The 112854-nt window shown below is 62.7% G+C and carries 113 protein-coding genes and 2 pseudogenes (2 of these 115 running past the window's edge); 76 read left to right on the top strand and 39 right to left on the bottom strand.

Annotation, left to right across the window (positions count from 1 at the left end):
• Positions 1 to 271: the 3' portion of a YciI family protein gene (locus tag RSE12_01820; protein WRH63096.1), read on the top strand. It extends 2 nt beyond the left edge of the window; only the last 271 of its 273 coding nucleotides appear in the window; its start codon straddles the left edge of the window (only 1 of its three bases is visible, at position 1); the stop codon is at positions 269 to 271.
• Complete coding sequence (locus RSE12_01815; GenBank protein WRH63095.1) at positions 271 to 690, top strand: EVE domain-containing protein; 420 nt, start codon at positions 271 to 273, stop codon at positions 688 to 690. Before RSE12_01820 ends, RSE12_01815 begins: the two co-directional genes overlap by 1 nt.
• Before the next feature lie 218 nt (positions 691 to 908).
• Here the strand turns inward: RSE12_01815 and RSE12_01810 are convergent, their stop codons facing one another.
• Positions 909 to 1250 carry a DUF2853 family protein gene (locus RSE12_01810; protein WRH63094.1) on the bottom strand — a complete coding sequence of 114 codons (342 nt, stop codon included), beginning with the start codon at positions 1248 to 1250 and terminating at the stop codon, positions 909 to 911.
• Here RSE12_01810 and RSE12_01805 point away from each other — a divergent pair.
• Both RSE12_01805 and RSE12_01800 read left to right on the top strand, forming a co-directional pair.
• Positions 1249 to 1449 (top strand): hypothetical protein, encoded by a 201-nt coding sequence (locus tag RSE12_01805; GenBank protein WRH63093.1) that lies wholly within the window; start codon positions 1249 to 1251, stop codon positions 1447 to 1449. The genes RSE12_01810 and RSE12_01805 overlap by 2 nt on opposite strands.
• Positions 1446 to 2393 (top strand): hypothetical protein, encoded by a 948-nt coding sequence (locus RSE12_01800; GenBank protein ID WRH63092.1) that lies wholly within the window; start codon positions 1446 to 1448, stop codon positions 2391 to 2393. The genes RSE12_01805 and RSE12_01800 overlap by 4 nt, the downstream gene beginning before the upstream one ends.
• A gap of 60 nt (positions 2394 to 2453) precedes the next feature.
• Here the strand turns inward: RSE12_01800 and ahcY are convergent, their stop codons facing one another.
• Complete coding sequence (gene ahcY, locus RSE12_01795; protein WRH63091.1) at positions 2454 to 3842, bottom strand: adenosylhomocysteinase; 1389 nt, start codon at positions 3840 to 3842, stop codon at positions 2454 to 2456.
• Positions 3843 to 3951: 109 nt separating this feature from the next.
• On the opposite strand from ahcY, the gene RSE12_01790 reads away from it, so the two are divergent.
• On the top strand, positions 3952 to 4572 hold the full coding sequence (locus tag RSE12_01790) for an HD family hydrolase (protein ID WRH63090.1): 621 nt from the start codon (positions 3952 to 3954) through the stop codon (positions 4570 to 4572).
• Here RSE12_01790 and RSE12_01785 read toward each other — a convergent pair.
• Positions 4557 to 4709: a hypothetical protein gene (locus RSE12_01785; protein ID WRH63089.1), complete on the bottom strand. Its 153-nt coding sequence runs from the start codon at positions 4707 to 4709 to the stop codon at positions 4557 to 4559. The two genes, RSE12_01790 and RSE12_01785, sit on opposite strands and share 16 nt — an antisense overlap.
• A 98-nt stretch (positions 4710 to 4807) precedes the next feature.
• On the opposite strand from RSE12_01785, the gene RSE12_01780 reads away from it, so the two are divergent.
• Positions 4808 to 5683, top strand: a complete 876-nt coding sequence (locus RSE12_01780) for a LysR family transcriptional regulator (protein WRH63088.1) — start codon at positions 4808 to 4810, stop codon at positions 5681 to 5683.
• On the opposite strand, the gene RSE12_01775 is transcribed toward RSE12_01780, so the two are convergent.
• The 3 genes from RSE12_01775 to RSE12_01765 all read right to left on the bottom strand — a co-directional run bounded on the left by RSE12_01775 (position 5684) and on the right by RSE12_01765 (position 7305).
• A complete protein-coding gene (locus RSE12_01775) occupies positions 5684 to 5998 on the bottom strand; it encodes an H-NS histone family protein (GenBank protein WRH63087.1) in 315 nt (104 codons plus the stop codon). It abuts the gene before it with no gap.
• 69 nt (positions 5999 to 6067) lie between these two features.
• Complete coding sequence (locus tag RSE12_01770) at positions 6068 to 6622, bottom strand: ActR/PrrA/RegA family redox response regulator transcription factor (protein WRH63086.1); 555 nt, start codon at positions 6620 to 6622, stop codon at positions 6068 to 6070.
• Between the two features lie 71 nt (positions 6623 to 6693).
• Positions 6694 to 7305, bottom strand: a complete 612-nt coding sequence (locus RSE12_01765) for an SCO family protein (protein ID WRH63085.1) — start codon at positions 7303 to 7305, stop codon at positions 6694 to 6696.
• Positions 7306 to 7397: 92 nt separating this feature from the next.
• On the opposite strand from RSE12_01765, the gene RSE12_01760 reads away from it, so the two are divergent.
• The 13 genes from RSE12_01760 to RSE12_01700 all read left to right on the top strand — a co-directional run bounded on the left by RSE12_01760 (position 7398) and on the right by RSE12_01700 (position 24407).
• Positions 7398 to 8786, top strand: coding sequence for an ActS/PrrB/RegB family redox-sensitive histidine kinase (locus RSE12_01760; protein ID WRH63084.1), 1389 nt, complete (start codon positions 7398 to 7400; stop codon positions 8784 to 8786).
• A gap of 110 nt (positions 8787 to 8896) precedes the next feature.
• A complete protein-coding gene (locus tag RSE12_01755) occupies positions 8897 to 10051 on the top strand; it encodes a PAS-domain containing protein (protein WRH63083.1) in 1155 nt (384 codons plus the stop codon).
• Positions 10052 to 10095: 44 nt separating this feature from the next.
• Positions 10096 to 10572: a tRNA (adenosine(37)-N6)-threonylcarbamoyltransferase complex ATPase subunit type 1 TsaE gene (tsaE, locus tag RSE12_01750; GenBank protein WRH63082.1), complete on the top strand. Its 477-nt coding sequence runs from the start codon at positions 10096 to 10098 to the stop codon at positions 10570 to 10572.
• Positions 10569 to 11585 (top strand): phosphotransferase, encoded by a 1017-nt coding sequence (locus tag RSE12_01745; protein ID WRH63081.1) that lies wholly within the window; start codon positions 10569 to 10571, stop codon positions 11583 to 11585. The genes tsaE and RSE12_01745 overlap by 4 nt, the downstream gene beginning before the upstream one ends.
• Positions 11561 to 12259, top strand: coding sequence for a nucleotidyltransferase family protein (locus RSE12_01740; GenBank protein WRH63080.1), 699 nt, complete (start codon positions 11561 to 11563; stop codon positions 12257 to 12259). The genes RSE12_01745 and RSE12_01740 overlap by 25 nt, the downstream gene beginning before the upstream one ends.
• The gene (addB, locus tag RSE12_01735; protein WRH64714.1) at positions 12259 to 15246 is read left to right on the top strand and encodes a double-strand break repair protein AddB; all 2988 of its coding nucleotides are present in this window, start codon (positions 12259 to 12261) and stop codon (positions 15244 to 15246) included. The genes RSE12_01740 and addB overlap by 1 nt, the downstream gene beginning before the upstream one ends.
• On the top strand, positions 15243 to 18548 hold the full coding sequence (gene addA, locus RSE12_01730) for a double-strand break repair helicase AddA (GenBank protein ID WRH63079.1): 3306 nt from the start codon (positions 15243 to 15245) through the stop codon (positions 18546 to 18548). The genes addB and addA overlap by 4 nt, the downstream gene beginning before the upstream one ends.
• Positions 18549 to 18607: 59 nt before the next feature.
• Positions 18608 to 18934, top strand: a complete 327-nt coding sequence (trxA, locus tag RSE12_01725; GenBank protein ID WRH63078.1) for a thioredoxin — start codon at positions 18608 to 18610, stop codon at positions 18932 to 18934.
• A 96-nt stretch (positions 18935 to 19030) separates the two neighbouring features.
• Complete coding sequence (hslV, locus tag RSE12_01720) at positions 19031 to 19588, top strand: ATP-dependent protease subunit HslV (GenBank protein ID WRH63077.1); 558 nt, start codon at positions 19031 to 19033, stop codon at positions 19586 to 19588.
• Positions 19585 to 20664: a hypothetical protein gene (locus tag RSE12_01715; protein WRH63076.1), complete on the top strand. Its 1080-nt coding sequence runs from the start codon at positions 19585 to 19587 to the stop codon at positions 20662 to 20664. The genes hslV and RSE12_01715 overlap by 4 nt, the downstream gene beginning before the upstream one ends.
• Entirely contained in the window at positions 20661 to 21959 is a 1299-nt protein-coding gene (hslU, locus tag RSE12_01710) for an ATP-dependent protease ATPase subunit HslU (GenBank protein WRH63075.1), read from the top strand. Before RSE12_01715 ends, hslU begins: the two co-directional genes overlap by 4 nt.
• Positions 21960 to 22030: 71 nt before the next feature.
• On the top strand, positions 22031 to 23131 hold the full coding sequence (locus tag RSE12_01705) for an alpha/beta fold hydrolase (GenBank protein WRH63074.1): 1101 nt from the start codon (positions 22031 to 22033) through the stop codon (positions 23129 to 23131).
• 52 nt (positions 23132 to 23183) lie between these two features.
• Positions 23184 to 24407, top strand: a complete 1224-nt coding sequence (locus tag RSE12_01700; GenBank protein WRH63073.1) for an MFS transporter — start codon at positions 23184 to 23186, stop codon at positions 24405 to 24407.
• On the opposite strand, the gene RSE12_01695 is transcribed toward RSE12_01700, so the two are convergent.
• The 3 genes from RSE12_01695 to RSE12_01685 are packed head-to-tail and all read right to left on the bottom strand — an operon-like array spanning position 24404 to position 26702.
• Entirely contained in the window at positions 24404 to 25018 is a 615-nt protein-coding gene (locus RSE12_01695) for a Smr/MutS family protein (GenBank protein WRH63072.1), read from the bottom strand. The two genes, RSE12_01700 and RSE12_01695, sit on opposite strands and share 4 nt — an antisense overlap.
• Positions 25018 to 26037 (bottom strand): MltA domain-containing protein, encoded by a 1020-nt coding sequence (locus RSE12_01690; protein ID WRH63071.1) that lies wholly within the window; start codon positions 26035 to 26037, stop codon positions 25018 to 25020. Before RSE12_01690 ends, RSE12_01695 begins: the two co-directional genes overlap by 1 nt.
• Entirely contained in the window at positions 26037 to 26702 is a 666-nt protein-coding gene (locus RSE12_01685; GenBank protein WRH63070.1) for a Tim44/TimA family putative adaptor protein, read from the bottom strand. Before RSE12_01685 ends, RSE12_01690 begins: the two co-directional genes overlap by 1 nt.
• Before the next feature lie 158 nt (positions 26703 to 26860).
• On the opposite strand from RSE12_01685, the gene RSE12_01680 reads away from it, so the two are divergent.
• Both RSE12_01680 and secB read left to right on the top strand, forming a co-directional pair.
• Positions 26861 to 27334 (top strand): FxsA family protein, encoded by a 474-nt coding sequence (locus tag RSE12_01680; GenBank protein ID WRH63069.1) that lies wholly within the window; start codon positions 26861 to 26863, stop codon positions 27332 to 27334.
• 85 nt (positions 27335 to 27419) lie between these two features.
• Entirely contained in the window at positions 27420 to 27947 is a 528-nt protein-coding gene (secB, locus tag RSE12_01675; protein ID WRH63068.1) for a protein-export chaperone SecB, read from the top strand.
• A 33-nt stretch (positions 27948 to 27980) separates the two neighbouring features.
• On the opposite strand, the gene dnaQ is transcribed toward secB, so the two are convergent.
• From dnaQ to RSE12_01655, 4 genes are read right to left on the bottom strand one after another with little or no spacing between them, the layout of a single operon-like run.
• Positions 27981 to 28685: a DNA polymerase III subunit epsilon gene (dnaQ, locus tag RSE12_01670; protein WRH63067.1), complete on the bottom strand. Its 705-nt coding sequence runs from the start codon at positions 28683 to 28685 to the stop codon at positions 27981 to 27983.
• Complete coding sequence (gene coaE, locus RSE12_01665; GenBank protein WRH63066.1) at positions 28678 to 29271, bottom strand: dephospho-CoA kinase; 594 nt, start codon at positions 29269 to 29271, stop codon at positions 28678 to 28680. Before coaE ends, dnaQ begins: the two co-directional genes overlap by 8 nt.
• The gene (locus tag RSE12_01660; GenBank protein WRH63065.1) at positions 29268 to 30107 is read right to left on the bottom strand and encodes a shikimate dehydrogenase; all 840 of its coding nucleotides are present in this window, start codon (positions 30105 to 30107) and stop codon (positions 29268 to 29270) included. Before RSE12_01660 ends, coaE begins: the two co-directional genes overlap by 4 nt.
• Positions 30104 to 30700, bottom strand: a complete 597-nt coding sequence (locus RSE12_01655; GenBank protein ID WRH63064.1) for a Maf family nucleotide pyrophosphatase — start codon at positions 30698 to 30700, stop codon at positions 30104 to 30106. Before RSE12_01655 ends, RSE12_01660 begins: the two co-directional genes overlap by 4 nt.
• 431 nt (positions 30701 to 31131) lie before the next feature.
• On the opposite strand from RSE12_01655, the gene RSE12_01650 reads away from it, so the two are divergent.
• From RSE12_01650 to RSE12_01620, 7 genes are all read left to right on the top strand, one after another.
• Positions 31132 to 31581: a CopD family protein gene (locus RSE12_01650; protein ID WRH63063.1), complete on the top strand. Its 450-nt coding sequence runs from the start codon at positions 31132 to 31134 to the stop codon at positions 31579 to 31581.
• A 151-nt stretch (positions 31582 to 31732) separates the two neighbouring features.
• Positions 31733 to 33004 (top strand): transcription termination factor Rho, encoded by a 1272-nt coding sequence (gene rho, locus RSE12_01645; GenBank protein WRH63062.1) that lies wholly within the window; start codon positions 31733 to 31735, stop codon positions 33002 to 33004.
• A gap of 28 nt (positions 33005 to 33032) precedes the next feature.
• Positions 33033 to 34307, top strand: a complete 1275-nt coding sequence (gene mnmE, locus RSE12_01640) for a tRNA uridine-5-carboxymethylaminomethyl(34) synthesis GTPase MnmE (protein ID WRH63061.1) — start codon at positions 33033 to 33035, stop codon at positions 34305 to 34307.
• A gap of 11 nt (positions 34308 to 34318) precedes the next feature.
• The gene (mnmG, locus tag RSE12_01635; GenBank protein WRH63060.1) at positions 34319 to 36184 is read left to right on the top strand and encodes a tRNA uridine-5-carboxymethylaminomethyl(34) synthesis enzyme MnmG; all 1866 of its coding nucleotides are present in this window, start codon (positions 34319 to 34321) and stop codon (positions 36182 to 36184) included.
• Positions 36185 to 36231: 47 nt separating this feature from the next.
• Positions 36232 to 36795 (top strand): 16S rRNA (guanine(527)-N(7))-methyltransferase RsmG, encoded by a 564-nt coding sequence (gene rsmG / locus RSE12_01630; GenBank protein WRH63059.1) that lies wholly within the window; start codon positions 36232 to 36234, stop codon positions 36793 to 36795.
• Positions 36788 to 37609 carry a ParA family protein gene (locus RSE12_01625; protein WRH63058.1) on the top strand — a complete coding sequence of 274 codons (822 nt, stop codon included), beginning with the start codon at positions 36788 to 36790 and terminating at the stop codon, positions 37607 to 37609. The genes rsmG and RSE12_01625 overlap by 8 nt, the downstream gene beginning before the upstream one ends.
• Positions 37609 to 38517 (top strand): ParB/RepB/Spo0J family partition protein, encoded by a 909-nt coding sequence (locus tag RSE12_01620; protein ID WRH63057.1) that lies wholly within the window; start codon positions 37609 to 37611, stop codon positions 38515 to 38517. Before RSE12_01625 ends, RSE12_01620 begins: the two co-directional genes overlap by 1 nt.
• A gap of 21 nt (positions 38518 to 38538) precedes the next feature.
• Here RSE12_01620 and hemW read toward each other — a convergent pair whose 3' ends face one another.
• The 4 genes from hemW to rph are packed head-to-tail and all read right to left on the bottom strand — an operon-like array spanning position 38539 to position 41395.
• A complete protein-coding gene (gene hemW, locus RSE12_01615) occupies positions 38539 to 39693 on the bottom strand; it encodes a radical SAM family heme chaperone HemW (GenBank protein ID WRH63056.1) in 1155 nt (384 codons plus the stop codon).
• Between the two features lie 3 nt (positions 39694 to 39696).
• Positions 39697 to 40071 carry a RidA family protein gene (locus RSE12_01610; protein WRH63055.1) on the bottom strand — a complete coding sequence of 125 codons (375 nt, stop codon included), beginning with the start codon at positions 40069 to 40071 and terminating at the stop codon, positions 39697 to 39699.
• Positions 40068 to 40676, bottom strand: a complete 609-nt coding sequence (gene rdgB / locus RSE12_01605; GenBank protein WRH63054.1) for an RdgB/HAM1 family non-canonical purine NTP pyrophosphatase — start codon at positions 40674 to 40676, stop codon at positions 40068 to 40070. The genes RSE12_01610 and rdgB overlap by 4 nt, the downstream gene beginning before the upstream one ends.
• A gap of 2 nt (positions 40677 to 40678) precedes the next feature.
• A complete protein-coding gene (gene rph / locus RSE12_01600; protein WRH63053.1) occupies positions 40679 to 41395 on the bottom strand; it encodes a ribonuclease PH in 717 nt (238 codons plus the stop codon).
• A gap of 115 nt (positions 41396 to 41510) precedes the next feature.
• Here rph and hrcA point away from each other — a divergent pair, with 115 nt between their 5' ends.
• Both hrcA and RSE12_01590 read left to right on the top strand, forming a co-directional pair.
• On the top strand, positions 41511 to 42572 hold the full coding sequence (gene hrcA / locus RSE12_01595; GenBank protein WRH63052.1) for a heat-inducible transcriptional repressor HrcA: 1062 nt from the start codon (positions 41511 to 41513) through the stop codon (positions 42570 to 42572).
• Positions 42573 to 42583: 11 nt separating this feature from the next.
• Entirely contained in the window at positions 42584 to 43123 is a 540-nt protein-coding gene (locus tag RSE12_01590) for a nucleotide exchange factor GrpE (GenBank protein WRH63051.1), read from the top strand.
• A gap of 70 nt (positions 43124 to 43193) precedes the next feature.
• Here RSE12_01590 and mutS read toward each other — a convergent pair whose 3' ends face one another.
• Positions 43194 to 45839, bottom strand: coding sequence for a DNA mismatch repair protein MutS (gene mutS, locus RSE12_01585; protein ID WRH63050.1), 2646 nt, complete (start codon positions 45837 to 45839; stop codon positions 43194 to 43196).
• Positions 45840 to 45906: 67 nt separating this feature from the next.
• Positions 45907 to 46554: a peptide-methionine (S)-S-oxide reductase MsrA gene (gene msrA, locus RSE12_01580; GenBank protein WRH63049.1), complete on the bottom strand. Its 648-nt coding sequence runs from the start codon at positions 46552 to 46554 to the stop codon at positions 45907 to 45909.
• Between the two features lie 161 nt (positions 46555 to 46715).
• On the opposite strand from msrA, the gene RSE12_01575 reads away from it, so the two are divergent.
• The 4 genes from RSE12_01575 to RSE12_01560 all read left to right on the top strand — a co-directional run bounded on the left by RSE12_01575 (position 46716) and on the right by RSE12_01560 (position 50121).
• On the top strand, positions 46716 to 47618 hold the full coding sequence (locus RSE12_01575) for a D-amino acid aminotransferase (GenBank protein ID WRH63048.1): 903 nt from the start codon (positions 46716 to 46718) through the stop codon (positions 47616 to 47618).
• A 56-nt stretch (positions 47619 to 47674) separates the two neighbouring features.
• Entirely contained in the window at positions 47675 to 48391 is a 717-nt protein-coding gene (locus RSE12_01570) for an HAD family hydrolase (GenBank protein ID WRH63047.1), read from the top strand.
• Between the two features lie 79 nt (positions 48392 to 48470).
• Positions 48471 to 49664: a phytanoyl-CoA dioxygenase family protein gene (locus tag RSE12_01565; protein ID WRH63046.1), complete on the top strand. Its 1194-nt coding sequence runs from the start codon at positions 48471 to 48473 to the stop codon at positions 49662 to 49664.
• Between the two features lie 58 nt (positions 49665 to 49722).
• Positions 49723 to 50121, top strand: coding sequence for a DUF1508 domain-containing protein (locus RSE12_01560; GenBank protein ID WRH63045.1), 399 nt, complete (start codon positions 49723 to 49725; stop codon positions 50119 to 50121).
• Positions 50122 to 50169: 48 nt separating this feature from the next.
• Here RSE12_01560 and RSE12_01555 read toward each other — a convergent pair whose 3' ends face one another.
• Positions 50170 to 51393 carry an argininosuccinate synthase gene (locus RSE12_01555; GenBank protein WRH63044.1) on the bottom strand — a complete coding sequence of 408 codons (1224 nt, stop codon included), beginning with the start codon at positions 51391 to 51393 and terminating at the stop codon, positions 50170 to 50172.
• A gap of 127 nt (positions 51394 to 51520) precedes the next feature.
• Entirely contained in the window at positions 51521 to 52492 is a 972-nt protein-coding gene (locus tag RSE12_01550; GenBank protein ID WRH63043.1) for a hypothetical protein, read from the bottom strand.
• Between the two features lie 132 nt (positions 52493 to 52624).
• On the opposite strand from RSE12_01550, the gene ilvA reads away from it, so the two are divergent.
• Positions 52625 to 53872, top strand: coding sequence for a threonine ammonia-lyase IlvA (gene ilvA / locus RSE12_01545; GenBank protein ID WRH63042.1), 1248 nt, complete (start codon positions 52625 to 52627; stop codon positions 53870 to 53872).
• Here the strand turns inward: ilvA and RSE12_01540 are convergent.
• The gene (locus RSE12_01540) at positions 53869 to 54165 is read right to left on the bottom strand and encodes an Hpt domain-containing protein (protein ID WRH63041.1); all 297 of its coding nucleotides are present in this window, start codon (positions 54163 to 54165) and stop codon (positions 53869 to 53871) included. The two genes, ilvA and RSE12_01540, sit on opposite strands and share 4 nt — an antisense overlap.
• Before the next feature lie 159 nt (positions 54166 to 54324).
• Between RSE12_01540 and RSE12_01535 the strand changes: the two genes are divergently transcribed.
• Complete coding sequence (locus tag RSE12_01535) at positions 54325 to 55542, top strand: SpoIIE family protein phosphatase (protein ID WRH63040.1); 1218 nt, start codon at positions 54325 to 54327, stop codon at positions 55540 to 55542.
• On the opposite strand, the gene RSE12_01530 is transcribed toward RSE12_01535, so the two are convergent.
• A complete protein-coding gene (locus RSE12_01530) occupies positions 55532 to 55978 on the bottom strand; it encodes an NUDIX hydrolase (GenBank protein WRH63039.1) in 447 nt (148 codons plus the stop codon). The two genes, RSE12_01535 and RSE12_01530, sit on opposite strands and share 11 nt — an antisense overlap.
• A gap of 69 nt (positions 55979 to 56047) precedes the next feature.
• Here RSE12_01530 and RSE12_01525 point away from each other — a divergent pair, with 69 nt between their 5' ends.
• From RSE12_01525 to RSE12_01495, 7 genes are all read left to right on the top strand, one after another.
• Positions 56048 to 57043, top strand: coding sequence for an Hsp33 family molecular chaperone HslO (locus tag RSE12_01525; protein ID WRH63038.1), 996 nt, complete (start codon positions 56048 to 56050; stop codon positions 57041 to 57043).
• On the top strand, positions 57036 to 57632 hold the full coding sequence (locus tag RSE12_01520) for a CoA pyrophosphatase (protein WRH63037.1): 597 nt from the start codon (positions 57036 to 57038) through the stop codon (positions 57630 to 57632). The genes RSE12_01525 and RSE12_01520 overlap by 8 nt, the downstream gene beginning before the upstream one ends.
• A complete protein-coding gene (locus RSE12_01515; GenBank protein ID WRH63036.1) occupies positions 57629 to 58768 on the top strand; it encodes a CCA tRNA nucleotidyltransferase in 1140 nt (379 codons plus the stop codon). The genes RSE12_01520 and RSE12_01515 overlap by 4 nt, the downstream gene beginning before the upstream one ends.
• A gap of 60 nt (positions 58769 to 58828) precedes the next feature.
• Positions 58829 to 60676: an ABC transporter ATP-binding protein gene (locus RSE12_01510; protein ID WRH63035.1), complete on the top strand. Its 1848-nt coding sequence runs from the start codon at positions 58829 to 58831 to the stop codon at positions 60674 to 60676.
• Positions 60673 to 62523: an ABC transporter ATP-binding protein gene (locus tag RSE12_01505; GenBank protein ID WRH63034.1), complete on the top strand. Its 1851-nt coding sequence runs from the start codon at positions 60673 to 60675 to the stop codon at positions 62521 to 62523. Before RSE12_01510 ends, RSE12_01505 begins: the two co-directional genes overlap by 4 nt.
• Positions 62520 to 63740: a class I SAM-dependent RNA methyltransferase gene (locus RSE12_01500; GenBank protein ID WRH63033.1), complete on the top strand. Its 1221-nt coding sequence runs from the start codon at positions 62520 to 62522 to the stop codon at positions 63738 to 63740. Before RSE12_01505 ends, RSE12_01500 begins: the two co-directional genes overlap by 4 nt.
• A gap of 105 nt (positions 63741 to 63845) precedes the next feature.
• Positions 63846 to 64340 carry a L,D-transpeptidase family protein gene (locus RSE12_01495; GenBank protein ID WRH63032.1) on the top strand — a complete coding sequence of 165 codons (495 nt, stop codon included), beginning with the start codon at positions 63846 to 63848 and terminating at the stop codon, positions 64338 to 64340.
• Between the two features lie 54 nt (positions 64341 to 64394).
• On the opposite strand, the gene RSE12_01490 is transcribed toward RSE12_01495, so the two are convergent.
• Positions 64395 to 64928 (bottom strand): CAP domain-containing protein, encoded by a 534-nt coding sequence (locus tag RSE12_01490; GenBank protein ID WRH63031.1) that lies wholly within the window; start codon positions 64926 to 64928, stop codon positions 64395 to 64397.
• Positions 64929 to 65144: 216 nt separating this feature from the next.
• Between RSE12_01490 and RSE12_01485 the strand changes: the two genes are divergently transcribed.
• Both RSE12_01485 and RSE12_01480 read left to right on the top strand, forming a co-directional pair.
• Entirely contained in the window at positions 65145 to 65750 is a 606-nt protein-coding gene (locus RSE12_01485) for a L,D-transpeptidase (protein ID WRH63030.1), read from the top strand.
• A gap of 145 nt (positions 65751 to 65895) precedes the next feature.
• Complete coding sequence (locus tag RSE12_01480) at positions 65896 to 66075, top strand: hypothetical protein (GenBank protein WRH63029.1); 180 nt, start codon at positions 65896 to 65898, stop codon at positions 66073 to 66075.
• A gap of 101 nt (positions 66076 to 66176) precedes the next feature.
• Here RSE12_01480 and hemH read toward each other — a convergent pair whose 3' ends face one another.
• Positions 66177 to 67232 (bottom strand): ferrochelatase, encoded by a 1056-nt coding sequence (hemH, locus tag RSE12_01475; protein ID WRH64713.1) that lies wholly within the window; start codon positions 67230 to 67232, stop codon positions 66177 to 66179.
• Between the two features lie 116 nt (positions 67233 to 67348).
• On the bottom strand, positions 67349 to 68176 hold the full coding sequence (locus RSE12_01470; protein ID WRH63028.1) for a methyltransferase domain-containing protein: 828 nt from the start codon (positions 68174 to 68176) through the stop codon (positions 67349 to 67351).
• A gap of 30 nt (positions 68177 to 68206) precedes the next feature.
• Here RSE12_01470 and RSE12_01465 point away from each other — a divergent pair, with 30 nt between their 5' ends.
• From RSE12_01465 to RSE12_01440, 6 genes are all read left to right on the top strand, one after another.
• On the top strand, positions 68207 to 68920 hold the full coding sequence (locus tag RSE12_01465; protein ID WRH63027.1) for a double zinc ribbon domain-containing protein: 714 nt from the start codon (positions 68207 to 68209) through the stop codon (positions 68918 to 68920).
• 40 nt (positions 68921 to 68960) lie between these two features.
• Positions 68961 to 69215 carry a glutaredoxin 3 gene (gene grxC, locus RSE12_01460; protein ID WRH63026.1) on the top strand — a complete coding sequence of 85 codons (255 nt, stop codon included), beginning with the start codon at positions 68961 to 68963 and terminating at the stop codon, positions 69213 to 69215.
• Positions 69215 to 70063 carry a carbon-nitrogen hydrolase family protein gene (locus RSE12_01455; protein ID WRH63025.1) on the top strand — a complete coding sequence of 283 codons (849 nt, stop codon included), beginning with the start codon at positions 69215 to 69217 and terminating at the stop codon, positions 70061 to 70063. The genes grxC and RSE12_01455 overlap by 1 nt, the downstream gene beginning before the upstream one ends.
• Positions 70060 to 70515, top strand: a complete 456-nt coding sequence (locus RSE12_01450) for a MarR family transcriptional regulator (GenBank protein WRH63024.1) — start codon at positions 70060 to 70062, stop codon at positions 70513 to 70515. Before RSE12_01455 ends, RSE12_01450 begins: the two co-directional genes overlap by 4 nt.
• A gap of 7 nt (positions 70516 to 70522) precedes the next feature.
• Positions 70523 to 70807 (top strand): hypothetical protein, encoded by a 285-nt coding sequence (locus RSE12_01445; GenBank protein ID WRH63023.1) that lies wholly within the window; start codon positions 70523 to 70525, stop codon positions 70805 to 70807.
• 182 nt (positions 70808 to 70989) lie between these two features.
• Complete coding sequence (locus RSE12_01440; protein ID WRH63022.1) at positions 70990 to 71826, top strand: YihY/virulence factor BrkB family protein; 837 nt, start codon at positions 70990 to 70992, stop codon at positions 71824 to 71826.
• Here RSE12_01440 and RSE12_01435 read toward each other — a convergent pair.
• The 3 genes from RSE12_01435 to RSE12_01425 form a co-directional block, all read right to left on the bottom strand.
• Positions 71820 to 75344, bottom strand: coding sequence for a translocation/assembly module TamB domain-containing protein (locus RSE12_01435; GenBank protein WRH63021.1), 3525 nt, complete (start codon positions 75342 to 75344; stop codon positions 71820 to 71822). The genes RSE12_01440 and RSE12_01435 overlap by 7 nt on opposite strands.
• Positions 75344 to 77179, bottom strand: coding sequence for an autotransporter assembly complex family protein (locus tag RSE12_01430; protein ID WRH63020.1), 1836 nt, complete (start codon positions 77177 to 77179; stop codon positions 75344 to 75346). Before RSE12_01430 ends, RSE12_01435 begins: the two co-directional genes overlap by 1 nt.
• Before the next feature lie 206 nt (positions 77180 to 77385).
• On the bottom strand, positions 77386 to 78663 hold the full coding sequence (locus RSE12_01425; protein WRH63019.1) for an ROK family protein: 1278 nt from the start codon (positions 78661 to 78663) through the stop codon (positions 77386 to 77388).
• A gap of 224 nt (positions 78664 to 78887) precedes the next feature.
• Between RSE12_01425 and RSE12_01420 the strand changes: the two genes are divergently transcribed.
• The 9 genes and pseudogenes from RSE12_01420 (at position 78888) to RSE12_01380 (ending at position 89324) form a co-directional block, all read left to right on the top strand.
• Positions 78888 to 79913 (top strand): substrate-binding domain-containing protein, encoded by a 1026-nt coding sequence (locus RSE12_01420; GenBank protein ID WRH64712.1) that lies wholly within the window; start codon positions 78888 to 78890, stop codon positions 79911 to 79913.
• Between the two features lie 154 nt (positions 79914 to 80067).
• Complete coding sequence (locus RSE12_01415) at positions 80068 to 81459, top strand: sugar ABC transporter permease (GenBank protein ID WRH63018.1); 1392 nt, start codon at positions 80068 to 80070, stop codon at positions 81457 to 81459.
• Between the two features lie 13 nt (positions 81460 to 81472).
• Positions 81473 to 82234 (top strand): ATP-binding cassette domain-containing protein, encoded by a 762-nt coding sequence (locus RSE12_01410; GenBank protein ID WRH63017.1) that lies wholly within the window; start codon positions 81473 to 81475, stop codon positions 82232 to 82234.
• Positions 82234 to 83670 carry a xylulokinase gene (gene xylB, locus RSE12_01405; GenBank protein ID WRH63016.1) on the top strand — a complete coding sequence of 479 codons (1437 nt, stop codon included), beginning with the start codon at positions 82234 to 82236 and terminating at the stop codon, positions 83668 to 83670. The genes RSE12_01410 and xylB overlap by 1 nt, the downstream gene beginning before the upstream one ends.
• Positions 83667 to 84968 (top strand): xylose isomerase, encoded by a 1302-nt coding sequence (xylA, locus tag RSE12_01400; protein ID WRH63015.1) that lies wholly within the window; start codon positions 83667 to 83669, stop codon positions 84966 to 84968. The genes xylB and xylA overlap by 4 nt, the downstream gene beginning before the upstream one ends.
• A 71-nt stretch (positions 84969 to 85039) precedes the next feature.
• Entirely contained in the window at positions 85040 to 86068 is a 1029-nt protein-coding gene (gene mgrA, locus RSE12_01395; GenBank protein WRH63014.1) for an L-glyceraldehyde 3-phosphate reductase, read from the top strand.
• Between the two features lie 109 nt (positions 86069 to 86177).
• Complete coding sequence (locus RSE12_01390) at positions 86178 to 87098, top strand: hypothetical protein (GenBank protein WRH63013.1); 921 nt, start codon at positions 86178 to 86180, stop codon at positions 87096 to 87098.
• A 57-nt stretch (positions 87099 to 87155) separates the two neighbouring features.
• Complete coding sequence (locus RSE12_01385) at positions 87156 to 88010, top strand: flagellar motor protein MotB (GenBank protein WRH63012.1); 855 nt, start codon at positions 87156 to 87158, stop codon at positions 88008 to 88010.
• A gap of 75 nt (positions 88011 to 88085) precedes the next feature.
• Positions 88086 to 89324: pseudogene (locus tag RSE12_01380) on the top strand (flagellar hook-basal body complex protein).
• Positions 89325 to 89347: 23 nt separating this feature from the next.
• Here RSE12_01380 and RSE12_01375 read toward each other — a convergent pair.
• From RSE12_01375 to RSE12_01365, 3 genes and pseudogenes are all read right to left on the bottom strand, one after another.
• A pseudogene (locus RSE12_01375) lies at positions 89348 to 89488 on the bottom strand (flagellin).
• A gap of 174 nt (positions 89489 to 89662) precedes the next feature.
• Positions 89663 to 89986, bottom strand: coding sequence for a hypothetical protein (locus RSE12_01370; protein WRH63011.1), 324 nt, complete (start codon positions 89984 to 89986; stop codon positions 89663 to 89665).
• The gene (locus tag RSE12_01365; protein WRH63010.1) at positions 89983 to 90249 is read right to left on the bottom strand and encodes a rod-binding protein; all 267 of its coding nucleotides are present in this window, start codon (positions 90247 to 90249) and stop codon (positions 89983 to 89985) included. Before RSE12_01365 ends, RSE12_01370 begins: the two co-directional genes overlap by 4 nt.
• 1794 nt (positions 90250 to 92043) lie before the next feature.
• Between RSE12_01365 and RSE12_01360 the strand changes: the two genes are divergently transcribed.
• Genes RSE12_01360 through RSE12_01350 form a run of 3 tightly spaced genes read left to right on the top strand, consistent with a single transcriptional unit; the run spans position 92044 to position 93946 of the window.
• Positions 92044 to 92433, top strand: a complete 390-nt coding sequence (locus RSE12_01360) for a flagellar hook-length control protein FliK (GenBank protein WRH63009.1) — start codon at positions 92044 to 92046, stop codon at positions 92431 to 92433.
• 10 nt (positions 92434 to 92443) lie between these two features.
• Positions 92444 to 93100: a flagellar hook capping FlgD N-terminal domain-containing protein gene (locus RSE12_01355; GenBank protein ID WRH63008.1), complete on the top strand. Its 657-nt coding sequence runs from the start codon at positions 92444 to 92446 to the stop codon at positions 93098 to 93100.
• 42 nt (positions 93101 to 93142) lie between these two features.
• Positions 93143 to 93946 carry a phosphotransferase gene (locus tag RSE12_01350; protein ID WRH63007.1) on the top strand — a complete coding sequence of 268 codons (804 nt, stop codon included), beginning with the start codon at positions 93143 to 93145 and terminating at the stop codon, positions 93944 to 93946.
• On the opposite strand, the gene ubiB is transcribed toward RSE12_01350, so the two are convergent.
• Entirely contained in the window at positions 93943 to 95472 is a 1530-nt protein-coding gene (gene ubiB, locus RSE12_01345) for a 2-polyprenylphenol 6-hydroxylase (GenBank protein ID WRH63006.1), read from the bottom strand. The two genes, RSE12_01350 and ubiB, sit on opposite strands and share 4 nt — an antisense overlap.
• A gap of 1 nt (position 95473) precedes the next feature.
• The gene (ubiE, locus tag RSE12_01340; GenBank protein WRH63005.1) at positions 95474 to 96226 is read right to left on the bottom strand and encodes a bifunctional demethylmenaquinone methyltransferase/2-methoxy-6-polyprenyl-1,4-benzoquinol methylase UbiE; all 753 of its coding nucleotides are present in this window, start codon (positions 96224 to 96226) and stop codon (positions 95474 to 95476) included.
• Positions 96227 to 96313: 87 nt separating this feature from the next.
• Here ubiE and mutM point away from each other — a divergent pair, with 87 nt between their 5' ends.
• The 4 genes from mutM to dnaA all read left to right on the top strand — a co-directional run bounded on the left by mutM (position 96314) and on the right by dnaA (position 100511).
• Positions 96314 to 97204: a bifunctional DNA-formamidopyrimidine glycosylase/DNA-(apurinic or apyrimidinic site) lyase gene (gene mutM, locus RSE12_01335; GenBank protein ID WRH63004.1), complete on the top strand. Its 891-nt coding sequence runs from the start codon at positions 96314 to 96316 to the stop codon at positions 97202 to 97204.
• Between the two features lie 83 nt (positions 97205 to 97287).
• Complete coding sequence (locus RSE12_01330) at positions 97288 to 98064, top strand: enoyl-CoA hydratase (protein WRH63003.1); 777 nt, start codon at positions 97288 to 97290, stop codon at positions 98062 to 98064.
• A 184-nt stretch (positions 98065 to 98248) separates the two neighbouring features.
• Positions 98249 to 98524: a 30S ribosomal protein S20 gene (gene rpsT, locus RSE12_01325; protein ID WRH63002.1), complete on the top strand. Its 276-nt coding sequence runs from the start codon at positions 98249 to 98251 to the stop codon at positions 98522 to 98524.
• Between the two features lie 616 nt (positions 98525 to 99140).
• A complete protein-coding gene (gene dnaA, locus RSE12_01320; protein ID WRH63001.1) occupies positions 99141 to 100511 on the top strand; it encodes a chromosomal replication initiator protein DnaA in 1371 nt (456 codons plus the stop codon).
• Between the two features lie 18 nt (positions 100512 to 100529).
• Here dnaA and RSE12_01315 read toward each other — a convergent pair whose 3' ends face one another.
• The 3 genes from RSE12_01315 to RSE12_01305 all read right to left on the bottom strand — a co-directional run bounded on the left by RSE12_01315 (position 100530) and on the right by RSE12_01305 (position 102986).
• The gene (locus RSE12_01315; GenBank protein ID WRH63000.1) at positions 100530 to 101066 is read right to left on the bottom strand and encodes a hypothetical protein; all 537 of its coding nucleotides are present in this window, start codon (positions 101064 to 101066) and stop codon (positions 100530 to 100532) included.
• A gap of 265 nt (positions 101067 to 101331) precedes the next feature.
• Entirely contained in the window at positions 101332 to 102123 is a 792-nt protein-coding gene (locus tag RSE12_01310) for a carbohydrate ABC transporter permease (protein ID WRH62999.1), read from the bottom strand.
• Complete coding sequence (locus RSE12_01305; protein WRH62998.1) at positions 102120 to 102986, bottom strand: sugar ABC transporter permease; 867 nt, start codon at positions 102984 to 102986, stop codon at positions 102120 to 102122. The genes RSE12_01310 and RSE12_01305 overlap by 4 nt, the downstream gene beginning before the upstream one ends.
• Positions 102987 to 103167: 181 nt before the next feature.
• On the opposite strand from RSE12_01305, the gene RSE12_01300 reads away from it, so the two are divergent.
• The 4 genes from RSE12_01300 to RSE12_01285 all read left to right on the top strand — a co-directional run bounded on the left by RSE12_01300 (position 103168) and on the right by RSE12_01285 (position 106160).
• A complete protein-coding gene (locus tag RSE12_01300; GenBank protein ID WRH62997.1) occupies positions 103168 to 103464 on the top strand; it encodes a ribbon-helix-helix domain-containing protein in 297 nt (98 codons plus the stop codon).
• Between the two features lie 105 nt (positions 103465 to 103569).
• Entirely contained in the window at positions 103570 to 103965 is a 396-nt protein-coding gene (locus RSE12_01295) for a VOC family protein (protein WRH62996.1), read from the top strand.
• Between the two features lie 70 nt (positions 103966 to 104035).
• Entirely contained in the window at positions 104036 to 104575 is a 540-nt protein-coding gene (locus RSE12_01290; GenBank protein WRH62995.1) for a Twin-arginine translocation pathway signal, read from the top strand.
• A 13-nt stretch (positions 104576 to 104588) separates the two neighbouring features.
• Positions 104589 to 106160: a GMC family oxidoreductase gene (locus RSE12_01285; GenBank protein ID WRH62994.1), complete on the top strand. Its 1572-nt coding sequence runs from the start codon at positions 104589 to 104591 to the stop codon at positions 106158 to 106160.
• A 160-nt stretch (positions 106161 to 106320) separates the two neighbouring features.
• Here the strand turns inward: RSE12_01285 and ubiG are convergent, their stop codons facing one another.
• Complete coding sequence (ubiG, locus tag RSE12_01280) at positions 106321 to 107070, bottom strand: bifunctional 2-polyprenyl-6-hydroxyphenol methylase/3-demethylubiquinol 3-O-methyltransferase UbiG (protein ID WRH62993.1); 750 nt, start codon at positions 107068 to 107070, stop codon at positions 106321 to 106323.
• Positions 107071 to 107137: 67 nt separating this feature from the next.
• Positions 107138 to 107278 (bottom strand): hypothetical protein, encoded by a 141-nt coding sequence (locus RSE12_01275; protein ID WRH64893.1) that lies wholly within the window; start codon positions 107276 to 107278, stop codon positions 107138 to 107140.
• On the opposite strand from RSE12_01275, the gene pip reads away from it, so the two are divergent.
• From pip to infB, 5 genes are all read left to right on the top strand, one after another.
• On the top strand, positions 107225 to 108097 hold the full coding sequence (gene pip, locus RSE12_01270) for a prolyl aminopeptidase (protein WRH64711.1): 873 nt from the start codon (positions 107225 to 107227) through the stop codon (positions 108095 to 108097). The genes RSE12_01275 and pip overlap by 54 nt on opposite strands.
• 141 nt (positions 108098 to 108238) lie before the next feature.
• Complete coding sequence (rimP, locus tag RSE12_01265; GenBank protein WRH62992.1) at positions 108239 to 108850, top strand: ribosome maturation factor RimP; 612 nt, start codon at positions 108239 to 108241, stop codon at positions 108848 to 108850.
• Positions 108851 to 108868: 18 nt separating this feature from the next.
• Positions 108869 to 110479, top strand: coding sequence for a transcription termination factor NusA (gene nusA, locus RSE12_01260; GenBank protein ID WRH62991.1), 1611 nt, complete (start codon positions 108869 to 108871; stop codon positions 110477 to 110479).
• Between the two features lie 28 nt (positions 110480 to 110507).
• Positions 110508 to 111140 (top strand): RNA-binding protein, encoded by a 633-nt coding sequence (locus RSE12_01255; protein WRH62990.1) that lies wholly within the window; start codon positions 110508 to 110510, stop codon positions 111138 to 111140.
• Positions 111137 to 112854 carry the 5' portion of a translation initiation factor IF-2 gene (infB, locus tag RSE12_01250; GenBank protein ID WRH62989.1) on the top strand. 877 nt of this gene lie beyond the right edge of the window, so 1718 of the gene's 2595 nt are visible here — the first part of the coding sequence; the start codon lies at positions 111137 to 111139; its stop codon lies off the right edge, out of view. Before RSE12_01255 ends, infB begins: the two co-directional genes overlap by 4 nt.

Here is a 112854-nt window from a genome sequence, read left to right as displayed (position 1 = left end):
GCGCGTTGCGTTGATCTGCATCGACAAGCCCGGCCACCTGCACATCCGCCAAGAAAACCGCCCGGCCCATCTGGACCATATCCAATCCTCTGGCATCGTTGAAATGGCGGGTCCGTTCCTGACGGAAACCGGTGAAATGGCGGGCTCGCTGGTGATCCTTTCGGTCGACACGCTGGATCAGGCCCGGGATTGGGCGGCGAATGACCCCTATGCCAAGGCGGGGCTGTTCCAATCGGTCGATATCCGCGAATGGAAGAAGGTGATCGGCTGATGGCCTATTGGCTGTTCAAATCAGAGCCCGATGTCTTTGGTTGGCCGCACCAATTGGCCAAAGGAGACGCCGGTGAGGAATGGACCGGCGTCCGCAACTATCAGGCCCGCAACAACATGCGGGCGATGAAGGTGGGCGATCTGGGGTTCTTCTACCATTCCAACATCGGGAAAGAGATTGTGGGCATCGTCGAGGTGATCCGCGAAAGCGCGCCCGACAGCACGACCGACGATCCCCGCTGGGATTGCGTGATGGTCAAGGCCGTTCAGGCGCTGCCAAATCCCGTCAACCTGGATACCTGCAAAGTGCAGCCAGGGTTGGAAAGCATGGTTCTGGTGAACAATACCCGCCTCTCGGTGCAGCCGGTGACAGAGGCGGAATGGCGCATCATCTGCAGCATGGGCGGCTTGTCTGAATGACGCTGGAAATGGAGGGCCCCGCACCCCTACGGAACCCTCCATCCACCCCACGCGCTCCCCTAGCACCGCACGTGACCTGAAAAAGGGTTCCGGACCTACTGCCCAAGGCAAAAACTGCCACAGCGCCGCCGATTCGCCAAATCCGAAGCGTCCGGCATTTTATTCAAAGCCACCCGCCCGATGGTTCGGGCAGGTGGCGCTTTACGGCCCTTACGGCATCAGCCGTAGACCTTTTCCTTCCCGAAATGCTTGACCAGCATGTAATAGACGACCGGGCGATACTTGTTCCGCTCGGACCGGCCATAGGTTTCGATCACTGCGTTGATCGCTTCCATCAGCTTGGGCGAATCCGGCAAGCCCAGCTTTTTCATCAGAAAGTTTTTCTTCACCGTCTCAAGCTCGGTTGCATCAGACCCGGCAACGGTTTCGCTGTCTGCGCTATAGATGGCGGGGCCGCAGCCAATGGTGACCTTTTCCAGAAGCGCCATGTCGGGCGTCATCTTGCATTTGGTCTTTAGATCCTCGGCATATTTCGCGATCAGTTCGGCTCTTTTGCTCATGGTCTTCGATCTCTCCCTGAGGTTCGGCGATTTCCTGTCCGCCTTGGGGCATATCGTTAAGGACGAAAAACAACGCTGCAACAGATTTTCTGCATCGTTATCGGGGCCACTGCCGACAAATCTTCGACTTTTCACCCTGCGGTTGCCGGATTTGGGTGTCAGCCTGGCCTTAACGATGGTGAACGGGGGCAGGGCATGACGTCCAAGGATGATTTCGAAGCGCGGGTGAAACGGATTCAACAGTCGCGCGGTGTCACCTTTGACCCGGTTCCGGAGCATGGCCCTAGATCAGATTGGCAACTTCCCGGCAAACCCCGGCGCAAGGGTGGGCGGGGGATCAAGTTTGGTGTCGCAGGCCTGCTGACCCTGGGCGCACTGATCTTTGCTGCGCCGATCATCACGGCACGGCTTGGGCTGACCGCCCCCGTTCCGAGCGGCGACGGCGTTGTGGCCAATCTGTCGGCTGACGTTGCGCAAGGCGGGCCGAAAACGGCTCTCGCCGGGCTGGTGGACAGCCTGTTTGGTACGAGGTTGGCCGGCGAAACCGAAGGTGACCCGATTGCCTATCTGCCCGAAGCCCCGGCGAGTTGGCTTCGCGTGACCACCGCAGATGCGCAGCAGCCTGATGCTCTGGCCCAGCTTGCCACCCGTTGGCCTGCACCTGACCAACCCATCAATGCGCATCCCGGCTATGGCGATCTGGCAGAGTTCGTTCGGGTCTATGACAGCCCGGATGCGGAACAGCGCCTCCTGTCGGCAACGCGAACCCGCGCGCTGTATCTGGGGCCGGAAGGGCAGATGCTTTCGCTTCGCCTGCAGTTCCGGAGCGCGGGCGAAACGCTTGGCACCACAGAGGCCCCGGCCAGCTGGGCCGATGCCCTGCGCGCCGAGGTGACGAATGCCACCCAGCTGGGCGACACGGTGGAAACCTTTGATCTTGGCGGGCTGACCGTGTTCAACCGCGCGCCGCAAGGGCAGGTTGGTGCGGCACAGCGCACCGCCATGGCACCGCTGGATCTGACCATTGCCCTGCATCCCCGCGCCGTAGTCGAAATTCGCGGCACCGCGCAGCCCGGCGCGGCCATTGCCCTGATCGAAGGCGTCAATCGCGCGGCGTTGTCCACACGGTTGGCCCAGAATTGAAAACCCCGCCAGCCGGGTGGCAGGCGGGGTTATCCTTGCGATCAGGGATCGGCGGATCGATCAGTAGCGGTAATGATCCGGCTTGAACGGGCCTTCGGCCTTTACGCCAATATAGGCGGCCTGATCGGGCTTCAGCTCGGTCAGCTTCACGCCGATCTTTTTCAGATGCAGGCGCGCCACTTTTTCATCCAACGCCTTGGGCAGGATATAGACGCCCGGCGTATAATCCTGGCCCTTGGTCCACAGTTCGATCTGCGCCAGCACCTGATTGGTAAAGGATGCAGACATCACAAAGGACGGGTGGCCCGTGGCGTTGCCAAGGTTCAGCAGGCGACCTTCGGACAGCAGGATGATGCGATTGCCTGACGGCATCTCGATCATGTCCACCTGTTCCTTGATGTTGGTCCACTTGTGGTTGCGCAGGGCGGCAACCTGAATCTCGTTGTCGAAGTGGCCGATATTGCCGACGATCGCCATATCCTTCATCTCGCGGATATGCTCGATGCGGATCACGTCCTTGTTGCCGGTGGTGGTGATGAAGATGTCGGCGGTGGCGACTTCGTCTTCCAGAAGCGTCACCTCATACCCGTCCATCGCGGCCTGAAGCGCACAGATCGGATCAACTTCGGTCACCTTCACGCGTGCGCCTGCGCCGCGCAGCGATGCAGCGGAACCCTTGCCCACATCGCCATAGCCACAGACCACGGCGACTTTGCCGGCCATCATCGTATCGGTCGCGCGGCGGATACCGTCGACCAGCGATTCCTTGCAGCCATACTTGTTGTCGAACTTCGACTTGGTCACGGAATCGTTCACGTTGATCGCCGGGAAGGGCAGCGCGCCGTTCTTGTGCAGTTCATACAGGCGATGCACGCCCGTCGTCGTTTCTTCCGACACGCCCTTGATCGCGGCCTTGGTCTTGGTGAACCAGCCGGGGCTTTCCTTCATCCGCTTGTGGATTTGCAGCTTGATGACTTCTTCTTCCTCAGACTGCGGGACAGGCAGGATATCCTCGCCCGCTTCGGCGCGTGCGCCCAGCAGAACATACAGCGTGGCGTCACCGCCATCGTCCAGGATCATGTTCGCGCCCTCGGGGAACATGAAGGATTTGTCCAGATAATCCCAATGTTCGGTCAGGGTCTGGCCCTTCACCGCAAATACCGGCGTGCCGCCTGCAGCGATGGCCGCCGCCGCGTGATCCTGGGTTGAGAAGATGTTGCACGAAGCCCAGCGCACATCCGCGCCCAGCGCCGTCAGCGTTTCGATCAGAACAGCCGTCTGAATCGTCATGTGCAGCGAACCCACGATCCGCGCGCCCTTAAGCGGCTGCGACGGGCCGAACTCTTCGCGGCAGGCCATCAGGCCCGGCATTTCGGTTTCTGCGATGGTAAGCTCCTTGCGGCCGAACTCGGCCAGAGCGATATCCTTGACGATGTAATCCTGCGGCATGTGCCGTTGCTCCTTGAACCTTCATTTGGGGCGCGAGATAGCACGCAGAACCGTCTACGACAATGGAACGGTGGTTAAGCTTGATTTCAATGCGGGGGGCCGCCCATCCATGAAACAGCCGGTGAAACAACCCCGCGCCTGGCAACGCATGCTGTCCGGACGGCGGCTGGACCTGCTCGATCCGACCCCTGTCGATATCGAGATCGAGGATATCGCCCACGGCCTTGCCTTCGTTGCCCGCTGGAACGGGCAAACGCGGGGGGATTGGCCCTATTCGGTGGCCGAACATTCGCTGCTGGTGGAACAGATCTTTACCCGAACCAATCCGGGTATCGCGGCGCGGTGGCAATTGGCCGCGCTGCTGCATGACGCGCCGGAATATGTGATCGGCGATATGATCAGCCCGGTGAAGGCGGCAGTTGGCCCGGCTTATGGTGCGCTGGATGAACGGTTGACGGCGGCGGTGCATCTGCGCTTTGGCCTGCCCATCATTCTGCCGGTGGCCATCAAGAAGGCGATCAAATCCGCCGACAAAATCTCTGCATGGATGGAGGCGGTGCATATCGCCGGTTTTTCCACGGCAGAGGCGGATCGTTTCTTCGGCAAACCCGATGCGCTGATCCTGCGCGGTCTGGAAATCAGATTGCGCCCGCCCGCGTTGGTGCGGGCGGACTATGTATCACGACATGAACATTTGCTGGCAGCCTGCACGATTCAACCACCCAGCTGATTGGGCGGTGTGAACGGGCCGGGGCGTTCTGCACCCCGTGTGCCATCATGCGGGGCAGGGCGGCGCTTCTGGTTCGTCTGCCCATCCAACCGCTGACCCGTGGCCAGCAACAGCGCTTCGGCGAATATCTGTAACATTTTCTGTCCCTTTCCTTGGCTTGGACTTGGCTTTTCTAGCCTTTTCTGCTGATGTTTCCGAGTCAGAAAACTTTCAAATATGTAAGTCCAGCTACCATATGGCAACCGATTGGCGCAGCCTTCCTCCGCTCTCGTCGCTCCGCGCTTTTGCGGCGGTGGCAGAACTTGGCGGGTTCTCGCAGGCCGCCCGCGCCCTGAACGTGACCCATGCCGCCGTGGCCCAACAGGTGCGCGCGCTGGAAGGATTGCTTGATACCCCCCTCGTCGCCCGTGACGGACGCGGCATGGCGCTCACCGCCGAAGGCCAGCAGCTTGCTCAGGCGCTTTCAGATGGGTTCGGCACCATTGCCACAGGGGTGGCGGCGCTCAAGGCTGGCGGGTCGGATCGCCCGGTCCGCATCACCCTGACCGCCAGCTTTGCCACCCAATGGCTGATGCCCCGGCTCAAGGATTTCTGGGACCATCACCCCGACATCGCCCTGTCGCTGCATCCCGATGCGCGCGTGCTGGATTTAAGGCGCGATGGCATGGATCTGGGCATCCGCTATGGCACCGGGGATTGGCCGGGCGTTTCATCGCGCTTTCTCGCCCCGGCGCGGATGGCCGTGGCTGCCGCGCCCGATGTTCTGCACGGGCGCACCGCGCTCAGCATCGCGGAAATGCAGGATATGGAATGGATCCTCGCCCGCGATTGGCCGGAACAGGAAAATTACATCAAAAGTCTGGGCCTGAACCCCGAAACGCTCAGCCGCACGGATTTCGTGAATGAAGAATTGTCCCTCGCCGCCGCCCGGCAGGGGCTGGGGCTGGTGGTCGAAAGCCTCGCGTTGATGGAGGATGATCTGGAAGAGGGGCGGCTGATCCTGCTGCATGACAGCCAGGATCAGCTTCCCGCTTATTTCATCGTCACGGCCCCGGGGCCGCAACGCGCGGCCACGCGGGCCTTTGTCAAATGGCTCGAATCCGCCGCCTGATCAGATCGACATATCCTCGGGCTTCTTGCCCTTGGCCAGTGCTTCGGCAAACCAACGCGGCTTTCGGCCACGGCCCGACCAAGTATCCGACGCATTGGCAGGATTGGCGTATTTTGCCGTTGCGGGTGCGCGTTTGCGCGGCGCTGCGGTGCCAGTCAATTCGGCCAGCGAAAAGCCCATCGCGCGGGCCTTTTCTTCGAGTTCGGCAAGAGCCGCTTTCTTCTTGCGATCTTCAAAGTTTGCAATCGCCTTGGCTACCTGACCCTGAAGGTCTTTCAGTTCTTTCAGCGACATTGAATTAAGGTCGACGCTCATTCCTGCATTCTCCATAAGCCGGGATTGCAGCCCTTTTACGGAATAAGCCGAACTAATTCAATAACCCGATTATTTTGGGCTTCTTTTCGCCAGAATGCGCTGCAAGGTGCGGCGATGCATACTTAACCGACGCGCGGTTTCGGATACGTTTCTGTCGCACATTTCATAGACCCGCTGGATATGTTCCCAGCGCACGCGATCCGCCGACATCGGGTTTTCCGGCGGCCCCGGAAGGGTTTCTGTCCGCGACAAAAGGGCATTCATCACATCATTGGCATCTGCGGGTTTTGACAGGTAATCCGTGGCCCCGATCTTCACCGCGGCCACTGCCGTGGCAATCGCACCATACCCCGTCAGCACCACAATCCGGCAATCCGGCCGACGCTCGCGCAGGGTTTCCACCACGTCCAGACCGTTGCCATCCTCCAGCCGCAGGTCCACCACGGCATAGGCCGGGGGCCGCGCCATGGCGATTGCCCGCCCTGCGGCCACGCTTTCCGCCGTTTCCGGCAGAAACCCGCGTTTTTCCATCGCCTTTGCCAGCCGTTTCACAAAGGGTTCGTCATCATCGACAAGCAGCAGCGTCCGGTCCGCGCCAAGATCGGCAATCAGGTCGTCAGCCATCGGGTTCCCCTTCGTTATGTTCTTGCCTAACAAGTAGGCGGCTTACGGGGTATGGTCAAATTTATCAGCCCTCATTGCGACAGAAAACACGCCGTCCGATCGGCGATCTGTTCGGCCGTCTCATCCCGCTTGAAGAAATCGACAAACCCGGTTTCAGGCAGGACCAGATAGGTAAAGGTGGAATGGTCCACCAGATAATAATCCGGATCATCGCCATCCTGCTTGCGATAAAAGGTCTTATAGGCTTGCGATGCCGCCTTGACCTGTTCTTCCGTTCCGGTCAGCCCGATCATCTTTGGATGCAGGTTTGCGGCGAAATCTCCCACCACTTCGGGCGTGTCGCGCGCCGGATCGACAGTAATGAAAACCGGGTTCACGTCAAAGCCGCGCTCTTCCAGAATATCAATCGCCTCGGCATTGCGGGCATTGTCCAGCGGGCAGACATCAGGACAAAATGTATAGCCGAAATACACAAGGCTTGGCTTGGTGATCACATCCTTTTCGGTCACCGTGGCCCCTGCCGCATTCTGCAGGGTGAACGGTCCACCAATATCCCCGCCCACCACACCGCCACGGCATTGAGCGAACTGGTCGTCCGGTTTTGCCAACTGCCCATAGGCAAACAGCCCACCCACCATGCCCACAACAGCGGCAGCGGCCAGACCTGCATAAAGTTTGCTCATGTCAAAAACCCTCTCTTTCGCGGCGTCATTGATCGCGGATGGTTCGGCGCTTAACAATGCGAAACTTGGTCACGCAGGACGCTTTTCCCAAGATGATGGATTCGGGCTTTGGCCTTCTTTCCCGCGACACGCGCAGCGATTGGGTCCGACTTCGGACGCTGATCCTGCTGCGCTGGATGGCGATCACCGGACAGCTTGCCGCCATCACCGTCGCCGACCGGGTATATGGCATCCAGCTGCCGCTCGGCCTTTGCTACATGGCGGTGGGCGCGTCGATCATCGCCAACCTGATTTCCAGCTTCGTCTATCCCGAAAACAAGCGTCTTTCGGAATTCGAGGCGATGCTGACTCTGCTGTTCGATCTGTCGCAGCTGTCCTTCCTGCTTTACCTGACTGGCGGGCTGACCAACCCCTTTGCCCTGCTGATCCTTGCGCCCGTCACCATTTCCGCTTCGGCGCTGGAACTGCGGACGACAATCCTGCTGGGTGCGCTGGCGATCCTGTTCACCTCTGTCATCGCCTTCGTCAATGTGCCCCTGTTCTTTGCCGATGGGCAAAGGTTGGCTGTGCCGCTGGTCTTTGAATTCGGCTACTGGCTGGCCATCGTCATCGGCATCGTTTTCCTTGGCCTTTATTCCCGGCGTATCGCGACGGAAATCCGCTCCATGTCGGATGCGCTGCTGGCCACACAGATGGCGCTGGCCCGCGAACAAAAGCTGACCGATCTTGGCGGCGTTGTGGCGGCTGCGGCGCATGAACTGGGCACGCCGCTGGCCACGATCAAGCTGGTCAGCACCGAGATGATGGAAGAGTTGAAGGATCATCCCCAGCTTCTGGAAGATGCAAAACTGATCCGCGATCAGGCCGACCGCTGCCGCGATATCCTGCGTGGGATGGGCCGCGCCGGAAAGGATGACCTGCACCTGCGGCAGGCCCCGCTCGGCTCTGTCCTGCGCGAAGCGGCCGAGCCGCATATCGGCAGGGGCAAGCATGTCGAATTCACCCTGTTGCCGGGTGCGGGCGGCAACGAACGCCAGCCCACCATCCTGCGCCGCCCCGAGGTGATCCACGGCCTGCGTAACCTGATCCAGAACGCGGTGGATTTTGCCCGCAGCACCGTCTGGGTGGATGGGGAATGGACGGATCGCAGCGTCACCATCCGCATCGTGGATGATGGCGAAGGCTATCCCTCGCAGGTGATCGGACGGATCGGTGATCCCTTTGTACGGTCCCGCCGATCTGCGCAGGATCTTCACCGTCGGCCGGAATACGAAGGCATGGGTCTTGGCCTGTTCATCGCAAAAACCCTGCTGGAAAGGACCGGGGCGGAACTGTCCTTTGCCAATGCGTCGGATCCGTTTCTGACCCCGGATGAACGCCCCGAACGCTGCGGCGCGATTGTGGAACTGGTCTGGAAAGCCACCGATCTGGTGGCCCCGGAAACAACCCAACTGGGCGATAACCGGCGCTTCGAAGCCTGACGCCGGGAAGGAATGGCGCGGTCCGCCGCCTTGCTGGCCCACCGCCGCATTAACCAATTGTTAAGGTTACTCGCGCAAGGGTTGAGTCGCACCAATCTGGCGGACACCCCGTGATACCCTTGATCTGGCTGGAATTCCTGGCTCTTGCCGTGCTGGGCGCAGCGCTGAGCGTTGTGGTTTTTTCCATCATCCCCCGCCCTGCATCGCAGGCAGAGGCGGTGTCTTCGCATTACGCCGCCCGGGCCGCAGAACAGCTTTCGATGCCGCTCTGGCACACGGATGCCGCGGGCAATATCGTCTGGTCCAACGCCGCCTACAAGGCACTGTTAAGAGGCGACGATCGCAAGGCTCTTGCACTGGTGGAAGGCCGCATCAGCCTGGATACCTGTGACAACGCACAGTGGTTTGACATCGTGATCCGGTCAGACATCGGCCATGCCCGGCCTGTCGATGATCTGGTCCGCGCCGAATCCAGCCTGCGCGACATGGTGCAGGCGATGGCCAAGACCTTTGCCCAGCTTCCCACCGGATTGGCCGTCTTTGATCACAGCCGGCATCTGCAAAGTTTCAACCCGGCCTTGGCCGACCTGACCGGTCTATCCCCCGAATTCCTGTCGCGCCGACCATCCCTGATCGCCATGCTCGACGGGATGCGCGACCGAAACATGATCCCGGAACCCAAGGATTGGAAAGGCTGGCGCCACCAGCTTGCCGATATGGAACGCGCCGCCGCCAGCGGCCAGTTCGAGGATACCTGGGCCCTGCCCGGCGGGCAGACCTACCGTATCACCGGGCGGCGGCACCTGAATGGCGGGCTGGCGCTTATGATCGACGACATATCGACCGAAATCATCCGCAGCCGCCGCTACCGCGCCGATCTGGAACTGTGCCAGCGCGTCGTCGACACGTTGGAAGAAGGGATCGCCGTTTTCGCCTCAACCGGCCAGCTTGTGATGTCGAATACGGCCTATGCGGCGCTTTGGGGCCATGATCCAGGCGAACAGCTTGCCCCGATGGGCTTCGCACGGATGGCCGCGCAATGGCGCGCCCTGTCGGCCCCTTCCACCCTCTGGACCGAGGCCGAGGAATTTTCCGCCCGCCTCGATGACCGCGCCCCTTGGCGGGCCGAGGCGCGTTTGCTGGATGGGCGGCTGATCGCCTGCCGCTTTGTCCCCTTGTCGGATGGCGCCACGCTGGTGGGCTTCTGCCCGGTGCTGGCCGAGTCGGCCCCCCGCGCGTTGACAGCCACCCGCGTCGGCGCCTGAGCGTTCTGCTTGCGGTGGTCGGGCAGGGCGGTAAAACTGCCGCCATGACCGCCGCGCCCCCCGTTGAACCAACACTCTTCCTTGCCGATGAGGATGCCACCGCCGCATTGGGCGAACGGCTGGCCGGGTTGCTGATGGCGGGGGACACCGTCCTGCTGGAAGGGCCGATCGGGGCCGGGAAATCCCACCTCGCCCGTGCTCTGATCCGCGCGCGGCTGGGCCGGATGGAGGATGTTCCCTCGCCCAGCTTCACCCTCGTGCAAACCTATGATGCCGACGGCGTGGAAATCTGGCACGCCGATCTTTATCGCCTGTCCCACCCGGATGAGGTGTTGGAGCTTGGTCTGGAAGACGCCTTCGCCACAGCGATCTGCCTTGTGGAATGGCCTGATCGGTTGGGGTCCCATATTCCCCACGATGCGCTGCGCCTGCGCCTGACTGCACGGGACGATGGCAGGATGGCGCATCTTTCCGGCGGGCGTCCCAGCCTGCTGGCGGCCTTGCTGGCATCTGGCAAATGACAGACCGTCGCGCCTTGTCAGAGATGTTTCTTGCCCGCGCCGGATGGGGCGCGGCAGAACGGCGCTTTCTGGCCGGAGATGCGTCAGACCGCAGCTATGACAGGTTGACGCTGGGCGGGGGTACCGCCGTCTTGATGGATGCACCGCCGGGCAAGGGTGACGATCCCGCCACCTTCACCGCCATCGCGCGCCATCTTGCCCGTCTCGGCCTGTCACCTCCCGCGATCCTGGCCGAGGATTACGAACATGGCTTCCTGCTGATCGAAGATCTGGGCGACGGGCTTTTCGCCCGCCTCATTGCCGCAGATCCCGCGCTGGAAGCCCCGTTATATGCCGCAGCGACCGATGTTCTGATCCATCTGCATCGCCATGACGCGCCGCCCAAACTGCCCGATCTTTCGGCGCAGGATTGGGCAGCGGCGGCCTCCTTTGCGCTGGACTGGTATGCCTTCGCAGCGACAGGAGCATCCCCTGATCCGGCAATGTTCGTGACTGTTCTTGCAAACCTGATCCAGCGCCATGCCGATGGCCCCCGCGTGATGATCCTGCGCGACTACCACGCGGAAAACCTGCTCTGGCTGCCCGAACGCGCGGGCGTCGCACGGGTGGGGCTGTTGGATTTCCAGCTCGCACAGATGGGCCAGCCTGGATATGACCTCGTCTCGCTGCTGCAAGACGCCCGCCGAGACGTGGCGGCGGAAACAGAGGCCGCGATGATCGCCCGCTTCTGCGCCGAAAACGGCACAAACCCTGCTGAATTTGCACCATCCTATGCCACGCTCGGCGCCCAGCGCGCCCTGCGCATCATCGGCATCTTCGCGCGCCTCTGCCTCAAGGGGGGCAAACCGGGCTACCTGCCCCTGATCCCCCGCGTCTGGGAACAGCTTTGGCGCAACCTTGCCCATCCCGCTCTGGCCCCGCTGGCCGCGATCTGCCACGATCTGCTGCCCGAACCCACCCCCGACACGCTGGAAAGGATCGGCGCGCAATGCGGCCTGCACCCCCACCGCTGATGCTGTTCGCCGCGGGTTTTGGCACGCGCATGGGCGCGCTGACCGCAACTCGCCCGAAACCGCTAATCCCCGTCGCAGGCAGGCCGCTGATTGACCACGCGCTTGCGCTTGCCGATGAGGCCGGCATCACCCGCATCGTCGCCAACACCCATTACCTGCCAGACCAAATTGCCACCCACCTTGCTCCGCGCGGTGTTACCCTTTCCCACGAAACCCCGGCGATCCTTGAAACGGGCGGCGGGCTGAAGGCCGCGCTTCCCCTCTTGGGCAGCAGCCCTGTTCTCACGCTGAACACGGATGCGGTGTGGACTGGTGCCAACCCCCTGTCCAATCTGATCGCCGCATGGGATGGCGCGCGGATGGATGGCCTTCTCCTTCTTCTGCCCGCCGCCCGCGCCACGGGCCACACCGGAACCGGGGATTTCCTGATCGATGCCGATGGCCGCCTGACCCGCGCCAAGGGCGCTGCGGGCGCGGTCTATCTGGGCGCGCAGATTTTGCGGACAGACGCACTTGCCGACATCCCGGAAGAGATATTTTCGCTTAACCTGCTTTGGGATCGGATGATCGCTGAAGACCGACTATTCGGTCTGATCCATGATGGCGGTTGGTGCGATGTGGGCCGTCCCGAAGGCATCGCACAGGCGGAATCCCTGTTGGGGTTTACCCCATGATGTTCCCCGATGCTGGCCCCCGCGTCTTTCACCTTCCCCCCGGCGTGGATTTCGCCCCGGCATTGGTCGCCGGTCTGCGCGCCCGTCTAGATGGTTCCCCGCCCGAGGCGATGGCAGGCGTCACCCTTTATCTGAACACCAACCGCATGCGCCGCCGGGTGCGTGAGGCGTTCATCGCCACCGGCCCCGGCTTCTTGCCCCGCCTGCATGTGCTGACAGACCTGACCGAAGGCATGGCTCTGCCCGGCATCGCCGCTGCCGTGTCGCCCCTGCGCCGCCGTCTGGAACTGTCGCAACTGATCGCACGCCTGCTGGATGCCCAGCCCGACCTTGCCCCCCGTGCCGCGCTTTATGATCTGGCCGATAGCCTTGCCACCCTGATGGATGAAATGCAGGGCGAAGCCGTGGCCCCGGAAACCATCGCCGCGCTGGATGTATCCGACCATTCCGCCCATTGGGCGCGCACCCGCGCCTTCCTGTCCATCGTCGCCCCCTTCTTTTCGGGGGCCGAGGCGCCGGATATGGAAACCCGCCAACGCATGGCGGTGGACCGTATCGCCGCGCTTTGGCAGGCCGTACCGCCACAAGGCCCCGTGATCGTCGCTGGTTCCACCGGATCGCGGGGCACCACGGCGGCACTGATGCAGGCGGTCGCAAACCTGCCGCAAGGGGCGCTGGTGCTGCCGGGGTATGATGACGACATGCCGTCTTGGGTCTGGGATCGGCTGACCGATGCGATGACGGGCGAAGATCACCCGCAATTCCGCTTTCGTCGCCTGATGGAACGGCTGGATATCCCACCCACCGCCATCCGCCCTTGGATGGAGGCCCCGGCCCCCGCCCCGGCGCGAAACCGGCTGATTTCCCTTTCGCTCCGCCCCGCGCCTGTCACCGATCAATGGCTGACCGAGGGCGCCACCTTGCCCGATCTGCCCGCGGCCACCGAAGACCTCACCTTGATCGAGGCGCAAACCCCCCGCGCCGAGGCGCTGGCCATCGCGCTGATCCTGCGGCAGGCAGCTGAAGAGGGCACCGCCGCCGCGCTGATCACGCCTGACCGGATGCTCACCCGCCGTGTCGCCGCTGCATTGGACCGTTGGGGTATCACCCCCGACGATTCCGCAGGTCGGCCGCTCGCCCTGTCTGCCCCCGGTCGCCTGTTGCGCCATGTCGCGGGGATCATGGGCCGGAAACTCACCTCCGACGCGCTGCTTGTCCTGCTGAAACACCCCTTGTCGTTCTCGGGTGAAGATCGTGGCCCGCACCTCAAGCGCACGCGAGAGCTTCTTGAGATGAAGCTTCGCCGCGAAGGCCCCGCCTACCCGACAGGCGCAGGCCTTATCGCCTGGGCCGAAGTCCACACCAAAAAGCGCAGCGAAAAGGGGCAAGAGGATGATGGCCTGCTTCCCTGGATTCACACCATCGCCCGTATCATCGATGCGGCCGCAACCATCACCGACGCCCCCCTTGCCGACCATGTCACAGCCCACCGCGCCCTGACCGAAGCCGTCGCCCGTGGCAGCGCCCCGGTTGGCACGGGCACCCTGTGGGAGAAAGAGGCAGGGGAAGAGGCGCTAAAGCTGATGGCCACCCTTGCGACAGAGGCTGATGCAGGCGGCATCCTTTCGCCCGCCGAATACCGCGACCTGTTCGATGCCGTCATCGCGCGGGGCGAGGTCCGCGAAACCATCACCGCACATCCCGGCCTGCTGATCCTTGGCCCGCGCGAGGCGCGCGAACAGGGGGCAGAGCTTGTCATCCTTGGCGGGCTGAACGATGGCGCGTGGCCGCGACTGCCCGAACCCGACCCTTGGCTGAACCGCAAGATGCGCAAGGAGGCGGGGCTGCTGCTGCCCGAACGACAGGTGGGCCTGTCTGCCCATGATTACCAGATCGCCATGGCCGCCCCCCGCGTGGTGCTGACGCGCGCCCTGCGGGATGCCGAGGCGGAAACCGTTCCGTCCCGCTGGATCAACCGCCTGATGAACCTGATGGAGGGGCTGCCCGAAAAGCACGGCCCGCAGGCGCTGGCCGCCATGCGCGACCGGGGCCGCCACTGGCTTGCCCTGACCGCCGCACTGGAACAGCCGACGCCCGCCATGCAGGCCGACCCGCGGCTTAAGCCCGCGCGCCGCCCCTCGCCACGGCCGCCCGTTGCCGCCCGGCCAAAGGAGCTGTCCCTTACCCGCATCGGCCTGCTGATCCGCGATCCTTATGCCATCTACTGCCGCTACATCCTGCGCCTGCATCGGCTCGATCCGCTGCGGCATGAACCGGATGCCGCCCTGCGTGGGCAAATCCTGCACCTGATCCTTGAGGCGTTCGTCAAAGATCGCCCGTCTGCGGAAACCCCCGTTCAGGCCAAGGCACGGCTGATGGACACCGCGACCCGTATCCTTGCCGAACAGGTGCCGTGGCCTGCCGCCCGCGCGCTTTGGCTGGCCCGCCTCGCCCGTGCCGCCGATTTCTTCCTGACCGTCGACAGCCGCGATGGCGGCATCCCCGTCGCGCTGGAAGGCAAGGGTGGCGTCACCCTCACTCCGCAGAACTTCCGCCTCACCGGCACGCCGGACCGGATCGACCGGCTGCCAGATGGGCGGCTGCACATCATCGACTACAAGACGGGAACCCCCCCGACACAGGCCATGCAAAAGGCATTCGACAAACAACTCCTCCTCGCCGCCGCCATGGCCGAACGCGATGCGTTCAAAGGGCTGGAAGCGTCCGAAGTGGCGAAGATCACCTATGTCGGCCTTGGCACCAACCCCAAGGTCGAAGAGACAGAGATCACCCCCCAGATCACCGCCGAGGTGTGGGAAGGCCTGCACGCCCTGATCGCCCACTACGCGCACCACGGGGCGGGCTATACTGCCCGCCGCGCGGTGCAGAAGGAACGGTTCACGGGCGATTATGACCACCTTTCGCGCCATGGCGAATGGGACACCACCGCCCCTCCCAATTCCGAATCCGTGGGAGAGGAACCATGACCAACGCCGCCTCTGAACGGCAGGTGCAGGCCGCAAGCCCGACCGCCTCAACCTGGCTGTCCGCCAATGCCGGATCGGGCAAGACCAGCGTGCTGACAAACCGCGTGGCCCGCCTGCTTTTGGGCGGGGTGGAACCGCAGCACATCCTCTGCCTCACCTATACCAAGGCGGCAGCGACCGAGATGCAGAACCGCCTTTTCAAACGTCTCGGCACATGGGCGATGAAACCCGACGCGGCCCTGCGTGAGGAATTGGCCAAGCTGGGCGAAGGCGCGCGGCTGGATGCCGACACGCTGGCACAGGCCCGCCGTCTGTTTGCCCGCGCCATCGAAACGCCCGGCGGTCTGCGCATCCAGACCATCCACTCCTTCTGCGCCAGCCTCCTGCGCCGCTTCCCGCTTGAGGCTGGGGTATCCCCGCAATTCGTGGAACTGGATGACCGCACCGCCCGCCTGCTTCGCGACGACATCATCGAAGAACTGGCCGAAACCCTTGCCCCCGATGTGATAGCCGAAGTCGCCCGCGCCTGGACGGGCGAAGATTTCGCAACCCTGATCCAGCAGATCACGGGCCACCGCGCGAAATTCGCCACCCCCCTTTCGTCTGAAGATGCCCGCCGCCTGTTCGGCCTGAAACAGGGCGAAAGCGCTGAAACGCTTCTGGCCGATGTGTTTCTGGGGGATGAGGCGGCATGGATGCCAGCGGTCATCGCCGCGCTTCACGCAAGAGGCGGCAACGATGGGAAGGCGGCGGCAAAACTTGGACCCCTAAACCTGTCGATGCCCAGCCTTGCAACACTTTCCGTACTGGAGGATGTGTTTCTTTCCGGACCAAAGGCCAAGGAACCCTTCACCGCCAAGATCGGCACCTTCCCGACAAAGGATACCCGCGCCGCCCTTGGCCCACTTCTGGACCGCCTTGAAAACCTTATGCGGCGTGTTGAATCCGCCCGCAGCACCCGTATCGCGCTGCATGCGATGGATCGCGCGCTCACGCTGCACCGCTTCGCTGCCGCCTTCCTTCCCCTTTATGAACAGCGCAAGGCCCAGCGTGGCTGGCTGGATTTCGATGACCTGATCACCCGCGCCTCAACCCTTCTGACAGATCCTGCCGTCGCCGCCTGGGTTCTGTTCCGGCTGGATGGCGGGATCGATCATATTCTGGTGGATGAGGCGCAGGACACCAGCCCCGAACAATGGCGGGTGATCGAAAGCCTCGCCGCCGAATTCACCGCTGGCTCTGGCGCACGGGATGTGGATCGCACCCTGTTCGTCGTGGGCGACAAGAAGCAGTCGATCTATTCCTTCCAAGGCGCCGACGTTGCGGCCTTCGATGAAAAACAGAACAGCTTTGGCGCCCGTTTCCGCGCGGTGGAACGCAGCTTTCAATCGCTGGAACTGGAACATTCCTTCCGTTCCTCCCCCGCCATCCTGCGCGTGGTGGATGACACGTTTGGTGACCGCTTCCCCGCCGCGCTGGGCGGGCGGTCCAGCCATATCGCCTTCTGGGATGCGATGCCCGGCCGGGTGGACCTTTGGCCGCTGATCGAAAAAGCCGAAGGCAAGGATGAGGATGACTGGCGCAATCCCGTCGACCTTATTACCGAGGAACATCACGCCGCCCGCCTTGCAGCGCAAATCGCGGATGAGATTGCGCTGATGATCCGCTCCGGCGTTGCCATTCCGGACAACGGATTGTCCCGCCCCGTTCACGCGGGCGATTTCCTGATCCTCGTGCAGCGCCGGTCTGATCTGTTTGCCGAAATCATCCGCGCCTGCAAAGCCCGCAACCTGCCCATCGCCGGGGCGGACCGGCTTAAGCTCGGCGCGGAACTGGCGGTCAAGGATATCTCGGCCCTGCTCGCCTTCCTCGCCACACCCGAAGATGATCTGTCACTTGCTGCCGTCCTTCGCTCGCCCCTCTGCGGCTGGACAGAAGCAGAGCTTTACGCCCTCGCCCAGCCGCGCAAAGGCTATCTTTGGGAAGCCCTGCGCGAACGCGAGGCAGAGTTTACGAACACATATTCGCTTTTGAACGATCTCCGCGATCAGGCCGATTTCCTGCGTCCCTATGATCTGATCGAACGCCTGCTCACCCGCCACGATGGCCGCCGCCGTCTGCTACAACGCTTGGGACCAGAGGCCGAAGATGGGATTGACGAACTGCTCTCGCAGGCGCTGGCCTATGAACGCACCGATGTGCCCAGCCTGACAGGCTTCCTCGTCTGGCTCTCGACCGATGAGGTCGAGGTGAAACGCCAGATGGACAGCGAAGGTCATCGCATCCGGGTGATGACGGTGCATGGCGCAAAGGGCCTTGAAGCGCCGATCGTGATCCTGCCCGATACCTGCGACATCAGCCCCCGCGAACGGGATGAAGTGGTCGAGGTCGACTCCACCCCCGTCTGGCGCACTCCCGCCGATGAAAGCCCGCCCGCCATCGCCGCCGCACGCGCCCGCCGCAAAGAACGTGACGGCGAAGAACGCCTGCGCCTGCTTTACGTCGCACTCACGCGCGCACGGTCGTGGCTGATCGTCTGCGGCGCGGGCGAAGCAAATCAGGATCAGGCGTGGTATCGCATGGTCGCCAACGGGATGCAGGCCGCCGGGGCCGAACCTCTGCCCGGTGGCCGCCTGCGCCATGCCTTTGGCATCTGGCCCGATCCGCGCCCGCAAACGTCGGTCACGCCGCCGCTGCCTGACCTGCCTGCTTGGGCAACTGTTCCAGCGGCCACCGTCGGCCGCCCCCCACAACCCCTTTCGCCCTCTGCCCTTGGCGGGGCCAAGGCCCTGCCGGGCGAGGGGCTGGATGAGGAAACCGCCAAGGCACGCGGCACCGCGCTGCATCTGCTGCTGCAACATCTGCCCGGCACAGATCCCGCCGATCACCCGGCACTTGCCGCTGCGCTGATCCCCGACAGCGCCCTACGCGCCGAACTGCTGGCCGAGGCGCTGGCCGTCATCGCCGCTCACCCCACCCTTTTCACCGCCACCGCACTGACCGAGGTAGAGATTACCGCCACCCTCCTCGGCCAACCGATGCTTGGCACAGTTGACCGGTTGATCGTGGAACCCACCCGCATCCTTGCCATAGATTACAAATCCAACCGCGCCCTGCCCGCCACGCCGGACCAGACACCCGATGGCATTTTGCGCCAGATGGGGGCATATGCCGCCGCTCTGGCCCAGATCTACCCCGACCGCCGGATCGACACCGCCATTCTCTGGACGCGCCACGCCCAACTGATGCCCCTTGATCCCGATATCGTGAGTGCAGCCCTGGCGCGTACCACGATCCCTTGACGATTGCCCCAAGGCTCCATAGCTTCGGCAGCCGACATTCCATTCAGGAGATATGACAGATGGGCGTTGCGACCGTCGCCGTCACCGATGCCACCTTCGACGCCGAGGTCCGCAAGTCGGACGTCCCCGTCGTCGTCGATTTCTGGGCCGAATGGTGCGGCCCGTGCCGCCAGATCGGCCCCGCGCTTGAAGAGCTTGCCGTCGAATATGCCGGCAAGGTCAAGATCGTGAAGGTCAATGTCGACGAAAACCCCGACAGCCCGGCCCAGCTTGGCGTTCGCGGTATCCCGGCCCTGTTCCTGTTCAAGGACGGCCAGGTCGTTTCCAACAAGGTCGGCGCAGCACCCAAGGCCGCGCTGGCAACCTGGATCCAGTCGGCAATCTGATTTCTTTGCTTCATGCTTCAAAAGGGCGGCCCTTTTCGGCCGCCCTTTTCCTTTTCCCTCTCTCATGCCCATATGGGACAAAGACAGGAGGCCCCGATGTCCGACGACAAGTTCCCCGGCTGGCACGGCACCACCATCCTTGCGGTGCGCAAGGGTGGCGAAGTGGTCGTCGCGGGCGACGGTCAGGTCAGCCTTGGCAACACCGTGATCAAAGGCACCGCCCGGAAAGTGCGCCGCCTTTCCCCGGGCGGGCGCGATGTCATCTGCGGTTTTGCAGGCTCCACCGCCGATGCCTTCACCCTGCTGGAACGGCTTGAGAAAAAGCTTGAGGCAGCCCCCGGCCAACTCGCCCGCGCCTGCGTCGATCTGGCCAAGGATTGGCGGATGGACAAGTACCTCCGTAACCTTGAGGCCATGCTGATCGTCACCGACGGGCGCGATCTGTTTGTCATCACCGGCGCGGGTGACGTGCTGGAACCCGAACATGACGTCGCCGCCATCGGATCAGGCGGCAACTTCGCGCTCGCCGCCGCGCGCGGGTTGATGCACGCCGACCTCCCCGCCGAAGACATCGCCCGCAAGGCGATGGCGATTGCCGCGGATATCTGCGTCTACACCAACGGCAATCTGACGGTGGAACGGATCAGTGCATGAGCTTTTCCGTTGAAGACCTGCGCGCCGCTGTCGCGGCTGGTATTCTAAGCGAAGCGCAGGCTGCTTCCGTCACCGCGCTTGCCAACGACCGCGCCGGCAAACGCGCGGGCCTCCCGGCCGAGGATGAACCGTTCGAATTCTTTCGCGGCTTTTCCGAGATCTTCATTTCCATCGGGCTTTTCATCCTTCTTGTGAGCATCGTCTTCCTGATGATGTTCATTGGCTCGGGCATCCTGCTTTCTGCCATCCCCTTGCTAACAGCCATCGTCGCTTGGTGGCTTGCTGGCTATTTCACGCTACGGCGCCGCATGACGCTGCCGTCCATGCTGCTGGCCACGGCCTTTGGCGTTGGTCTACTGTCATGCGTCTTCACGCTCTTGGCCCCAGAGTTTGCAGACAGGCGGGTGGTGGCGATCCTTGGGTTCGGCCTGGCCACCTTGGGTATGATCGGCTGGTATCTTCGGTTCCGATTGCCCTTTGCCGCCTTTCTGACGGGGTTCTCGGCGCTAGGCCTGATTTACTCCGTCACCGCGACGGCCGAAAATATGGCGGGGGTGGTCGCCAACGGCGTGTTTGGGGATACCGGTATCGAATCCTTTTTCGATCTTGCCGAAAGCCCGGTTTTTGCCACCGCCACACTGCTGTTCGGGGTCGGGGCGTTTCTGGTTGGCATGTGGTTCGACACCCGCGATCCCTATCGTTTGGGCCGCCACTCGGCCACGGCCTTCTGGTGCCACCTCCTCGCCGCCCCTGCGTTGGTGAATACCGTCGCAATCACGCTGATGAACGGCGCCGGGACGTGGCTTCTTGCCGTGGCGCTGGTCTTCGTCACCCTTCTCGCGCTCGTGATAGACCGTCGCAGCTTTCTGACCGCAGCGATCATCTATTTCGCCATCGTCATAAGCTGGATGATGGGCGAAGGGCGCGGCATCACCCCGATCCTTGTCCTGCTTATCCTCGGCTCCTTCATCGTCGCCATCGGCACCTGGTGGATCCAGCTCCGCGCCGCCATCATGCGCATCCTGCCCGATTTCCCCGGCAAATCCCGCCTCCCGCCTTATGAGAGCACAGAATGACCAACCTCACCCCGCGCGAGATCGTCTCGGAACTTGACCGTTTCATCATCGGCCAACGTGATGCAAAGCGGGCCGTGGCCGTGGCCCTGCGCAACCGTTGGCGGCGCAAGCAACTGGGCGATGACCTGCGCGATGAGGTGTATCCCAAGAACATCCTGATGATCGGCCCTACCGGCGTGGGCAAAACCGAAATCAGCCGCCGCTTGGCAAAACTCGCTCGCGCGCCCTTCCTCAAGGTCGAGGCCACCAAGTTCACCGAAGTGGGCTATGTCGGCCGCGATGTCGACAGCATCATCCGCGATCTGGTGGATGCCGCCATGGTCGACACCCGCACCCGTATGCGTGACGACGTCAAGGCCCGCGCCCAGAAAGCCGCTGAGGAACGCGTGATCGAAGCACTGGCCGGCAAAGACGCGCGCGAACAAACGCGCGAGATGTTCCGTGGCAAGCTGAAACGCGGCGAGCTGGATCAGACGGTGATCGAACTGGAAATCCAGGACACCGCCACCCCCATGGGGATGTTCCCCGGCGGCAACGGGATGGAATTGCAGATGCAGGGCCTGCAAGACCTGTTCAAGGCCTTTGGCGGCCGCGCCACCCGCAAGAAGATGACCGTGGCTGAAAGCTATGACATCCTCATTGGGCAAGAGGCTGACAAGCTTTTGGATGATGAGGCGGTCAAGGCCGCCGCTCTGGAAGCCGTGCAAGAAAACGGCATCGTCTTTCTGGATGAGATCGACAAGATCTGCGCCCGGTCTGATGCACGCGGCGCCGATGTCAGCCGCGAAGGCGTGCAACGCGATCTGTTGCCCCTGATCGAAGGCACCACCGTTTCCACCAAATACGGCCCGGTCAAGACTGACCATATCCTGTTCATCGCCTCAGGCGCGTTCCACATCGCCAAACCGTCAGACCTGCTGCCCGAACTTCAGGGCCGCCTGCCCATCCGCGTGGAACTCCAACCCCTGACCGAAGGCGATTTCGTTCGCATCCTGACGGAAACCGATAATGCGCTGACGCGGCAATACTCTGCCCTGATGGCCACGGAAGAGGTGACCGTCACCTTCACGGAAGACGGCATCGCAGCCCTTGCCCGCATCGCGGCCGAGGTGAATGGCAGCGTCGAAAACATCGGCGCGCGGCGGCTTTACACCATCATGGAACGTGTATTCGAAGAACTTTCCTTCACCGCACCCGACAGATCGGGTGACCGAGTGACGGTCGATGCGGGGTTTGTGGAAACCAACGTGGGTAAGCTGGCACGTTCGGCGGATATTTCCCGCTACGTCCTGTGACACCACGCGCGGGCTTGACCGGCGCGTCGTCTCACCCGATCACTGATGCAACGATTTGAAGGACCAATCCGTTGCGCCCCATCGCTTTGCTGTGTCTGGTGTTGGCGATCACCGCCTGCACGCCGCGTGGAACCATGGTGGTGGTTCCCCCTGAAACGGCCGAGGGGCCGATTTCCACCGTTTTTGTCGGCACCACCCGCGGGCTGGAAGGCACTGGCGTCTTTGGCAGCGGTCGGTCCGAAGAGATGCGCTTTGCCCGCTATGACGTGGCCATCCCGCCGCAGCGACAGGCGGGCGAAATCAAATACGCCAAGCCGCGCAATGCCAATGTGTCCACCGATTTCCTGACCACCGGTCAGCGCATCTATGCCGCCGATGCCGATTTCAAATCCGATCTGAACACGGCACTCGCCGCCAATGGGCGCGAGGCGATCATCTTCGTCCACGGCTTCAACAACACTTTCACAGAAGGCCTCTATCGCATCGCCCAACTGCGCCATGATCTGCAAATTCCGGGCGTTGCGCTGCATTACTCCTGGCCCTCGGCTGCGGAACCTTTGGGCTATGTCTATGATCGCGATTCCGTCGTTTTCGCGCGCGACGGGTTGGAAGACCTGATCCGCGAAACCGTCGCCGCCGGGGCCACCCGCATCACCCTTGTCGCCCATTCCATGGGCAGCTTCCTGTCGATGGAGGTGTTGCGCGACATCGCCCTTCGCGACGGGCGCGTCATGCCGCAAATCCGCGGCGTGGTCCTGATCTCGCCCGATATTGATGTCGAGGTGTTCCGCATGCAGGCCAAGGACATCGGCACCCTGCCGCAACCTTTCCTGATCTTCGGCTCGGATCGTGACCGCGTGTTGCGTCTTTCGGCGCTGATCACAGGGCAAAGCGGGCGTCTCGGCTCGCTCGACTCTGTCGAGCAGCTTTCCGATCTTGAGGTGACCTATCTCGATGTCGGTGCCTTCTCACAAGGATCCGGTCACTTCGTCCCCGGAACCTCGCCCGCGCTGATTCAGCTTCTGGGTCGCATCGACGATGTGGATCAGGCCTTTGGCAACGATGCCGCGGGCCGCCCCGGCCTGTTGCCCGGCGTTATCCTGACCGCGCGCAGCGCAACGCGTGTGATCCTGGCCCCGGTGGCAGAGATCACAGGCAACACGCTGAACTGAACCTGTCGCAAACAGGATGGGCATTCCCGGCAGGGGATGCGATGAAAGGGGTATGCGCTTTCTTCCCTTTCTGCGTGCCAACGCGCCCTTTCTTTTCGCAGGTTTCCTGCTGTCCTTCCTGTCGGGCTTTGGGCAGACCTATTTCATCTCGGTCTTCGCCGCCGAAATCCGCGAAACCAACGGGCTGGGGCACGGCGAATGGGGCGCGCTTTATGCCGCCTGCACCATGGCATCGGCCTTTGTCATGCTGTGGTCCGGCTCACTGACCGACAGGTTCCGCGTTCGCCACCTTGGCACTGCTGTTCTGGCGCTTCTTACACTGGCCTGCCTGCTCATGGCCACCGGCCCGACCGGGTGGCTTCTGCCTGTGGCCATCTTTGCCCTTCGCCTTTTCGGGCAGGGGATGGTGGTCCAAACCGCAGGCGTCGCAATGTCGCGCTGGTTCGTCGCCTCGCGCGGGCGGGCGCTGGCCGTGGCCGCCCTTGGCTTTTCGGTGGGCGAGGTGGTGATGCCGCTTGGCTTTGTCTGGCTGAAATCGTTCCTGCACTGGCAAAGCCTGTGGCTTGTGGCGGCGCTGGTCATCGCGATCAGCCTGCCGGTGATCTGGCGGCTTTTGCGGCTGGAACGCACCCCGCAATCCATCGCTGCTGAGAATGACGCCCCCGGCATGGGCAACCGCCACTGGACGCGCGGCGACATGCTGCGCCATCCGCTGTTCTGGTGCGTGCTGCCCGCGCTAATCGGGCCGCCATGTTTCATCACCGCCTTCTTCTTTCAGCAGGTCCATCTGGCCGAGGTGAAGGGGTGGTCCCATCTTGGTCTTGTCGCCACTTTCCCCGCCTATACCGCCGCCTCCGTCACCGCCATGTTTGCAGGGGGCTGGGCACTGGATCGTTGGGGAACCGCGCGACTGATGCCGGTCTATGTCCTGCCGCTGGGCCTGTTCTTTGCCATCTTCCCGCTGATCGACACCCTGCCCTTTGCGGCGCTGGCGATGGCGATCATGGGCCTGACCGGTGGCGCGCAACTGACCGTCTCTATGGCCTTCTGGGCGGAATTCTACGGCACCCGCCACCTTGGCGCGATCCGTGCGGCGGTCGCATCCGCCATGGTGCTGGCCACGGCGATCGGTCCCGCACTTTCCGGGCTGCTGATCGACAGGGGCTATCCGCTCACCGCGCAGATGCCGCTTTACGCTGCGTGGTTCCTGATGGCCTCAACCCTGCTGTTCTGGCGCATCCGCAGCGACCGGTCGGCGCTGCCCGCCCGCGCCTAACGGCGGCGCAGATACACGTAATAGGCCCCCGCGCCGCCGTGTTTCAGATGCGCCTCGGTCACCTGCAACACCGCAGGCCCCAAGGGCGGCATCCTCAGCCATTGCGGCACCTGATGGCGCAACGCGCCCATCCGCTGCGGGATCGGCCCCCAATCCTCGCCCCGCTTGCCCTTGCCGGTGATCACCAGCACCAACCGCAACCCGGCCGACTGCGCGTTCAGGATAAAGCGGATCAGTTCGGGATGCGCCTCGGCCAATGTCATGCCGTGCAGATCAATCCGCGCCTCGGGCGCCAGCTTGCCACGCACCATGCGACCATGCTGCTTGGCATCCATCTGCAAGGGCGCGTCCCGCAACGCTTCGCCCAGCGACGGGGCCAGATCATGCGTTTTGGCCACGCGCGCCTTCTGGCCCAACCGGAACGGCTCCAGCCAGCTTTTCGGGATCTCCGCCTCACGCGCAGGTTTCGCTTCGGTCAAGGGATGCGGATGAACCGCGCCCTCGATCCGGTTCACGGCGGCCTTTGCGCGGGGATGCATCGGCCGCGCCGTGCGTGCCACAGCCTGCCACAGTTCTTCTTCCTCGGGGCGCAGCGTGCGGCGGCGGCTCATCACATGCCGTCCGGCAACATCGCATAGGCGCGGTCAATCGGCAGCAAAACCACCATGCGACCGCCATCCTTCACCGTGCCCGCTGCATCCCCCGCTGCGGGGCCGGTGCCATAAAAGATGTCCGCCCGCTGCGGCCCCTTGATCGCACCGCCAGTGTCCTGCGCCACCATCAGGCTGCGGATCGGCTTGGCCCCATCCTTTTCCACCCAGACCGGCGCACCCAACGGCGTATAGGCCGGATCAATCGCCACGGACCGGAACGCCGTGATCGACCGCCCCATCGCCCCAATCGGGCCCTTTTCCGCCGGCACCTCATTCACCGTGCGAAAGAACACATAAGACGGGTTGATGTTCAAAAGTTCCGCCCCGGCCTGATTGCGAACATGGGCCGCAATCTCCTGCGCGGAAACCTGATCCATGCTGTGCGTGCCGCGGCGCACCATTTCCTGCCCGACCGACCGATAGGCATGGCCATTGCGCCCGGCATATCCCACGCGCACCACCGCGCCATCGGGCATGCGGATACGCCCCGACCCCTGCACCTGAAGGAAATACACATCCACCGGATCATCCAGCCAGGCCAGTTCCAGCCCCCGACCGCGCAGGATGCCGCGCTCGATCTCGGCCCGCGTGTGAAACACCTGCCCATCGCGCAGTTCCGGCGGACGGCGATAGATGGGCCAGGCAAAGCGCGGCGTGCGCACCGGCGACCCTTCCAGCTCTGGCTCATAATACCCGGTGAACAGCGCGGGCGGCGCGCCGATCACGACAGGGCGAAAGAACAGCTCGAAGAACTGCCGCGCCCCTTCGGCGCTGTCACCCGCATCTTCCGCCAGCCTGCACAGCGGCACCCAATCGGATTCGTCCAGCAAGCCGCAGGTTTCCCGGAAAGACGAAAGGGCGGCCCGATGGTCATCGGCCGCCCATCCCTCCAGATCGGCAAATCGCAGAATTTCGGCATGGCTGGGCACGGTCATCATCGCGACCGCCATCATAGCCGCTGCCAGGGCCGAACGCATCAGTCTCCGGTGGCGACAAGTTGCCAGTTGGGATCGTTCGATCCCATCTTGCGGGCAAAGGTCCAGACATCACGCTGCCGCTTGATCTCGTTCGGGCTGCCTTCGATCACCACGCCGTTGGCATCCTTGACCACCGAGGTCAGCTCACCCACGAAACGCACCGAAACCTCGGCCTCACGCGTGTCGCGGTCAAAGGTCGCGTCATGCAGCGCCAGTTCGCGCAGGCCAACGAACGTCGCCTCAACCGTCAGGCCCTGTTCCACGCGCAGGCGGATCGCCTCATCAAAGGTGGCGGCCACTTCCGGCGACAGGAACGATCGGACCTTGTCCACCTCACCCTTTTCATAGGCCATGAGGATCATCTCATAGGCACCGCGCGCGCCGGACAGGAATTCCGATACGTTAAAGCCCGGCTCAGCCAGCTTCATCGACCCCAGCGCCTTGGCCGCATCCGTTCCGTCTGCAACGTGATCGGTGATGTCGCGGTCCGGCCCGCCTTCGATCACCTCGAAATCCCGGCGCGGCTTGGCGGCGGGACGAACTTCGTCCAGCGGGATTGGCGGTTTTTCAAATCCTTCCCGTGTTCCCAACACGGAACGCAGCTTCAGAATCAGGAAAACGGCGATCCCGGCCAGAACAAGCAGCTGGATCAGGGAAGAGCTCATTGGTACCTCGAATGTGCGATGCCACGCTTTGGCAGGGGCTGTGTTTCAACATGTCTTGGCGGCAGGGGTTGGTATCTGCCATGCTGCGCCCTTATGTAGGGTTCATGGCCGCCCCTGTCTACGGCACGCCCCCTGATTTGCCTTCAAGGACCGCTCCGATGCCCGTTTTCGCCCTTCTTCTGGCCTGGCCGCTGATCGAAATCGCACTTTTCGTCACCATCGGCGGGGCGATCGGGCTTTGGCTGACGCTTCTGGTGGTCATCGGCACTGGTTTCCTTGGCATCACGCTGTTGCAACGGCAGGGCCTGCGCAGCGCCGAACGTCTGCGCCGGCAGATGGATCAGATGCGCGATCCGCTGGGCGCAGCGGGGGACGGGGCACTGCTTGCCCTCGCGGCGATCCTGTTGATTTTGCCCGGCTTCCTGACCGATTTCCTCGGCGCGCTGCTGCTGATCCCCCCGTTTCGCCACCTGCTGATCGCGCAGATGGCGCGGCGTTTCGGCGTTGCGTCAATGCGGTCTGACCAACCCGCCCGCCGCAGTGACGGCATCGTGATCGACGGCGAGTTTGTCGAAATCGAACCCGATCCCAACCGCCCGCCCACCCAACCGTCCGGCTGGACGAGGCATTGAGGCAGCGCCACCTTCCTGCTAGGAACGCCGTCAACCCCGGGGCCAACCCCAGGACGCCCCCAAGGATTGACGAGGAGTGACAGGAATGGCCGACGAAACCACCGCCCCGAAACCCGAAGCCGCGACTGACGCCGCACAGCCGCAAGTCCGGATGCAGGTTCTGGCGCAGTTCATCCGCGACATGTCGTTTGAAAACATGGTGGCCAAAAAGGGCATCTCGGGCGCCGATGTGCAGCCCGATATCCAGGTCGCCGTCAGCCTGGACGCCCGCAAGCGCCCGGCCGACCACCAGTATGACGTGATCTCGAAATATCGCTGCACGTCAAAGAACAAGACGAACGGCGAAACGCTGTTCCTGCTTGAAGTCGAATATGGCGCGATCTTCCATGTCGAAGGTGTGCCGGAAGAGCAGCTTCACCCCTTCCTGCTGATCGAATGCCCGCGTCTGGTGTTCCCCTTTGTGCGCCGCATCATTTCCGACGTGACGCGCGATGGTGGCTTCCCGCCGCTGAACATCGACACGGTCGATTTCGTGACACTCTACCGGCAAGAACTTGCCCGCCGCGCTCAGGCGGCGCAGGCCGCACAGGCATCGGCCACCCCGATCAACTGATCTGATCCTGAATTTTCCGGAAAAGCGCGCCCCTCAGGCGCGCTTCTTCCATATCGCCCCATCGCCCAGCTTGGCGACAAAAGCCGCATGTCGGGCGGCCTCGTCTTCACTGATCCGGGGCGGCAATGGGGCAGGGCGAGGGCGGGGGCGCCACACCTCATCCGCGCCGGTCCGTTGCTGGCCGGATGGCTGATTGTTGGATGCAGCCGACAGCCCAAAATCCGGCTGCCGCCCGCCCACCAGTTCCAGATAGACCTCGGCCAGAATTTCGCTGTCCAGCAGCGCCCCATGCTTTTCCCGCGCCGAATTATCCACCCCGAACCGGCGGCACAGCGCATCGAGCGAGGCAGGCGATCCCGGAAACCGCTTGCGCGCGATCATCAGCGTATCCACCGCCCGGTCATTGGGCAGGCCGGGCAGGCCCGCCCATTCCAGTTCGGCATTCAGAAACTTCATGTCAAAGGCGGCGTTGTGAATGACCAGTTTCGCATCGCCGATGAAATCAAGAAACGCCTGACCCACCGCCTTGAACACCGGTTTGTCGCGCAGGAAATCATCGCCCAGACCATGCACCTCAAACGCCTCTTTCGGCATACCGCGTTCGGGATTGATGTATTGGTGATAGGTGCGGCCCGTGGGCAGATGATTGAACAACTCCACCGCCCCGATCTCCACGATGCGGTGGCCCTCGGTCGGTTCAAAACCGGTGGTTTCGGTGTCCAGAACGATCTCACGCATGGTGGGTTTTCCGTATGTAGGCAATCAGCGCGCGCACAGCGGCGCGGGCCGCATCGACGCTTAGGGTTTCAATGATATGCGTCGCCCGCGCGCGTTTGTCAGCATCGGGCATCTGGCGGGCGAGAATTGTGGCGAACTGCGCCTCGGTCATGCCGGGGCGGGCCATCACCCGCGCGCGCTGCACCTCAGGCGGGGCGGTGACCAGCAGGGTTGCGTCCATCTCGGCCTCGGATCCCTTCTCAAACAGCAGGGGAATATCCAGCACCACAATATCAGAACTGGCCCCGTCCAGAAACGCCGCTCTGTCCGCCGCCACCAGCGGATGCACCACCGCCTCGATCCGTGCCAGCGCAGATGCGTCCCTGGCGATCCAGTCCTTCAGCGCAGCACGGTTTATCCCGCCGTCGCGCAGTGCCGCCGGGCAAAGTGCCGCCAAAGGCGCGACCGCCGCCCCGCCGGGCGCATAGAGCCGATGTACCGCGGCATCTGCATCCCAGACGGGAATGCCTTCTTCCAAGAACATCGCTGCGGTGGTCGATTTGCCCATGCCGATAGACCCGGTCAGGCCAAGACGAAACGGCCTCATGCCGCCATCACCGCGGCGCGCGTCGCCTCATCCACCTCGGGGCGCTGGCCGAACCAGCGTTCAAATCCGGGCGCGGCCTGATGCAGCAACATGCCCAAACCATCCACCACCGTGGCGCCGCGCTCCTCAGCTTCGATCAGAAACTGGGTCTTCAGCGGGGTATAGACCAGATCGGTCACCAAAGCCTGCGGCGACAGCGACCCCAGGGGCAGAACCAGATCGGGTTTGCCCGTCATGCCCAGCGATGTGGTGTTCACAACCGTGGCCGCGCCGTCGATCATGGCATCGGCCTGCACCCATTCCTGCACATGCACCTTGGCCCCGAAATCCGACCGCAGCGCATCCGCACGGGCACGGGTCCGGTTGGCAAGGCGAATTTCCGGCACGCCCACTTCGATCAGCGCCGCGATCACTGCGCGCGCGGCGCCGCCCGCACCAAACACGGCCGCCGGGCCGCTGGACGGCACCCAGTGTGGCGCGTTCTGGCGGAGATTGGCGATGAACCCCGCACCGTCCGTATTGTCGGCCTGAATCTTCCCGTCCTTGCGAAAGATCAGCGTATTCGCCGCCCCAATCAAAGCGGCACGATCCGAGATCACATCCGCAATCTGAAGGATCGCCTCCTTATGCGGGATCGTCACATTCGCGCCGACAAACCCCATTTTGGGCAGCGTGCGCAGCACTGTGGCAAGATCGGCCTGCGCCACATCCATCGGGATATAGAACCCCTTGATTCCATAGCGTTTCAGCCAATAGCCATGCAGGGCAGGTGACCGGCTATGCGCTATGGGCGATCCGATGACAGCGGCAAGCGGGATGCGGGGATGGTCGGTCATGCCGGAATGAAACCCCGCTGTCCAAGATGGTTCAAAAGCGGAAGAAGCGGCAGGCCGAGAACGGTGAAATAATCGCCCTGCACATCAGAGAAAAGGCGCACACCTTCCGCTTCCAACTGATAGCAGCCCACCGAATGGCGGACCTCGTCCCAGTTTCGCTCCAGATACCCTTCAAGATACTCGTCCGAAAACACACGCATCGTCAGCCTGACCTCCCCCACATGCCGCCAGACGGGCTTTGCCTGCTCATATAACACGACCGCAGAGATCAGCCTGTGACTTTTGCCACGCAGCGCCATCAACTGTGCCCGCGCTGCATCAGACGTTTCCGCCTTGCCCCAAACCTGGCCTTCGAACTCCAACACCTGATCGCAGCCGATCACCACTGCATCAAGGTGACGTTCGGCCAGCTTGCGCGCTTTCATCTCGGCCAGCGCATCCGCCACATCGCGCGGCTTCGCCCCCTCCGCCTCCAGCGCGGCGCGGACCTGATCTTCGTCGATCCGTGCGGGTAACGCCTCTGCCTGCACCCCGGCCTGTGCCAAAAGCTGGCGGCGGATGGGCGAGGCAGAGGCCAGGATCAGGCGGGGCATGATGATCGGTCCTTGGGGGTGAAGCTGTGGACAGTCTCTTTTTGTTCCGGCTGCGCGATTGTGGCCAGTTTCGACACGAACGCCCGGCCACATCACGCCGGGGGATAGTTCGGGCAGATGGGGCGATTTGTCCACCTGTGGGTTTGAATTTCCAAAGGCTGGGGATGGGCGGGAAAGTGGTGCAATGCCGACCAACCGCCTGTGGACAAGTCAGCAAGGAGATTTTTCATAATTTATTGTTTATATTCAATTTATTTCAGTCCGCTGTTCTGAGCGAAGCGTTTTCCCTGATCCATCCACAGCCTGCGCCCTGTGGAAGAAAGCAGGGATGACAACGTGAATTCCGTTGTCCACAGGGCCTGCATCATCATTCTCTCTTAGATTCCTTATTGATAAGAAGAAGAGGTAAAGACCGAAACACGGGTGAAACGATGGGCGATTTTCTGGCGAACTGGTATCCTTGGATCAAATCGTTGCATGTGGTTTCCGTGATCGCCTGGATGGCCGGGCTGTTCTACCTGCCACGTCTGTTCGTCTATCATGTCGAGGTTGTGGGATCAGGCAATCCGACGGATACGCTGTTCCAGACGATGGAACGGCGGCTTTTGAAAGCGATCATGAACCCGGCGATGATCGCCACCTGGATCTTCGGCCTGGCGCTGGTATTCACACCGGGCATCGTAGCGTGGTCGGAAATCTGGCCTTGGCTGAAGGCGGTTTCCGTTCTGGGAATGACATGGTTTCACATGTGGCTTGGACTGCGCCGAAAGGATTTCATGGCAGGTGCAAACACCGTGACCGGGCGGCAGTACCGCATCATGAACGAGGTTCCGACGTTGCTGATGCTGGTGATCGTCTTTTCGGTGATCGTGAAGTTCTGACCGCCAGGCAGGCCCTGTTCTTGCTGCAAGATTGACTTTCAGGCCATCGCCGCTTAAGTGCGACGGTGCAGGGCCGTCCGGCCCACCGCATTTCCCGTTTCCATACTGGCGAACCCGTGCAGCTGCACGGCGCTTCAGGACATATCCGCACATGACGACCGAACGCCTGAACCTTTCCGACCTCAAGGCCAAGACACCTGCCGATCTTCTGGCCATGGCCGAAGAGTGGGAGATCGAAAACGCCCCTTCCATGCGGAAGGGCGAGATGATGTTCCAGATCCTGAAGGAACATGCCGAAGAAGGGTTCGAGATCGGCGGCGATGGCGTTCTGGAAGTGCTGCAAGACGGCTTCGGCTTCTTGCGCAGCCCCTCGGCCAACTATCTGCCCGGTCCGGATGATATCTATGTCAGCCCCGAAATGATCCGCCAGTTTTCGCTGCGGACAGGGGATTCCATCGAAGGCGTGATTCAGGCCCCGCGTGAAAATGAGCGGTATTTCAGCCTGGTGAAGGCCACCAAGATCAACTTCGATGATCCCGAACGCGCCCGTCATAAGGTGCATTTCGACAACCTGACGCCGCTGTATCCCGATGAGCGGCTGAAGATGGAGATCGAAGATCCCACGATCAAGGACCGTTCGGCCCGGATCATCGATCTGGTCTGCCCCATCGGCAAAGGCCAGCGTGCGTTGATCGTCGCCCCGCCGCGGACGGGTAAGACGGTTCTGTTGCAGAACATCGCCCACAGCATCGCGACGAACCACCCAGAGATCTACCTGATCGTCCTGCTGATCGACGAACGCCCCGAAGAAGTGACCGATATGCAAAGATCGGTGAAGGGCGAAGTCGTGTCGTCAACCTTTGACGAACCGGCAACGCGCCATGTGGCCGTGGCCGAAATGGTGATCGAAAAGGCCAAGCGGCTTGTGGAACACAAGCGCGACGTCGTGATCCTGCTCGACTCTATCACCCGCCTTGGCCGGGCATTCAACACCGTCGTTCCGTCCTCGGGCAAAGTTTTGACCGGTGGCGTGGATGCCAACGCCCTGCAAAGACCCAAGCGGTTCTTTGGCGCGGCCCGGAACATCGAAGAAGGCGGATCGTTGACCATCATCGCCACTGCGCTGATCGATACCGGCAGTCGGATGGACGAAGTGATTTTCGAAGAATTCAAGGGCACCGGAAACTCGGAAATCGTGCTGGACCGCAAGGTCGCCGACAAGCGCGTGTTCCCGGCCATCGACATTCTGAAATCCGGCACGCGGAAAGAGGATCTTTTGGTCGACAAGGTCGATCTGCAAAAGACCTATGTCCTGCGCCGCATCCTGAACCCGATGGGCACGACGGACGCGATCGAATTCCTGCTGACAAAGCTGAAACAGACAAAGTCGAATTCGGAGTTCTTCGATTCCATGAACACATAAGTGTTCTGAATCAAAGGGTTATATCCTAATGGATACGATCTATGCCTTGGCCAGCGCGCGCGGCAAGGCCGGGGTGGCGGTGTTGCGCCTGTCCGGCCCGGCGGCGCATGACGCGGCGGTGATGCTGTGCGGTGACCTTCCCTCGGCGCGGCGCGCCTCTTTGCGGCGGCTTGTCTGGAACGGGGTAGAGCTGGATCAGGCCCTTGTTCTCGTCTTTCCGCAGGGGGAAAGTTTTACGGGTGAGCCATCGGTAGAGCTGCACCTGCACGGGTCGCTTGCTGTGGTGCAATCGGTGATGCGCGTCTTGTCCGGCATGCCCGGGTTGCGCTTGGCCGAACCGGGTGAGTTTACCCGGCGGGCGCTGGAAAACGGGCGGCTGGATCTGGCCCAGGTCGAGGGTCTGGCAGACCTGATCGATGCCGAGACAGAGACGCAGCGGCGGCAGGCGCTGCGGGTTCTGTCCGGAGCCATTGGCCGGCGGGCAGAGGAATGGCGCAGAAAGCTGATCCGTGCGGCCGCGCTGATCGAAGCGACAATCGATTTCGCCGATGAAGATGTGCCGGTGGATGTAACACCAGAGGTGATGGACCTGACACATGATGTGCTGGTGGATCTCCGGCGCGAAGTTGCCGGGTCGCATGCAGCAGAGCGGATTCGTGACGGGTTCGAAGTTGCGATCGTGGGTGCGCCAAATGCGGGGAAATCGACGCTTTTGAATGCCTTGGCTGGTCGCGATGCGGCGATCACGTCAGAATTCGCTGGAACCACGCGCGATGTTATCGAAGTGCGCATGGATATCGGCGGGCTGGCCGTTACCTTGCTGGACACGGCCGGACTGCGCAAAACGGCGGACCCTGTTGAACAGATCGGCATCGAACGCGCGCTGGAGCGGGCAAAGTCCGCGGACCTGCGGGTTTTTCTGGAAAGCGGTGAGGATGCTCCGGGGATTATGCCGATGCCCGACGACATTACGCTGCCTGGCAAGGCAGATGTCACGGGCAAGGGCGTTTCCGGCAAGACGGGGCAGGGCGTGCCGGAACTGATTGCGGCTATCGGTGAACGGCTTCTGGCGCGCAGCGCCGGTGCCGGGCTTGTTACGCGTGAGCGGCATCGACTGGCCATTGAACGGGCGATCGGGGCTATGGAATCGGCGCGGGTTGAGATAGAGAAGGGCGCAGCGCGGGCAGAGCTTGCGGCTGCGGACCTGCGCATCGCCATCCGCGCCCTCGAAGCTCTGGTCGGCAGGGTGGATGTGGAAAATCTGCTGGATGAGATTTTCTCCAGCTTCTGTATCGGAAAGTAAGGACGTTTCACGTGAAACAGTTTGATGTCATCGTCATCGGCGGCGGCCATGCCGGATCAGAAGCGGCCGCTGCGGCGGCGCGCATGGGGGCACGGACCGCCCTGGTCACGCTGCGCGCGGATGCGATCGGGGTCATGTCCTGCAACCCGGCGATTGGTGGCTTGGGCAAAGGCCATCTGGTGCGTGAGATTGATGCATTGGATGGCGTCATGGCGCGCGCGGCAGATAGCGCGGGCATCCAGTTCCGGCTGCTGAACCGCCGGAAAGGCCCCGCAGTGCAGGGCCCCCGCGCACAAGCCGACCGCAAGCTTTATCGGCAAGCCATGCAGCGCCTACTGTCCGCAGAACCGCTGCTTCAAGTTGTCGAAGGGGAAGTGATCGATCTGATCCGCAGCGCCGGGCAAGTGACGGGCGTCATTCTTCAGGATGGCAGCCGGATTGATGCGGCGGCGGTCATCCTGACAGCGGGCACATTCCTGAACGGCTTGATCCATATCGGCAATCAACAGCAACCCGGTGGCCGGATGGGGGATCGCCCTGCGGTTCCCCTTGCCATGCGGCTGGCTGAGATGGACCTGCCGCGCGGGCGCCTGAAAACCGGCACACCACCGCGACTGTCGGGCAAGACGATCGACTGGGACAGGCTGGAAATGCAGCCCGGCGATGAAGACCCGGTTCTGTTTTCCTTCCTCAGCACGGCACCCGAAGCCCGCCAGATCAGCTGCGGCATCACGCATACGAACGAACAAACGCATGACATCGTCCGCGCCAATCTTGATCGCTCTGCAATGTATGGCGGCCATATCGAAGGCGTGGGTCCTCGCTACTGCCCGTCGATTGAAGACAAGGTCGTGCGCTTTTCCGACAAGACCTCGCATCAGGTTTTCCTTGAACCTGAAGGGCTTGATGACGACACCGTCTATCCCAATGGTATCTCAACCTCGCTCCCGACTCAGGTGCAGCAAGACTATGTCCGGTCTATTCAGGGGCTTGAAAATGTTACAATTCTCCAGCCCGGTTACGCGATCGAATACGACTATTTCGATCCGCGCTGTTTGCGACATACGCTAGAACTGCGCGATTGCCCCGGCTTGTACTTCGCGGGCCAGATCAATGGGACAACCGGCTATGAAGAGGCCGCCGCACAGGGCCTTGTTGCCGGTTTGAACGCGGCAGCACGGGCATTGGGTCGCGATCCGATCACATTGTCCCGGACCGACAGTTACATCGGTGTGATGATCGACGATCTCCTTAGTCGGGGCGTGACCGAACCCTATCGGATGTTCACGTCCCGCGCGGAATTCCGCCTCGCTTTGCGCGCCGACAACGCCGATCAACGCCTCACGCCAATGGGCATTGCCCTGGGCTGCGTGCGCGATCCCCGGGCGCGCGCCTTTGAACAAAAGACCGCGCTGCTCGCCCAAGCACGCACAATCCTCGATTCGCGGCGCCTGTCGTCCAAGGACCTTGCGGGATCGGCAATCACCGTAAGCCAGGATGGCGCGCGGCGCAGCGGCTATGATCTTCTTGCCTTTGGTGAAGAAGCGCGTCCCGCTGTAGAGCTGCTTTTTCCCGACTTTGCCGCGATGCCCGCGCCGATCCGCGAACAAACCGCCATCGACGCGCTTTATGCGCAATACCTCCACCGTCAGGAACAGGACGCACGTCTTCTTCAGCGCGAGGAGGAAACAGTTCTCCCGGACGATCTGGATTACGCGGCAATGCCTGGGCTCTCTCACGAACTTGGCGTCAAACTCGCGCGCCAACGCCCGCCCACACTCGCCCATGCTGGCCGGATCGAGGGAATGACGCCAGCCGCACTGACGCTTATCCTCGCCCATCTGCGCAAGGCGCAGCGCAACAAGGCCAGCGCATGACGGTCAATGCGCTGCCCGACGGTGTTTCACGTGAAACGCTGGATCGGTTGGAACGGCTTGAAACGCTGCTGGCCAAGTGGAATCCAGCGATCAACCTCGTCTCAAAATCCACTGTCGAAAAGACTTGGGATCGCCACATCCTTGATTCCGCGCAGCTTTTCAACCTTGCTCCGGCAACGGCCCGGCAATGGGTCGATATGGGCAGCGGTGGCGGCTTTCCCGGTCTCGTTATCGCCTGCCTCGCCGCAGATCTGCGTCCCCACCTGTCGATCACGATGATAGAGGCGGATCAGCGAAAGGCCACTTTCCTGCGTCAGGCAAGCCGTGATCTTGGCGTCAACCCAACGATTCTTGCGAATCGAATCGAAACGACACCCCCACAGAACGCAGATGTCCTGTCTGCCCGCGCCTTGGCGTCTTTCCCTGTGCTACTTGGTTTTGCGCAAAGTCATCTCGGGGCAGGGGGCATCGCCCTGTTTCCAAAAGGCGCAACCTGGCGAGACGAGGTTGCAGAAGCCCGCAAAGACTGGCACTTCGACATCACGCCCCATTCCAGCGCCACCGATCCTCAGGGTGCCATACTTGCCGTGAAAGCCATCACCCATGTCTGACCCCAGCCGCCCGAAACAGCCACGCATCATCGCCATCGCCAATCAAAAGGGCGGCGTCGGCAAGACGACGACAGCTATCAACCTTGCCGCTGCGCTGGCAGAAATCGGTGCACGCGTTCTGCTGGTGGATCTCGATCCGCAGGGAAACGCCTCAACGGGCCTCGGGGTTGATGCTGTACAGCGCAAGGTCACAACCTATGACCTCCTTCTTGATGACGCCCCGCTCGATTCGGTGATCCAAAAGACCAACATCCCCGGCCTGCTGATCTGCCCCGCCAATGCCGATCTGTCCTCGGCCGATATTGAACTCGTCGCCAATGAAAAGCGCAGTTTCCTGCTGCACGATGCCCTGCGCCAGCCAGCGATTGATCAATACGCGCTCGATTTCATCCTGATCGACTGCCCCCCTTCGCTCAGCCTGCTCACCGTCAACGCCATGATTGCCTGCCACTCTGTGCTGGTGCCGCTGCAATCTGAATTCTTCGCCCTCGAAGGCCTGTCGCAACTGATGCTGACGGTGCGAGAGGTGCGTCAGACCGCAAATCCCAACCTCCGGATCGAAGGTGTAGTGCTTACCATGTATGATGGCCGCAATAGGTTGAGCCAGCAGGTCGAAACCGACGCGCGCGAAAACCTCGGCGATCTGGTGTTCAAGACCATCATCCCCCGCAATGTCCGCGTGTCCGAAGCGCCAAGTTTCGCTCTTCCGGTCCTCGCCTATGACTCGGCGTCGAAGGGGAGCGAGGCCTACCGCGCCCTCGCCGCCGAACTCACCGCACGCCACCCGCTCGACCGCACCGAGGAGCACGCCTGATGGAAAAGAAACCCGAACGCCGCAGCCTTGGCCGTGGACTTTCTGCCCTGATGGCCGATGTCAGCGTCGAATCCGATCCCCAAACCCCGGATCGCCCCCGCCGCGCCGATCTGCTGATCCCGGTCGAAAAGCTGGTCCCCAACCCAAACCAGCCCCGCCGGGATTTTCAGCCCGAAGCGTTGCAGGAACTCGCTGCGTCCATCCGCGCCAAAGGCGTTATTCAGCCGCTGATCGTGCGCGCCATGCCGGACGGCCGCTTTGAAATCGTCGCCGGCGAACGGCGCTGGCGTGCTGCGCAACTGGCGCAACTGCACGAACTGCCCGCAATCATCCGCGATTTCACCGACTCCGAAGTGATCGAAGTCGCCATCATCGAAAACATCCAGCGCGCCGATCTGAACGCAATCGAAGAAGCGCTCGCCTTCCGTCAGTTGATGGAACGCTTCGGTCATACACAGGAAAAACTGGCCGAGGCGCTGTCGAAAAGCCGCAGTCACATCGCCAACCTCCTGCGCCTTCTCAATCTGCCCGAAGATGTGCAAGTCTTTGTTCGTGAAGGGAAAATCTCGGCAGGCCATGCCCGCGCCCTGATCACGGCCCCCAATGCGTCGGAACTCGCGCGCCAGGTTATCACGCGCAACCTCTCGGTTCGCGAAACCGAAGATCTCGCCCGCAATCCGGCGAAAAAGGGCACGGGCAAGGCAAGCGGCCCGCGCGGTAAATCCGACAAGGACGCCGATACCCGCGCGTTGGAGAATGACCTGTCCGCCAATCTCAACATGCGGGTGACGATTGATCACGGGACGGCGGGGGATGGTGGGGCGCTGACGATCCGCTACCGCACGCTCGACGATCTTGATCTGCTCTGCCGCGTGCTGTCGCTCATCCCCCGCGACGTGCCAAACTAAGGCGGGCGCGTACAGCGCCCCCTATACCAGCAGTTCCCTTAGCACCCCGTTCAGCACCGCCCGCCCTGCCGGCGTGGCGCGCAACCGGCCGTCCCCGACCTCAATCAACCCCATCGCACCCAGATCGGTCAGCTTTGCTGCATCCAGCGCCGCCCCCGCAAGCGCTTCATAGCGCGCGATGTCCGTCCCTTCGCTCAGCCGCAGGCTCATCAGCAGATATTCCGTCGCCTGCTCTTCGCTCAGAACCGGCTCCCGCGGGGTTTCTCCGGCCTGTCCGGCTTCCACCATCGCCAACCAGGCGCCCGGAGCCTTCGGCGCAACCGTCGCCCAGCGCTGCCCGTCCAGCGTTACACGCCCATGCGCGCCGGGGCCGATGCCAAGATAATCCCCCATCCGCCAATACACCAGATTGTGCCGGCTCTCCGCCCCTGGTCGTGCATGGTTGGAAACCTCATAGGCTGGCATTCCATGCGCGGCGCAAACCTCCTGTGTCACCGCATACATATCGGCCTGAGCATCCTCATCCGGCAGGCCCTTCAGCCCGCCTCGCGCAAACCGGTCGCCAAAGGCGGTGCCGTCCTCAATCGTCAGCTGGTACATCGACAGATGGTCTACCGCCATCGACAGTGCCTCGGTCAATTCCGCGCGCCAGTGATCCAGCGTCTGATCCTGCCGCGCATAGATCAGGTCAAAACTCACCCGATCAAAACAATTCCTAGCAATATCATATGCTTGCTTCGCTTCCGTCACAGAATGCAACCGCCCCAACCGCCGCAGATCAGCATCGTTAAGCGCCTGCACACCCATGGAAATCCGGTTCACCCCGGCATCCCGGAACCCGCGAAACCGCCCGGCTTCCACCGATCCGGGATTGGCCTCCAGCGTGATCTCAGGGTCATTCACCATGGGCCAGGTCGCCCGCACAGCGGCCAGCACATCGGCCACGATCTCCGGCTCCATCAATGACGGTGTGCCGCCGCCAAAAAACACTGTCTGCAACACCCGCCCCGGCGTTTCTGCGCCCACCCGCGCAATCTCGCGCAGATAGGCATCGCGCCAACGTCGCTGGTCGATGCTGGCCGCAACATGGCTGTTGAAATCGCAGTAGGGGCATTTCGACTGGCAAAAGGGCCAATGAATATAAAGCCCAAAGCCCCCGGCCCGCCAGTCATCCATCCACTACCCCCTGAAGGCCGTCACCTCGATCTCAACCTTCATCTCCGGCCGGATCAATCCCGCAATCACCATCGTCGCCGCCGGGCGAATCTCGCCCATCGCTTCACCCAGCGCCGGGATCAGCGCATCCACCAGCGCCACATCCGTCACCGTGTATTGCACGCGCACGATATCCTCCATCGTGAACCCGCCCTGTTCCAGAACGCCGCGGATGGTGCGAAAACAGTTCCGCGCCTGATCGGCCACGTCTTCGGGCATGGTCATCGTGGCATAATCATACCCCGTCACGCCCGAAACAAAGCACCACCCGCCCTTCACGATGGCCCGGCTATAGCCCATCGTCGCTTCGAACGGCGATCCGGTCGATATACGCTTCATGTGAAACACCCCTCTACCAGCTTGCGGAACGCATCGGCGCGATGGCTGATCTCGTTCTTCTTCCAGCGATCCATTTCGCCAAAGGTCACGTCAAACCCGTCGGGCTGAAAGATCGGGTCATAGCCATGCCCCTGATCCCCCCGCATCGGCCACACCACTTGCCCGGGCATCACGCCCTCGAACACCTCGTCATGCCCATCCGGCCAGGCCATGACCAGCGTGCAGCGGAACTGCGCCGTCCGGGGGTAGGGGGCCTGTGCCGCCTCCAACTCCGTCCAGGCCCGCGTCATCGCCATCCCGAAATCCCGGCCCTTCGGCGTTTCCGCCCAATCCGCCGTGTATACCCCCGGCGCACCACCCAGACCGTCGATGCTGATTCCGCTGTCATCGGCAAGCGCAGGCAATCCGCTCGCCTGCGCCGCAAAATGCGCCTTGATCCGCGCATTGCCGATGAAGGTGCTTTCCGTTTCTTCCGGCTCTGCCAGACCCAATTCCCCGGCGCTGGTCACCGCCACCGCAAACGGCTCTAACAAGGCTGAAATCTCTTCCAGCTTGCCCTTGTTATGCGTGGCGACAACCAGCCGATCCCCGGTGAACTTCCGCATGGTCACAGCCCCAGCGCCGCCTTCTGCGCCGCCACCAGCTGCGCACAGCCTGCCTCGGACAGGTCCAGCAATTCCCCCATCTCGGCCCGGCTGAACGTCGCGCCTTCCGCGCTCATCTGCACCTCGATCAGCCGCCCGCGCCCGGTCAGGATGAAATTGCCATCCGTCCCAGCCGTCGAATCCTCGGCGTAATCCAGATCCAGCACGGCTTGGCCGGCATAAATCCCGCAGGATACGGCGGCGACATGGTCGATCATCGGATCGCTGACGATGACGCCCGCCTTCAGCAGCTTGTTCACCGCCATCTTCAACGCGACCCAACCCCCGGTGATCGAGGCGCAGCGCGTCCCGCCATCCGCCTGGATCACATCGCAATCAATCACAATCTGCCGTTCCCCCAGCGCCGACCGGTCCACGCCCGCCCGCAACGCCCGCCCGATCAGGCGCTGAATCTCTTGCGTCCGCCCCGATTGCTTGCCCGCCGCAGCTTCACGCCGTGTCCGGCTGTTGGTTGCGCGCGGCAGCATCCCATATTCCGCCGTCACCCAGCCCAGCCCCGTATTCTTCAGAAACGGCGGCGCCTTGTCCTCGATCGTGGCCGAACACAGCACATGGGTTTCGCCCATCTTGATCAGGCACGACCCTTCGGCATGCTTCATCACGCCGGTTTCGATTGTAACCTGCCGCATTTCGTTCAATTGTCTGCCAGAGGGGCGCATCGGATCATCCTTTTTGGGTATGGGCCAGATATGCAACCCAGTCCCCCAGATGCAACCCCGATTGACGCCTCGGCCGTGGCCCCGATAATGGCCATGACACAGGGGTTTCAGAACGATGACAGACGGTTCAAAGATCCTTTCCGAAATGAATGACCGCTCGCGCGAGGTGTTTCGCCGCGTCGTCGAAGGGTATCTCGAATCCGGCGATCCCGTCGGGTCGCGCACGCTGACACGGTCCATGTCGGAAAAGCTGTCTGCCGCCACCATCCGCAACGTCATGCAAGACCTCGAATTTCTTGGCCTTCTCGACAGCCCGCATATCTCGGCAGGTCGAATCCCCACGCAAATGGGCCTGCGTATGTTCGTCGACAGCCTGCTGGAAGTGGGGACTGTGGCGGAAGAAGACCGTGAACGGATCGACGCCACCCTTGGCCAGAACGATCAGGATGTAACCTCGCTCCTTGATCACATCGGCGCGGCCTTGTCCGGCATCACCCGCGGTGCCAGCCTCGTGCTCGCGCCCAAGGTCGAGGCACCGATCCGCCATATCGAATTCGTCTCTCTCTCGCAGGACCGCGCCCTTGTGGTGCTGGTCTTTGCCAATGGTCAGGTCGAAAACCGCATCTTCACCCCGCCGCCGGGGCAGACCCCGTCTTCCATGCGTGAGGCAGCAAATTTCCTGAACGCGCTCGCCGAGGGCAAGACGCTGACGGAACTCCGCCGCACCATGACCTCGGAAATCTCCAAGCGGCGGCAGGAAATCGATTCGCTTGCCCGCGATCTGGTGGAATCCGGTCTCGCCGTCTGGGAAAACCCCGGCGAAACCTCGGAGCGGCTCATCGTGCGCGGTCGCTCCAACCTGCTGGAACAAGAATCCACCGATATCGACCGTGTCCGCACCCTGTTCGATGACCTCGAACGCAAGCGTGACATCGCCGATTTTCTCGAACTTGCAGAAACCGGTGAAGGTGTCCGCATTTTTATCGGGTCCGAGAACAAGCTCTTTTCACTTTCCGGTTCAAGTCTCGTCGTTTCTCCCTATATGAACGCGGACCGAAAGATTATCGGCGCCGTGGGCGTGATCGGACCGACCCGGCTCAATTACGGGCGGATCGTGCCGATCGTGGATTACACGGCGCAACTCGTCGGGCGGTTGATGTCCGAACGGGGCAAGTGAAAAGGCTTTGAATGATGGCTGACGAAAAGACGGTATCCGAAGAATTCGCCATTGAAGAAGGGCTCGACGATCTGACCGCCGAGTCAGAGGTAGAGGCCCTGCGGGCCGAGCGGGATGATTTCCGCGATCGGTTCATGCGCGCCCTCGCCGATGCCGAAAACACCCGCAAGCGCGGTGAGCGCGACCGGCGTGAGGCTGAACAATATGGCAGCACCCGCCTTGCCCGCGATCTGCTGCCCGTGTTTGACAACCTCAACCGCGCGCTTGCCGCGGCGACCGATGAACAAAAAGCCGCCGCCGCCGCGCTGTTTGATGGCGTGCAGCTGACCCTGCGCGAATTGACCAACGTAATGACCCGCCACGGGATGAAGCCGATCACCCCGAAAGTGGGCGACATGTTCGATCCGCAGAACCACGAAGCGATGTTCGAAGCCCCGCTTCCCGGCACAAAGGCCGGCCAGATCATCCAGGTGATGACCGAAGGCTTCATGTTGCACGATCGCCTGCTGCGCCCCGCGCAGGTGGGCGTATCCTCCAACACCGGCGCTTGATGGTGCGTGCGGGACCGGGGGTTTCACACCCCCGGACCCCCGTGGGATATTTTTCCAGAGAAGATAGGGCTTAGGGTTTTAAAAGCTCTCTAAGCTCGTAGACCAGACGCAAAGCGTCCATCGGCGTCATCTCATCCGGATGCGCTTGCTTCAAGCGCGCCTCGACGGCTGATTCCTTTGCCACAACGCGTGGGGCAGGGGGGGCGGATTGCGCCACGCTGAACAGCGGCAGATCGTCGATCAAGGCCTTGGGTCGCGCGCCGCCCTGTCTTTCGCCGGATTCCAGCGCCTCCAGCACCACCTTGGCGCGGTCCACCACAGCCGCAGGCAAACCTGCCAGCCGCGCCACTTGCACGCCATAGGATCGGTCCGCCGCGCCCTTCTGCACCTCATGCAGGAAGATCACGTCGCCTTCCCATTCCTTCACCCGCACCGTGGCGTTTTCTACCCCGGGCAGCTTGCCCGCCAGTGCCGTCATTTCATGGTAATGCGTGGCAAACAGCGCGCGGCAGCGATTTGCGCCATGCAGATGTTCCATCGTGGCCCAGGCGATGGACAGCCCATCATAGGTGGCCGTGCCGCGCCCGATTTCATCCAAGATCACCAGTGCCCGGTCATCCGCCTGATTCAGGATCGCCGCCGTTTCCACCATTTCCACCATGAAGGTGGACCGCCCCCGCGCCAGATCATCCGCCGCGCCAACCCGGCTGAACAACTGACTGACCACCCCGATATGCGCGCGCGACGCGGGAACGTAGCTTCCCGCCTGCGCCAACAGCGCGATCAAGGCGTTCTGCCGCAGAAAGGTGGATTTACCCGCCATGTTCGGCCCGGTCAGCAGCCAGATTGCCGGTGTCTCTCCTTCGGTCAGCGCGCAGTCATTCGCAACAAACGGCCCCGCCCCCTGCCGCCGCAGCGCGCGCTCCACCACCGGATGCCGCCCGCCCTCCACCACGAAGGCGCGGCTATCATCCACCACTGGCTCGGCCCAGTTTTCCTCCGCCGCCAGATCGGCCCAGGCGGCCGTCAGGTCCACTTCTGCCAAAGCCCGCGCCGCCGCGCCTACTGGGCCTGCCTGCGCCAACACCGCCTGACGCAGCGACTCGTAGTGCCGCTTCTCAATCTCCAGCGCGTGGTTCCCGGCATTCAGGATGCGCGTTTCCAGTTCGGACAGCTCCACCGTGGTAAACCGCACCTGCCCCGCCGTCGTTTGCCGGTGGATGAACCGCTCTGACAGTGGCGGCGATAGCATCCGTTCGGCATGGGTAGAGGTGGTCTCGATGAAATAGCCCAGCACGTTGTTATGCTTGATCTTCAGGCTTTGAATGCCGGTATCAGCGATGAAATCCGCCTGCATCCCGGCAATCACGCCGCGCCCCTCATCCCGCAGCCGCCGCGCCTGATCCAGTTCTGCATCAAATCCCGGGGCGATGAACCCGCCATCCCGCGCCAGAAGTGGCGGTTCCGCCACCAACGCCTGATCCAGCAGGTCTATCAGCGCCTCATGCCCCACCAGCGCCCGTGCGGCATCCGCCAGCAGCACCGGCGCCCCTTCCAGCCGCGCCGCAACGGAAACGGCCTGCGTCAGCCCTGCCCGGATCGCCGCCATGTCGCGCGGGCCGCCCCGATCCAGTGCCAGCCGCGACAGCGCGCGGTCCATATCCGGCACGCGCCGCAACGCATCGCGCAATTCTGCCCGCAAAAGGCTCTGTTCCAGCAGAAAACGCACCGATTCCAGCCGCGCATGGATCACCGAAAGGTCGCGCGACGGGGACGATACCCGCCGCTCCAGCAGCCGCGCTCCCGGCGCGGTTACCGTCCGGTCAACGGCCGCCAGCAACGATCCGTCCCGCCCGCCGCTCAGCGCTTGCGTCAGTTCCAGATTGCGCCGTGTCGCCGCATCAATCTGCATCGCCCCGCCCGGCGCTTCCTTCACCGGGGGCCGCAGCAGGGGCAACTTACCCCGCTGGGTCAGATCCAGATAATCGACCAGCGCACCCATGGCGGACAGTTCAGCCCGGTCAAACCGACCAAACCCCTCCAGCGTGCCAACATCGAACAGCGCGCACAGCCGCTTCTCGGCCGAAACGGAATCGAACGATCCCCGCGCAAGCCGTGTCAGCGCGGCACCGGATTCCGTCACTAATCCGGCCAAATCGCCATCGCGCGCCTCGCTCATCAGCACTTCACGCGGGGCCAGCCGGGCCAGTTCGGGTCCAAGCCGGGCAGGGGGGCAGGGCATCACGCGGAACTCCCCGGTCGAGATATCGGCCCAAGCCAAAGCCGCCTCATCCCGCACTTCGGCAAAGGCGCACAGGAAATTGTGCCGCCGCGCCTCTAGCAGCGCGTCTTCGGTCAGCGTGCCGGGCGTCACCAGCCGCACGACATCGCGCCGCACCACCGATTTCGAACCGCGCTTCTTCGCCTCGGCTGGGTCTTCCAACTGCTCGGCAATCGCCACGCGAAATCCCTTGCGGATCAGCGTCAGCAGATATCCCTCGGCCGCATGAACCGGCACCCCGCACATCGCGATGGGTTCGCCCAGATGAAACCCCCGCTTCGTCAGGGCGATATCCAGCGCCTCTGCCGCCGCGACCGCATCATCGAAGAACATCTCGTAAAAGTCGCCCATCCGATAGAACAACAGCGCACCGGCATTCTGCGCCTTGATCTCCAGATACTGCGCCATCATCGGCGTGACGGTGTCTTCGGTCATCGGTCCCCCTATACGGGGCCGACCCTATCTTGGCGGCATCACCGCGAAAAGGGGATGATCGGGCCGCCTACTTGGCAAAGGCCGCCTGATCGCCCCAAACCGCCTTTACCCTTGCATCGCGCCCGCATCCCTCACGGTAAAAGGCATAGGCGTTGCGCTTCTGCTTTGGCCCGGCGCGGGTGATCACGATGTCCCGGCTTTTGTAGTAATCTTGGTGATACTCTTCCGCCGCATAGAATGGTCCCGCCGCCAGAACGGGCGTCACCACCCGTTGCCCCAACGCCGTCGATGCCTCACCCACTGCTGCCTCTGCTGACGCCTTTTGGGCATTGTCAGAGACGAAAATGGCAGATCGATAGCTGTCTCCCCGGTCGCAGAACTGCCCACCGGCATCCAGCGGATCGATGGATCGCAGAAACAGGCGCATCACCTCGTCATAGCTGATCTGCGAATTGTCAAAGGTGATCTCGACCGCCTCATAATGCCCGGTCCCGCCCGCCGTCACCTGTTTGTAGGTTGGGTCCGCCACCGCGCCGCCGGTATAGCCAGACACCACCGATCGCACGCCGGGGACCTTTTCGAAATCCGCCTCCACGCACCAGAAACAGCCCCCCGCAACCACCGCCTTTTCGGTGGCGGCATGGCTGGCGCTGCCCAAGACGGCAGAAAGGCACAAGGTTACGGCAACGGCGGTGGTGGTGAACAAGCGGTGCATGGGCGGTCTCCCTTTTGGGAAAACCCTCTCCTGCCCGCCCGCGCCCGGCAACTCACCCTGCCGTGATGTCACGGCAAGGTGACGGCCCGTACATGTAACGCCGCCCCTTTCCCTTCTTTCCCGCGCCCTTTAGCCTTTGCCGCAAAGAACAGGGGCCACCCATGACAGATCACGTCTCTACCCACGCCGCCGAAGAAGACATCCGCAACGAAAGCATCCTGATCTACGTGAATGGGCGCATCGTTCCGAAAAAGGATGCGCTCGTCTCGGTTTACGACTCGGGCTTCATGCTGGGTGATGGCGTCTGGGAAGGCATCCGCCTTTACGATGGCAAATGGGCCTTCATAACCGAACATATGGACCGGCTGTATGAGGCGGCAAAGGCCATCGACCTCGATATCGCGATGACCCCGGATCAGATGATTTCCGCCGTGTTAGAGACGCAAAAGGCCAATGCAATGGTCACGGATGCCCATTGCCGCCTGATGGTCACGCGCGGGGTAAAGACCCGGCCGTTCCAGAACCCGCGCCTGTCGCAACAGGGGCCGACGGTGGCCATCATCATGGAACACTCACGCCCCAAAATCCCGCGCCCCATCACTCTTGCCACCGTCCCCCACCTGCGCGGCCTGCCCATGACGCAGGACCCAAAGCTGAACAGCCATTCCAAACTGAACTGCATCCTCGCCTGTATCGCCGCGCAAAAGGCCGGCGCGGATGAGGCGCTGATGCTCGATGTCCATGGTTTCGTGAACACCACCAATGCCTGCAACTTCTTCATCGTCCGCAAGGGCCAGGTTTGGACCAGCACAGGCGACTACTGCATGAACGGCATCACGCGCCAAAAGGTCATCGACCTTTGCCGTGAAAACGGCATCCCGGTCTTTGAACGCAACTTCAGCCTCGTCGATACCTACGGCGCGGATGAAGCGTTTCTGACCGGCACCTTCGGCGCGCAAACCCCCGTGGGCAGCATTGACGGGCGACAGATCGGCAACGGGCAGATGGGGCCGATGACCCAGCGCCTTCGCGATCTTTACAAAGCCCTGATCGCCCGTTCGTAGCGTGTGCACAACTGTCTGCACAGCGCGCTGCACCACCGTCTGCACAGGGAAAACAGATGAAAATCGCCATGTGGTCCGGTCCCCGGAACCTGTCTACCGCCATGATGTACGCCTTCGCTGCACGCGGCGATTGTGCCGTCTGGGACGAACCCTTCTACGCCGCCTATCTGGCGCGCACGGGCATCGATCACCCCATGCGCGATGCCATCATCGCCACCGATGATACCGATCCCACCCGCATCGCCGCCACCTGCACCGGGCCGACGCCGGATGGAAAAGCGCTGCATTATCAGAAACATATGACACTCCACATGATCCCGGAATTTGATCGGGGCTTCATGCGCGCGCTCACCAACGTCTTCCTGATCCGCCACCCCGTCCGCGTCGTGGCCAGCTACAGCCAGAAACGCGAAGCCCCGACACTGGCCGATATCGGCTTTGTCCAACAGGCCGAGCTTTTCGATCAGGTCGCCGGTTGGACAGGCCGCCCACCCCTTGTGATCGACAGCGCCGATATCCGCGCCAACCCACGGGAATCACTGACAAAACTCTGCACCGCGCTGGGCATTCCCTTCACGGAAAACATGCTGCACTGGCGCGCCGGACCCAAGCCCTATGATGGTGTTTGGGCCCCGCACTGGTACAACGCGGTTCACGCCTCCACCGGCTTTGGCGATCCCGAAGGTCCGCTTCCCACCCTGCCCGCCGAATATGCCCCCCTCGTGGAACAGGCTTTGCCGCATTATCAAAGGCTTGCCGCGCACAAGCTTTGACGAAACACCGTCAGCCGCACCCTTGCCCATGCGCCGCGCCCGTCGCACACTTCCCGAAATCAGGATCGGGGAGGATCCCATGCTCAACCATTCCACAACCGCCACCCGCGCGGCCCGCGCCTACCTGCGGGCCGAGGATTGCCGTATCGAAGACCTGATAACCCTCTGTTCCCAAACGGTTTCAAAGGCAGATTACCCCTTTGCCGCCGATGTTCAGAAGAATGTCCTGATCTACGATTGCCCTGCGCTTCTTCCCACCCTGTCCGATCCGTCCGAGCGTCGCGCCCTCATGGCCGAATGGGCCGATGCCATGCTCACCGGCCCCGGCGTCGTGGTCCTGAAACATGCCGAACCCGATCTGGATATGCTTGATCAGGCCAGCGCCATCTTCTGGCAGCTGATCGCCGATCAGAACCGCGCAGGCAGCGGTGGCGGGGATCACTTCGCCAAGCCGGGGGCGAATGACAGGCTGTGGAATTCACTTGAAAAACATTGCCTTGCCGATCCCGGCAACTTCGCCCGCTACTATGCCAACCCGTTTCTGGCCGCGATTTCCGAGGCGTGGCTTGGCCCGTTCTACCAGATGACGGCGCAGTTGAACGTGGTCAATCCGGGCGGCGCGGCGCAGTCACCGCATCGCGATTATCACCTCGGCTTTCAATCCGCCGCGCAGATTGAACGCTATCCCCGCCACGTCCAACTTTTCTCGCCCCTGCTCACCCTGCAGGGCGCCATCGCCCATGTCGATGCCACCATCGAATCCGGCCCGACCCAACTCCTCCCGTTCTCACAGGCCTATGATGCAGGCTATCTCGCCATGGGCCGCGCCGATGTGCGCGACTACTTCGTTGAAAACCATGTGCAAATCCCGTTGGAAAAGGGTGATATGCTGTTCTTCTCACCCGCACTCCTGCACGCGGCGGGCGCCAACCGCAGCGCCGATATCCGCCGCATGGTGAACCTGTTTCAGGTCTCCTCCGCCTATGGCCGTGCAATGGAAACTGTGGATCGCAACGCCATGGTAAAGGCGCTTTATCCCACCCTCCGCGCCGCGCAGCAGGATGGAAGCCTGACCCCGGATCAGATCGCCAACACCATCGCCGCCAGCGCCGAAGGCTACAGCTTCCCCACCAACCTCGACCGCGACCCGCCTCTGGGCGGCATGGCCCCCAAAACACAAGCTGCCTTGGTGGCAGAGGCATTGGCGGGCGACTGGCAGCCTGAAGAACTTAACGCCGCACTGGACGCGCAGGCCAATAAGAAAGCCATGTAGTCCAATAAGACGCTAGATGAAGTGGTAGGAAACGCGTCAAGCGCAAAATCAGCACCTCATGGCAAAAAAACGACTCGACTCGCGCTGGAATGTTCCCGAAATAGGAAACACCCACGGGCTGCAACCCGTGGGTGTGATTCTACCGCGGACGGCAGAGTGTTTGGCAACACGGTCGCAGAATCCCATGGATGAAGCGCTCGGGTCAAGCGGAAAGCGGTGGAAAACTAGCAGGGCGGATGCCCTATTTTTCAACGCGCAAGACCGAAAGGAGCGCAATATGTACTTCTATCTCTACAAGGACGCAGCAAGCTATTGGCGGTGGACTCTGTACGCATCAAACGGTCGGAAGGTTGCCGATTCTGGTGAGGGCTACGTCAACAAGATAGACGCCGAGAATGGCATCAATCTTGTTAAGTCTTCGTACAACGCACCTGTGCGTCAAGCGAGTGCAGCTTAGGCGATAGACAGGAAGAAAGGAATGGCGGCGATAACGCCGCCATTTCAATCACTTCACCCGCGCATTCCGCGTTGCGATCAGCTTCAACCGCAGCGCGTTCAGGCGGATGAACCCTTCGGCATCCTTCTGGTCATAGGCGCCGGCGTCTTCTTCAAAAGTCACGTGCTTTTCCGAATACAGCGAATGGTCCGACCACCGCGCCACCGTCCTGGCCGCGCCCTTGAACAGCTTCACCCGTACCGTCCCGGTCACATGCTCCTGCGTCTTGTCGATCAGCGCCTGCAACGCCTCACGTTCGGGGCTGAACCAGAAGCCGTTATAGATCAGCTCGGCATAGCGCGGCATGATCGAATCCTTCAGATGCCCGGCACCCGAATCCAGCGTGATCTGTTCAATCCCGCGATGCGCCTCCAACAGGATGGTTCCGCCGGGGGTTTCGTACAGCCCGCGCGATTTCATCCCCACGAAGCGGTTTTCCACCAGGTCCAGCAGGCCCACGCCATGCCGTCCGCCCATATCGTTCAGCCGCGCCAGAATGGTGGCGGGCGACAGCGCCTCACCGTTGATGGCCACGGCATCGCCGCGCTCAAAGGTGATTTCCACGAATTCCGCCGTATCGGGGGCTTTCTCGACGGGAACCACGCGCTGGTACACAAATTCCGGCGCTTCTTCTGCGGGGTTCTCCAGAACCTTCCCCTCGGATGAGGTGTGCAGCAGGTTCGCATCAACAGAGAACGGCGCTTCGCCGCGCTTGTCCTTGGCAATCGGGATCTGGTTGGTTTCTGCAAATTCCAGCAGCTTCGTCCGGCTGGTCAGATCCCACAGACGCCACGGCGCAATCACCCGGATCGCCGGGTCCAGCGCCGCCACGGCCAGTTCGAACCGCACCTGATCATTGCCTTTGCCCGTCGCCCCATGCGCCACAGCATCGGCCCCGGTTTCCTGTGCGATCCGCACCAGCTCCTTGGAAATCAGCGGCCGCGCGATCGACGTGCCCAGCAGATAAAGCCCTTCATACAAGGCATTGGCGCGGAACATCGGGAACACGAAATCCCGCACGAATTCCTCGCGCAGATCGACGATATGGATGTTCTCCGGCTTGATCCCCAACAAGATCGCCTTGTCGCGCGCGGGATCCAGCTCCTCGCCCTGGCCCAGATCGGCGGTAAAGGTCACCACCTCACAGCCATATTCCGTTTGCAGCCATTTCAGGATGATCGAGGTATCCAGACCGCCTGAATAGGCAAGGACAACTTTCTTCGGCTTGAACATCGCAGCCTCTTTTCCCAAGGGATTTATTGGCGCGCGGTGTATCGGGTCTTGCCCATCGCGGCAAGGGTGGCACCCAAAGGAAAAGGGGCGGCCTGCGCCGCCCCTTCTACCGCACGTCAGGTCCCGGTCAGGAACCCGCCGCTTCGGCAATCGCCTCCAGGTCGGCGTCCGAAAAACGTGCCCGCAGAGAGTCGAGCAGGGCGGTTTCTTCATCCGACATCTCATCCGTCGCATCCGGGTTCTTGTTCCACAACGCCAGAACCGCCGCTTCCGCATCGGTCACCGCTTCTGCGGCCGCAATCTCTTCCTCGGTCGGGGCTTCTCCTTCCGGCGGGGTTTCAAGCAGGCTGTCCAGTTCCGCGATTGCATCGAACTCCACTGCCGCGGGCGCATCGCCGGGGTTCAGCAGGGCAACCTCTTCGGGAATCGGGTCAACGGCTGGATCAATCCCCAGTTCGGCAATCGCCGCATCATAAAGGGCTTTCTGTTCAGTCCACGCCGCCAGATCAGCATCGTAGGACTCAAAGGCTTCTTGGGCGGCCAGATAGTCGTCCACCGAAGGATAGGCTCCGCCCAGTGCATCGGCCAAGTCGGCGTTGTACCCTGCCCATTCCTCGGCACGGTCAAGCACGCCCTGCACATCCAGATCGCCCGCCTGCGCATCGGCAAGCGCCAGCCCGGCCACAGCGCCAACCGGACCGTTCATGTTGCCGTTGCGAATATGCGCCAGCACCGCGTTGATGTTGGCGTTCATCGCCCCGTTCATGTTGCCCAGATCGCGCGCGGCGAAGGTCACGGCCTCATCGGCCTCAACACTTGCGGCTTTGGGTTGGGCAGCAGCAGGTTTTGCCCGCGCTACGGTCTGACCGTTTGCCTTGTCGCCGCCAGTGGATTTGCTGTTGCCGGAGGATTTTTCGCCGCCTTTGCCACCACCGTTTCCGCCGCCGTTTCCTCCACCATTACCGCCGCCATTGCCACCACCATTGCCATTATTGGCAAAGGCCGCATCAGCGCCGAAAAGTTCAAAGGTCGGCACGGCCGGGCTCAACATCAACGTAGCAACACCAAGAACAGCAACTACCTTCTTGGGATGGAACATGGTCTATTCCTCGCTTATGAGAGTTCGGCAGAAAGGCTGAAGCCCTTCATATGGCAATTCTGTGGCCACATTAAGGAAGATGAATTTGATGGCCGCAATCGGATCAAGCCTGCATAAGGGGATTCCCGCCAAATGAGCGATTTCACGAAAAGCGCCCGGCTGGCGACGGATGCCCTGCGCGAGCTGTTCCCTGAAACACCCCTTCAGCGCAACGAACACCTGTCGCAGCGCTATGAAGCCGATATCTGGCTGAAGCGCGAAGATCTTACCCCCGTCCGCAGCTACAAGCTGCGCGGTGCCTTCACGGCTATGCGCAAGGTGTTGGACACCACGCCCGACCGCCGCAGTTTCGTGTGCGCCAGCGCCGGAAACCACGCGCAGGGCGTTGCCTTCGCTTGCCGCCATTTTGGTGTGGATGGCACGATCTTCATGCCCGTCACCACGCCACAGCAAAAGATCGACAAGACCCGCGCCTTTGGTGGTGACAATGTCCGCATCGTTTTGACGGGTGATTACTTTGATCAGACCCTTGCCGCGGCGCAAACCTTCTGCACCGAACAGGCGGCGCATTTTCTGTCGCCCTTCGATGATGCCGATGTGATCCTAGGTCAGTCCAGCGTGGGTGTCGAAATCCTTGATCAGCTTGGCCGCGCGCCCGATCTTGTGGTGCTGCCCGTCGGCGGCGGCGGCCTGTCCTCTGGCGTCACGGCCTACTTGCGCGCGATGGCCCCGGAAACCGATTACCGATTTGTCGAACCGCTGGGCGGGGCAAGCCTTCTCGCCGCCCTGCGCGATGGCACCCCGGTGAAACTGCCGCGCGTGAACAGCTTTGTCGACGGGGCCGCTGTGGCGCGGGTCGGCGACCGGACCTTTGCGCATCTCAACTGGGTGCCTGTCGAAAACGTCCTCCTCGCCCCGGAAGACCGCATCTGCGTGACGATGCTGGAAATGCTCAACGTCGAAGGCATCGTTCTGGAACCGGCAGGCGCGCTGTCGGTGGATGTGCTGCCCGAACTGGCCGAAGAAATTCGTGGCAAGGTCGTGGTCTGCGTCACTTCTGGTGGGAACTTTGATTTCGAACGCCTGCCCGAGGTGAAGGAACGCGCCCAGCGCTATTCGGGCGTGAAGAAGTACTTCATCCTGCGCATGCCCCAACGCCCCGGCGCCCTGCGTGAGTTTCTGGGAATGCTCGGCCCCGATGATGATATCGCGCGCTTTGAATACCTCAAGAAATCCGCCCGCAACTTCGGTTCTGTCCTGATCGGGATCGAAACAAAGCGCCCCGAAAGTTTTCGCGAACTGTTCGCCAAACTGGACGAGGCCGCCTTCACCTATCGTGACATCACCAACGATGACGTGCTGGCCGAATTCCTGATCTAGGCTGCCCAAAGCGCCGCACGGCTGCGTTCCCAGACATCCTGCAACGTCGCCGGATGCACCTCGGCGCCCGTTTCGGATTGGCGGCACAGATCGGCAAGATCGTCAAAGCCCAGCGTCAGCGCACTTCCCTTCAGGAAATGCAGATCCGCCTCTGACAGCCCACCCTGCCGCTGCGTGCCCAGCCGCGCCACCACTTCTTCGCTTTCGCGCAGGAACAGATTGACCACTTCATCAAACCCGTCCTCGCCAATTTCGCCCCGCAGGGCGGCCAGACGATCCCTGTTCACCAGCATTGCATCACCCATTTGCAGACAACCCACGCCCCGCAGTCTTGCCCGCGCATCGTCAAGCAAAGGTAAATCCGCCCGGCATCAATACCTCGAATTTGCAGCTTTGACCGGCTGTTAAGCCTTAGGCGCTAGGGTAGGCCTGTGGGAAAAGGGTGGTCTCGGGTGCAGGGGTATTTCGGAAAATCGGTCGGGGCCCGGCGTGTTCTGGTCACCGATGACAGCGCAGCACAGCGGCAAATGCTGGCGTTGCAGCTTGCCCGCTGGGGCTATGATGTGGCGCAGGCCGCTTCGGGCCAGCAGGCCTTGGCGCTGGCACAAGAGGCGCGGTTTGACATTGTCCTCAGCGATTGGGTCATGCCGGGCATGTCGGGCCCGGAATTCTGCCGCGCTTTCCGGGCACTCCCCGGCGACGCCTACAGCTACTTCGTCCTGATCAGTGCGAAATCCGGCACGGCGGCAGTGGCGGATGGGCTGGAAAGCGGGGCGGATGATTTTCTGACCAAACCGATCGACCCCGCCGAATTGCAGGCCCGCCTGCACGCCGGCGAACGCATCCTGCAAATGCAGACCGAATTGCAGCAGCGCAATCAGGATCTTGAACGCCTCTATGACGCGCTTCAGCGCGATCTGGCCGAGGCGCGGCGTTTGCAACTTTCGCTCATCCCCGAAACCGTTGTTCCGATGAACGGGGCCGAGGCGGTTTTCCTGATGCAGCCATCCGGTCATCTTGGCGGCGATCTGGTGGGTTGGTTTCCCCTCGAACAGGGGCGAATCGCCCTTTTCTCGATTGATGTCTCCGGTCATGGCGTGGCCTCTGCCCTCATGGCCGCGCGCCTTGCAGCGCTTCTGTCCGGGCGATCCCGCGATCAGAACGTCGCCTTCCTTGACGGTCGCCCCCTCCCGCCCGAGGCGGTGGTCGAACGGCTCAATCGCCTGCTTTGCGCCGATCAGCAGGGCGATCTGTATCTGACCATGATCTATGCCGACATCTGCCTTTCCGATGGCACCGTCCAACTGGTGCAGGCAGGTCATCCGCACCCGCTGCACCTCTCGCCCCATCTTTCGCCAGTCTGGATCGGCGATGGCGGCTTTCCCGTGGGAATGGTCCCTGATGCCACCTATCCACCCGTCACCCTACGCCTGCAACCCGGCGACCGGCTGGCCATTCCGTCCGATGGCATCACCGAATGCCCCGGTCCCGGCGGCGATCTTGGCGACGATGGTCTCGCCCGCATCCTGCACCATGCCGCCGCTTTGCGCGGCGATGCCCTGCATGCTGCCCTGCGCGCCGGTCTGGCCAATCATGCCGGAACGACCGATTTTCCCGACGATGTTTCAGCCGTGATCTTCGATTATCACGGCCCGCAGATCACCGCGTGAATCCAACCGCGCGGGCCAGCATCGCCCGGTCGCCCGGGTTGCCCAGCACCTCCAACGCCGCATCAACGGACATCCACACCGCCTGATGCCCCGCCTCGGATGGCGGGCCAAGCCGCCGCACGGGCCGCGCCAGATAGACGGTGCACAGCTTTTCGGCCCACAAGTCATATTCCGGCATATAGGTGAACCGCCGGAACGCCCCCAACCGCCGATCCAGCGCGATGCGCCACCCCGTTTCTTCAAACACCTCGCGGTGCAGGGCGGCAATCGGATGCTCGCCCTTGTCGATCCCACCACCGGGTAGCTGGTATTCCGGCACCGGTTCCGCCTGATGCGTGGCCAGCAGGTGATCCCCGTCCAGCAAGATGGCATAGACACCCGGCCTGCGCCGGTACCGTTGACCTTGCTGCAACGGCTCCCCATATCGACGGATCATCTGTTTTGCCCCACAGTTGCTCATCCCATAATGCCGCGCTATTCGGGGCAGGCACAATCAGGAAACCCAATGACCATCGGCTCGCAACTCGCCTGGGACGATACCGTCCTGCCATTTCAGCTGGATCGCTCTGATATCCGCGGCCGCGTGGCGCGGCTGGACGGCGTATTGGATCAGGTTCTGCGCCAACACGACTATCCCCCCCAGATCGAGGCGCTGGTGGCCGAAGCCGCCCTGCTGACTGCTCTCATCGGGCAGGCGATCAAGCTGCGCTGGAAATTGTCGTTGCAGGTGCGCGGCAAAGGCCCCGCCCGCCTGATCGCGACCGATTACTACGGCCCCAGCGAAGATGGGCAAAGCGCCCGCATCCGCGCCTATGCCAGCTTTGACAAGGACCGTCTTGATCCCGACGCCGACCCCTTCAGCCAAATCGGCGAAGGCTATCTTGCCGTGCTGATCGATCAGGGCGAAGGCAACGTCCCATATTCCGGCATCACCCCCATCGCGGGCGGGTCGCTGTCGTCCTGCGCGGAAACCTATTTCGCGCAATCCGAACAGTTGCCCACGCGTTTTGCCGTCACCTTTGGCAAAAGCCAGACCCCCGGTCAGCCGCTGCATTGGCGCGCGGGCGGCGTGATGCTGCAACATATGCCAAAGGCATCTCCCTTTGTCGCCAATGCCGGTGCCACAGGCGAAGGCGGCCTGCTCACCCATGCCGACATCCTGTCGGGGGAAGAGGGCGAAAACTGGAACCGCGTGAACTTCCTTCTCGACACGGTCGAAGAGATGGAACTGATCGGCCCGACAGTGCAGCCCACCGATCTGCTGGTCCGCCTGTTCCACGAAGAAGACCCCCGCGTGTTCGATGCGCAGCCGGTCCGTTTCGGCTGCTCCTGTTCGGAGGAAAAGGTCCGCAACTCGCTGTCCATCTATTCCGCCAAGGACATCGCTTACATGACCACGCCCGAAGGGCTGGTCACGGCAGACTGCCAGTTCTGTAGCGCGCATTACGAACTGGACCCGGCAACTGTCGGGTTCGAGGCGACAAAGTCCCCGGATGCATGACGTCGAAGACAAGCTGCGCGCGGCCCTCAACCGCCCCGCGCGGCCCTCTTCGGATTTTGACCTGAACCCCGCCATCACCCTGCCGCCCGGGCGCGTCTTGCGTCCGGCGGCGGTACTGGTGGCGGTCTGGCTTTACCCCGAAACCCCTCGCCTGATCCTTACGAAACGCGCCTCGCATCTGAAGCACCACCCCGGCCAGATCGCTCTGCCGGGTGGCAAGGTCGATCAGGGCGATGATGGCGTCATTGCCACCGCCCTTCGCGAAAGCCGCGAAGAGGTGGGTCTTTCTTCCGACCTTGTCGATATCGCCGGAACCCTGCCGCCCCATGAAACGGTAACAGGCTTCACGGTCACCCCGGTTCTGGGTTTCGTCCGCGCGCCATTCATCCCGGTTCCCGAAGCGGGCGAGGTGGAAGAGGTCTTCACCGTTCCCCTGCACCATGTGCTGAACCCCGAAAACTTCGCCATCGAACGCCGCCGCTGGCGCAATGAATGGCGGCGTTACTACGCCGCGCCTTACGGTCCCTATTACATCTGGGGTGCCACCGCCCGCATCCTGCGCGGGCTGGCCGACAGGGTGCAGCCGTGAACCTGCAAGGCGCCTGGATCGAAGACCCCGCCGCCCAGGCCGTTTGCGCGGCGCTCATGGCGGGTGGGCATCAGGCGCTGTTCGTGGGCGGCTGCGTGCGCAACGCGCTGCTGGAGATGCCCATCGGGGATATCGACATCGCAACCGACGCCACCCCCGAACAGGCCATGGCCCTTGCTGCCCATGCCGGGATCAAGGTCATCCCTACGGGCATCGAACACGGCACCGTCACCTTCATCATTCGCAAACGCCCGCATGAGGTGACAACCTTCCGCCGCGATGTGCAGACCGATGGCCGCCACGCCAAGGTCGCCTTCTCCAGCCGGATCGAGGATGACGCCGCCCGCCGCGACTTTACCATGAACGCGCTCTACGCCCGGCCCGACGGCACGCTCGTCGATCCGCTGGGTGGCCTGCCCGATCTGCGCGCCCGCCACCTGCGCTTTGTCGGCGATCCCGCCGCGCGCATCCGCGAGGATTACCTTCGCATCCTGCGCTTTTTCCGCTTCCACGCCTGGTATGGCGACCCCGCGAACGGGATCGATGCCGAAGGACTGGCCGCCTGCGCCGCCGGGATTGATGGCCTTGCCGCCCTGTCCCGCGAACGTGTGGGGGCAGAAATGCGCAAACTGCTCGCGGCCCCCGATCCCGCCCCGTCCGTGGCCAGCATGGCGCAATCCGGCGTCTTGCCCGCCCTGCTTCCCGGCAGCGATCCTCGCGCCCTCGCGCCGCTGATCCATCTGGAGCAGGACATTCCCCCGCGCTGGCTGCGCCGTCTGGCCGTTCTGGGTGGCGCAGACCTGACCGAAGCGCTGCGCCTGTCGCGGGCCGAGGCGCGCGATCTCGCCCGTTTGCGGGAAGCGATCGGCTCGCCCCATACCCCCGCGGTTCTGGGCCAGAAACTAGGCGCCGATCTGGCCGCCGATGCGCTGCTGGCGCGCGCAGCAATCCTGGAACAACCCCTGCCGCACGATTGGCAATCCGAGGTGGCACGCGGCGCGCAATCCGGCTTTCCGATCACTGCCGCCGACCTGCCCGGCTTTGCCGGGCCCCTGCTGGGGCAGGAACTCAAACGGCTGGAACGCGCATGGCTCGCCTCCGACCTGCGGCTGACAAAGGCCGATCTCCTGCGCTGACGGTTTCCCTTTCCGGCGTTCAGGGCTATATGATTAGCCCATACCCAAGAGGCTTCACCCGTGTTTCGCTATTTCGAAGGCCTCGTTGACCCCTATGGTCCTTACGAGCAAACCGATACGCCGCCCCGGCGGCTCTGGCCATTTCTCAAAGACTATATCCGCCCCTTCCGGATGGTCTTTTCGATTACGGCTGTCCTCTCGGTCATCAGCGCCTTCGCCGATGTCGCGCTGATCTGGTATGTCGGGCGGCTGGTCGATCTTTTGGCTGACAACGGCCCGCAACAGGCTTGGGCAATCTATGGCACCGAAATCATCCTGGTCGGGCTGGCCATTTTGATCGTTCGTCCGATCTTGCTGGTGGCCAGTGTCGCCCTGCTGCACAACGCCATCCTGCCCAATTTCGGCACGATGATCCGCTGGCGGGCCCACGCGCACGTGATCCGCCAACCGGTGGGCTGGTTCGAATCCGATTTCGCAGGCCGCATCGCCAACCGGATCATGCAGACACCGCTCGCCGCGGGCGATGCCGTATTCCAGACCTTTGATGCCGTGGCCTTCGCCTCGGTCACCGTGGTTGGCGCGGGCATCCTGCTGGCCGATGCCGACCCCCGTCTTCTGCTGCCACTGCTGGTCTGGTTGGTGCTTTACACCTTTCTGGTTCTGTGGACGATCCGTCACGCAGGCCCGGCCTCCAAGGCCAGCTCAGATGCGCGGTCCGCTGTCACAGGCCGGATCGTGGATGCCTATACCAACATCCATTCCGTCAAGCTCTTCGCCCATGACACCCGCGAACTGGATTACGCCCGCGACGCGATCGAAGCCGCGCGGCAAACCTTTCTGATCGAACGCCGCATCATCACCAAGATGGATCTCGCGCTGACGGTCCTGAACGGGTTCCTGATCGTGGCCATCACCGGTTGGGCCATCCTGCTGTGGTATCAGGGCAATGCCACCGTCGGCACCGTTGCTGCGGCCACCGCGCTTGTCCTGCGGCTGAACAACATGACCTACTGGATCATGTGGGCCTTTTCATCGCTGGTGCAGGCGCTGGGCGTGGTGCAAGAGGGCATGGAAACCATCGCCCAACCCATCACTCTGGTCGATGTCCCGGGTGCCAAGCCGCTGAATTTCCGCGAAGGCCAGATCGACCTTCAGTCGATCAGCCACCATTACGGCCGTGGCTCGGGCGGGTTGCAAGACCTGTCCCTGACGATCCGACCGGGTGAGAAAATCGGCGTCGTGGGTCGCTCCGGCGCGGGCAAGTCCACGCTGGTCAAGCTGATGCTGCGCTTCTACGACACGGAATCAGGCCGCATCCTGATTGATGGTCAGGATATCGCCACCGTCACCCAATCCTCGCTCCGCCGCCAGATCGGCATGGTGCAGCAGGATAGCTCGCTCCTGCACCGATCGGTGCGTGACAACATCCTTTATGGCCGCCCCGATGCGACGGAAGATGAGATGATCGCCGCCGCCCGCCGGGCCGAGGCGCATGATTTCATCCTCACCCTCGAAGACCCGCAGGGTCGCCGCGGCTATGATGCCCATGTCGGCGAACGCGGCGTGAAACTGTCGGGCGGTCAGCGCCAGCGCGTGGCCCTTGCCCGCGTCATCCTCAAGGATGCGCCCATCCTGATCCTGGATGAGGCGACATCGGCCCTGGATTCCGAGGCCGAGGCCGCCATTCAGGACGCGCTCTATGGCGTCATGCAGGGCAAGACCGTCATCGCCATCGCGCACCGCCTGTCCACCATCGCCGCGATGGACAGGATCGTGGTGCTCGAGGATGGCCATATCGCCGAACAGGGCACCCATGCCGCGCTTCTGGCGCAGAACGGGCTATATGCCCGTTTCTGGGCGCGCCAATCGGGCGGCTTCATCGGATTGGAAGAAGAGGCTGCCGAATGAACCTTGCCCGCTCTCTGGGTGGCATGATCGATGCCTTCCGTCCCGCCGATGGCCCGCCCCCGCGCAGCCTTGGCGCCTTCATGAACTGGTCCCTGCGCGGGTCTTGGCCCATGCTCATCATCGCGGGCATCCTGTCCTCGCTCGCGGGCGTCACCGAAGTCGTCTCCGCCCTCATCCTTGGCTGGGTGATCGACGCGGCCATCGGCTCCGGCCCGGATCGGTTCTTTGCCGATCACTGGCCGCTGATCACCGTTTTCATCCTGTTCTACATGGTCCTGCGCCCCATCGCCTTTGGCGTGTCGTCGGCGTCGAACTCCATCATCGTCGGCCCGAATGTCCTGCCCTTGGTGCTGTCGCGCCTGCACCGCTGGACGCTGGGGCAGGCCGTCACCTTCTTTGACAACGATTTCGCAGGTCGCATCGCCACCAAACAGATGCAGGCCGCCCGCGCCGTCACCGATGTCGCGACCGAAGTCATCAACACCGTCTGTTTCGCCCTTGCCTCTGTCATCGGCTCGGTCGTGTTCCTGCTGGTCATCGACTACCGCATCGCCATCGCGCTCGCTGTCTGGCTGGTGGCCTATGTCCTGCTGATCCGCTTCTTCATGCCCCGCGTGCGCGTCAATTCCGCTGCCCGCGCCTCGGCCCGCGCAATGGTGTCGGGTCAGGTGGTCGACACCATCACCAACATCAAGACGGTCAAGCTCTTCGCCCATGCCGCGTTCGAAGATCGCGTCGCCCTGAAATCGATGGAGGTGTTCCGTGACCGCTCCCTCGAATTCGGCGTCATCTCCACATGGTTTCGCCTGTCACTGATGACAATTGCCGGCATCCTGCCGGTCCTGCTGATCGGCGGCGCGGTGCTCTTGTGGATGCAGGGCCTCTCCACCGCCGGCGATATCGCCGCCTCTGGCGCCATCGCCATGCGTATCGCGCAAATGTCGGGCTGGGTCAGCTTTACCCTGATGTCGATCTACACCTCGGTGGGCGAAGTTGAGGATGGCATGAAAACCCTGGCCGTCCCCCATGCCCTTGCCGATGCAACGGACGCGCGCGATTTGCCCCCGATCCGGGGCGAGATCCGCTTTGACCACGCCACCTTTGCCTATGGTCGTGAACGCGGCGGCGTGAATGACATCGACCTGTCCATCCGCGCGGGTGAAAAGCTGGGTATCGTGGGGGCCTCGGGCGCGGGGAAATCTTCGCTCGTCTCGCTCCTGCTGCGGCTCTATGACACCGAAAATGGCCGGGTTCTGGTCGATGGGCAGGATGTCCGCACCGTCACGCAGGAATCCCTGCGCAGTCAGATCGGCATGGTCACGCAGGAAACCGCGATGTTCAACCGTTCGGCGCGCGACAACATCGCCTATGGCAAACCCGGTGCCAGCGAAGAGGAAATCATCGCCGCCGCCCGCGCCGCCGAGGCGCATGATTTCATCATCAACATGATCGATCACAACGGCCGCAAAGGCTATGACGCCTTCCTCGGCGAACGCGGCGTCAAACTGTCTGGCGGCCAGCGCCAGCGTATCGCCCTTGCCCGCGCCTTCCTCAAGGATGCCCCCATCCTTGTACTGGATGAGGCCACCTCTGCCCTCGATTCCGAGGTTGAGGCAAATATCCAAGAGGCGCTGGGTCGCGTCATGCAGGGCAAGACCGTTCTCGCCATTGCGCACCGCCTGTCCACGATTTCCGCGATGGACCGCATCGTCGTGCTGGACACGGGCCGCATCGTCGAAGAAGGCACGCATGACCAACTGCTCGCCAAGGGCGGGCTCTATTCGCGCTACTGGAACCGTCAATCCGGCGGTTTCATCGGCACCGATGAAAAGGAAGCGGCTGAGTGAACCTGTTGATCGAACGGCTGGGCCATCATGGCGACGGCATCGCCAAAGGCCCCGATGGCCCGACCTATGTCTCGCAGGCGCTTCCGGGCGAAGAGGTTCAGGGAACGCTGATCGGCGATCACCTGACCGATGCCCGTATCCTGACCCCTTCGCCTGACCGCAAGAAACCCCCTTGCTCCCACGCTCGCACCTGTGGCGGTTGCCTGTTGCAGCACGCCTCCGATCCCTTTGTCGAAGATTGGAAACAGGGGATCGTGCGCGGTGCCTTGGCGGCGCAGGGGCTGGATGCGCCCTTCCGCCCCACCCTCACCTCGCCCCCTCGGTCTCGCCGCCGCGCCACGATTGCCGCGCGCAAGACAAAGGGTGGCGCGCTGCTGGGCTTTCACGCCCGCGGGTCGGATCTCATTATACCGGTCCCCAACTGCCAACTCCTCCACCCTGACATCATCGCCACCTTCCCGGTGCTCGAAGCGATCACCCGCCTCGGCGGCTCGCGCACCGTCGAACTTGCGCTGACCGTCACGCGCAGCCTAGCCGGGCCTGATATCTCTGTCACCGGGGGCAAACCGCTGGAGTCGGGCCTTCAGCTTGAACTCGCCCGCCTTGCCGAACAGCACGGCCTGTCGCGCCTTACTTGGAATGGCGAAACCGTCGCCCTGCGCGCCGCCCCAATGCAGCGCTTCGGCAAGGCCCTTGTCGCGCCACCCCCCGCCGCCTTTCTTCAGGCCACCGAACAGGGCGAAGCGGCCCTCCTCGCCGCCGTGGTCGATGCCATCGGCCCCGCGCGCCGCATCGCCGATCTGTTCGCAGGCTGCGGTACCTTTGCCCTGCCCTTGGCCGAACAGGCCGAGGTGCACGCGGTCGAAGGCGACGCCGCCATGACCGCCGCGCTGGAAAAGGCGTGGCGCAATACCGAAGGCCTGAAAAAGATCGTCACCGAAACCCGCGATCTGTTCCGCCGCCCGCTGGAACCCGATGAATTCAAAGGCATTGACGCCGTGGTGATCGACCCGCCAAGGGCAGGGGCCGAAGCGCAATTCGCCACCCTCGCCCGCAGCAAGGTGCCCGTCATCGCCGCCGTCTCCTGCAACCCCGCCACCTTTGCCCGCGACGCACGTATGTTGGTGCAGGCGGGTTGGGCGCTTGATTGGGTGCAGGTCGTGGATCAGTTTCGCTGGTCATCCCATGTCGAACTTGCTGCAAGATTCAGCAGATGACAGATCCGTGAGTGGCCCTGTCAAAGGGCTGCCTAGTCAGACAGGCCAAATTGCTCTAAACGCTTTGAAAAAATAACGGCAAGAAACGGCAAGGCGGGCAGTCACATGCGTTTGGTACGGGTATTTCTGATTATCCTTTTGGCAGTGGGCCTTTCGGCCTGCGGCGGCGGCAAGTTCCGCAAATATTACGGCCCCGAGGTGACCTCGGTTCAGGTCCACAAGGCCGCCCGCAAGATGTATCTTCTGCACAATGGCCGGGTGCTGGAATCCTATGACATCGCGCTTGGCTTTGCCCCGAACGGGCACAAGCAGTTTGAAGGCGATGGCAAGACGCCCGAAGGCGCCTATTACATCACGCACAAGAACCCCCGCTCGCGTTTCCATCTGTCGCTGGGCATTTCCTACCCCAACGTGGCTGATGCCGAATTTGCCAAGGCACAGGAAAAATCCCCGGGCGGCGACATTTTCATCCATGGCGGCCCGCTCGGCCCCATCGCACGGCGCGACTGGACCGAAGGCTGCATCGCGGTGACGAACAAGGAAATGGAACGCATCTATTCCATGGTCGAACCCGGCACCGTCATCCACATCATGCCGTGACCTGCACATGAAAAAGGGGGCCGATTGGCCCCCTGCTTCCCGATTTTGGCCCGGTCAGGCAAATCCCGAACTGCCCATGACCAGCGTCCACCAGATCTTGCCGTTCTGTTCCTGAAACCAGGCAAATCCCATTTCTGTCGCCGTCGGTTCCAGCACCACGCTGCGCATGTCGGGTGTCTGCATCCAGGTCGCCAGCGTTTCCAGCTCCGTCTCGAACGTCTCGGAAATCAACTCGCCCGTCAGCTTGCCGGTATAGCCCACGCGCCGCACCCGCTCCAACGGCGAAGACCCGTCCGATCCGAAATGCCAGGGCCGGTTTTGCACCGACATGTCCCGCGCATGGGTCGCCGCCGCTGCGTTCAACTGCGCGTTCAGCGTCAGTGGCCGCAGTCCCCGCGCCGACCGCAGCGCATTCACGGAATCCAGCAACCGAAACTCGATCGTTCCCGCCCCTTGCGCCGCCGTGTTATAGACCTGCGGCAACGGCTTGCCGTCCGGCCCCAGCCTCGGCCCCGCCCCTATCGAAGACCCGCAGGCCGCCAACAAGGCCGACGCCCCGCCCAACATCAGGATCACACGTCTGTTCATTCGTCCCGTTCGCCCCCGTCGCGCCAAGGCGCCTGCTCTTTGTTCTGCTCTGTATCGAAACCGTCCCGCCAATTCAAACGCAACCCACCAGTTGATCACAGAGTCGCGCGCCTTTGCCGATTGACGTGTCTTTGATTTGCTGAATTGCAGAAAAATCGCTATCTCCCACACAAAAGGTGCCGTCGCGGCGTGAAAACCTGAAGGGGCAAGCAGAAGATGACCATCGACAAGAAATTCCAACTGAACCGCCGTAACTTCGTGGCCGGTACGGCTGCGGCTCTGGGTGCCGCCGCTGCGCTGCCCGCTTTCGGCATGGAAGGCTCCACCGAAATCCTGCCCGGCGCGTCCAGTTCCGTCCGCAACAATGCCTCCAGCTTCCGGATGCTGGATTGGCAGGGTTATTTCGATAACACACGTGGCGGCGCGATCCTTGTCGACCTTACCTCACGCGCCCTGCATTTCTGGTCCGAGGATCAGTCGATCTACAAACTCTACCCCACATCCGTCCCGCTGTCCGAAGACCTCACCCGTCGTGGCCGGACCGAAGTGGTGCAAAAGGTCGTGGCCCCGTCTTGGCGGCCCACCCCCGCCATGCGCGAACGCAATCCCGAATGGCCCGAGGTGGTTGAAGGCGGCTCGCCCGACAACCCGCTCGGCACCCACGCGCTCTATCTGTCCTGGACCTATTACCGCATCCACGGCACCCATGACACGCGCAAGATCGGCCGCCGGTCGTCCAATGGCTGCGTCGGGCTCTACAACGAACATATCCAGGAATTGTTCGCCCTCACAAAAGTAGGCACTCAGGTGTTGCTAATTTGACGAAATGCGCCCCAACGGCGCGTTTTGCCCCAGCAGCAAGTTGCAATCCTCAAGAGTTGCTGCTTAACAGAAGCCACGAGGTATATCTTGGGTGCATGCCGTCGCCTCTGCAACATTCGGCGTCATGCGATAACTGGAGGTTAATATGAAGAAACTTGCGCTCGCTGCCGCTCTGACGGTTGCCGCCTCGACCGCCTTCGCTGGTGGCATGGCAGAACCGGTCATGGAACCGGAAGTTGTTGAAGCGAACACGTCGTCCTCGGCTGGCGGCATCATTGTTCCGCTGCTGCTCCTGCTGGTCATCGCGGCTGCTGCCTCGAACTGATCTCTGGATCACGAAACAGGAAAGGGTCGGTGGTTCAATCCGCCGACCCTTTTCGTTTGTTCTGAACAGGCTTTTTCGCGGCCGATAGGCCGGGCAGCGCGTCAGCGCACCCAGCCCGTCAGATTTTCCTCGATCACGGCCACCAGCGCATCAATATGCGCGTCATCGTCGTTCAGGCAGGGGATATAGGTAAACTCTTCCCCGCCCGCATGTTCGAACGCTTCGCGAATCTCGCCGTTGATCTCTTCCAGCGTCTCAATGCAATCGGCCGAAAACGCCGGCGCGATCACCGCGATCTTCTTCTTTCCCTGCTTGGCCAGCTCGGCCACATGTTCCACCGTATAGGGTTTCAGCCATTCCTCGGGCCCGAACACCGACTGGAACGTCGTGTCGATCGACCCCTTCTCCCAACCCAGCCGCTCCCGCACCAGACGCGAGGTTTTGGCACATTGGCAGTGATAGGGGTCGCCCTCCATCAGATAGCGCTTCGGCATCCCGTGATAGGACGCCACCAGAACATCGGGCTTGTGGTCCAGCGCCGCATAGGCCTTTTCCACCGATTGCGCCAAAGCCTCGATATAGGCGGGATGCTCGAAATATTCTGGCACCGTCCGCACCGAAGGCTGGCGCTTTTCCTTCATCAACGCGCGAAAGAACTGGTCATTTGCAGTGGCGGATGTGGCCCCGGCGTAATGCGGATACAGCGGGAAGAACAAAATCTTCTCGCACCCCGCCTCGACCATCGCGCGCACCTTGGATTCGGTCGATGGATTGCCATAGCGCATGCAGAAATCCACCATGATCCCGTCGCCATGCTTGGCCGCCATGCTTTCGGCGATCTTGCGCGTCTGATCCTTGGTGATCGTCAGCAGCGGGCTCTCGTTCCGCTCATGGTTCCAGATCAGCTTGTAATTCGCGCCCGATGAAAACGGCCGCTTCGTCAGGATCACCAATTGCAGCAGCGGCTGCCAGATCCAGGCCGAATAATCGACCACGCGCTTGTCCGACAGGAACTCGTTCAGATAGCGCCGCATCGACCAATAGTCATAATTGTCCGGCGTCCCCAGATTGGCCACCAGCACACCGATCTTGGCCCGCCGTACCGGCGGATGGTCAGCCGGCGCATGGGCAAGGCGGCCCTGTCCCGGGGCGATCATGGCATGGCTCGCGTCCCCATGGGCAACACCCGTGTTCAGAGCCTTGGCATCCAGCATCGCGGTTTTCCTTGAATTTCTGTTCCCAGCGCCGGGACATATAGGCTTATACGCCCCGGTCAACCGTTCGGTTCAGTATCCGGCAGCGGCATCTCGCGCGTGGCCAGCGCATCGGCAAGGCTCTGCACCGCTGAACCCGGACGCAGCGGCTTTTGCTGGCTTTCATGCGGGGCCCAACCTGTCAGCCCGATGATCTCGAAGGTTGCGGTCAATCGCCCGTCCGGCAGGCTGTGGTGGGCAGCGTATAGCTCTGCCGCGCGGGCAAAGACGGCCCGCCCCGTTGGCCTGCGCAACCGCGCAGCCAGCGCATTTCCCTCGCCCATCGCGCGCAGATCGCGCAGCAACCGCCCGAAATCGGCATAAGTCACCGTTTTCGTGAAACTGTCCGCCACGGGCAGCGCAAACCCCGCCCGCTGCAACAGCCCACCCAGATCGCGGATCTCGGCCATCGGCAGCACGCGCGGCGACAGGCCGCCCGTCACTTCGGCCTCGGCCTGCGCCAGACAGGCCCGCAATTCCGCCAATGTCTGCCCGCCGAACAGAAACCCAAGGAAAAGCCCATCCGGCCTCAGCGCCCTGCGGCACTGCACCAATTGCCCCACCGGATCATTCGCCCAATGCAGCGCCAGCGCGTGAATCACCAGATCGTGACTGCCGGCTTGCAGATCCAGCACCTCATCATCCGGCACCTGCTTCGCGCCGGCCAGTGACCACGCATCCGAAAAAGGCGTGATCAGAGCCACATCCGTAAACGCCTTGTTAACCTCAGCGAGTCTCTCCTGCACCTCAAGCGCCACTTCCTCATGCAGGAACAGCGCCGCTCGCTCGGCACGGGCGCGGTTGCGGTGCAGGGCAATGCGGTCGGTCAAAAGGGGCGGTGTCTGCATGGCGCGGAACATGGGCAAGCGGGGGATGGAATGCAAGCGCTGCTCCGGCTGATCTACCCGCCGCAATGCCTGTCCTGCGGCGCGCATGTGGAAACCGATTTCGCGCTCTGCCCCGCCTGTTGGCGCGACACGCCCTTCATCGCGGGGTTGGTCTGCGATGGCTGCGGCACGCCGCTTCCGGGCGAAGATGCGGGCGCCGTCCATTGCGATGATTGCCTCACCCTCGCCCGCCCCTGGGATCAGGGGCGCGCCGCGCTGCTCTATCGCGACAATGGCCGCAAATTCGTGCTGGCGCTGAAACATGGTGACCGCAGCGATCTTGCGACCCCCGCCGCGCGCTGGATGCACCGCGCCGCCGCGCCGATCCTGCGCCCCGGCATGATCGTGGCCCCGGTCCCGCTGCACTGGCTCCGCCTGCTGCGCCGCCGCTATAACCAATCCGCCCTTGTCTCCGCTGCCTTTGCCCGGCTTGCGTCACTTGACCACATCCCCGATCTGCTGATCCGCCCCCGCCGCACCCCCACGCAGGATGGCCGCGACCGCGACGGCCGCTTTCGCAACGTCACCGGCGCGATTCGCACCCATACCCGCCACAAGGCGCAGATACAGGGGCGCGATGTTCTTTTGATTGATGATGTCATGACCAGCGGTGCCACTCTTGCCGCCTGTGCCGAGGCCTGCCTTGCCGCAGGCGCAACGCGGGTATCCGTCTGCGTGCTGGCCCGCGTTGCGAAGGATGCTTAAATCCCTATAGTTCGGCCCAACGCCGCCAAGGATGCATCCCGTGAAACCAGTCGAGATCTACACCACCCCCACCTGCCCCTATTGCCACGCCGCCAAACGGCTGCTCACCAAAAAGGGTGTCGACTTCACCGAAATCGACGTCAGCCGCGATCCCACCCTGCGCAGCAAGATGACCGCCCGCGCCGGGGGCAGCCACACCGTGCCGCAAATCTTCATCGGCGGCACCCATGTCGGCGGCTGCGATGATATCCACGCGCTCGACCATGCCGGCAAACTCGATCCGATGCTGGCCTGATGCGCGCAGGTCTGGTCCAGCTTACCGTCTCTGATGATCCGGCGGAGAACCTGCCGGAAACCGTGGCGCTGGTCCGGGCCGCTGCTGCGGGCGGCGCGGGCTTTGTCCTCACGCCGGAATGTACCAACGCGCTGTCCTCCAATCGCGCCCGCCAGCGCCAGCTTTTCCACCCCGAAACCACCGACCCCACCCTCGCCGCCCTGCGGGATGAGGCCGCGCGGGCGGGCATCTGGCTGTTGATCGGCTCGCTCGGTCTGCTCACACAGGATACGGACGGCCGCTTTGCCAACCGCTCTTTCCTGATCGGCCCCGATGGCAGCATCGCCGCCCGCTATGACAAGATCCACATGTTCGATGTGAACGTCTCGGAAACCGAGGTGTATCGCGAATCCTCCGGCTACCGCCCCGGCACGCAGGCCGTAATGGCCGACACGCCCTTTGGCCGCATCGGCATGACCGTCTGCTACGATATCCGCTTCCCCCATCTTTACCGCCGCCTCGCCAAGGCGGGGGCCGAGATTCTGACCGTTCCCGCCGCCTTCAACCACATCACCGGCGCCGCGCATTGGGAAACCCTGCTACGCGCCCGCGCGATTGAAACCGGCTGCTATGTCCTTGCCCCCGCGCAAACCGGGTTCCACCCGGAACAGGATGGCAAAGGCCGCCGCACCCATGGCCACAGCCTTGCCATCGCGCCCTGGGGCGAAATCCTGTCCGACGCAGGCACCGAGCCCGGCATCACCTTCGCCGATCTTGACCTGGCCGAGGTCGCACGCGCCCGTGATCGCATCCCCTCGCTGTCGCATGACCGCGATTTCACCGGGCCAGAATCGGGCCCCGATCCATGACCCCCCGCGCGACGGACGAAAAAACCGAAGACATCGCCGTCGCCCTGTTCGGCGAGCTGTTCATGACCGATCAGCTTGCCCGCAACCGTATTTCCAAGGTGCTGCCAAAGGGGATGGAACTGTCCCATTTCGGCGTGCTCAACCACCTCGCCCGCGTCAGCGACGAACGCACCCCCGCCCAGCTTGCCCGCGCCTTCCACGTCACGCGTGGCGCGATGACCAACACACTGTCCCGGCTGGAATGGGCGGGTCACGTCCATATCCGCCCCGATTGGGATGACGCCCGCCGCAAATTCGTGGCCATCAGCCCTGCCGGACGCGCCGCCCGCGACGCCGCCGTTCAGGCGGTCGCCCCCCTGATCGCCGAAGTGGTGCAGGCCCTCGGCGCGGATCGCGTCCGCGCCGTGCTGCCCGTCCTGCGCGAGATGCGGACACGGCTGGAAGAAGAGTAGGTCGGGCATGAACCGACTGCTGCTGATTTCGATCCTCATTCTTCCAGCTTGTGCCAGCGTAGACATCGTAGACCGCACCGTCCAAAATCTCGCCTTTCCCGCTGACCACAGGACAGCACGGACGTTCTTCTATTCCAACAATGCCAAGGTTCCCGAACGCCGAATGCTTCGGGCCATCAAATCCTATTGCGGCCTTCCAAACGACGTCTCGGACGATGCGATCCCGCACTCACGCCCTTATGGTATACATGGCACGTGGTTTCTCGACTTTGCCTGTCCCGAAACGCCATAGGCCCGTGCAACAATAGAAAAGAAAGACCCCGTCCCGGGCTTGACCCGGGACCTCACCCGAAACCTAAGCTGCCACCATCCCAAGAAGCCCCGGGTCAAGCCCGGGGCGGGGTGGCCTTGATTGCGAACGCCGATCCAAACCCGGCCCTACACAAAGCACCATTCCCCGCCTACACTCCCCCCATGCCCATCCCCAATATCCCCGTCATCCTCAAAGACCTCTGGCACCTCTCGGATGAGCGAGAGCTTGATCTTATCGCCGCGGGCATCGCCTTCTATGGTTTTCTGGCCATTTTCCCCGCGGCCGCCGCCGTCATCGCCATCTGGGGCAGCTTTTCCGACGCCACCTTGATCCGACAGGAACTGGAACTCGCGCGCGATTATCTTCCCCCCGACGCGTGGTTGCTGATCTCGGACCAGATCGAATCCATCCTCGCCGGCCCCCCGGGCGGGCTGGGTCTGGCAACCTTCGTATCGCTTTTTCTTGCCCTCTGGACGGCGCGCGCCTCGGCCGCTGCCCTGATCCGGGGGTTGAACGCCATCCACGGTCTGCCCAACCGCGCTGGTATGCGCCATTACTTCCGCGCGATCGTGCTGACGCTGGTGATGGTGGGTCTTGCCATCGCTGGCCTGTTGGCCGCCGTCGTGGGGCCTTTGGCGCTGTCATTCCTGCCGCTGGGCGGTTTCACCACCGCCGCGCTCGAGGCGTTGCAGCTTTTCCTCAGCCTGATGATCGTGGTGATTGGCGTCGCGCTAATCTATCGCCTTGGCCTGAACCGGAAACTGGAACATCGCCTGTTTACGCGCGGGATCGTGGTCGCCGTCATCATCTGGATCGCCGCCTCACGCGGGCTGGTGATCTATCTGGCGAATTTCGATACCTATAACCGCATTTACGGCTCTATCGGGGCGGTCGCAGCGCTGTTGGTCTGGCTCTATCTGTCGGGCTACGCGATCCTTCTGGGTGCCGCCGTCGATGCCTCGCATGCCAAACGCAAGGCAATGGCGCGGGATCAGTAATCCTTCTCGAAATAGATGCCCAACCCCGTTTCGCCCGCCGATCCGGCCCGTCCGCGAATGGTGACCGAGTCTGTCACATCAAGGTTCAGGTTGATCTGGCTCTGCCCCTGATCATCCACCTCCACCTCGGTATAGACGTTTTCTGACAGGTATTTCCCCGCCCGCACCGTGGCCCCGCCATCGGCCCCGGTCTGCACATCCAGATCGTCCAGCCCGAACCCCTGCCGCAACCGCCCGATGATGCCCACCCCGCCGCGCCCGGCCAGCGTGGCCACCGCATTGGCCAGTTGCGCCGCCTGCAACACCGACAGCGTTTCGATCCCGCGTCCGAACAGCAGGCGCGACAACACCTCCTCCTCGGGCAGTTGCGGGGTGGATTGGAAACTCACCACCGGTTCATTCGCGGGGCCATCGATGCGGATGAAACTGGTGATCCCATCGCTCTCGGTCGACGCAGATACCGCCACAACCGGCACGAAATTCCCCTGCAAGGTCAGCGTCGCCTCACCCAGATCCAGCCGCTTGCCCAGAATGTTCAACCGCCCCCGGATCAGTTCAAACGAACCCGCAGGCACCACAGCCGCAGTGGACCCGCCCAGCCGCAACTGGCCGCCCAGTTCCGCATCCAGCCCGCGCCCGCGCACATAAATCTGTGACGGCGCGGATATCAGCAGGTCAATCGCAAAGGGCCGCGCGCCACCACCGCCGCCGCCAGACTCGCCCATCCCCAACAGCCCGGCCCGCGCCCGCGTGGCCCGCACCTCGGCCGCTTCGTTCACATGCTGCAAATCGACAAGGTCCGATGCCCCGCCCATCCCGGTTGACGGGATCTGCACTTCGGTCTCGGACAGCGTGATCTGCCCGCCAATCGCGCCACCCCCGGTCAACGGCCCCCGGATTGTCACTTCGCCATTCGCCGTGGTCTGAAACAGTTGCGGATCGCGCAGCACCGCATTGCGCAGCCCGATCCGCAGATCGGCCTCAAAAGGCGCAGCCAAGCCAACGCCGCCGCCTACATCCACGCGCCCGCCGCTCGACAGGGCCCCGCCGCCCGAAATCTGCGCCCGACTTCCCGCCAGATCGGCGGTCAGCGCCACACCCTCCAAGGCAAAGGCCAGCCCCGGATCGGCGATCCGCCCCCCGGTCAACGCCACCCGCCCCGACAGCGATGACAGCGCCAAAGGCCCGTTCACCCCAAGGTCAAACCGCACCGGCCCCGAAATCAGCCGCCCCGACAGGAACGCATTGGCCAGCCCCGCCTGCGCCGCACCGCTGATCGTCAGGTTCGCCGCGGTGCCATCGCCCCGCACGCGCCCCACCACCTGCGCATCAATCCCGCCCGGTCCCTGACCACGCAGGTTCAGGTCAAACCCCTGCCCGTCATCCGCCGCCGTACCGCTTATCGTCAGCGGTCCCGCGAAATCGGGCAGCAACAGCGCCAGATCAGCCAGCCGCGCATTGACGTTGATCCGCCGTGCCGCGCCCTCAGCCGTGCCATCGGCCGCCACCCGCACCTGCGGGTTCTCCACCAGCGCGGAATTCAGCACCATCCGCCCACCCGCCACCGACAGATCGGCAGACAGCGCCGTCTGCCCGCGCAGCAGCCTGTCTGCCTCGGCCTGCCCGATGGCCAGATCGCGCGCGTTGCCCTGCAACGTCACCCGCCCATCCGCCGCCGCCCCGGTAAACCGCACGTCCCCCAGAAACGCCCCGCGATAGCCCCCGCCCATCACCGACAGATCGGCAAAATCCACCCGCGCCGACAGATCGCTTTGCCCGCTGCTTACCGTCCCGCTGGCCTTTGCCGTCAGGCTCTGTGCCGCCACGGTCAGGTCGCGCAGGACCGTCCCCGTTTCTGTCCGGGCCGCTGACAGCGCGATCCGCGACGATCCCTTCAGCAACCGGTCCAGTTCCGCCTGCGCCACCGCCACATCTGTGCCGATCAGGTTCGCCTCAACGTCGAACGCCCCGGTCAGCGGGCTCGCGCTCCCCGTCACCTCCAGCCCCGCCGCCCCCGCCAAGGGCCGCCCGGCAAGACCCGAGAACCGCGCCAGATCATCCACCCGCGCCCGCGCCACGCCTGAAACGGTCAGCGCCGCCTCCAGCCCCTCGATCAGCGCGCGCCCCGTCAGCCCGTAATCTTCGCCCTCCAGCACGATCCGCGGCAGCCGCAGCCCATCGCCCCCTTGCTGCCAGGACAGGATCACCTGCCCGCCAAGGTTCGCGCCCACGGCCTGCGCCAGCGCCGGATCATCCGGCAGCAGCCCGCTCGCCGCGAAATCCAATGTTGCGCCCACATTCGCCACGCCATCGCGCCGCCAGATGCGCCCCGCCCCGTCCAGCGCCAGCCGATCCGCCTTCAGCCCCGCCCGGTCCAGCCCGTCGATGACAACATCCCCGGTCCAACCTTCGCCCGCCACCTTGTCATAAGCGACGTCCAGCAGCACCGATTGCACCCGCGTCTGATCTTCGCCCGAAAGCGGCAGCAGCACTGGCGCGCCGCTCTCCAACCCGATCCTGCCATTCACATCAAAGGCCAGCGGCAACCCATCCGCGGCCAGCGTCGCTGTCCCCGACAGATCAATCGCCTGCGCATCCATCGCAAAGGACCGCAGCCGCAACACCCCTTCGGGCGACCGGTCCCCGGAGGCCTTCAACGCAATCTGATCCCCGAAAAAGTCGCGATACTCCGGCATCCACAGCGGCGCCAGATCACCCGTCAGATCAACGTCAAACCCCTGCGACCCGTCGTCAGACCCGATCAGCTGCACCGTTCCGGCCAGCCGCTCCTGCCCATCCGTCACCAGCCCGACCGATGCCGCGAAATCGCTGATCGGCGCAACCCCCTGCACCGACAGCCGCGCCGCAGGCGCACCCGGTATCCCCAGCTTGGATACCGCGATCCCGCCCGCCTCTTCCTCGGCCACAAGGTCCAGCACGAATTGCCCAGTGGCATTTGTAAACGCCGCGCTCAGGTCCAGCCGCCCTGCAGGCCCGTCATCGCTGCGTTCCAGCAGCAGGTCCGTTCGCCCCTCGCCATCGGCCAGCTCTGCCGATGCCTCCAGCCGCGCTTCCAGCGCTTCGCCCAGTACGGCCTCGCCCAGCACGATGCGGTCCGCCGCCAGCCGTCCGATGCTGATGGAAACCGGCAATTCGGGTAGGGTGAAGCTCCCCGCCTCGGGCGACGGCGCGGCGTCCCCTGCCTGCGGAATCCGCTCCAGCACAATTTCCTGCGCCGAAAGCTCGGTCACATCCACCACGCCGCGCAGCAGCGCAGACCGGCTCCAATCCAGCCGCACCCCTTCCAGCGTCAGCCAGACGCCCGCATCATCCGCGATTGTCAGCCGCTCAATCGTCGCCTGCGATGACAGCGCCCCGGCAAACCCGGTAATCACCACCGACCGCCCCGCCCCGGAAAGATTGTCCTCCAGCAGCGCGGTCAGATATCCCCGGTCATCGTCCTGTGCCACGGCGGCAAGGGGAAGGCAGCAGATCGCAAGGGTGGGCCATATCCGCATCAGAATGCCTGCCCCAGACCCACGTAAATCTGCACGCCATCGCCCGTGGTCCCGCCCACCGGCGTTGCCACATCCAGCCGGATCGGCCCGAACCCCGTGTCATAGCGGATGCCCAGGCCCGCGCCCGAATGCCAATCCCCCGGCCCGCTGAAAAACTCGCCCACATCCACACGGCCTGCATCAAAGAACCCGACCACCCCGATCCGGTCCGTCACCATCGCGCGCGCCTCAAGCTGCGTTCCGATGAAATGCGTGGCCCCGATCTTGGGCGACAACAGCCCCCGCGCCACGTTCACGCCCAGCGATTGATAGGGCTGCCCCCGCACCGTCCCGCCCCCGCCGCTATAGAACAGGTCATCCCGCGGCGTTTCCAGCAGACCGGACCCGATCACCGCGCCCAGTTGGAACCGTCCCGCCAGAACGAAACGGTCCTCCGCGCCAAGGCCCAGATAGCCCCGCGCATCCACCTTGGTCCGCGTGCCGCTGCCTGTGGTGCCAAAGCCGAAGAAGGGCTTCACCTCGGCATCCAGATAGAACCCCGATGTCGCATTCGCCTTGTCGTTTCGACGGTCCCACGTCACCCCGATGGGGATGGACACGTTGCGAAACAGGAAATCGCTCACCTCATCGCGGCCATTGGCATATTCGTAATCCAGCGCCAGCCGCCCGGTCAGTGCATCGGTAAAGTAATGCGTCACCTTTACCCCGGCGGTCGCCACATCGGCAAAGTAGTCTTCTTCGTCCAGATGGCCGATCTCTGCGCCAAAGCCGACCGTTGTATCCGGGGTCAGTGTCGCAGGGCGTTCGATTGTAAAGCCCAGCGAATAATCGATCCCGCTGTTCTGCGCGCCGATATTCGTCACCTCGCCATCAATGCGCAGCCTTTCCCCGCCGCCCAGCAAATTGCGATGCAGCCAGTATCCCGTCAGCGCCAGCCCGTCCTGGCTCGCAATCTCGGCCCCGAAACTGTAGCGGCGCGGTTTTTCCTCCACCACCGTCGCGGTGATCGGCAACAGATCGGGCGACAGCACGTCCCCCTCGGTCATGGCCACCGATTTGAACACGCCCGTCCGCCGCAACCGGTTTGCCGCGCGTTCCAGTTCGGCAGGTGAAAACACCTCACCCTCTGGCAATCCGGCAATCTTGATCACGCGGCGCACCCGCATCCGCTCGGCGCCCTCAACCGTCATCGCGCCAAAGCGCAGGCGCGGCCCCGGTTCCAGCGCAACCTGCGCCGACAGGGTGGCATCACGATGATTGGCCGTCACTTCTTGCCCGGCCACTGCCGCCTTGGCATGGCCCTGGTCGCGCCAGCCGGAAACCCCCGCCACCGCCGCCTCGCGCACCACGTTGGAAAAGGCGGGTTGCCCGATCGCAAACCCCTCAGGCAGTTCTGTTCCCCGGGCCAGCGGCGCAATATCCGCCCGTGACAGGCGAAAGGCCGGCCCCGGCTGTACTGTCACCTCGATCACGTCGATCCGCCCCGGTGCATCCAGCGGTGCAATCGACGCGGCCTCGCGGCCGTCGATCCGGATGTTGATCACGCCAGAGTAATGCCCCTTGGCATAAAGCGCGCCCAGCAGCGCGCCATATTCCGCCCGCGCCGCGGCAAACAGATCCTGTGCATTCGTCTGACCATCCAGTTCCGATGCCGCCAGCAGGGATGCCCCCCGCAGTGATGCCGCCAGATCTTCCGATGCGCCCGGTGTCCGGAATTCCAGCCGCTCCAGCGCCACGGACTGCCCGCCAAGGGTCACAAGCGCGAACAGCGCCACCCCGCAGCAGCGGCGCAGGGGCCGGATGGAAAAGGGCGGCAAGGCAACCTCCAGGATCAATGAATGTGACTATCGCAACCTAACCATCCCGGCGCAATGACCCGCGCCTGACCACCGCCGAAATCCGCCGCCGAATCAGGTCACGTTCTGGTGCGCGGTCCGATGCCGTAATGAACGCGCAGTTAATGAAATCGTTCCCTGCCGTTCGCTGCGTATGCACAGCTGTCTGCACAGCCGTCTGCACCGGCTGCTGCACGCCAATTTCGCTATTGTGCCGCGATTTCCCGCACCGGCACGAGCAGCCCTTCGCTTACGAAAGACAGTGCCAGCGCCGCCGCCCCATGCGCCCACAAAAGATCACCCCAAGCGTGAATTTCAATTGGCGGGCGCGGGCGTCCGGTCTGGATCGCCAGCATCTCCATCTCGGCCAGGGTCTCTTGCGCATAAAGGTAATCATAGCGCATCCGTTCGCCCGACAGGATGATCAGCGCTGGGTCGAACAGATTGATAACATTGGATAATCCAACCGCCAGATAGCGCCCCGCCCGGCGAAAGATCGACCGCGCCGCCGTGTTCCCGGCCTTGGCATGGTCATACAGGCTTTCCAGCAAAACGCTGATCGACTGCCCCTCGCGATGCGTCCAGTTCAACGCCGTGGTCGCCTCGCGCGCCAGCGCATAGTCGGCGATATAGGCCTCCAGACACCCCCGCTGCCCGCAGCGGCACAAGGCGCCATCCAACTGCACCTTGGTATGCCCCAATTCCATGCCAAGTCCTTGAGCACCGCGGTAAATTCGGTGGTTGATGACATATCCCATCCCCACCCCATGCTCGATGGTGACCACCGCGAAATCCGCCAAACCCCGCCCCGCCCCGAACCACAATTCCGCCAGCGTCACCAGATTGGCATCGTTGTCGACGGTGACAGGAAGGTTCAGCCGCGCCTGCGCCGCCGCGGCCAAAGGCACCGCCCGTTCGGTCAGCACGGATGACCACATCACCATGCCCGCGACCGAATCCACAAAGCCCGGCACGCCGATCCCCACCGCCGAAAGCTGGCTGCGCGCGATCCCCGCCTTGGCACAGACCCGGTCCAGCAAGGTTTCAATTGCAGCCAGAATATCGGCCAGCGCCATCGGCCCTGGCCGGCGAGGGATCACGTCATCGGCGATCAAATTCCCAGCAAAATCAACGATAACCGCCGTATGTTCCCGGTCGGACAGCTTCATTCCGGCCACGCGATGCGCATTTGCGCGCACCCCCAGCGACACCGCAGGCCGCCCCCGCCCCTGATCCAGATCGCGTGGGGCGGCGACCTCTTCGATCAGCCCTGCCTCGATCAGTTCCTGTGTGATCGTGGTCACCGATGCCGGGCTCACCCCCAGGTCCTTGGCCACCTGCACCCTGGGAATCAGCCCCGCCGCGCGCACCCGTTCGAACACCTGCTGGCGAAGCGGGCGCAGCGTATCGGAAAGCGGCGGGATCAGCGGGCCACAGCCCCTGCGCCCCTCTCCGCCATCGTCCATCTGCCCCTTCAGGTGCATTTATTTGGTCTCCAAACTAAAAACGGGCAGAATGCCTGCCATATTCTTTGCGGACATCCCGATAATTGCTGCACTGCCGCATGAAATCGCCAGTTTCCTAGGCAGCGTCAGATTTGACGATCAAATTTATTTTGACAACTGAAATTATTCCCGCCTATTTTCCAGCGTGCCGACGAATCCGTCGTACCGGCCATACGCTGGCCGCATCCATAGGGAGGATAATAATGCGTATCGCAATTCTCGCTGCCGTCATGGCAGTGACAGGTTTCTCGTCTGCCGCTCTGGCAGAAGGCAAGAAGATCGGCGTGTCCTGGGCTCAGTTCCAGGAAGAGCGTTGGAAGATCGACGAAGCCGCAATGAAGGCCGCCATCGAAGCCGCTGGCAACGAATACATCTCGGCCGATGCCCAGTCGTCTGCTGAAAAGCAGCTGTCCGACATCGACGCGCTGATCGCACAGGGTGTTGACGCGCTGATCATCAATGCATGGGACAAGGACGCCATCGCTCCGGCCATCGAAAAGGCCGCTGCCGAAGGTATCCCGGTCGTCGGCTATGACCGCCTGATCGAAGATGCACGCACCTTCTACCTGACGTTCGACAACGTCGGCGTGGGCCGCATCATCGCCGAGTCGGTTTTCGCTGTGGCCCCGAAGGGCAACTACGCGATCATCAAGGGCGACCCGGGTGACCCGAACGTCGGCTTCCTGCGTCAGGGCATGGAAGAAGTGATCGGCGCCGCTGTTGCCTCGGGCGACATCGTGATCGTCGGCGAAGCGAACTCGGACGGCTGGAAGCCCGAGAACGCCCAGAAGAACATGGAACAGATCCTCACCGCCAACAACAACGCCGTTGACGCCGTTCTGTCGCAGAACGACGGCATGGCCGGTGGTGCTGCTGCCGCTCTGGCAGCTCAGGGCCTGAACGTTCCGCTGGGTGGTCAGGACGGCGACCTCGCCGCGATCAACCGCGTGGCACGTGGCACCCAGACCGTTTCGGTGTGGAAGAACGCACGTGACCTCGGCAAAGCCGCTGGCGAAATCGCCTCGGCCATGGCTGACGGCACCGCGCTGGACGCCATCCCGGGCGCGACCAAGTTCTCGGGCGGCGAGAAGGGCGTTGAAATGAACGCAATCCTTCTGAACCCGACCCCGATCACCAAGGACACGCTGAACCTGGCGATCGACGCCGGCCACATCACCAAAGAACAGGCTTGCGAAGGCGCCATGGAAGGCGTCGCTGCTTGCCAGTGATCTAGGCTGATCTTCCGGCGCCACCTGCCAAGGGTGGCGCCGGTTTTCTTTCATGGCGGGTGGCCGATTGCCCCGGGCTGGGGTGATCCAGAGGCGTGCTTTTCTGCGCGCAGTGCCCACGCAACCGAATTTCCCTCTCAGGCTGGACGAGGACATGACCGACACTCCCCATTCCCCGATTCCCCATCCACCCAATGAAAGTGCGGTCGCCCGTTTCCTGCGTACGACAGAGATCGATCCGCGCCTTCTGGGTATGGTCGGGGCGCTGCTGCTGATCTGGGTGGCTTTCGAAGCATACTCGGCCCTCGTCCTTGGCCGTCCATCGATGCTGCTGGGCGCAAGCCAGGCCGAAGCAAACGGCTTCCTCACGCCGCGCAACCTGTGGAATCTGTCCGTCCAGACGTCCTATATCGGGATCATGGCTACCGGGATGGTGCTGGTCATCATCACGCGGAACATCGACCTGTCGGTCGGGTCGATCATGGGCATGGTCGGCATGTATATGGGCCTGCTTCAGGTTGAATACCTGACGCCGGCGCTGGGCCTTGGCCATCCGTCCATCTGGATCATCACGGTGATCTTCGGCATCGCCATGGGGGCGCTGATCGGGGCGTTTCAGGGTGTTCTGATCGCCTTCATGAACATTCCGTCCTTCATCGTTACGCTGGGCGGCCTGCTTGTCTGGCGCGGGGCGGCCTTCCTTGTGGCCGGTGGCAAGACGATCGCGCCGCTGGATGAAACCTTCGCGCTGATCGGCGGCGGCTCCTTCGGGGCGCTTGGCCGGACCGGCAGCTGGATCTTTGGTGTCATCGCCTGTGTCTTTGTCGTCTGGGCCTTCATCAGCGGCCGCAAATCCCGCCGCCTGCACGGCTTTGCCCTGCGCCCCGTCTGGGCCGAAACCTTTGTGATCGGCCTGATTTGCGCCGTCATCATCGGCGCGACGGCAATGGTGAATTCCTACATCTGGCCGCGCGGCAACATCGCGAAATACTACACCGATCTGGGTCAGGAGCTTCCCGCCTGCGCACAGGACAACGACACGATCTATACCGATGTCTGCGCCACCTTTGGCCATGGTTTTGCTTATCCGGTGCTGATCCTGATCGCGGTCGCCATCTTCATGACCATCCTGATGACCCGCACCCGCTTTGGTCGCTATGTTTTTGCGATCGGCGGCAACCCCGAAGCGGCGGCCCTGTCGGGCATCAACACCCGCGCCATGACGGTGAAGATATTCACCCTGATGGGCGGACTTGCCGGGATCGCTGCCGTCATCGGCGCGGCCCGTCAGAACAGCGCCACCAATGCCATGGGCAACCTGGACGAACTTTACGTCATCGCTGCAGCCGTTGTCGGCGGCACGTCGCTGGCGGGGGGGGTCGGCACGATCTACGGCGCCATCATCGGCGCGCTGATCCTGACCTCGCTGCAAACCGGCATGGTGCTGATCGGCTTTGGCGATGGGTCGTACCAGCGCATCGTGATCGGTATCGCGCTCGTCCTCGCCGTCTATCTCGACATTCTTTACCGCAAGCGCATCAAGTGAAGGGGCCAAGATCATGGTAGACAGAACCGGAACCCCGCTCGTCGAACTGCGTGACATCTCGATCTCGTTCGGTGGGATCAAGGCCGTCGATCACGTCACGGTCGACCTCTTCCCCGGCGAAGTCGTGGGCCTTTTGGGCCATAACGGCGCGGGCAAGTCGACGCTGATCAAATGCCTGTCGGGGGCCTACAAGGCCGATGCAGGCCAGATCCTGATCAATGGCCAAGAGGTGGAGATCAACAATCCCCGCGACGCCCGCGCCCAGAACATCGAGACGATCTATCAGACGCTCGCTCTGGCAGATAACCTTGATGCCGCCTCGAACCTGTTCCTTGGTCGCGAATTGGTGAACTCCATGGGGTTCGTGAACGAATCCGCGATGGAGGCCGAAACGCGCAAGATCATGGGTCGCCTGAACCCGAACTTCCGCAAGTTCGGCGTCCCGGTCAGCGCGCTGTCGGGCGGTCAACGCCAGTCGGTCGCCATCGCGCGTGCCGTGTATTTCAACGCCAAGATCCTGATCATGGACGAACCCACTGCCGCGCTTGGGCCGCATGAGACGCAGATGGTGTCGGAATTGATCCAAGAGCTTAAGGCGCAGGGTCTGGGCATTTTCCTGATCGAACATGACATCCACAACGTGATGAAGCTGTGCGATCGGGCCTCCGTGATGAAGAACGGTCAGCTTGTCGGAACGGTCAATGTCGATGAAGTGACCGACGAAGACATCCTGTCGATGATCATCCTTGGCAAGAAACCGGCAAAGGCTGCGTAATGTATATCGGCCTCGACCTCGGCACGTCCGGCCTCAAGGGCGTGCTGATCGACGATGCGCAGGCGGTGCTGGCCGAGGCCAGCGCCCCCCTCACCGTCGCCCGCCCGCATGAAGGCTGGTCGGAACAATCCCCTGCTGCCTGGATCGCCGCCGCGGAAAGCGTGATGGATGCGCTGTCGGCACATGGTCTGTCCAAGGTCCGCGCCATAGGCCTTTCGGGCCAGATGCACGGGGCTACGCTGCTGGATGCCTCGGATGAGGTGCTGCGTGCCTGCATCCTGTGGAACGATACCCGCAGCCATGAGGAGGCGGCCGAGCTTGACGATGATCCGATGTTCCGGCGCGTGACCGGCAACATCGTCTTTCCCGGCTTTACCGCGCCGAAATTGCTTTGGGTGCGCCGTCACGAACCCCGCATCTGGGAAAAGGTGGCGCGCGTCCTGCTGCCCAAGGACTACCTGCGCCTGTGGCTGACCGGTGAACATGTCGCCGAAATGTCCGATGCCGCAGGAACAAGCTGGCTGGATACCGGCAAGCGAGATTGGTCGGATGATTGCCTCGCCGCTACTGGCCTGACCCGTGCCAACATGCCCCGCCTTGTCGAAGGGTCCGCGGTTTCGGGCAGCCTTCGCGCTGCCCTGTCGTCGCGCTGGGGCTTACCGAAGGGCGTGGTCATCGCGGGTGGGGGTGGCGACAATGCCGCCTCTGGCGTGGGCGTCGGCGTGGTGAAGGCGGGCGATGCCTTTGTCTCGCTTGGCACCTCGGGCGTGCTGTTTGCTGCGAATGACGGGTATCAGCCCGCACCGGAAACTGCCGTGCATACCTTCTGCCACGCGCTGCCCAACACGTGGCACCAGATGGGGGTTATCCTTGCCGCCACCGACGCGCTGAACTGGTATGCGGGACTGGTGGGCGAAACTGCCGCCAATCTGACCGGCGCGCTGACCGATCTGCACGCGCCCACCAAGACACTGTTCCTGCCCTATCTCGGCGGCGAACGCACGCCGCTGAACGATGCCGCCATCCGGGGTGCCTTCATCGGTCTTGAACATGCGACTGACCGCACCGCCGCCACCCGCGCCGTGCTGGAAGGCGTAACCTTCGCCATCCGCGACAGCCGCGACGCGCTGGCCGCCACGGGCACGCGGATCGACCGGCTCCTTGCTGTTGGCGGTGGCTCGCGCTCTGACTATTGGCTCCGTGCCATCGCCACCGCGTTGGACATCCCCGTTCATTTGCCCGTCGCGGGTGATTTCGGCGGGGCTTTTGGCGCAGCGCGCCTTGGCCTCATGGCCGCCACCGGGGCAGGGGCAGAGATTGCCACCCTTCCCCCCATCGCGCGCAGCATCGACCCTGACCGCAGCCTGACCGCCGCTTTCGACGTGGGCCATGCCCGCTATCGCGCCGCGCAATCCGCCATCCGAGGACTGACATGACCGACTTCTTCAAAGGCATCCCCCAGATCAAGTATGAGGGGCCTTCCAGCACCAACGAATTCGCCTTCCAGCATTACAACCCGGATGAAGTTCTTCTGGGCAAGCGGATGGAAGAGCATATGCGCTTTGCCATCGCCTATTGGCACAGCTTTGCATGGCCGGGCGGCGACCCCTTTGGTGGTCAGACCTTTGATCGCCCCTGGTTCGGTGACACCATGGCGCTGGCGAAACTCAAGGCCGATGTGGCGTTCGAAATGTTCGATATCCTCGGCGCGCCCTTCTATTGCTTCCACGATGCCGACGTCCGCCCCGAAGGCGCCACCTTCGCCGAGTCAAAGCGCAATCTGGATGAAATCGTCGATTACCTGGGGGAGAAGCAGTCTTCCCACAAGACCCAGCTCCTCTGGGGTACCGCCAACATGTTCAGCCACCGCCGCTGGATGTCGGGTGCTGCGACGAACCCCGATCCCGATGTCTATGCCTATGCCGCCGCCACCGTGAAGGCCAATATGGACGCCACGCACAAACTGGGCGGCGCGAACTACGTCCTCTGGGGCGGGCGCGAAGGCTATGAGACGTTGCTGAACACAGACCTGAAGGCCGAACGCGAACATGCTGGCCGCTTCCTGCAACAGGTCGTGGAATACAAACACAAGATCGGCTTCAAGGGCGCGATCCTGATCGAACCGAAACCCCAGGAACCATCCAAGCATCAGTATGATTACGACGTGGCCACGGTCTACGGCTTCCTCGTTCAGTTCGGGCTTGAGCATGAGGTGAAGGTGAACATTGAACAGGGTCACGCCATCCTCGCGGGCCACAGTTTCGAACATGAGATTGCGACCGCCGCGGCACTGGGCATCTTCGGTTCCATCGACATGAACCGGAACGATTACCAGTCTGGCTGGGACACTGACCAGTTCCCGAACAACCATGCGGAAAAGGCGCTGGCCTTCTACGAAATCCTGCGCGCTGGCGGCTATACCACTGGCGGCACGAACTTCGACGCCAAGATCCGCCGCCAGTCGCTTGATCCCGAAGATCTCATCCTCGCCCATGTCGGTGGCATGGATACCTGCGCCCGCGCGCTCAAATCCGCCGCCGCGTTGCTGTCGGATGGGGCGCTGGAAAAGGCCCGCGCCGACCGCTACGCCGGTTGGGAAAAGGCCGATGCAAAGGCCCTGCTGACCGGGTCACTCGAGGATGCCGCAGCGGTGGTCACGGCCAAGGGATTGAACCCCGAACCGAAATCCGGCCGTCAGGAACGGCTGGAAAACCTCTGGAACCGCTTCATCTGATCTGATCAATTTAACTGCAAGGGCGGCGATGCGACCCCGCATCGCCGCTTCTCATTTCGGGAGGAACCTGCATGACCTACACCCCCGCCGCTGACCGTTACTCGAAAATGGTCTACCGCACCTGCGGCAAGTCCGGCCTGAAACTTCCGGCCGTCTCACTTGGCCTGTGGCACAATTTCGGCCACGACACCCCGCATCAGGTAAAGCGCGACATCTGCCGCACGGCCTTTGATCTTGGCATCACCCATTTCGACCTTGCCAACAACTACGGCCCGCCCCCCGGCAGCGCCGAAGAGGCCTTTGGCGAAATCATGAAAACCGATTTCGCGAACTACCGGGACGAACTCATCATTTCGTCCAAAGCGGGCTATCTGATGTGGGACGGCCCCTATGGCGAATGGGGAAGCCGCAAGTATGTCATCGCCTCCTGCGATCAGTCGCTAAAGCGGATGGGGCTCGACTACGTCGACATCTTCTATTCGCACCGCTTCGATCCCGACACCCCGCTGGAAGAAACGATGCTTGCGCTTGATCACATCGTCCGCTCCGGCCGCGCGCTCTACGTGGGCATTTCCAGCTATAACAGCCAGCGCACGCGTGAGGCTTATGCCATCCTCAAGGAACTCAAGACCCCCTTCGTGATTCATCAGCCCAGCTACAACATCCTCAACCGCTGGGTGGAACATGACGGGCTGAAGGAAACGCTGGCCGAACTGGGCCTTGGTTCCATCGCCTTTACGCCGTTGGCTCAGGGTATTCTCACCAAGAAATACCTTGGCGGCATTCCGGCAAACAGCCGCGCCGCACAGGGCAAATCGCTTGACCCCGCGACGATCACCGAAAGCGCGCTGGCCTCTGTCCGCGCGCTGGATGATCTGGCCCAAAAGCGCGGGCAGACGCTGGCGCAGATGGCCATCGCCTGGGTTCTGCGCGATGGCGGCATCACCACGGCCCTGATCGGCGCGTCCAAACCCGAACAGGTGGTCGATTGTGCGGGTGCCATCGGCAACCTGACCTTCACCGCCGAAGAACTCGCCGCCATCGACCGCATCAGTCGGGAAGAGGACATCAACCTCTGGGCGCGCTCGTCCGGGGAATAGGCGCGCCAAATAATCCTTAACAGGGTCACGGTGCCGCGCTAACAATCACTTTGATACCGGGTCTTCCTGTCTTGAGGGAGGATCAGGCACAAAGGGAACGCGCGGCGCCATGCACAGCACCAGCACTGGATCGGCCAGCTTTACGCTGTATCTCGCCGCGCCCACGGGGGTTGCGGCACTGGCTGCCCCAGTGCTGGCCGCCCATCTGGGCATCACAGAAAGCCTGGCCTTCCGTCGGCTTTCTACCAGCCCGGGTCCCATTGCGCGGGGTCTGGGTCCGCAGGCGGCGCAGCGCCTGTTTTCGGTGCTCTCGGTGCTCGGCCTGCAACTTCGTCTGCGCAGCAATGATGACAAAGCCGCGCAGTGCGACTTGTCGGTTCAGCTTTCGGTCTGGGCCGATCCGGCCCGCGTGTCGGCGGACCTTGCGACCGCGTTGTCGCGCGATCCTGCCAATATCGCGCAGGCCCTCGCACAACCCGGTGGTCTGATCCTGCAAGACCTCAGCCCGCAACAGGCACGCGCCGCACGGGAACGCATCGCCCCGATCCGCGGCCTCATCCTGTTGCGCGCAGATCGCGACGGTGCGCTGTCTGATCTGTTTGCCACCCGCTCCCTCACACCCGGTGAACATGACCGGCTGACCGATGCTCTGCGTGTAATCGGTGCGCGTGCCGACCGGCTGACCGGGGCCTGTGCGGCCGGACTGGGGCCCGCGATGCGTGACCACGTCATGTCGCGGCTGCCGGACCTTGGGTTGATCCCGCTTGACCGGAGCTTTCAGCGGTTCGATCTTTACCTGACGAATGTCACAGGCTGGGTGACCAAGGATCTGGCCGATTTCCTTGCCGCCCGCACCGGGCAGCCGCGCGCCAGATTCGAAGTGATCTCCCCCGACCGTCCTTTGTTGCTCGATCACGGGCTGACCCATGCAGTGCTGCTTCAGTTCTGCGCTGATTATGCCGCCATCGGCCTGTCCACGCGCCCGCTTTTGCGCGGTCTTGCCGGATTTCCCGACAATCCAATCCTTTAGTCCTTACTTCACCATCCTCCTTTAGCTTGCAGGTCGGGTGTAAGAATGGGTGGTGGAATGGCCAGGCAAGGGAATGCCGCGCCAGTCGTCATCAAACGGAAAAAGGTCGTAAGTGGCGGTGGCCACCACGGCGGCGCATGGAAGGTGGCCTATGCCGACTTCGTGACCGCGATGATGGCCTTTTTTCTTTTGATGTGGCTGCTGAACGCGACAACGGAAAAGCAGCGCAAAGGGATTGCTGATTTCTTCAGCCCCACGATCCCCGTCAATCGCGTTTCGGGGGGCGGGGATGGCGTCTTCGGCGGCGATTCCATTCTGACGGAAGAAACGCTGGCACGAAACGGCGTCGGCGCTTCGGCAACCGACCTGATGCAGACCACCCGCTCTAAGGCCGAAGGTGGACCGACACCCGAAGAAGTCGCCGCGGAAGAGGCGGTTTTGCGCGAAGTGGAAAGCCAGCTTTCGGCCTATACCGGCGAAAGCATGGTCTCTGACAGGTTGCTTCGGCATGTTGTCACCCGCCTTTCGGATGAAGGACTGGTGATTGAACTTTTCGACACGCCAGAGGAAACCCTGTTCGATCCCGAAACCGCTGACGCGCGCCCGATCCTGCGGGATCTGGCTGCGATGCTGGTAGAGGTCACGGCGCTGGCCACCAACAAGATCGCCATTTCCGGCCATGTTCGGGCCTATCCGATCATCCTGCGCACTGATCCGACATGGGGCCTGTCCGCCGCCCGCGCCCAAACTCTGCGCGGGCTCTTGGGCGAAGCCGGGCTTGATGAGGCACGCATGCACCGGATCACCGGCTTTGCCAGTCGTCGCCCAGCCACAGCTGATCCGACCAACCTCCGCAACAACCGTGTTGAAGTGACCTTACTGCGCCGACAATCGGCAATCGGTGGCTTTTGAACCATTAGGCGGGTGTTAACCCCACATGGGCCAGGATGACAGCCGACTCAGGTTCAGGCTGCAGAAAGGCTATTCATGTCGATCACGTCTTCGCTCAACGCCGGCGTCGCTGGGCTCAACGCCAATGCGACCAGGCTTGCCACCATTGCCGATAACATCGCCAACTCGAACACGTTCGGCTATCGCCGTGCCACCACGGATTTTGACAGCCTGATGGTGACCGGCGGTGTGGGGACGGCCGGTTTCACCGCTGGCGGCGTCCGCGCCAATGCAAGCCGGTTGATTGATGATGCCGGCCCGCTGGTGGCCACCTCCAACGCGCTCGACTTGGCGGTGTCCGGGCGGGGGATGCTTCCAGTGCGGCCCTCCACGGGCCTTGGCGGCGCGCCCGATGATCAAACGATGCAACTGGCGCGTACCGGTTCTTTCCGCGTGGATGCGCAGGGCTTTCTCTCCACGGACGGCGGGATGCGCCTGTTGGGCTGGCCCGCCAACCGGGATGGCACCATTCCCGGCTTTCCCCGCGATTCTGAACTTGGCTTGGTGCCCATCCGGATCGACACCAATCAGCGCGTCGGCGATCCGACCACGTCGATCCGTCTGGGGGTCAACCTCCCGGCCAAGGGCACGACTGTTGGGGCAAACGGCAACAGCTTGCCGCTTTCTGTCGAATACTTCGGCAATCTTGGCACGTCGGAAACGCTTCAGATCAGCTTCACCCCCACGGTGCCGACCACCGGCTCGGCCTCAAACACCTGGACCATGCAGATCCGCGATTCCGCCTCGGGTGGTGCTGTGGTTGGGGAATACACCGTCACATTCGATGCTTCGCGCGGCCCGGGTGGCTCGATCGCAACCGTGACGGCCGTGTCCGGCGGTGCCTATGATCCGGCCCAGGGCACCATTTCCATCAACGCTGCAGGGGGCCCGATCACCCTTACGATTGGTTCCCCCGGTGCATCCAACGGACTGACGCAACTCGACAGCAGTTTTGCCCCTGTCGGGGTTGTGAAGGACGGCTCGCCGATCGGCAGCCTGACCAAGATCGAAGTCGATAAAGACGGCTACCTGACAGCAAGCTATGACACCGGCTTTTCGCAGCGCCTCTTTCAGATCCCGCTGATCGATGTGCCCAATATCAATGGCCTCGCCGCGCTGGCGGATCAGACCTACCAGATCACACCGCAATCAGGCGCATTCACCCTGTGGGACGCCGGGACCGGACCGACAGGTTCCATTTCCGGCTATACCCGCGAAGGATCGACCACCGATGTTGCCGGCGAACTCACCGCGATGATCCAGACGCAGCGCGCCTATGCGTCAAACGCCAAGGTCATCCAGACGGTGGCGTTGTCCTTGGCCGAAGCGACCGACTTGCCGGTCGAAATCTCGGATTGGGTCATGCCGAGGTTGATATTGATGCTTTTCATCGTCTGCAGCGCAACCATGGCGCCGTTGTTGGTCAGAATGGATGACATCTTCATTCCCTTTGAAAGTGCGCCTTTGGCGCGGATTGACCTTTCGGGTTCCCCCCGATGCGTGCGGTCACGGACCACCGCGCCACCCCGCTTCGGGATGCCCGTCCATTTCACCTCGCAGCGGTTAAGCCTTTGCTGATGCGACCGGGGGAAATGGTTTGGAATTGAGTCAAATCACAGCCTCCGCCCGGGCACCGGCGTCGATAGGGCCCTGCGCGCACCGCTGCGGTCATAGGTATCGGCCCGTTCTGCCGCCGCAATCTCAACCAGCCGCCGCCGACCCGCGCGCAATCCTTGAGCCGCCGCCGCAAGACAATTGGTGTTGCGCTCTGCCATGCCGCGCAGCCGTGCCGGCGCATCGCCTTCCAAGGCCCCCAAGCCAGATAAAACTGTCTCTAACTTGGCTGAAATTGTCTCTAACTCATCGAACTGTGCCGTGCGAATCGCATGGTGCATTGCGCCCAGAACCGCCTCCGCCTCCGCCTCTGCATCGTTCATTTCGCAGTCTCCTCCAGCGCGCGGAACAGCGATTCGGTCAACCCGATGCCCCCTGCCTGCACCATCGCCTTTGCCTGCCCTTCGCGCAGGAAGGATGCGAACTGCTCGGCCCCGATCCCCCCGCCAAAGCTGCCCGTTTGCGTGCCAAGCCCCGCATGTCGCAGCATTTCTGCCAGAAAGGCGGTTTCCAATTCGGCTGCCTTGGCCCGCAAGGGGTTGTCGGGGACTGTGCCCGGTCTCGTTAGTGGCGGGGATACCTGCATCGCGGTGCTCCTGTTTGGGAAATGGGGCAGATTTTCCGCATCTTGGGCCATCGGCAGTAAAGATTTGGTAATCGGTGAAGGCCAAAGTCGGACCACCTGACAGAAGTCTGACCCAACATGATCCAGCCTGTTCGTCTCCAGCAATTGCCTTCCACGCCTGCGGCCCCCAGCACCGCAGTGGGCGCGGAAGTGACTGCCTTCCTCGCTGTCATGGCCGAATCCGGTGCCAATCCGCAAACGCTCGCCGCAGATTTGGATCAGCTGCCCGGTCGCGAACCGCTGGACACTGATCCCCTGATCCCCCACCAGAACGCGACACAGCCGTCGCCTGATGCACCCGTTGCGGCATCTCTGCCAACTGGCACGATGGCCATAGTAACCCGTCCGCCGCCAAGCGACGCTGACACTGCCACCCCACAGCCGGCTGCAGAAGACAAAGCCTCGCAAAGATCCGAATCGACCCTGACATCGCCGAAATTGCCCGATCCGGCACAGCCGCCGCAGGTTTTCAGCATGGCTGCGATGGCCTTTGCCGATCTCTCCGCCGCGTCGCAGCCGGTCATGCCCGCGCAAATGCCGTCTTCAGCCGGAAGCGATGATCCTTCTCACCCGGAAACCCCTGCCATGGGGAGCACGGTTCCCACCCAGAAAGAGCGGCCCACGGTTCCGCAAGGCAAAGGAATACCAGTTTCCGCCGTAACAGAGCCTTTTGGACCTCAATCCTTGGACACAATGGTCGGGGCTTCCCCGCTTCCCCGCGCCAATGCCGATGGGGTGCCCGCGCGCAGCGCGATGCCCCATCCACAGGGCACTGGCGCACATCTCAGCAGTATGGGGGATAGGGCGGAACCGCGTTCAAGTTTGGCTTTCCGGCCACCCCTTGCCGAATCTGAAGTCGCGGCCGCTGCGGTCTCCGCTGCGCCCGCCAGGGTTCCATGGCCGGAATTCTCTCATGCGGATCTGTTGCAGGAAGCTAGCAAGTATCAGGTCGAAAACGTCTCTGACAAAGCACAAATCATACCCAGACCCGATCAATCCCGCGCACCGCCCGCCGCAGCCAGAACCCCTGCCTTGCCCATCTCCGTTTCGGGATTGGACCCGCTTCTCCTGCCAAGGACTCGGGAAAGCACGAATATGGAAGATGCAGCCTTGCTGCCAAACGAATCTGTCCGCCGGCCTCAACCGGCCGCAGCGGTGCCACCATCAGCGATGCAAGCCGACCACGACCTTTCCCCGTTGCGCGTGCAGGTCTTGGACCTGCCGTTTCCGCAGGCATCAGCGCAATCCGAACCGCCACGCGATCCAAACGCGACGCAATTCGTCGCCCCAATCCCAGCGGTCGCGTTGCCTTCGCCTGCCAGCGAAGTATCCCCATTTGCCCATGTCCAATCCGGCACCGAACCCGCAACGACACCAGAACCCGCTTTCCGTGCCGCGAGAATCTGGGCCGAAACGGCCGCTATGCCATCCTCTCCTGCGCTGGAACGGTCGTTTGGGGCTCCTGCACCAGGTCCGCTGTTTAGCCCCGCCCCACCTTCAAGGATGTTCGCTCCAAATACCGACTCAACGGCCGGGTCCTTTGCGCCACAGGCCTTGCCTGCCGCCATCGACAGCGGCTCGGTCTCTGGTACGGCCATGGCAGGAAACCCGCTTTTCGTCACGAACATTGCAGAAATCTACGTTTATCCACAGCCGTTGGTCGCCGACGCTTCCCCCTTCGCCCCAATCCCGGCAGAGCTACCCCGTCCACACGCCCCCGATTCCGCCATTCCGTCCCGCCCCCCGATCAGCCCGATGCCGCTGACAGAAGAAATTCTGCGTCTGGTCCAGATCGCCCCGGATGGCCCTGTCACCCTGACCTTGCGCCCGGATGAACTGGGCACCCTGCGGTTTGAGGTAAAGCAAACGGATCAGGGCCTGCACATCCACCTTGCGGTCGATGAACCCCAAACGCTCGATCTTCTCCGACGGCAGGGGGATCAGGTACTGGCTGACCTGCGGCAGGCCGGCTTTGCCGGCGCGTCGCTCAGCTTTGCAGGCGGCGGCGGACAGGATGCCCCGTCACAGCACAGCGCTCCGTCGCCGGCTGCCGCGAGCCCGTCCAGCCCACCGCCCGCTGCGGATCAACGCCCCCCACCCCCTCGCCCAAACGCATCGCCCGGCACACTCGACCTTCGGCTCTGAAAGGATTGCCATGAATACACCACCCACTTCCTCAGCGCCCAACACGAATGCCCGCACGCCCTCCACGACCGCGGCCTCGCCTGGGGCGGATTTCACGACGTTCCTGAAAATGCTCACCACCCAGATGCAGAATCAGGATCCCCTGAACCCTCTCAACTCCACGGATTTCGCGGTGCAGTTGGCCACCTTTTCTGGCGTCGAACAGCAGGTGCAAACCAACAAGCTTTTAAACGACCTCGCCGCACAGTTCAGCCTGATGGGCATGGCGCAACTTTCCGGTTGGATCGGGCAAGAGGCGCGGACCCCTGCCGATGTCTGGTTTGAGGGCCGCCCCATCACTCTGACCCCGAACCCTGCCCCAACAGCGGATAACCTTGTTCTCACAGTTACGGATTCCACCGGCAAACTCGTCTCGCGCGAAACCGTGCCAATGGGCAGCCGCAGCTATTCATGGTTGGGTGCCGATGCCGCGGGGACGGCGCTTCCCGCCGGTCGCTATCAATTACGGCTGGAAAGTCGGCAGGGGGATAAAGTGATCCGCACTGATCCCGTCCAATCCTACGCCCGCATCGAAGAGGCACGCCGCGACGGCGACCAGATCACCCTGATCCTGCGGGGCGGCATCTCCGTTTCCGCCACGAACGTCACGGCGCTGCGCATGCCCTGATCACCCTTGCAGCGGCGGTCCCCGGCGTTAGGGTCCGCCCCCATGATGACGCCCCCGCCCGCCGCCCATGCCGCGCTAGCCCGGCTTGCCCCTCGCCTCCGGCCAGAAAACTGGCAGGCCATGGCCGGTGGTCGGTCCAATGCGGTCTGGCGGGTGGGCGACTATGTCGTCAAGCACCACCGCCCCGATGCCGCCAGCCCCCTTTTCCCCAACGACCCCGTGGCTGAGGCGACGGCACTGACATTGCTGTTCCCGATTGGCCTTGCACCCCGTCTGCGCGCAAACGGTTCTGACTGGATCATTTATGACCATGCCGAAGGCGCCCGTTGGCATGGCGATCCCGCGCCTGTCGCCCGGATGCTGCACCGCCTACACAATGCCGCGCTTCCGCCTGCGTCCTTTCGCCCGCTGCCCAATGGCAGCGCTGCCCTTCTGGCCCATGCCGCCAGTTTCGCCCCGCCCGGCCTGCCCCCGCCCCCGCCCGATCCGGGCCTTTCCCCGGTTGCCCCGCGCCCGGTTCATGCCGATGTCGTGCCGGGCAACATCCTTGCCACTGCCGACGGTCCTCTTCTGATCGATTGGCAATGTCCCGGCATGGGCGACCCGGCAGAAGACCTCGCCACCCTCACCTCGCCGGCCATGATGTGGCTCTATACCGGCCAGATCGCGCCCCCCGCCTGGGACGAGGCGCTTTTGGCCGCCTATCCCTGCCCGGAAACGGTTGCGCGCTGCCGCGCTCTGCGCCCGCTCTACCATTGGCGCATCGCCGCCCATTGCGCCTGGAAAGCCGCGCGCGGGGATGGTGATTACGCCCGCGCGCTACAGATCCAGATCGCCGCGCTCTAGAGCAGCGCGCCCAGCCCGATCCCTGCCGCAAACACCAGAACCCCCAGCGGGATAAGGTACCATCGCGACCGCCGCCTTGGTGGCGCCAAGGGGCGCGACGGTTCGGCCTGCGCGATCAGCGCGGCTTCCACCATCCGCGGCAGTTTCGGCCCGAACCGGCTCAACACCCGCGCCGTCTGCACCAGATCCCGCAGCAGGGCCGCCGGTCCGATATTCTTGGCGATGTAATTCTCCACCACCGGGCGCGCGACCTGCCAGATATTGATATGCGGGTCCAGCGACCGCGCCACGCCTTCGACCACCACCATCGTCCGCTGCAACAGGATCAGTTCGGTCCGCGTCTGCATCCCGAAGCGCTCCGTCACATCAAACAGATAGGCCAGCAGCCGCGCCATCGAAATCCGGCTGGCATCCATGCCAAAGATCGGCTCACCGACCGCCCGCAGCGCGCGGGCAAATTCATCGATGTCACGATCCGCAGGCACATAGCCCGCCTCGAAATGCACCTCGGCCACGCGGCGGTAATCCTTGCGGATGAACCCCATCAGAATCTCGGCATAGACGCGGCGCGTATACTCGTCGATCCGCCCCATGATCCCGAAATCATAGGCGATGATCGCCCCGTCCAGCCCCACCTTCAGGTTCCCCTGATGCATGTCGGCATGAAAGAACCCATCCCGCAGAGCATGGTTCAGGAACAGTGACAGCACCCTTGCCGCCAGAACCTTGCGGTCCAGCCCCGCCGCATCAATCGCGGCGTTGTCATTCATCCCGATGCCTTCGGCCCAACCGAGCGTCATCACTGTCCGCCCTGACAGCGCCCAAACGGGCCTTGGCACGCGGAACCCTTCATCCTTTTCGGTGTTCGCCGCAAACTCGGCTGCGGCGGATGATTCCAGCCGCAGGTCCAACTCGCCCATGACCACGCCTTCGAAATGCGCGATCACATCCATGGGCCGCAACCGCCGCGCCGAGGGGGCCACAATCTCGATCGTCCGCGCGATCAGGTAGAAGGCATCAATATCCTTGCGAAACGCCCGCTCGATGCCCGGGCGCAGCACCTTGACCGCCACTTCTTCGCCCGTATCCGCCAACCGTGCCCGATGCACCTGCGCGATGGATGCTGCCGCGACTGGCTCGGAGAATTCGGAAAACACCTGATCGACCGGCACTTCAAGCTCGGCCTCGATCATCGTCTTCGCCACGTCCCGCGGAAACGGGGGCAACTGGTCCTGCAGATATTTCAACTGCTCGGCCAGTTCGTCGCCCACTACATCCGGGCGGGTGGAAAGGATCTGCCCGAACTTGATATAGGCTGGCCCCAACGCTGTCAGCGCCCGCGTCGCAGGCGGCAGCGCCGGATCGCCGCGCAGGCCCAGCCACTTGAACGGCCACCCCAGCAGCCGCGCCGCGATGCGAATCGACGGCGGCGCCCGAAACGCCTCCAGCACCACGGCCATCGCGCCCGTACGCTCCAGCGTCGCGCCGGTGCGGATCAGACGCCAGATGTTATGCGGTCCCCTCACGTCAAAGCTTCCAGCCGGAATGCAGCGCCGCCACGCCCATCGTCAGGTTGCGATACTTCACCTGCCCGAACCCCGCCTTGCGGATCATGCTGGCGAACGTCTCCTGATCGGGAAACTTGCGGATCGATTCCACCAGATACTGATAGCTGTCCCGATCCTTCGCCACGATCTGCCCCATCACCGGGATCACGTTGAAGGAATAGGCGTCATAGGCCTTTTGCAGCAGGTCATTCGGGATCCGGCTGAACTCCAGCACCATCAACCGCCCACCGGGCCGCAGCACACGATAGGCCTCGCTCAGCGCATCCTGCACCCGGGTCACGTTCCGGATGCCAAAGCTGATCGTGTAGACGTCAAAGGAATTGTCCGGAAAGGGCAGGGCCATCGCATCGCCCACCACCCAATCCAGCCGATCTGCCTGCCGTTCCGCCTCTGCCCGCTTGCGGCCTTCCACCAGCATGGATTCGGTCATGTCCAGCACCACCGCCGATGCCCCCGCCGCGCGCTTCAGGAAACGGAACGCCACATCCCCCGTTCCCCCGGCCACATCCAGCAGACGCTGGCCCGGTCGCGGGGCCAGCCAATCCATCATCGCGTCCTTCCACAACCGATGCACCCCGCCCGACATCAGATCGTTCATGATGTCATAGCGGCTCGCCACACGGGTAAAGACGCCATGCACCATGCCGGCCTTGTCGCCCTCCGGCACGGTTTGAAAGCCGAAATGGGTGGTGCCTTGATCTTCGTCGGTCATGGGGTCTTGCCGTTCCTCTTGCCTGCCCCTCCTTATAGGCCGGTTCAACGGCGCTGCAATGCGCCCACATGTCCGACAGGCCCCTCCATGCCCGAACTGCCCGAGGTTGAAACCGTCCGCCGCGGCCTGCTGCCCGCGATGGAAGGGCGCGTCATAACCCGCGCCACCGTCAACCGCCCCGATCTGCGCTGGCCCTTCCCGCCCGGCATGGCCGACCGGCTGACCGGCGCGCGCGTGCTGTTGCTCCGCCGCAGGTCCAAATACATCCTCGCGGATATTTCCACCGGCGAAACCCTCCTCATCCACCTCGGTATGTCGGGAAGGATGCTCATCTCCCCTCCGCCGTTCTTGGGTGAGGGGGTGGCCCCTGAAACACGTGAAACCCTCGGCGAATGGCACCACCACCACCCTGCGCCGGAAAAGCACGATCACGTGGTCCTTGATATGGAAGATGGCACCCGCATCACCTTCAACGATGCCCGCCGCTTCGGCGCGATGGACATGATGCCCACCGCCACCGCCGACACCCACCCGCTGCTTGCCGTTCTCGGCCCGGAACCGCTGGGCAATGATTTCAGCGAAACCTACCTCACGGCCCGGCTCAAGGGCCGCAACACGCCCATCAAATCTGCCCTGCTCGATCAGCATATCATCGCGGGCCTGGGCAATATCTATGTCTGCGAAACGCTCTACCGCGCCCGGATCCACCCCGCGCGCAAGGCAGGCCGCATCGCCGCCCCCCGCGCCGCTGCCCTTGTCCCGCTGATCCGCGATGTGCTGACCGAGGCGATCACCGCCGGCGGTTCCTCCCTGCGCGATTACCGTCAGGCTGATGGCGAGCTTGGCTATTTCCAGCACAGCTTTCAGGTCTATGGCCGCGAAGGCCAGCCCTGCCTCTCCCCCGGTTGCACCGACACGATCCACCGCATCGTCCAATCGGGCCGATCCTCCTTTTATTGCCCCTCCTGCCAAAGGTGACGCGCCGTTAATCCCGTTCACGACCCTTGATAACGGCCCTGTTGCTGCTAGGAGTCTCCGCAACAAAAGAACGGAGCCGCGCCATGGCCTATGAGACGCTCATCGTCGAGATCGAGGATTACATCGCCCTCATCCGCCTGAACCGGCCCGAGGCGCTCAACGCCCTCAACGCCCGGCTGATGCAAGAGCTGGCCGCCGCACTCGCCGCCGCCGACCGTAATGACAAGGTGCGCTGTATCGTCGTCACCGGATCGGAAAAGGCCTTCGCCGCCGGTGCGGATGTCAAGGAAATGGCCGAAAAGTCATTTACCGAGGTCTTCTTCGACGATCTCTTCGCGCCCGAGGCCGACGCCATCGCCCGCATCCGCAAGCCGGTCATCGCCGCTGTGGCGGGCTATTGTCTGGGGGGCGGCTGCGAACTCGCCATGATGTGCGATTTCATCATCGCTGCTGACACCGCCAAGTTTGGCCAGCCCGAAATCAACCTCGGCATCGTGGCCGGCATGGGCGGCACGCAGCGCCTCACCCGCGCCGTCGGCAAAGCCAAGGCGATGGATATGAACCTCACCGGACGGTTCATGGACGCGTCCGAAGCAGAACGCTGCGGCCTTGTCAGCCGTGTCGTCCCCGCCAAGGACCTTCTGGCCGAGGCGATGAAAGCCGCCGGCAAGATCGCCCAGAAATCCGCAATCACCACCATGATCGTCAAAGAAGCCGTCAACCGCGCGCAAGAGACGACCCTGCGCGAAGGCATCCTTTTTGAACGCCGCATGTTCCACGCGGCTTTCGCCACCGAAGATCAGAAAGAAGGCATGTCCGCCTTCCTTGAAAAGCGCGAACCCCAGTTCCGCGACCGCTGATCCCGGACCGCGCCGGGAAACCCCTTATTTTCCGCCTTTTCTTTCTGCCCCGCTTGCCCTATAGCCCCCGGTTACATGCGCGTGGGCCCGCTTAGGCAAGAATCGATTCCGTTCCCCGGGGGGCGGAGCCTTGGGTCTTTGTGCAACCGATCTGAAACAAAGACCTACAGGAATCGAATAGCCCATGGCAAATACTGCCCAGTCCAAAAAGCGCGCCCGTCAATCCGAGACCCGTTTCGCGATCAACAAGGCCCGCCGCTCGCGTATTCGTACCTTCGTGCGCAAGGTCGAAGAGGCGATCGCCTCCGGCAATGCCGAAGCTGCTGTCGCCGCCCTGCGCGCCGCCCAGCCCGAACTTGATCGTGGCGTGACCAAAGGCATCCTGCACGCCAACACCGTGTCGCGCAAAATCTCGCGCCTCGCGGCCCGCGTGAAGGCCCTGGCAACCCCCGCCGCCTGATTTTCGGCCTGTCAAAAGGCCCCCGTTTTCGCACAGGGCGCATCCCGAAAGGGGTGCGCTCTGCGCCTTTTCCGGCCCGTCTGAACCGGCCAGTTCTGCATTTCTGCCGCCCTGCGTTGCTCATTTGCAAGGGCCGTCGGATTCGCTCTGACCATCTTTCTGTCAAGCGTGAAGTTCGGTTGCGCCCCTGCGCTGCGGCTTGTTACCGTTACCTTGCGATTCACTCTCGCCTTGGGGGACATGACGGAATCGCAGACGGAAATCGACAGGTTCACAATGCTGCCAAGCGTGTGCTTACACCTCCGATTTTGTTTGCGATTCAAAGGGTTGTGGTGTCTGCACACTATGTGCGGAAATCAGGTGCGGCACATCGGGCCAGATGCGAATCTGGCCAGTAACTGCTGTGCATAGCCGGCCTTGGGGTCGGAAACGGGCTATGGCGTACCCCGGCGAAGGGGTCTGTGCCACGAACCGATTCCGTCTTCCAAAGACCGCGCGCAATCCTGTTATGCGACCCAGGCGCAAGCGATAGCCCCGGCATTTGCCGGTGCAACAACAACAGGCGTGCCGGATCTGCCACAGGTTCAGAAGCACGCCGCCGCACGGGTCAGGAAGAATGACGAACGAGACTTGGGGTTTGGTCCGCGAGGAACTGATCAAGAGGGTTGGCCGAAACAACTATGTGACCTGGATCGAACCTTTGAAATTCTTCGACCTCAAACAAGGGGTCGCGCGCTTTGAGGTGCCCACCTCCTTTTTCGGTGATTGGGTCTCGCGCAATTTCTCGGATCACATCCGCGCCCAGATGAACACCGCCGGTGCACAGGTCGACCGGGTGGAATTTTCTGTGGCAAACCGCCCCGCCGCGCCCGAGGCACCCGCCGCCCGCCCCGTGGCTGCGGCGCAGCGGGCCAAGCAACCCGCCCGTGGCACCGACCATGATGAGGTGCCCGGCGCACCGCTCGACGCGCGCTTCACCTTCGACACCTTCGTCGTGGGCAAACCCAACGAACTGGCCCATGCGGCTGCCCGTCGCGTCGCCGAAGGCGGCCCCGTCAGCTTCAACCCGCTGTTTCTTTATGGCGGCGTCGGCCTCGGCAAGACGCACCTGATGCACGCCATCGCCCATGAACTGCAAACCCGCCAGCCGCACCTGCGCGTGCTTTACCTGTCGGCCGAACAATTCATGTATCGCTTCGTTCAGGCACTGCGCGAACGTCAGATCATGGATTTCAAGGAACTGTTCCGTTCCGTCGATGTCCTGATGGTCGATGATGTGCAATTCATCGCGGGCAAGGATTCCACGCAAGAGGAATTCTTCCACACGTTCAACGCGCTGGTCGATCAGAACAAGCAGATTGTCATCTCTGCCGACCGGGCGCCGGGCGAAATCAAGGATCTTGAGGATCGCATCAAATCCCGCCTGCAATGCGGTCTGGTGGTCGATCTGCATCCCACCGATTACGAACTCCGTCTCGGCATCCTGCAACAGAAGGTGGAACTCTATCGCAGCCAGTATCGCGGTCTCGTTCTGGCCGATGGCGTGCTGGAATTTCTTGCCCACCGCATCACCACCAATGTCCGCGTCCTCGAAGGTGCGCTGACGCGCCTCTTCGCTTTCGCCTCGCTGGTAGGCCGCGAAATCACGCTGGAACTGGCACAGGATTGCCTGGCCGATATCCTCCGCGCTTCGGATCGCAAACTGACGATCGAGGAAATTCAGCGCAAGGTCGCCGAACATTACAACATCCGCCTGTCCGACATGATCGGTCCCAAGCGTGTGCGCACCATCGCCCGCCCGCGCCAGATCGCCATGTATCTGGCCAAGCAGCTAACGCCGCGCAGCCTGCCGGAAATCGGCCGCCGCTTTGGTGGGCGTGACCACACCACCATCATGCATGGTGTGCGCAAGATCGAAGAATTGATGGCAACCGACAGCCAGCTGAACGACGATCTGCAAATGCTTCGTCGTCAGCTTCAGGGCTGAAGTAAGCGGCGTCCTTCCTCAGGCGGGAAGGGCGCCGTCTTTCCCACGACGCCGCGCCGCCCAGCCCATCAAGGCCAGAGCAGACAACATCAGCGGCAGTGTCCCGCCAATCGGAACCACCGACGTCACCGAAACCTTCAACGGGATCGGATCGCTGTTCTGGCCACGGAACAACGTGCCGTCTTCCTTGACAAAGAACTCCGTGTCCTCGGGAAACTGAAAATCGCTCGCGAAGAAGGTCGCCAGAACCGATCGAACGTTCAGAACAACCGGGCCGGTCACGTCAAACACCCAGTCGAACGAAAACTCATTGCTGGCCGGATAGACCGGGCCTGCAAACGAAAACCAGACATCGGTAGACGGATCGCTTGAGGAATTCACGGCGATATCCATCGTATAGCTCAGATACCCGGGAATCAGCGACGGCGTATCCGGGCTGTAAATATAGGTATACGTCTGTCCGGCGATGGCGTTGGTCTCGCCACTGATCGTCGCCGCACTGGCCTGAGAGGCCATCGCCGCCGTCAAGGCCAAAGCCCCAAGTATCTTGCGCATGAAATCCCCCTAGGAAAAAGCGTTCTCGCCAAGGGTGATCCTCACCCGCTGATCTGGCAATAGGTATTAACGACACAGCCGTCACGTTTGCCGCAATCTTGCCATTTTTCTGTGGATCGTTTTGCGTCTGGGTTGCGTTCTGCGCGCCTTACATCCTGCGGTTATCAACTGGCCCGTTGCCGAACGGGCAGGCCAAGTGCCGAAACGGATGGCCGAATCGCCGAACCTTCACCCTTTCCTTGCGGCCGTGATGCTGCGCAGGCCGTCAGGCGCGCATCTCGAACCCCCGCGCGATGTGGTTGCGAACGAACCAGATCATCCCCAGCCCCGGCACCAGCGACACCACCGTCATCGCCATGACAAGCCCGATATCCGTCTGAAACCCGAAAAGGGCGTTGATCGCCATGGTGATCGGCTTGCCTGCCGTCACCGTCAGGATGCGGGCAAAGACCACCTCCACCCAGGAAAAGATGAAACAGAAAAACGCCGCCACCCCGATCCCCGGCGCAATCGCCGGCACCAGATGGCGCAGCATGAAGGATGGCAAAGAATGGCCGTCGATAAAGGCCGTCTCGTCAAACTCCTTCGGCACCGCGGAAATGAAGCTTTCCAGAATCCAGATCGCGATGGGCAGGTTGAACAGGCAATGCACCAGCGCAATCCCCACCGGCGTGTTCACCAGCCCCACATTGGCAAACAGAATGAAGATCGGCAGCGACAGAACCACCGGCGGCGTCACCCGGAACGCCAACAGCAGGAACAGGAAATGCCGGTCCCCCACGAACCGATACCGCGACAGCGCATAGGCCGCAGGCAACCCCGCCCCGATGCAAAGCGCCACATTCAGCAGCACATAGATCATCGAATTGATAATTGACCCAGTCAGCGCCGGATCCGCCGCGATGTTGCGATAGTTGATCAGGCTCCACTCCCCTTCAACCATCCCGTCGCGCGGCAGGGTGGACATGAAAGACAGCAGAAATGTCTGCGCCAACGGCAACAGGATGAACGCTGCCAAGGCCGCAAAGATGGCCACCCGCAGAACCACCCCCCTCATCCCCGCTCCTCCTGCCGCGACAGGCCGCTGATCCGCACAAAGGCCCAGACCACCGTGATCACGATCAGGAAATAGACCATCGACCGCGCCGCCGCCGACCCATAGCTGAACCCCTTGATCTCTTCCCCCAGATCAATCGCCAGAAAATGCGTTGCCATATCCGGCCCGCCCGCATTGATCGAAAACGCCTCGGTATAGATCATGAAACTGTCCACAAACCGCAGCAGTAGCACGATGCCCAGCGGCCCCGCGATCTTGGGCAATTCGATGAACCGGAACACCGCCACCCGCGATGCCCCGTCAATCGCCGCCGCGCGATAGTAATCCGGCGATATCCCCGACAGCCCCGCATAGGCCAAGATCACCACCAGCCCGATCCAGTGCCAGGTATCCATCACCACCAGCAAAACCCACGTGTGCAGCGCGGTGAACTTCCAGTCGAACCCGATCCCCGCCGCCGCCAACGCCTGCCCCACGATCCCCGTCTGCGGATCGATCAGCCCCAGCCACATCATCGCGATCATGTTCCACGGCACCACCAACGGCAGCGCTACCAGCATCAGCACCGCCACCGCCCAGCGCCCCGCCCGCCGCAACAGCAGCGCGATCCCCACCCCCAGTGGCACCTGCACCAGCAGGATCACGGCGGAAAACAGAAGGCTCCGTCCAAGGCTCGCGTGAAACCGGGCGGATGTGACGATCTCTTCATACCACTCCACCCCCACCCAATGCACATCCTGCAGGGAAAAGATGTCATGCAGGGAATAGTTGAACACCGCCACCAGCGGGATCACCCCAACAAAAGCCATCACCGCCGCCGCAGGCAGCATCAACAGCCAAGCCTCATTTCGATAGGGTTTCATCCGTCTCCGCCCGCATCCCGCATCCCCGATCACTGCACGTATCCCGCCCCCATGCAACGCATCGCACATGCCGATTGCGACTATGGTCTTGGTCCGCCGCTCTTGCCTTGCCCCGTCCCAGACCGCTTTACTTCTTTCATCATCCATCCGCCGGAGGGATCACGATAGGGAGGACCAACCGATGTGCCAGGTTTTCGCGGGGCAAGACCCCGCTCGATATGAAAGCATCACCCGCCGCCTGCGGCTGAACGGCCAAAGCACCAGCATCCGTCTCGAACGCGCGTTTTGGGAAATCATCGACGAAATCGCCGCCGGCGAAGGCACCACCACCCCCGCCTTCGTGTCCAAACTCCATTCCGAAGTGCTGGAACAACGGGGCGAGCCGGAAAACTTCACCTCGCTTCTGCGCTGCGCCTGCCTCATCCATATGGATCGCCGCGCCCAGATCGGGGCCGCCCACGCGCTCGCCGCAGAATGAACCGCCGCATGAAAAATTGCGCGTAGTATAGACCTACTACCCGTGCGCGCCGGAACGCCCGCACACTCCCCGTCAGACAGTCCAAAGACCTGACGGAGGAAGACCTTGGCCAAGGCCATTCACAGCATGATCCGCGTGCTTGATGAAGCACGCTCAGTTGCGTTTTACGATACGGCCTTCGGGCTCAAGGTCGCGGATCGGCTTGATTTCGAAAGTTTCACCCTCGTCTACCTGTCAAACGCAGAGACCGGGTTCGAACTGGAACTCACCATCAACAAGGGCCGGACAGAGCCTTACAATCTGGGCGATGGCTATGGCCACCTCGCTTTTTCCGTCGGTGACGTCGGTGCCGAACATGCCCGCCTCACGACTGCCGGGCTTGCCCCGCGCAAGCTGGTGGATTTCGCCCCCGGCGGCAGCGTGATCGCCCGCTTCTTCTTCATCGCCGACCCGGACGGCTACCAGATCGAGGTTCTGCAAAGGGCCGGCCGTTACCTCTGAACCCGATGGTGGGCGGATCGGAGGAGCCGCCCCCATCGCACCACTCATCGTCATGCTCAGGGAGGAGACAATGACAAAACCACTCAAGGGCGAAAGGCCAAAAGGCCTCGGCCTCACCCGCCGCCAGCTGCTGTCGCGTTCGGTCGCGGCAGGGGCCAGCTTTGTTGTCGGCGCGGGCTTCGTCGCATCGGGCAATGCCGCCTGGGCGATGGAAACCACCGCCATCAAACCCGAATCCATGGCCACGCTCATCCAGATGGCGCGTGACATCTACCCGCACGATCAGGTTGGCGATGAATTCTACGCCACCGCCGTCAAAGGCTATGACAGCGCTGAAAACGCCGAACAGGTCGAGGCAGGCATCACGGCCCTGAACACCGCCGCCACGGCGGCAGGCCATGCCGATTACCTGTCCATCGGCTGGGAGGATGACCGCGTCGCCGTCCTGAAAGCCATCGAAGACACACCCTTCTTCCAGACCATCCGCGCCGGTCTCGTGACCGGTCTCTACAACCAGAAAGCTCTGTGGCCGATCTTTGGCTACGAGGGCGAAAGCTTCTCGCTCGGTGGCTACATTGAGCGAGGCTTTGACGACATCAACTGGCTGTAAGGGGGGCTTACCAATGGTTGCGAAATTTGACCTGACCGACGACTCCGTCGTCGTCATCATCGGCACCGGCGCAGGCGGCGGTGTTCTGGCCAACGAACTGGCGCAAAAGGGCGTCAAGGTTGTGGCGCTGGAAGCGGGGGGTCGCTACCTCCCCGAAGATTACGTCAACGACGAATGGGAAAGCTTCACTCAGCTGGCATGGCTTGATGCCCGCACCACCAGCGGCTCTTGGCGCGTGGCCAAGGATTTCGCCGGTCTCCCTGCGTGGATCGTCAAGGCGGTTGGCGGCACCACAACCCACTGGGCCGGGGCCTCTATCCGTTTCCAGGAACACGAATGGAAGGCGCTCACCACCTATGGTGCGGTCGAAGGGGCCTCGCTCCTCGATTGGCCGATCGACGCTGCCGAAATGGCACCGTGGTATGACAAGGCCGAAGAAAAGCTGGGCGTCACCCGCACCGGCAACCGCCCAGGCCTGCCGGGAAGCAACAACTACAAGGTCTTTGAAAAAGGCGCCCTCGCGCTGGGCTACAAAGAGGTGAACACGGGCCGCATGGCCATTCAGTCCTCTAACGAAACCGGCAGCCGGATCGCGTGCCAGCAGACCGGCTTCTGCTTCCAGGGCTGCAAATGGGGGGCGAAATGGTCTGCCGCCTATACCGACATCCCCGAAGGCGAAGCCACCGGCAATCTCGAGGTGCGCGAACGCTCCCACGTTGCCAAGATTCTGCACAATGACGAAGGCAAGGTCACCGGCGTCGAGTATTTCGACAAGGACGGCAACCTGCAATTCCAGGCGGCCCGCATCGTCTGCCTCGCGGGCAACACCTTCGAATCGCCGCGCCTGCTGCTGAACTCGGCCTCCAGCATGTTCCCCAACGGTTTGGCGAACTCGTCTGATCAGGTCGGCCGCAACTACATGCGCCACACCACCGGATCGGTTTACGGCATCTTCGACAAACCGGTGAAGATGTGGCGCGGCACCACCATGGCCGGCATCATTCAGGATGAGGCGCGCCATGACCCGTCCCGCGGCTTTGTAGGTGGGTATGAACTGGAAACCCTCGCGCTGGGCCTGCCCTTCATGGCGGCCTTCCTAGACCCCGGCGCATGGGGCCGCGGCTTCACCACCGCGCTTGACCACTACGAAAACATGGCCGGCATGTGGATTGTGGGCGAAGACATGCCGCAATCCACCAACCGCGTCACGCTTTCGGAAACCAAGGATCAGTTCGGCCTGCCTGTGGCCAACGTGCATTTCGACGATCACCCCAATGACGTCGCGATGCGCAACCACGCCTACAAGCAGGGTATGGCGATCTATGATGCCGTGGGGGCGACCCGGTCCTTCCCGACCCCGCCCTATCCCAGCACCCACAACCTCGGCACCAACCGCATGTCGGAACGGCCCGAAGATGGGGTCTGCAACAAATGGGGCCAGACGCATGACATCGCGAACCTGTTCATCTCGGACGGCTCGCAGTTCACCACAGGTGCTGCGGAAAACCCGACGCTGACGATCGTGGCACTCGCCATCCGTCAGGCCGATCACATCGCTCGCGAAATGGCTGCAGGCACGATCTGACCCTTTCGGTCAGACGCGAAAGGGCGGCTCAGCAATGGGCCGCCCTTTCCATTTTCCGCCGCGACTCAGGGTTAACAGACCCGTCACCCCCCGTTCGCTGCGTGCATACACTTTGCTGCACAGCCGTCTGCACCGGCTGCTGCTACCCCGGGTCTGATGGTTAATTTCCGCTCCGCTTGACGCTCGCAGTCACGTAATTGCACGAAAGATCCCGCGTCGAAAGCGACCATGACCAGCTTACAGGGTTGAAAACCATACCTTTTCTGTCCACCGGCCGCAGCCCCGCCTGCTCGATCAGGGCATAAAGCTCATCTGGGGTGATGAACTTCTGCCAATCATGCGTCCCCTTGGGCAACCACCGCATCACATACTCCGCCCCGACAATCGCCATGACAAAGCTCTTGGGGTTCCGGTTCAGCGTGGAACAGATCATCAACCCGTTGTCTTTCAACAGGTTCTGGCACGCCGTCAGATAGGCCAGCGGGTCGGATACATGCTCCACAACTTCCATATTGAGAACAACATCAAACTGCTCCCCTGCCGCCGCCATATCCTCGGCTGTGGTATGTCGGTAATCAATCCGCAACCCGGATTGTTCCGCATGCACCATTGCCACCGGAATGTTCCGCGCCGCCGCATCCGCCCCCACCACATCGGCCCCCAGCCGCGCCATGGGTTCCGACAACAGCCCGCCGCCGCAGCCAATATCCAATATTCTCAACCCCTTGAAGGGCAGGGGCTGGGTTAGGTCACGGTCAAACTCCGCCGCAATCTGCTGCGTGATATAGTCCAGACGGCAGGGGTTAAGCATGTGAAGCGGCTTGAACTTGCCGTTCGGATCCCACCATTCGGCGGCCATCGCCTCGAACTTTGCAACCTCTGCCGGGTCTACCGTCGATGTTACCGTCATGGCGTCCTCTTGTTTAACTTTGGCTCAACTGGTTTGCGCGTTATATAGGGCATCGATGGATCACAGATCAGGCCAAAAGCGCGCAGTTGAATTTCTCTACCCGCCGATCGACCCGTTCGATCAGCGCGTCATCGTCATGGCCGACGGTCACCGCATCTATGTCGAACAATGCGGCAATCCCAACGGCATCCCGGTCGTCGTCCTCCATGGCGGTCCGGGCGGCGGTTGCAGCCCTGCCATGCGGCGGTACTTCGACCCGGCCGTATTCCGTGTGATCCTGTTCGATCAGCGCGGATGTGGCCGCTCGCGGCCCCATGCTGTGGTGATCCAGAACACCACTTGGCACCTCGTCGCCGATATCGAAGTGATCCGCAAGGAACTGGCCATCGACCGCTGGATCTGCTTCGGCGGCAGCTGGGGCGCCACTCTGGCGCTCATCTATGCCATCACCCATCCCGAACGGGTGACCCACATGGTCCTGCGCGGCGTCTTTCTGATGACGCGCGCCGAGCTTGACTGGTTCTATGGCGGCGGGGCAGGGGCTTTCTTCCCCGAACTCTGGGCGCGTTTCGTGAACGCCATCCCGTCCGATGAACGCGGCAATCTGATCGCGGCCTATCATCGCCGCCTGTTTTCCGGCAACGTGATGGAAGAAACCCGCTTTGGCCGCATCTGGGCCAACTGGGAAAACGCGCTCGCATCAATCCACCATGATGGCCCGCTGGGCGAAAGCCCCGCCGAATACGCCCGCGCCTTTGCCCGGCTGGAAAACCACTACTTCTACAATGGCGGCTTTCTCGAAGAAGACGGCTGGATCCTGCGCGAAAAGGCCCGGATCAAGCATATCCCCGCCACCATCATTCAGGGCCGCTACGATATGATCTGCCCGCCCGTCTCCGCCTGGAAACTGGCGCAAGGCTGGGATCACTGCGAAATCCGCCTGATTCCCTTCGCCGGACACGCCCTTTCCGAACCCGGCATCAGCGAAGGCCTTGTCCGCGCCATGGATGGTTTGCGCCGGTTCTGACCAAACCCCTTGCAGACTCGGCCCTCCATCCGTATATCCCCTCTCAACAGCGGTGTCGGGGTCCAAACCCGGCCCCACCGAACCTGATCCGCGGGCCGCTGAGCCCGCTTTTTTGTTTCCAACGGAACCCTGCCAGACCCAATGACCGATCTGATCGCCAAGACTGCCATCGACCGCCGCCTTGCGGATATCGTCGGCCCCGTCATCGAAGGGCTGGGGTTCGAGCTTGTCCGCATCCGGCTGATGGGTGGGCGGACCCGTATCCTGCAAATCATGGCCGACCGCCCCGATGGCGGGATCGAGGTGGACGATTGCGCCACCATCTCCACCGCCGTCTCTGCCGTGCTGGATGTCGAAGACCCGATCGAGGAAAACTATGTCCTCGAAGTCTCGTCTCCCGGCATCGACCGCCCGCTCACCCGGTTGAAGGACTTCGACATGTGGGTGGATTATGAAGCGCGGATCGAAACGACCGAACTGATCGACGGCCGCCGCCGCTTCAAGGGCACGCTGCAAGGCACCGAAGGCGACGAAGTGCTGATCGAGATCGAGGAAGGTGGTCAACCCTTGACCATCGGCCTGAAATTCGACTGGCTGTCAGACGCCAAGCTGATCCTGACCGACGAACTGATCGCCGAGATGCTGCGCCAGCGCAAAGCATCCGGTGCCATCGACGAAAGCCAGTTCACCGATATCGAAGAATTCGAAGGCGAAGAGGAAGATCCTTCCGACACGCCTGAAACCAAACACTGACGAAGCCGGGAGGCCATCATGGCAATCACCTCTGCGAACCAGCTTGAACTCCTGCAAACGGCCGAAGCCGTCGCGCGGGAAAAGATGATCGATCCGGATCTGGTGATCCAGGCGATGGAAGAGTCGCTCGCCCGCGCGGCAAAGTCGCGCTACGGCAGCGACCTTGATATCCGCGTCCGGATTGATCGCAAGACAGGCCGCGCCACCTTTGCCCGCATCCGCACCGTTGTTGAGGATGAGGCGGTGGAAAACCACCACGCCCAGCTGACGCTGAAACAGGCCAAGGCCATCAAGACCGACGCCGCCCTTGGCGATGAAATCATTGATGAGGTTCCCCCGGTCGATCTGGGCCGTATCGCCGCGCAATCGGCCAAGCAGGTGATCCTGCAAAAGGTCCGCGAAGCGGAACGCGACCGTCAGTTCGAAGAATTCAAGGATCGCCGCGGCACCATCATCAACGGTGTGGTCAAGCGCGAAGAATACGGCAACATCATCGTCGATATCGGCCGTGGCGAAGGCATCCTGCGCCGCAACGAAAAGATCGGCCGCGAAGCCTATCGCCCGAACGACCGTATCCGCTGCTTCATCAAGGACGTCCGCCGCGAAGCGCGCGGTCCGCAGGTCTTCCTGTCGCGCACCGACCCGATGTTCATGGCCGAATTGTTCAAGATGGAAGTGCCGGAAATCTACGACGGCATCATTGAAATCAAGGCCGTCGCCCGCGACCCGGGTTCGCGCGCCAAGATCGCCGTGATCAGCTACGACAACTCCATCGACCCGGTCGGTGCCTGCGTCGGTATGCGCGGCAGCCGTGTGCAGGCCGTGGTGAACGAACTGCAGGGCGAAAAGATCGACATCATCCCGTGGAACCAGGATCAGGCCACGTTCCTTGTGAATGCGCTGCAGCCTGCCGAAGTGTCCAAGGTCGTGATCGACGAAGAAGCCGGCAAGATCGAGGTGGTCGTCCCCGACGAACAACTGTCGCTCGCCATCGGTCGCCGTGGCCAGAACGTGCGCCTTGCCTCGCAACTCACCGGTCTCGATATCGACATCATGACCGAGGCCGAGGAATCCGCCCGCCGTCAGGCCGAATTCGCCGAACGCACCAAGCTGTTCATGGACACGCTCGACGTTGATGAAATGATGGCCCAGCTTCTGGTGTCGGAAGGCTTCACCAACCTCGAAGAAGTGGCCTATGTCGAACTGGATGAACTTCTGTCCATCGACGGCTTTGACGATGCCACCGCCGGCGAATTGCAGGCCCGCGCGCGCGACTTCCTGGAAGAGCAGAGCCGCAAGGCGCTTGAAAACGCCCGCGCTCTGGGCGTTGAGGACAGCCTGATCGAGTTTGAGGGTCTGACCCCCCAGATGGTCGAGGCGCTGGCCCATGACGGCATCAAGACGCTGGAAGATTTCGCCACCTGCGCCGACTGGGAACTTGCCGGCGGTTGGACGACGGAAAATGGCCAGCGCAAGAAAGACGAAGGCGTTCTCGAAAAGTTTGAAATGAGCCTCGAGGAAGCCCAGCACCTGATCATGACCGCGCGTGTCATGCTGGGTTGGGTTGATCCGACCGAACTCGCCACCGCCGCTGAACCCAGCGACGAAGACGAGGAGGCCGAGGCCTGATCTCAGGCCTCGGGTTCAGGGAACGCCCATGACGCGGGGTGGCCGGGAAACGGATCAGGATGAACCGGAACGCAAATGCATTGTGTCCGGCGAAAGCCAGCCTCAGGCAGGGCTGATCCGTTTCGTGGTCGGCCCCGATGCGATGGTGGTGCCCGATGTGCTGGGCCGTTTGCCGGGACGTGGCTTCTACGTCACGGCAGACCGCAAGGCGATTGACAAGGCGGCGGCAAAGGGTCTTTTCTCCCGCGCTGCACGTCAGCCGGTAAAGGTGCCCGATGGTCTTGCTGACCTGATCGAGGCACAGCTGCTGCGCCGGGTGGTCGACTTCTTGTCGATGGCCCGCAAGGCAGGGCAGGCCGTTACCGGTTACGAAAAGGTTAAGGACTGGTTGACCAAGGGTCAGGCAAAGGTGCTGATCCAGGCCAGCGACGGGTCGGAACGCGGCAAGACCAAGCTGCAACCGCCACGGGATAAGAACGGCTTTATCGGCTGCCTTTCCTCGGGGGAATTGGGTTTGGCTTTCGGTCGTGAACGTGCGATACACGCCGCGCTTGCGGCTGGTGGACTCGAACGACGTGTTGTAGAGGAAGCGGCAAGGCTCGCAGGTTTGCGCGGGCATATCGGCGGAGTTTCCGCCGGAGAGGATACGAAGACGGCATGAGCGATACTGACGGCAAGAAACCCCTCGGCTTGGGTGGCGGGGCACGTGGCCCCGGCCAGGTGAAGCAGAGCTTCAGCCATGGCCGCACCAAGAGCGTCGCCGTGGAGGTCAAACGCAAACGCGTGGTGGTCCCGACCAAACCCGGCGCACCCGGCGCAGGCGCGGCAGCAGGCACCAACCCGCATCTCGGCGATCCGTCCAAACGGCCCGCCGGCATCTCGGACGCCGAGATGGAACGCCGTCTGGCGGCCCTGAAGGCTGCCAAGGCGCGTGAACAGGAAGACGCCGTCCGCCGCGCAGAAGAAGAGCGTCAGCGCGACGAAGATCGTCAGCGCCGCCGCGAAGAAATGGAAGCCAAGGAGCGTGAAGAACGCGCCCTGGCCGAGGCACGCCGCCTCAAGGCCGAAGAAGAAGAACGCGCCGCCCGCGCCGAGGCAGAGGCAAAACTCACTGCCGCCGCCGCACGCAAGGCCGATGTTCTGGGCACACGCCCCCGGTCTGCCGCCGCGCCGGAACAGCCCGCCACCACCGAACGGGCCGCGCCCGCCGCAGCACCCGCTGCCGGTGGCGAGGAAAACACCCGTGGCGGTGCCAACACCGCCCGTCCTCCGCTTGCCCCGCGCAAATCGGAACGTGAACGCGACGAACGCGCCACGGATCGTGACCGTGGCAAGGTCAAGGGCGACGAAGGCCGCCGCTCTGGCAAGCTGACCCTCAGCGATGCGACATCCGATGAAGGCGGGCGTCAGCGCTCGCTCGCCGCGATGAAGCGCAAGCAGGAAAAGGCTCGGCAAAAGGCGATGGGCTTCGGCCAGAAGCCCGAAAAGCAGGTCCGCGATGTGCAGCTTCCCGAAACCATCGTGGTGTCGGAACTTGCCAACCGCATGGCCGAACGGTCTGCCGACGTGGTCAAGTCGCTCATGAAAATGGGCATGATGGTTACCATGAACCAGGCGATCGACGCCGATACCGCCGAACTCGTGATCGAAGAATTCGGTCACAAGGCGGTTCGTGTGTCCGATTCCGATGTGGAACAGGCCATCGAAACGGTTTCCGACCGTGACGAAGACCTGCGCCCGCGCCCGCCGATCGTCACGATCATGGGCCATGTCGACCACGGCAAAACCTCGCTGCTCGACGCGATCCGCAAGGCCAACGTCGTGTCCGGCGAAGCGGGTGGCATCACCCAGCATATCGGTGCCTATCAGGTGACCACACCGAACGGCTCGCTCGTGTCCTTCCTCGACACGCCCGGCCACGCGGCATTCACCTCGATGCGCGCCCGTGGTGCGAATGTCACCGATATCGTGATCCTGGTTGTCGCGGCGGACGATGCTGTGATGCCCCAGACGATCGAGGCGATCAACCACGCCAAGGCCGCCAAGGTTCCGATGATTGTCGCCATCAACAAGATCGACAAATACGACGCCGATCCGCAAAAGGTGCGGACCGACCTGCTCCAGCACGAAGTTGTGGTGGAACAGATGTCGGGTGACGTTCAGGATGTCGAAGTGTCGGCCAAAACCGGCCTCGGTCTCGACAACCTGCTCGAAGCCATCGCCCTTCAGGCCGAACTTCTGGAACTCAAGGCCAACCCGAACCGGGCTGCCAGCGGTGCCGTGATCGAAGCCAAGCTTGACGTCGGCCGCGGCCCCGTCGCCACCGTTCTGGTGCAGAACGGCACGCTGCGCAAAGGCGATATCTTCGTCGTCGG

Origin of the sequence: Fuscovulum sp. (assembly GCA_035192965.1) — a bacterium.
Lineage (GTDB): Bacteria > Pseudomonadota > Alphaproteobacteria > Rhodobacterales > Rhodobacteraceae > Paragemmobacter.
This window is presented reverse-complemented; position numbering and strand designations above follow the sequence as displayed.

Excerpts from the sequence above, each read along its gene's own strand:
- RSE12_01570 (WRH63047.1), top strand. The coding sequence starts at position 47,675 with ATGAAAATCGCCATGTGGTCCGGTCCCCGGAACCTGTCTACCGCCATG.
- RSE12_01780 (WRH63088.1), top strand. The coding sequence starts at position 4,808 with ATGGCAACCGATTGGCGCAGCCTTCCTCCGCTCTCGTCGCTCCGCGCT.
- RSE12_01425 (WRH63019.1), bottom strand. The coding sequence starts at position 78,663 with ATGCACCTGAAGGGGCAGATGGACGATGGCGGAGAGGGGCGCAGGGGC.
- RSE12_01610 (WRH63055.1), bottom strand. The coding sequence starts at position 40,071 with ATGAAGCGTATATCGACCGGATCGCCGTTCGAAGCGACGATGGGCTAT.
- dnaA (WRH63001.1), top strand. The coding sequence starts at position 99,141 with ATGACGAACGAGACTTGGGGTTTGGTCCGCGAGGAACTGATCAAGAGG.
- hslV (WRH63077.1), top strand. The coding sequence starts at position 19,031 with ATGTCCGACGACAAGTTCCCCGGCTGGCACGGCACCACCATCCTTGCG.
- RSE12_01390 (WRH63013.1), top strand. The coding sequence starts at position 86,178 with ATGCACAGCACCAGCACTGGATCGGCCAGCTTTACGCTGTATCTCGCC.
- RSE12_01300 (WRH62997.1), top strand. The coding sequence starts at position 103,168 with ATGTGCCAGGTTTTCGCGGGGCAAGACCCCGCTCGATATGAAAGCATC.
- RSE12_01365 (WRH63010.1), bottom strand. The coding sequence starts at position 90,249 with ATGCAGGTATCCCCGCCACTAACGAGACCGGGCACAGTCCCCGACAAC.
- RSE12_01775 (WRH63087.1), bottom strand. The coding sequence starts at position 5,998 with ATGAGCGTCGACCTTAATTCAATGTCGCTGAAAGAACTGAAAGACCTT.
- rph (WRH63053.1), bottom strand. The coding sequence starts at position 41,395 with ATGCGCCCCTCTGGCAGACAATTGAACGAAATGCGGCAGGTTACAATC.
- RSE12_01660 (WRH63065.1), bottom strand. The coding sequence starts at position 30,107 with ATGACCGACCATCCCCGCATCCCGCTTGCCGCTGTCATCGGATCGCCC.
- RSE12_01275 (WRH64893.1), bottom strand. The coding sequence starts at position 107,278 with ATGGAGGACGACGACCGGGATGCCGTTGGGATTGCCGCATTGTTCGAC.
- RSE12_01590 (WRH63051.1), top strand. The coding sequence starts at position 42,584 with ATGATGGCTGACGAAAAGACGGTATCCGAAGAATTCGCCATTGAAGAA.
- RSE12_01680 (WRH63069.1), top strand. The coding sequence starts at position 26,861 with ATGCCCGTTTTCGCCCTTCTTCTGGCCTGGCCGCTGATCGAAATCGCA.
- RSE12_01785 (WRH63089.1), bottom strand. The coding sequence starts at position 4,709 with ATGTTACAGATATTCGCCGAAGCGCTGTTGCTGGCCACGGGTCAGCGG.
- RSE12_01445 (WRH63023.1), top strand. The coding sequence starts at position 70,523 with ATGAACCGACTGCTGCTGATTTCGATCCTCATTCTTCCAGCTTGTGCC.
- RSE12_01370 (WRH63011.1), bottom strand. The coding sequence starts at position 89,986 with ATGAACGATGCAGAGGCGGAGGCGGAGGCGGTTCTGGGCGCAATGCAC.
- RSE12_01285 (WRH62994.1), top strand. The coding sequence starts at position 104,589 with ATGGTTGCGAAATTTGACCTGACCGACGACTCCGTCGTCGTCATCATC.
- RSE12_01490 (WRH63031.1), bottom strand. The coding sequence starts at position 64,928 with ATGAACAGACGTGTGATCCTGATGTTGGGCGGGGCGTCGGCCTTGTTG.
- RSE12_01525 (WRH63038.1), top strand. The coding sequence starts at position 56,048 with ATGACCATCGGCTCGCAACTCGCCTGGGACGATACCGTCCTGCCATTT.
- msrA (WRH63049.1), bottom strand. The coding sequence starts at position 46,554 with ATGCACCGCTTGTTCACCACCACCGCCGTTGCCGTAACCTTGTGCCTT.
- mnmE (WRH63061.1), top strand. The coding sequence starts at position 33,033 with ATGGATACGATCTATGCCTTGGCCAGCGCGCGCGGCAAGGCCGGGGTG.
- RSE12_01810 (WRH63094.1), bottom strand. The coding sequence starts at position 1,250 with ATGAGCAAAAGAGCCGAACTGATCGCGAAATATGCCGAGGATCTAAAG.
- RSE12_01485 (WRH63030.1), top strand. The coding sequence starts at position 65,145 with ATGACCATCGACAAGAAATTCCAACTGAACCGCCGTAACTTCGTGGCC.
- RSE12_01540 (WRH63041.1), bottom strand. The coding sequence starts at position 54,165 with ATGCTGGTGAACAGGGATCGTCTGGCCGCCCTGCGGGGCGAAATTGGC.
- addB (WRH64714.1), top strand. The coding sequence starts at position 12,259 with ATGTTCCCCGATGCTGGCCCCCGCGTCTTTCACCTTCCCCCCGGCGTG.
- RSE12_01440 (WRH63022.1), top strand. The coding sequence starts at position 70,990 with ATGCCCATCCCCAATATCCCCGTCATCCTCAAAGACCTCTGGCACCTC.
- RSE12_01465 (WRH63027.1), top strand. The coding sequence starts at position 68,207 with ATGCAAGCGCTGCTCCGGCTGATCTACCCGCCGCAATGCCTGTCCTGC.
- trxA (WRH63078.1), top strand. The coding sequence starts at position 18,608 with ATGGGCGTTGCGACCGTCGCCGTCACCGATGCCACCTTCGACGCCGAG.
- RSE12_01305 (WRH62998.1), bottom strand. The coding sequence starts at position 102,986 with ATGAAACCCTATCGAAATGAGGCTTGGCTGTTGATGCTGCCTGCGGCG.
- RSE12_01355 (WRH63008.1), top strand. The coding sequence starts at position 92,444 with ATGAATACACCACCCACTTCCTCAGCGCCCAACACGAATGCCCGCACG.
- RSE12_01745 (WRH63081.1), top strand. The coding sequence starts at position 10,569 with ATGACAGACCGTCGCGCCTTGTCAGAGATGTTTCTTGCCCGCGCCGGA.
- ubiG (WRH62993.1), bottom strand. The coding sequence starts at position 107,070 with ATGACGGTAACATCGACGGTAGACCCGGCAGAGGTTGCAAAGTTCGAG.
- RSE12_01315 (WRH63000.1), bottom strand. The coding sequence starts at position 101,066 with ATGCGCAAGATACTTGGGGCTTTGGCCTTGACGGCGGCGATGGCCTCT.
- secB (WRH63068.1), top strand. The coding sequence starts at position 27,420 with ATGGCCGACGAAACCACCGCCCCGAAACCCGAAGCCGCGACTGACGCC.
- hemH (WRH64713.1), bottom strand. The coding sequence starts at position 67,232 with ATGATCGCCCCGGGACAGGGCCGCCTTGCCCATGCGCCGGCTGACCAT.
- RSE12_01495 (WRH63032.1), top strand. The coding sequence starts at position 63,846 with ATGCGTTTGGTACGGGTATTTCTGATTATCCTTTTGGCAGTGGGCCTT.
- RSE12_01560 (WRH63045.1), top strand. The coding sequence starts at position 49,723 with ATGGCAAAAAAACGACTCGACTCGCGCTGGAATGTTCCCGAAATAGGA.
- RSE12_01470 (WRH63028.1), bottom strand. The coding sequence starts at position 68,176 with ATGCAGACACCGCCCCTTTTGACCGACCGCATTGCCCTGCACCGCAAC.
- RSE12_01790 (WRH63090.1), top strand. The coding sequence starts at position 3,952 with ATGAAACAGCCGGTGAAACAACCCCGCGCCTGGCAACGCATGCTGTCC.
- RSE12_01350 (WRH63007.1), top strand. The coding sequence starts at position 93,143 with ATGATGACGCCCCCGCCCGCCGCCCATGCCGCGCTAGCCCGGCTTGCC.
- xylA (WRH63015.1), top strand. The coding sequence starts at position 83,667 with ATGACCGACTTCTTCAAAGGCATCCCCCAGATCAAGTATGAGGGGCCT.
- RSE12_01530 (WRH63039.1), bottom strand. The coding sequence starts at position 55,978 with ATGATCCGTCGATATGGGGAGCCGTTGCAGCAAGGTCAACGGTACCGG.
- RSE12_01360 (WRH63009.1), top strand. The coding sequence starts at position 92,044 with ATGCCGCTGACAGAAGAAATTCTGCGTCTGGTCCAGATCGCCCCGGAT.
- RSE12_01565 (WRH63046.1), top strand. The coding sequence starts at position 48,471 with ATGCTCAACCATTCCACAACCGCCACCCGCGCGGCCCGCGCCTACCTG.
- RSE12_01255 (WRH62990.1), top strand. The coding sequence starts at position 110,508 with ATGACGCGGGGTGGCCGGGAAACGGATCAGGATGAACCGGAACGCAAA.
- RSE12_01715 (WRH63076.1), top strand. The coding sequence starts at position 19,585 with ATGAGCTTTTCCGTTGAAGACCTGCGCGCCGCTGTCGCGGCTGGTATT.
- RSE12_01415 (WRH63018.1), top strand. The coding sequence starts at position 80,068 with ATGACCGACACTCCCCATTCCCCGATTCCCCATCCACCCAATGAAAGT.
- RSE12_01655 (WRH63064.1), bottom strand. The coding sequence starts at position 30,700 with ATGCCCCGCCTGATCCTGGCCTCTGCCTCGCCCATCCGCCGCCAGCTT.
- RSE12_01450 (WRH63024.1), top strand. The coding sequence starts at position 70,060 with ATGACCCCCCGCGCGACGGACGAAAAAACCGAAGACATCGCCGTCGCC.
- RSE12_01760 (WRH63084.1), top strand. The coding sequence starts at position 7,398 with ATGATGGATTCGGGCTTTGGCCTTCTTTCCCGCGACACGCGCAGCGAT.
- addA (WRH63079.1), top strand. The coding sequence starts at position 15,243 with ATGACCAACGCCGCCTCTGAACGGCAGGTGCAGGCCGCAAGCCCGACC.
- RSE12_01480 (WRH63029.1), top strand. The coding sequence starts at position 65,896 with ATGAAGAAACTTGCGCTCGCTGCCGCTCTGACGGTTGCCGCCTCGACC.
- RSE12_01770 (WRH63086.1), bottom strand. The coding sequence starts at position 6,622 with ATGGCTGACGACCTGATTGCCGATCTTGGCGCGGACCGGACGCTGCTG.
- rho (WRH63062.1), top strand. The coding sequence starts at position 31,733 with ATGACGACCGAACGCCTGAACCTTTCCGACCTCAAGGCCAAGACACCT.
- RSE12_01555 (WRH63044.1), bottom strand. The coding sequence starts at position 51,393 with ATGTTCAAGCCGAAGAAAGTTGTCCTTGCCTATTCAGGCGGTCTGGAT.
- mutS (WRH63050.1), bottom strand. The coding sequence starts at position 45,839 with ATGACCGAAGACACCGTCACGCCGATGATGGCGCAGTATCTGGAGATC.
- hslU (WRH63075.1), top strand. The coding sequence starts at position 20,661 with ATGACCAACCTCACCCCGCGCGAGATCGTCTCGGAACTTGACCGTTTC.
- mutM (WRH63004.1), top strand. The coding sequence starts at position 96,314 with ATGCCCGAACTGCCCGAGGTTGAAACCGTCCGCCGCGGCCTGCTGCCC.
- RSE12_01435 (WRH63021.1), bottom strand. The coding sequence starts at position 75,344 with ATGCGGATATGGCCCACCCTTGCGATCTGCTGCCTTCCCCTTGCCGCC.
- RSE12_01290 (WRH62995.1), top strand. The coding sequence starts at position 104,036 with ATGACAAAACCACTCAAGGGCGAAAGGCCAAAAGGCCTCGGCCTCACC.
- hrcA (WRH63052.1), top strand. The coding sequence starts at position 41,511 with ATGACAGACGGTTCAAAGATCCTTTCCGAAATGAATGACCGCTCGCGC.
- RSE12_01740 (WRH63080.1), top strand. The coding sequence starts at position 11,561 with ATGCGGCCTGCACCCCCACCGCTGATGCTGTTCGCCGCGGGTTTTGGC.
- RSE12_01550 (WRH63043.1), bottom strand. The coding sequence starts at position 52,492 with ATGTTCCATCCCAAGAAGGTAGTTGCTGTTCTTGGTGTTGCTACGTTG.
- ilvA (WRH63042.1), top strand. The coding sequence starts at position 52,625 with ATGAGCGATTTCACGAAAAGCGCCCGGCTGGCGACGGATGCCCTGCGC.
- coaE (WRH63066.1), bottom strand. The coding sequence starts at position 29,271 with ATGAGGCCGTTTCGTCTTGGCCTGACCGGGTCTATCGGCATGGGCAAA.
- RSE12_01765 (WRH63085.1), bottom strand. The coding sequence starts at position 7,305 with ATGAGCAAACTTTATGCAGGTCTGGCCGCTGCCGCTGTTGTGGGCATG.
- tsaE (WRH63082.1), top strand. The coding sequence starts at position 10,096 with ATGACCGCCGCGCCCCCCGTTGAACCAACACTCTTCCTTGCCGATGAG.
- RSE12_01385 (WRH63012.1), top strand. The coding sequence starts at position 87,156 with ATGGCCAGGCAAGGGAATGCCGCGCCAGTCGTCATCAAACGGAAAAAG.
- RSE12_01620 (WRH63057.1), top strand. The coding sequence starts at position 37,609 with ATGGAAAAGAAACCCGAACGCCGCAGCCTTGGCCGTGGACTTTCTGCC.
- RSE12_01575 (WRH63048.1), top strand. The coding sequence starts at position 46,716 with ATGACAGATCACGTCTCTACCCACGCCGCCGAAGAAGACATCCGCAAC.
- RSE12_01650 (WRH63063.1), top strand. The coding sequence starts at position 31,132 with ATGGGCGATTTTCTGGCGAACTGGTATCCTTGGATCAAATCGTTGCAT.
- RSE12_01695 (WRH63072.1), bottom strand. The coding sequence starts at position 25,018 with ATGAGCCGCCGCCGCACGCTGCGCCCCGAGGAAGAAGAACTGTGGCAG.
- RSE12_01815 (WRH63095.1), top strand. The coding sequence starts at position 271 with ATGGCCTATTGGCTGTTCAAATCAGAGCCCGATGTCTTTGGTTGGCCG.
- RSE12_01330 (WRH63003.1), top strand. The coding sequence starts at position 97,288 with ATGGCCTATGAGACGCTCATCGTCGAGATCGAGGATTACATCGCCCTC.
- RSE12_01690 (WRH63071.1), bottom strand. The coding sequence starts at position 26,037 with ATGCGTTCGGCCCTGGCAGCGGCTATGATGGCGGTCGCGATGATGACC.
- ahcY (WRH63091.1), bottom strand. The coding sequence starts at position 3,842 with ATGCCGCAGGATTACATCGTCAAGGATATCGCTCTGGCCGAGTTCGGC.
- dnaQ (WRH63067.1), bottom strand. The coding sequence starts at position 28,685 with ATGCGTGAGATCGTTCTGGACACCGAAACCACCGGTTTTGAACCGACC.
- RSE12_01625 (WRH63058.1), top strand. The coding sequence starts at position 36,788 with ATGTCTGACCCCAGCCGCCCGAAACAGCCACGCATCATCGCCATCGCC.
- rdgB (WRH63054.1), bottom strand. The coding sequence starts at position 40,676 with ATGCGGAAGTTCACCGGGGATCGGCTGGTTGTCGCCACGCATAACAAG.
- RSE12_01800 (WRH63092.1), top strand. The coding sequence starts at position 1,446 with ATGACGTCCAAGGATGATTTCGAAGCGCGGGTGAAACGGATTCAACAG.
- RSE12_01310 (WRH62999.1), bottom strand. The coding sequence starts at position 102,123 with ATGAGGGGGGTGGTTCTGCGGGTGGCCATCTTTGCGGCCTTGGCAGCG.
- ubiE (WRH63005.1), bottom strand. The coding sequence starts at position 96,226 with ATGACCGACGAAGATCAAGGCACCACCCATTTCGGCTTTCAAACCGTG.
- RSE12_01420 (WRH64712.1), top strand. The coding sequence starts at position 78,888 with ATGCGTATCGCAATTCTCGCTGCCGTCATGGCAGTGACAGGTTTCTCG.
- RSE12_01520 (WRH63037.1), top strand. The coding sequence starts at position 57,036 with ATGCATGACGTCGAAGACAAGCTGCGCGCGGCCCTCAACCGCCCCGCG.
- RSE12_01805 (WRH63093.1), top strand. The coding sequence starts at position 1,249 with ATGGTCTTCGATCTCTCCCTGAGGTTCGGCGATTTCCTGTCCGCCTTG.
- xylB (WRH63016.1), top strand. The coding sequence starts at position 82,234 with ATGTATATCGGCCTCGACCTCGGCACGTCCGGCCTCAAGGGCGTGCTG.
- RSE12_01505 (WRH63034.1), top strand. The coding sequence starts at position 60,673 with ATGAACCTTGCCCGCTCTCTGGGTGGCATGATCGATGCCTTCCGTCCC.
- rimP (WRH62992.1), top strand. The coding sequence starts at position 108,239 with ATGACCGATCTGATCGCCAAGACTGCCATCGACCGCCGCCTTGCGGAT.
- mgrA (WRH63014.1), top strand. The coding sequence starts at position 85,040 with ATGACCTACACCCCCGCCGCTGACCGTTACTCGAAAATGGTCTACCGC.
- RSE12_01700 (WRH63073.1), top strand. The coding sequence starts at position 23,184 with ATGCGCTTTCTTCCCTTTCTGCGTGCCAACGCGCCCTTTCTTTTCGCA.
- rpsT (WRH63002.1), top strand. The coding sequence starts at position 98,249 with ATGGCAAATACTGCCCAGTCCAAAAAGCGCGCCCGTCAATCCGAGACC.
- RSE12_01685 (WRH63070.1), bottom strand. The coding sequence starts at position 26,702 with ATGAGCTCTTCCCTGATCCAGCTGCTTGTTCTGGCCGGGATCGCCGTT.
- RSE12_01410 (WRH63017.1), top strand. The coding sequence starts at position 81,473 with ATGGTAGACAGAACCGGAACCCCGCTCGTCGAACTGCGTGACATCTCG.
- RSE12_01455 (WRH63025.1), top strand. The coding sequence starts at position 69,215 with ATGCGCGCAGGTCTGGTCCAGCTTACCGTCTCTGATGATCCGGCGGAG.
- nusA (WRH62991.1), top strand. The coding sequence starts at position 108,869 with ATGGCAATCACCTCTGCGAACCAGCTTGAACTCCTGCAAACGGCCGAA.
- hemW (WRH63056.1), bottom strand. The coding sequence starts at position 39,693 with ATGGATGACTGGCGGGCCGGGGGCTTTGGGCTTTATATTCATTGGCCC.